The sequence below is a fragment of the Bradyrhizobium sp. SZCCT0148 genome, assembly GCF_018129985.1.
GTDB lineage: Bacteria > Pseudomonadota > Alphaproteobacteria > Rhizobiales > Xanthobacteraceae > Bradyrhizobium > Bradyrhizobium japonicum_H.
The window spans coordinates 227861-342191 of sequence record NZ_JAFCKT010000004.1 but is presented as its reverse complement, the minus strand read 5'-3'; the positions used below and the strand labels follow the sequence as shown (position 1 = coordinate 342191).

The 114331-nt window shown below is 64.9% G+C and carries 101 protein-coding genes and 4 pseudogenes (2 of these 105 cut by a window edge); 54 read left to right on the top strand and 51 right to left on the bottom strand.

Going from position 1 to position 114331, the window contains the following annotated elements; translation table 11 throughout:
- From scpA to JQ580_RS16335, 8 genes are all read right to left on the bottom strand, one after another.
- Positions 1 to 631: the 5' portion of a methylmalonyl-CoA mutase gene (gene scpA / locus JQ580_RS16370; protein ID WP_212281084.1), read on the bottom strand. The gene continues 1526 nt to the left of window position 1, outside the view; the window shows 631 of its 2157 coding nt (coding positions 1–631); it begins with the start codon at positions 629 to 631; the stop codon falls past the left edge of the window.
- 16 nt (positions 632 to 647) lie between these two features.
- Positions 648 to 1112 (bottom strand): GFA family protein, encoded by a 465-nt coding sequence (locus JQ580_RS16365; RefSeq protein WP_097662912.1) that lies wholly within the window; start codon positions 1110 to 1112, stop codon positions 648 to 650.
- Positions 1109 to 2980 (bottom strand): methylmalonyl-CoA mutase family protein, encoded by a 1872-nt coding sequence (locus tag JQ580_RS16360; protein ID WP_212281083.1) that lies wholly within the window; start codon positions 2978 to 2980, stop codon positions 1109 to 1111. Before JQ580_RS16360 ends, JQ580_RS16365 begins: the two co-directional genes overlap by 4 nt.
- Positions 2981 to 3062: 82 nt before the next feature.
- Entirely contained in the window at positions 3063 to 3554 is a 492-nt protein-coding gene (gene folK, locus JQ580_RS16355; RefSeq protein WP_212281082.1) for a 2-amino-4-hydroxy-6-hydroxymethyldihydropteridine diphosphokinase, read from the bottom strand.
- A gap of 1 nt (position 3555) precedes the next feature.
- Positions 3556 to 3924, bottom strand: a complete 369-nt coding sequence (gene folB, locus JQ580_RS16350) for a dihydroneopterin aldolase (RefSeq protein WP_212281081.1) — start codon at positions 3922 to 3924, stop codon at positions 3556 to 3558.
- Complete coding sequence (gene folP / locus JQ580_RS16345; protein WP_212281080.1) at positions 3921 to 4781, bottom strand: dihydropteroate synthase; 861 nt, start codon at positions 4779 to 4781, stop codon at positions 3921 to 3923. Before folP ends, folB begins: the two co-directional genes overlap by 4 nt.
- A 192-nt stretch (positions 4782 to 4973) precedes the next feature.
- Complete coding sequence (locus tag JQ580_RS16340) at positions 4974 to 5381, bottom strand: DUF4332 domain-containing protein (RefSeq protein ID WP_212281079.1); 408 nt, start codon at positions 5379 to 5381, stop codon at positions 4974 to 4976.
- A 26-nt stretch (positions 5382 to 5407) separates the two neighbouring features.
- The gene (locus JQ580_RS16335; protein WP_212281078.1) at positions 5408 to 5773 is read right to left on the bottom strand and encodes a DUF2267 domain-containing protein; all 366 of its coding nucleotides are present in this window, start codon (positions 5771 to 5773) and stop codon (positions 5408 to 5410) included.
- A 345-nt stretch (positions 5774 to 6118) separates the two neighbouring features.
- Here JQ580_RS16335 and JQ580_RS16330 point away from each other — a divergent pair, with 345 nt between their 5' ends.
- The 3 genes from JQ580_RS16330 (at position 6119) to JQ580_RS16320 (ending at position 10650) form a co-directional block, all read left to right on the top strand.
- Positions 6119 to 7741, top strand: a complete 1623-nt coding sequence (locus JQ580_RS16330; RefSeq protein ID WP_212281077.1) for a helicase HerA-like domain-containing protein — start codon at positions 6119 to 6121, stop codon at positions 7739 to 7741.
- A gap of 161 nt (positions 7742 to 7902) precedes the next feature.
- Positions 7903 to 9231, top strand: a complete 1329-nt coding sequence (locus JQ580_RS16325) for a glycosyltransferase family 87 protein (protein ID WP_212281076.1) — start codon at positions 7903 to 7905, stop codon at positions 9229 to 9231.
- Positions 9232 to 9255: 24 nt separating this feature from the next.
- Positions 9256 to 10650 (top strand): M20/M25/M40 family metallo-hydrolase, encoded by a 1395-nt coding sequence (locus tag JQ580_RS16320; RefSeq protein WP_212281075.1) that lies wholly within the window; start codon positions 9256 to 9258, stop codon positions 10648 to 10650.
- 208 nt (positions 10651 to 10858) lie between these two features.
- On the opposite strand, the gene JQ580_RS16315 is transcribed toward JQ580_RS16320, so the two are convergent.
- The gene (locus tag JQ580_RS16315; RefSeq protein ID WP_212281074.1) at positions 10859 to 11638 is read right to left on the bottom strand and encodes a class II aldolase/adducin family protein; all 780 of its coding nucleotides are present in this window, start codon (positions 11636 to 11638) and stop codon (positions 10859 to 10861) included.
- A gap of 187 nt (positions 11639 to 11825) precedes the next feature.
- Complete coding sequence (locus JQ580_RS16310) at positions 11826 to 13475, bottom strand: glycosyltransferase family 39 protein (protein WP_212281073.1); 1650 nt, start codon at positions 13473 to 13475, stop codon at positions 11826 to 11828.
- A 308-nt stretch (positions 13476 to 13783) separates the two neighbouring features.
- On the opposite strand from JQ580_RS16310, the gene JQ580_RS16305 reads away from it, so the two are divergent.
- Positions 13784 to 14656: a DUF308 domain-containing protein gene (locus JQ580_RS16305; RefSeq protein WP_212281072.1), complete on the top strand. Its 873-nt coding sequence runs from the start codon at positions 13784 to 13786 to the stop codon at positions 14654 to 14656.
- A gap of 127 nt (positions 14657 to 14783) precedes the next feature.
- Positions 14784 to 15200 (top strand): Ros/MucR family transcriptional regulator, encoded by a 417-nt coding sequence (locus JQ580_RS16300; protein WP_036005917.1) that lies wholly within the window; start codon positions 14784 to 14786, stop codon positions 15198 to 15200.
- Between the two features lie 147 nt (positions 15201 to 15347).
- On the opposite strand, the gene JQ580_RS16295 is transcribed toward JQ580_RS16300, so the two are convergent.
- Positions 15348 to 15776: a SufE family protein gene (locus JQ580_RS16295; protein WP_212281071.1), complete on the bottom strand. Its 429-nt coding sequence runs from the start codon at positions 15774 to 15776 to the stop codon at positions 15348 to 15350.
- A 67-nt stretch (positions 15777 to 15843) separates the two neighbouring features.
- Positions 15844 to 16278: a DUF5330 domain-containing protein gene (locus JQ580_RS16290; protein ID WP_212281070.1), complete on the bottom strand. Its 435-nt coding sequence runs from the start codon at positions 16276 to 16278 to the stop codon at positions 15844 to 15846.
- 410 nt (positions 16279 to 16688) lie between these two features.
- Here JQ580_RS16290 and JQ580_RS16285 point away from each other — a divergent pair, with 410 nt between their 5' ends.
- From JQ580_RS16285 to JQ580_RS16270, 4 genes are all read left to right on the top strand, one after another.
- Positions 16689 to 18554, top strand: coding sequence for a PAS domain-containing sensor histidine kinase (locus JQ580_RS16285; protein ID WP_212281069.1), 1866 nt, complete (start codon positions 16689 to 16691; stop codon positions 18552 to 18554).
- A complete protein-coding gene (locus JQ580_RS16280; protein ID WP_212281068.1) occupies positions 18547 to 19251 on the top strand; it encodes a peptidoglycan-binding domain-containing protein in 705 nt (234 codons plus the stop codon). Before JQ580_RS16285 ends, JQ580_RS16280 begins: the two co-directional genes overlap by 8 nt.
- A 155-nt stretch (positions 19252 to 19406) precedes the next feature.
- Positions 19407 to 19616 carry a hypothetical protein gene (locus tag JQ580_RS16275; RefSeq protein WP_212281067.1) on the top strand — a complete coding sequence of 70 codons (210 nt, stop codon included), beginning with the start codon at positions 19407 to 19409 and terminating at the stop codon, positions 19614 to 19616.
- Between the two features lie 53 nt (positions 19617 to 19669).
- Complete coding sequence (locus JQ580_RS16270; protein WP_212281066.1) at positions 19670 to 20014, top strand: DUF1491 family protein; 345 nt, start codon at positions 19670 to 19672, stop codon at positions 20012 to 20014.
- A gap of 88 nt (positions 20015 to 20102) precedes the next feature.
- Here the strand turns inward: JQ580_RS16270 and JQ580_RS16265 are convergent, their stop codons facing one another.
- The gene (locus JQ580_RS16265; RefSeq protein ID WP_212281065.1) at positions 20103 to 21077 is read right to left on the bottom strand and encodes a DUF2336 domain-containing protein; all 975 of its coding nucleotides are present in this window, start codon (positions 21075 to 21077) and stop codon (positions 20103 to 20105) included.
- 252 nt (positions 21078 to 21329) lie between these two features.
- Here JQ580_RS16265 and JQ580_RS16260 point away from each other — a divergent pair, with 252 nt between their 5' ends.
- The 5 genes from JQ580_RS16260 (at position 21330) to JQ580_RS16240 (ending at position 27352) form a co-directional block, all read left to right on the top strand.
- On the top strand, positions 21330 to 21518 hold the full coding sequence (locus JQ580_RS16260; protein ID WP_106950456.1) for a hypothetical protein: 189 nt from the start codon (positions 21330 to 21332) through the stop codon (positions 21516 to 21518).
- Positions 21519 to 21532: 14 nt separating this feature from the next.
- Positions 21533 to 22294, top strand: a complete 762-nt coding sequence (locus tag JQ580_RS16255; RefSeq protein ID WP_212281064.1) for a hypothetical protein — start codon at positions 21533 to 21535, stop codon at positions 22292 to 22294.
- Between the two features lie 219 nt (positions 22295 to 22513).
- Positions 22514 to 25918: a CHAT domain-containing protein gene (locus tag JQ580_RS16250; RefSeq protein ID WP_212281063.1), complete on the top strand. Its 3405-nt coding sequence runs from the start codon at positions 22514 to 22516 to the stop codon at positions 25916 to 25918.
- Between the two features lie 29 nt (positions 25919 to 25947).
- Positions 25948 to 26391, top strand: coding sequence for an Ig domain-containing protein (locus JQ580_RS16245; RefSeq protein WP_212281062.1), 444 nt, complete (start codon positions 25948 to 25950; stop codon positions 26389 to 26391).
- Between the two features lie 196 nt (positions 26392 to 26587).
- Complete coding sequence (locus tag JQ580_RS16240; RefSeq protein WP_212281061.1) at positions 26588 to 27352, top strand: hypothetical protein; 765 nt, start codon at positions 26588 to 26590, stop codon at positions 27350 to 27352.
- Between the two features lie 89 nt (positions 27353 to 27441).
- Here the strand turns inward: JQ580_RS16240 and arsB are convergent, their stop codons facing one another.
- From arsB to JQ580_RS16225, 3 genes are read right to left on the bottom strand one after another with little or no spacing between them, the layout of a single operon-like run.
- Positions 27442 to 28497, bottom strand: coding sequence for an ACR3 family arsenite efflux transporter (arsB, locus tag JQ580_RS16235; RefSeq protein WP_212281202.1), 1056 nt, complete (start codon positions 28495 to 28497; stop codon positions 27442 to 27444).
- Positions 28498 to 28499: 2 nt separating this feature from the next.
- Positions 28500 to 29027, bottom strand: coding sequence for an arsenate reductase ArsC (locus JQ580_RS16230; RefSeq protein WP_212281060.1), 528 nt, complete (start codon positions 29025 to 29027; stop codon positions 28500 to 28502).
- Positions 29020 to 29382, bottom strand: coding sequence for an ArsR/SmtB family transcription factor (locus JQ580_RS16225; protein ID WP_212281059.1), 363 nt, complete (start codon positions 29380 to 29382; stop codon positions 29020 to 29022). Before JQ580_RS16225 ends, JQ580_RS16230 begins: the two co-directional genes overlap by 8 nt.
- A gap of 123 nt (positions 29383 to 29505) precedes the next feature.
- Between JQ580_RS16225 and JQ580_RS16220 the strand changes: the two genes are divergently transcribed.
- From JQ580_RS16220 to JQ580_RS16160, 13 genes and pseudogenes are all read left to right on the top strand, one after another.
- The gene (locus JQ580_RS16220; RefSeq protein WP_212281201.1) at positions 29506 to 29823 is read left to right on the top strand and encodes an ArsR/SmtB family transcription factor; all 318 of its coding nucleotides are present in this window, start codon (positions 29506 to 29508) and stop codon (positions 29821 to 29823) included.
- 53 nt (positions 29824 to 29876) lie between these two features.
- Positions 29877 to 31249, top strand: a pseudogene (locus JQ580_RS16215) (NAD(P)-binding domain-containing protein).
- Positions 31246 to 32433: pseudogene (locus JQ580_RS16210) on the top strand (MFS transporter). Before JQ580_RS16215 ends, JQ580_RS16210 begins: the two co-directional pseudogenes overlap by 4 nt.
- 55 nt (positions 32434 to 32488) lie before the next feature.
- Entirely contained in the window at positions 32489 to 33664 is a 1176-nt protein-coding gene (locus JQ580_RS16205) for an MFS transporter (protein ID WP_212281200.1), read from the top strand.
- Positions 33665 to 33807: 143 nt separating this feature from the next.
- Positions 33808 to 34122, top strand: a complete 315-nt coding sequence (groES, locus tag JQ580_RS16200) for a co-chaperone GroES (RefSeq protein ID WP_212281058.1) — start codon at positions 33808 to 33810, stop codon at positions 34120 to 34122.
- Positions 34123 to 34158: 36 nt separating this feature from the next.
- Positions 34159 to 35778, top strand: a complete 1620-nt coding sequence (gene groL, locus JQ580_RS16195) for a chaperonin GroEL (RefSeq protein ID WP_212281057.1) — start codon at positions 34159 to 34161, stop codon at positions 35776 to 35778.
- 108 nt (positions 35779 to 35886) lie between these two features.
- Positions 35887 to 36090, top strand: a complete 204-nt coding sequence (locus JQ580_RS16190; protein ID WP_212281056.1) for a hypothetical protein — start codon at positions 35887 to 35889, stop codon at positions 36088 to 36090.
- A 210-nt stretch (positions 36091 to 36300) separates the two neighbouring features.
- Complete coding sequence (locus tag JQ580_RS16185) at positions 36301 to 36759, top strand: Hsp20 family protein (protein WP_212281055.1); 459 nt, start codon at positions 36301 to 36303, stop codon at positions 36757 to 36759.
- A gap of 81 nt (positions 36760 to 36840) precedes the next feature.
- Positions 36841 to 37332: an Hsp20/alpha crystallin family protein gene (locus JQ580_RS16180; RefSeq protein WP_212281054.1), complete on the top strand. Its 492-nt coding sequence runs from the start codon at positions 36841 to 36843 to the stop codon at positions 37330 to 37332.
- Positions 37333 to 37413: 81 nt separating this feature from the next.
- On the top strand, positions 37414 to 37755 hold the full coding sequence (locus tag JQ580_RS16175; RefSeq protein WP_212281053.1) for a hypothetical protein: 342 nt from the start codon (positions 37414 to 37416) through the stop codon (positions 37753 to 37755).
- The gene (locus JQ580_RS16170) at positions 37749 to 37892 is read left to right on the top strand and encodes a hypothetical protein (protein ID WP_212281052.1); all 144 of its coding nucleotides are present in this window, start codon (positions 37749 to 37751) and stop codon (positions 37890 to 37892) included. The genes JQ580_RS16175 and JQ580_RS16170 overlap by 7 nt, the downstream gene beginning before the upstream one ends.
- Positions 37889 to 38998: a trypsin-like peptidase domain-containing protein gene (locus JQ580_RS16165; RefSeq protein WP_212281051.1), complete on the top strand. Its 1110-nt coding sequence runs from the start codon at positions 37889 to 37891 to the stop codon at positions 38996 to 38998. The genes JQ580_RS16170 and JQ580_RS16165 overlap by 4 nt, the downstream gene beginning before the upstream one ends.
- Before the next feature lie 135 nt (positions 38999 to 39133).
- Positions 39134 to 39844: a sulfite exporter TauE/SafE family protein gene (locus JQ580_RS16160; protein ID WP_212281050.1), complete on the top strand. Its 711-nt coding sequence runs from the start codon at positions 39134 to 39136 to the stop codon at positions 39842 to 39844.
- Between the two features lie 52 nt (positions 39845 to 39896).
- Here JQ580_RS16160 and JQ580_RS16155 read toward each other — a convergent pair whose 3' ends face one another.
- A complete protein-coding gene (locus tag JQ580_RS16155) occupies positions 39897 to 40304 on the bottom strand; it encodes a GFA family protein (RefSeq protein ID WP_212281049.1) in 408 nt (135 codons plus the stop codon).
- A gap of 317 nt (positions 40305 to 40621) precedes the next feature.
- Between JQ580_RS16155 and JQ580_RS16150 the strand changes: the two genes are divergently transcribed.
- Together JQ580_RS16150 and JQ580_RS16145 are read left to right on the top strand one after the other, a co-directional pair.
- Positions 40622 to 41047, top strand: coding sequence for a hypothetical protein (locus JQ580_RS16150; protein WP_212281048.1), 426 nt, complete (start codon positions 40622 to 40624; stop codon positions 41045 to 41047).
- A 38-nt stretch (positions 41048 to 41085) separates the two neighbouring features.
- The gene (locus JQ580_RS16145) at positions 41086 to 41466 is read left to right on the top strand and encodes a hypothetical protein (protein WP_212281047.1); all 381 of its coding nucleotides are present in this window, start codon (positions 41086 to 41088) and stop codon (positions 41464 to 41466) included.
- A 68-nt stretch (positions 41467 to 41534) separates the two neighbouring features.
- On the opposite strand, the gene JQ580_RS16140 is transcribed toward JQ580_RS16145, so the two are convergent.
- The 3 genes from JQ580_RS16140 to JQ580_RS16130 are packed head-to-tail and all read right to left on the bottom strand — an operon-like array spanning position 41535 to position 44992.
- Positions 41535 to 42119 (bottom strand): DUF1254 domain-containing protein, encoded by a 585-nt coding sequence (locus JQ580_RS16140; RefSeq protein ID WP_212281046.1) that lies wholly within the window; start codon positions 42117 to 42119, stop codon positions 41535 to 41537.
- Positions 42116 to 42694 carry a DUF1214 domain-containing protein gene (locus JQ580_RS16135; protein WP_094896107.1) on the bottom strand — a complete coding sequence of 193 codons (579 nt, stop codon included), beginning with the start codon at positions 42692 to 42694 and terminating at the stop codon, positions 42116 to 42118. The genes JQ580_RS16140 and JQ580_RS16135 overlap by 4 nt, the downstream gene beginning before the upstream one ends.
- A 9-nt stretch (positions 42695 to 42703) precedes the next feature.
- Complete coding sequence (locus tag JQ580_RS16130) at positions 42704 to 44992, bottom strand: transglycosylase domain-containing protein (RefSeq protein ID WP_212281045.1); 2289 nt, start codon at positions 44990 to 44992, stop codon at positions 42704 to 42706.
- A 293-nt stretch (positions 44993 to 45285) separates the two neighbouring features.
- On the opposite strand from JQ580_RS16130, the gene JQ580_RS16125 reads away from it, so the two are divergent.
- Together JQ580_RS16125 and JQ580_RS16120 are read left to right on the top strand one after the other, a co-directional pair.
- The gene (locus tag JQ580_RS16125; RefSeq protein WP_212281044.1) at positions 45286 to 45801 is read left to right on the top strand and encodes a YcgN family cysteine cluster protein; all 516 of its coding nucleotides are present in this window, start codon (positions 45286 to 45288) and stop codon (positions 45799 to 45801) included.
- Between the two features lie 156 nt (positions 45802 to 45957).
- On the top strand, positions 45958 to 47541 hold the full coding sequence (locus JQ580_RS16120) for an MDR family MFS transporter (protein ID WP_212281043.1): 1584 nt from the start codon (positions 45958 to 45960) through the stop codon (positions 47539 to 47541).
- A gap of 4 nt (positions 47542 to 47545) precedes the next feature.
- On the opposite strand, the pseudogene JQ580_RS34315 reads toward JQ580_RS16120, so the two are convergent.
- The 5 genes and pseudogenes from JQ580_RS34315 to JQ580_RS16100 form a co-directional block, all read right to left on the bottom strand.
- Positions 47546 to 47688 (bottom strand): annotated as a pseudogene (locus tag JQ580_RS34315) (ATP-binding protein); the annotation flags it as partial.
- Between the two features lie 85 nt (positions 47689 to 47773).
- On the bottom strand, positions 47774 to 49519 hold the full coding sequence (locus JQ580_RS16115; protein WP_283813963.1) for a thiamine pyrophosphate-requiring protein: 1746 nt from the start codon (positions 49517 to 49519) through the stop codon (positions 47774 to 47776).
- Between the two features lie 45 nt (positions 49520 to 49564).
- The gene (locus tag JQ580_RS16110; RefSeq protein WP_311982454.1) at positions 49565 to 52324 is read right to left on the bottom strand and encodes an ATP-binding protein; all 2760 of its coding nucleotides are present in this window, start codon (positions 52322 to 52324) and stop codon (positions 49565 to 49567) included.
- Between the two features lie 271 nt (positions 52325 to 52595).
- On the bottom strand, positions 52596 to 53018 hold the full coding sequence (locus JQ580_RS16105; protein ID WP_249134208.1) for a putative quinol monooxygenase: 423 nt from the start codon (positions 53016 to 53018) through the stop codon (positions 52596 to 52598).
- 23 nt (positions 53019 to 53041) lie between these two features.
- Entirely contained in the window at positions 53042 to 53890 is an 849-nt protein-coding gene (locus tag JQ580_RS16100) for a VOC family protein (protein ID WP_212281039.1), read from the bottom strand.
- A gap of 288 nt (positions 53891 to 54178) precedes the next feature.
- On the opposite strand from JQ580_RS16100, the gene JQ580_RS16095 reads away from it, so the two are divergent.
- From JQ580_RS16095 to JQ580_RS16065, 7 genes are all read left to right on the top strand, one after another.
- Entirely contained in the window at positions 54179 to 55276 is a 1098-nt protein-coding gene (locus tag JQ580_RS16095) for a helix-turn-helix transcriptional regulator (RefSeq protein ID WP_249134207.1), read from the top strand.
- A complete protein-coding gene (locus JQ580_RS16090) occupies positions 55273 to 55737 on the top strand; it encodes a (2Fe-2S)-binding protein (protein WP_212281038.1) in 465 nt (154 codons plus the stop codon). The genes JQ580_RS16095 and JQ580_RS16090 overlap by 4 nt, the downstream gene beginning before the upstream one ends.
- A gap of 10 nt (positions 55738 to 55747) precedes the next feature.
- Positions 55748 to 57991, top strand: a complete 2244-nt coding sequence (locus tag JQ580_RS16085; protein WP_249134206.1) for a xanthine dehydrogenase family protein molybdopterin-binding subunit — start codon at positions 55748 to 55750, stop codon at positions 57989 to 57991.
- 8 nt (positions 57992 to 57999) lie between these two features.
- Entirely contained in the window at positions 58000 to 58641 is a 642-nt protein-coding gene (locus tag JQ580_RS16080; RefSeq protein ID WP_212281036.1) for a hypothetical protein, read from the top strand.
- Positions 58642 to 58697: 56 nt separating this feature from the next.
- Entirely contained in the window at positions 58698 to 59369 is a 672-nt protein-coding gene (locus tag JQ580_RS16075) for a type 1 glutamine amidotransferase domain-containing protein (RefSeq protein ID WP_212281199.1), read from the top strand.
- 1059 nt (positions 59370 to 60428) lie between these two features.
- Entirely contained in the window at positions 60429 to 60590 is a 162-nt protein-coding gene (locus JQ580_RS16070; RefSeq protein ID WP_212281035.1) for a hypothetical protein, read from the top strand.
- Positions 60591 to 61170: 580 nt separating this feature from the next.
- Complete coding sequence (locus tag JQ580_RS16065) at positions 61171 to 62265, top strand: sensor histidine kinase (protein ID WP_249134204.1); 1095 nt, start codon at positions 61171 to 61173, stop codon at positions 62263 to 62265.
- Positions 62266 to 64545: 2280 nt separating this feature from the next.
- On the opposite strand, the gene JQ580_RS16060 is transcribed toward JQ580_RS16065, so the two are convergent.
- The 6 genes from JQ580_RS16060 to ku form a co-directional block, all read right to left on the bottom strand.
- Positions 64546 to 66138: an MBL fold metallo-hydrolase gene (locus JQ580_RS16060; protein ID WP_212281034.1), complete on the bottom strand. Its 1593-nt coding sequence runs from the start codon at positions 66136 to 66138 to the stop codon at positions 64546 to 64548.
- Positions 66135 to 67055, bottom strand: a complete 921-nt coding sequence (locus JQ580_RS16055) for a ribose-phosphate pyrophosphokinase (protein ID WP_212281033.1) — start codon at positions 67053 to 67055, stop codon at positions 66135 to 66137. Before JQ580_RS16055 ends, JQ580_RS16060 begins: the two co-directional genes overlap by 4 nt.
- Positions 67052 to 68593, bottom strand: coding sequence for a thymidine phosphorylase family protein (locus JQ580_RS16050; protein ID WP_212281032.1), 1542 nt, complete (start codon positions 68591 to 68593; stop codon positions 67052 to 67054). Before JQ580_RS16050 ends, JQ580_RS16055 begins: the two co-directional genes overlap by 4 nt.
- 161 nt (positions 68594 to 68754) lie before the next feature.
- Positions 68755 to 68919, bottom strand: a complete 165-nt coding sequence (locus tag JQ580_RS16045; RefSeq protein ID WP_212281031.1) for a Flp family type IVb pilin — start codon at positions 68917 to 68919, stop codon at positions 68755 to 68757.
- A 267-nt stretch (positions 68920 to 69186) separates the two neighbouring features.
- The gene (locus JQ580_RS16040; protein ID WP_212281030.1) at positions 69187 to 69420 is read right to left on the bottom strand and encodes a hypothetical protein; all 234 of its coding nucleotides are present in this window, start codon (positions 69418 to 69420) and stop codon (positions 69187 to 69189) included.
- A 57-nt stretch (positions 69421 to 69477) separates the two neighbouring features.
- Positions 69478 to 70455, bottom strand: a complete 978-nt coding sequence (gene ku, locus JQ580_RS16035) for a non-homologous end joining protein Ku (protein WP_212281029.1) — start codon at positions 70453 to 70455, stop codon at positions 69478 to 69480.
- 234 nt (positions 70456 to 70689) lie between these two features.
- Here ku and JQ580_RS16030 point away from each other — a divergent pair, with 234 nt between their 5' ends.
- The 14 genes from JQ580_RS16030 (at position 70690) to JQ580_RS15965 (ending at position 88073) form a co-directional block, all read left to right on the top strand.
- On the top strand, positions 70690 to 70845 hold the full coding sequence (locus JQ580_RS16030) for a hypothetical protein (RefSeq protein WP_212281028.1): 156 nt from the start codon (positions 70690 to 70692) through the stop codon (positions 70843 to 70845).
- Positions 70846 to 71080: 235 nt separating this feature from the next.
- Positions 71081 to 71746 carry a response regulator transcription factor gene (locus JQ580_RS16025; protein WP_106950138.1) on the top strand — a complete coding sequence of 222 codons (666 nt, stop codon included), beginning with the start codon at positions 71081 to 71083 and terminating at the stop codon, positions 71744 to 71746.
- 94 nt (positions 71747 to 71840) lie between these two features.
- Positions 71841 to 73217, top strand: coding sequence for a sensor histidine kinase (locus JQ580_RS16020; RefSeq protein ID WP_212281027.1), 1377 nt, complete (start codon positions 71841 to 71843; stop codon positions 73215 to 73217).
- A 163-nt stretch (positions 73218 to 73380) separates the two neighbouring features.
- Positions 73381 to 74781 (top strand): hypothetical protein, encoded by a 1401-nt coding sequence (locus JQ580_RS16015; RefSeq protein ID WP_212281026.1) that lies wholly within the window; start codon positions 73381 to 73383, stop codon positions 74779 to 74781.
- 100 nt (positions 74782 to 74881) lie between these two features.
- Complete coding sequence (locus tag JQ580_RS16010) at positions 74882 to 75151, top strand: hypothetical protein (RefSeq protein ID WP_212281197.1); 270 nt, start codon at positions 74882 to 74884, stop codon at positions 75149 to 75151.
- Between the two features lie 131 nt (positions 75152 to 75282).
- Positions 75283 to 76404 carry a c-type cytochrome biogenesis protein CcmI gene (ccmI, locus tag JQ580_RS16005; RefSeq protein ID WP_212281025.1) on the top strand — a complete coding sequence of 374 codons (1122 nt, stop codon included), beginning with the start codon at positions 75283 to 75285 and terminating at the stop codon, positions 76402 to 76404.
- Positions 76405 to 76441: 37 nt separating this feature from the next.
- Positions 76442 to 76969, top strand: coding sequence for a cytochrome c maturation protein CcmE (ccmE, locus tag JQ580_RS16000; protein ID WP_212281024.1), 528 nt, complete (start codon positions 76442 to 76444; stop codon positions 76967 to 76969).
- On the top strand, positions 76966 to 78948 hold the full coding sequence (locus JQ580_RS15995) for a heme lyase CcmF/NrfE family subunit (RefSeq protein ID WP_212281023.1): 1983 nt from the start codon (positions 76966 to 76968) through the stop codon (positions 78946 to 78948). Before ccmE ends, JQ580_RS15995 begins: the two co-directional genes overlap by 4 nt.
- A 4-nt stretch (positions 78949 to 78952) precedes the next feature.
- Entirely contained in the window at positions 78953 to 79435 is a 483-nt protein-coding gene (locus tag JQ580_RS15990; RefSeq protein ID WP_212281022.1) for a cytochrome c-type biogenesis protein, read from the top strand.
- Positions 79436 to 79542: 107 nt separating this feature from the next.
- A complete protein-coding gene (locus JQ580_RS15985) occupies positions 79543 to 80886 on the top strand; it encodes a methyl-accepting chemotaxis protein (RefSeq protein ID WP_212281021.1) in 1344 nt (447 codons plus the stop codon).
- 219 nt (positions 80887 to 81105) lie between these two features.
- Positions 81106 to 82683, top strand: coding sequence for a Do family serine endopeptidase (locus tag JQ580_RS15980; protein WP_212281020.1), 1578 nt, complete (start codon positions 81106 to 81108; stop codon positions 82681 to 82683).
- Positions 82684 to 82967: 284 nt separating this feature from the next.
- Complete coding sequence (locus JQ580_RS15975; RefSeq protein WP_212281019.1) at positions 82968 to 83648, top strand: response regulator transcription factor; 681 nt, start codon at positions 82968 to 82970, stop codon at positions 83646 to 83648.
- Complete coding sequence (locus JQ580_RS15970) at positions 83632 to 85092, top strand: sensor histidine kinase (protein WP_212281018.1); 1461 nt, start codon at positions 83632 to 83634, stop codon at positions 85090 to 85092. The genes JQ580_RS15975 and JQ580_RS15970 overlap by 17 nt, the downstream gene beginning before the upstream one ends.
- The gene (locus JQ580_RS15965) at positions 85089 to 88073 is read left to right on the top strand and encodes a bifunctional [glutamine synthetase] adenylyltransferase/[glutamine synthetase]-adenylyl-L-tyrosine phosphorylase (RefSeq protein ID WP_212281017.1); all 2985 of its coding nucleotides are present in this window, start codon (positions 85089 to 85091) and stop codon (positions 88071 to 88073) included. Before JQ580_RS15970 ends, JQ580_RS15965 begins: the two co-directional genes overlap by 4 nt.
- On the opposite strand, the gene JQ580_RS15960 is transcribed toward JQ580_RS15965, so the two are convergent.
- From JQ580_RS15960 to JQ580_RS15940, 5 genes are read right to left on the bottom strand one after another with little or no spacing between them, the layout of a single operon-like run.
- Positions 88033 to 88263, bottom strand: coding sequence for a formate dehydrogenase subunit delta (locus JQ580_RS15960; protein WP_212281016.1), 231 nt, complete (start codon positions 88261 to 88263; stop codon positions 88033 to 88035). The genes JQ580_RS15965 and JQ580_RS15960 overlap by 41 nt on opposite strands.
- Positions 88253 to 89080: a formate dehydrogenase accessory sulfurtransferase FdhD gene (gene fdhD, locus JQ580_RS15955; protein WP_212281015.1), complete on the bottom strand. Its 828-nt coding sequence runs from the start codon at positions 89078 to 89080 to the stop codon at positions 88253 to 88255. Before fdhD ends, JQ580_RS15960 begins: the two co-directional genes overlap by 11 nt.
- 4 nt (positions 89081 to 89084) lie before the next feature.
- On the bottom strand, positions 89085 to 91958 hold the full coding sequence (gene fdhF, locus JQ580_RS15950) for a formate dehydrogenase subunit alpha (protein ID WP_212281014.1): 2874 nt from the start codon (positions 91956 to 91958) through the stop codon (positions 89085 to 89087).
- A 10-nt stretch (positions 91959 to 91968) separates the two neighbouring features.
- Complete coding sequence (locus JQ580_RS15945) at positions 91969 to 93525, bottom strand: formate dehydrogenase beta subunit (RefSeq protein WP_212281013.1); 1557 nt, start codon at positions 93523 to 93525, stop codon at positions 91969 to 91971.
- Positions 93522 to 93998, bottom strand: a complete 477-nt coding sequence (locus tag JQ580_RS15940; protein WP_212281012.1) for a formate dehydrogenase subunit gamma — start codon at positions 93996 to 93998, stop codon at positions 93522 to 93524. Before JQ580_RS15940 ends, JQ580_RS15945 begins: the two co-directional genes overlap by 4 nt.
- 225 nt (positions 93999 to 94223) lie before the next feature.
- Here JQ580_RS15940 and JQ580_RS15935 point away from each other — a divergent pair, with 225 nt between their 5' ends.
- Positions 94224 to 95117 (top strand): LysR family transcriptional regulator, encoded by an 894-nt coding sequence (locus JQ580_RS15935; protein ID WP_106950153.1) that lies wholly within the window; start codon positions 94224 to 94226, stop codon positions 95115 to 95117.
- Positions 95118 to 95120: 3 nt separating this feature from the next.
- Here the strand turns inward: JQ580_RS15935 and JQ580_RS15930 are convergent, their stop codons facing one another.
- The 7 genes from JQ580_RS15930 to JQ580_RS15900 all read right to left on the bottom strand — a co-directional run bounded on the left by JQ580_RS15930 (position 95121) and on the right by JQ580_RS15900 (position 105235).
- Positions 95121 to 97448, bottom strand: coding sequence for a PAS domain-containing sensor histidine kinase (locus tag JQ580_RS15930; protein WP_212281011.1), 2328 nt, complete (start codon positions 97446 to 97448; stop codon positions 95121 to 95123).
- Between the two features lie 240 nt (positions 97449 to 97688).
- Entirely contained in the window at positions 97689 to 99062 is a 1374-nt protein-coding gene (locus JQ580_RS15925; protein ID WP_212281010.1) for a cation-efflux pump, read from the bottom strand.
- Between the two features lie 295 nt (positions 99063 to 99357).
- On the bottom strand, positions 99358 to 100326 hold the full coding sequence (locus JQ580_RS15920; RefSeq protein WP_212281009.1) for a quinone oxidoreductase family protein: 969 nt from the start codon (positions 100324 to 100326) through the stop codon (positions 99358 to 99360).
- Between the two features lie 19 nt (positions 100327 to 100345).
- The gene (locus JQ580_RS15915; protein WP_212281008.1) at positions 100346 to 101341 is read right to left on the bottom strand and encodes an NAD(P)H-dependent flavin oxidoreductase; all 996 of its coding nucleotides are present in this window, start codon (positions 101339 to 101341) and stop codon (positions 100346 to 100348) included.
- Positions 101342 to 102361: 1020 nt separating this feature from the next.
- Positions 102362 to 103012, bottom strand: a complete 651-nt coding sequence (locus tag JQ580_RS15910; protein WP_212281007.1) for a hypothetical protein — start codon at positions 103010 to 103012, stop codon at positions 102362 to 102364.
- Positions 103013 to 103060: 48 nt separating this feature from the next.
- On the bottom strand, positions 103061 to 103258 hold the full coding sequence (locus tag JQ580_RS15905; RefSeq protein WP_409363205.1) for a hypothetical protein: 198 nt from the start codon (positions 103256 to 103258) through the stop codon (positions 103061 to 103063).
- A 249-nt stretch (positions 103259 to 103507) separates the two neighbouring features.
- The gene (locus JQ580_RS15900) at positions 103508 to 105235 is read right to left on the bottom strand and encodes a phospholipase D-like domain-containing protein (RefSeq protein ID WP_212281006.1); all 1728 of its coding nucleotides are present in this window, start codon (positions 105233 to 105235) and stop codon (positions 103508 to 103510) included.
- A gap of 43 nt (positions 105236 to 105278) precedes the next feature.
- On the opposite strand from JQ580_RS15900, the gene JQ580_RS34225 reads away from it, so the two are divergent.
- A complete protein-coding gene (locus JQ580_RS34225; protein WP_212281005.1) occupies positions 105279 to 105743 on the top strand; it encodes a hypothetical protein in 465 nt (154 codons plus the stop codon).
- A gap of 33 nt (positions 105744 to 105776) precedes the next feature.
- On the opposite strand, the gene JQ580_RS15890 is transcribed toward JQ580_RS34225, so the two are convergent.
- From JQ580_RS15890 to JQ580_RS15860, 8 genes and pseudogenes are all read right to left on the bottom strand, one after another.
- The gene (locus tag JQ580_RS15890) at positions 105777 to 107183 is read right to left on the bottom strand and encodes a coiled-coil domain-containing protein (RefSeq protein WP_212281004.1); all 1407 of its coding nucleotides are present in this window, start codon (positions 107181 to 107183) and stop codon (positions 105777 to 105779) included.
- 582 nt (positions 107184 to 107765) lie between these two features.
- Positions 107766 to 107897, bottom strand: a complete 132-nt coding sequence (locus tag JQ580_RS34310; protein WP_283813962.1) for a hypothetical protein — start codon at positions 107895 to 107897, stop codon at positions 107766 to 107768.
- 2 nt (positions 107898 to 107899) lie between these two features.
- A pseudogene (locus JQ580_RS34305) lies at positions 107900 to 108091 on the bottom strand (DUF2437 domain-containing protein); the annotation flags it as partial.
- Entirely contained in the window at positions 108091 to 109110 is a 1020-nt protein-coding gene (locus JQ580_RS15880; protein ID WP_212281003.1) for a 2-dehydropantoate 2-reductase, read from the bottom strand. The pseudogene JQ580_RS34305 and the gene JQ580_RS15880, both read right to left, overlap by 1 nt.
- Before the next feature lie 97 nt (positions 109111 to 109207).
- Complete coding sequence (locus JQ580_RS15875) at positions 109208 to 109636, bottom strand: CBS domain-containing protein (RefSeq protein WP_212281002.1); 429 nt, start codon at positions 109634 to 109636, stop codon at positions 109208 to 109210.
- A gap of 191 nt (positions 109637 to 109827) precedes the next feature.
- Entirely contained in the window at positions 109828 to 111150 is a 1323-nt protein-coding gene (oxlT, locus tag JQ580_RS15870; RefSeq protein WP_212281001.1) for an oxalate/formate MFS antiporter, read from the bottom strand.
- A 252-nt stretch (positions 111151 to 111402) separates the two neighbouring features.
- Positions 111403 to 112695 carry an oxalate/formate MFS antiporter gene (gene oxlT, locus JQ580_RS15865; protein ID WP_212281000.1) on the bottom strand — a complete coding sequence of 431 codons (1293 nt, stop codon included), beginning with the start codon at positions 112693 to 112695 and terminating at the stop codon, positions 111403 to 111405.
- Between the two features lie 411 nt (positions 112696 to 113106).
- On the bottom strand, positions 113107 to 114331 hold the 3' portion of the coding sequence (locus JQ580_RS15860) for a tripartite tricarboxylate transporter permease (protein WP_212280999.1). It continues 275 nt past the right edge of the window; the window shows 1225 of its 1500 coding nt (coding positions 276–1500); its start codon lies beyond the right edge, outside the window; the stop codon is at positions 113107 to 113109.

The following is a 114331-nucleotide window of genomic DNA, read 5'->3' as shown; positions in this document are numbered from 1 at the left end:
AGATGATTCGCATCGAGGGCGCGGGCGGATAGATATAGGTGTTGCGCACCATGAACTCTTTCAGGATGTCGTTCTGAATGGTGCCCGACAGCTTCTCCGGCGGTACGCCTTGTTCCTCGGCGGCCGCGACGTAGAGCGCGAGGATCGGCAGAACCGCGCCGTTCATGGTCATGGACACGCTCATCTGGTCGAGCGGAATCCCTGCGAACAGCGTGCGCATGTCGTAGATCGAATCGATGGCGACGCCGGCCATGCCGACGTCGCCGCCGACGCGAGGGTGGTCGGAGTCATAGCCGCGATGGGTCGCGAGGTCGAAAGCGACCGAGAGGCCCTTCTGGCCGGCCGCCAGGTTGCGGCGGTAGAACGCGTTGGAATCCTCCGCCGTGGAGAAGCCGGCATATTGCCGGACGGTCCAGGGCTGGTTGACATACATGGTCGGGTAGGGGCCGCGCAGGAATGGCGCGATGCCCGGATAAGTCTCCAGGAAATCGAGCCCGGCGAGATCAGCCTCGCCATAGGCGGGTTTCACGAGAATGCCCTCAGGCGTCAGCCACGGCTCGGCGCTGCCTGACAGTGAGGCGGTGGCGGCGCGCTCGAATTCGACATCGGCGAAATTGGGAATGCGGCTCATGGCTTCAACCATTTCCTCAATCATGATCCGGATGCTGATGGCTGACGATCGTCGCCATCTTCTCCGGTCCGTAATTCTGCTGCGTGGTCTGGCTTGGCAAATTGGCGATGCCGACCACCCAGCCGAGGCGAGATTCGGTGCCGAACTGGCGCGTCGGGATCACCCGGTCGGGGCGGTCGAAGGCGCCGGTCATGATCTCGATCCGGTCACCGTCGATGCGGCCGAAGCTCAGCGGCGTGCCGCAGGCCGCGCAAAAGCCGCGCTCGGCGATGGTGGAGGAGCGGAAGAACGACGGCTGCCCCTTTGTCCAGGCGAAGTCCGTCTTGTTGATGTCGGCAAAGGAGGCGAACGGCGCGCCGGCCGCCTTCTGGCACATCCGGCAATGACAGATCGAGACCCTGTTTGGCGCAGTTGTGACGCCAAAGCGCACCGCCCCGCATTGGCAGCCGCCGGTGAGAACGGGTTTGCTAGTGTCGGTCATGCCTGTTCCATCCGTCGATAGGCCTCTTGCAGCGTGGCAAGCGCATCGCCCCCGGCGAACACAAAACCGGTGACGCCGGCCGCGCGCAGTGCCGCCTCGGCATCGGTCGGGCGGCCCGCCAAATAGATATGTCGCGCGCCCGCGGTTTGCAGCGCCTTGGCAGAGGCCTCGGCGTGTTCCGCATAGACCTTGTCGCTGGAACAAAGACAGGCGAGCCCGGCGCCGGAGGCCCTGAAGGCGGCAGCCAACTTGGCCGGATCGGCAAAGCCCTCGCTATCTATGGCCTCGATGCCGCCGGCCTCGAAGAAGCTTTTCGCAAACGTCGCACGCGCGGTGAAATCGGCGGGCGTGCCGAGATTGGCCAGGAACACCTTTGGCCGGGCGCCGCGCGTCTTCAGGGCTGCGTCGGATCTGTCGCGCAATGCCTCGAACGGCTCTGCAAGCCGGATCGGCGGCAGCGCATCGAACTTGTACTTCTGCTCTCCGTAAGGGGCGAGCGCGATCGGCTTCGCCGTCAGCACCGCCGTCTCTCGTTCATGCAGGTTCGGAAACTCGCTGGCGCCGGTCAGCACGTCGCGGCGTTTTGCGATGTTGGCCTCACGCGCTGTTCGCGCGGCCGCCACCTTGCTCTGGAACAGGCCCTGCTGAAGCGCGGCAAAGGCGCCGCCGGCCTTTTCGCTCTCCTGGAACAGCGCCCAGGCGGCGTCGCAAAGCTGCGCCGTCAGCGTCTCGATGCCGCCTGCGCCGGCCGCGGGATCAGAGACCTTGGCGAGGTTGCTTTCTTCCAGCAGCAGGAGTTGCGTGTTGCGTGCCACGCGCCGCGCGAATGGATCGGGCAGGCCGAGCGCCAGCGTATGCGGCAGCACGGTGATCGCGTTGGCGCCGGCAAGCCCGGCTGCAAACGTTGCGATCGTCGCCCGCAGCATGTTCACGTAAGGGTCGCGCTGCGTCAGCATGCGCCAGGCGGTATCGGCAGCGATGAACAATGGTTTGGGCGTCAGCCCGCACGCTGTTTCGATGCGCGCCCACAGCAACCGCAACGCGCGGAATTTGGCCATGCTCAGGAATTGGTCGGCGTCCGCGGCAAGCCGCGCATAGACCATGCCTTGCGCGTCTTCCAGCGCAATGCCGGCGCCTTCGATCGCGCGCAGATAAGCGACGCCGCAGGCGAGCACGAAGGCCAGCTCCTGCACCTCCGAGCCGCCGGCATCGTGGATGACACGTCCGTCGGTGGACGCGAACGGTCCCTTGAAGCCGAGCGCGGCGAGGCCCTTGACTGCTCCGGTGACGGCAGGGGCTATCTCCTCCCAGGTATAGGGACTGTGGCCCCACACCGCGGCCGCCGCGAGCGGATCGAGCCCGAAGCGGATGTTGCAGGCGGAGGGATCGAGGCCGTTGCTCTTCACGTATTCCGCGACATGGATCGCGGCCATTCGCGATTGCGGTCCGATGTCGAGCTCGATGCCGATGCCGGCGTCGAGATGGATGTCCTTCAGGACCTTTGCGACCGCCTCGGCCGAGGGTTCCAGGCCGAATCCGCGCGCACCATTGGCGCCGGCGAACACCAGCGCGAGCCCGGTCGCGCCGTTCTCCAGGTCCTGCAGCGCCTGCGCATTCGCGAGCGCCGCGTCGGGATGGTCGATCCGCTGCACGATCTGCCACGGCGCCGCAGCCGGCCGTCCCAACACGGGCGCGACGCCCCTGGCACGCGGATAGAGCGGTTCGATCTTGAGGCCGTCATAGGTCTTGCCGACCAGCTTCTCGAACGGCGCGCCCTTGAGCACGCCGTCGACCAGCTTGCGCCAGTCTTCGACGGTCGCTTGGGGAAAATCGGCCGCCAGCGGCAGGTCGTCAGTCACGGAGGTCATGCGGCCAAGGGCTCCCAAACGTATCGTTATTCGCGAGGCGAATTTGCCACGGCCGACCGTCCCTGCAAACGGTCGATTTTGGTTAACCGGTATCCGGAAGCCGCTCAATACCTTGTGTCGAGACGCTGGAAAGCCCGTCACGCACACGCATGCCCAAGATGACGCGGTCGGGCGCGATCTCGGCCAGCGGCACCAGCACGAAAGCGCGCTCGAACAGGCGTGGATGCGGCAAGGTCAGGTCCGGTTTCTGCAAGGAAATGTCGTCATAGGCGATCATGTCGAGATCAAGCGTGCGCGGGCCCCAGCGTCGTTCCTTGTTCCGGGTGCGGCCGAATTTCTGCTCGACCTTCTGCAGCACGAACAGGAGCGCGTGCGGATCGAGGTCGGTTTCGATCTCGACGCAGGCGTTGACGAAGGGGGCCTGCTCTTCGTCGCCCCAGGGCGGCGTGGCATAGTCCGCGGAGCGCGCAATCAGGGCGGCTTGCGCCATGCCGCAGACATGCGCGATCGCCTTGGCGAAGGTCGCGCGGACATCGCCGACATTGCCGCCGAGCGCGATCAGCACGCTTGCCATCTTATGGATGCCGCGAGCGGGTCAGCATGACGCCGACATCGTCGAAGATCGCGGCGATCGGCGCATGCGGCTTGTGCACGGTGATCTTCACGGCGCGGATGCGCGGGAAGTTCGACAGGATGGCGTCGGCCACCGCACCGGCCGCGCGCTCCAAAAGCTTGTAATTGGTGTTCTTGAACGCCGACGTGGTCGTCGCGACCACGTCGGCGTAGGATACGGTGTCGACGAGCCGGTCGCTGCGCGAGGGCTCCGACAAATCGGTGTAGAGCTCGAGATCGATGACGAAGCGCTGGCCGACTTCGGTCTCGTGATCCATCACGCCGTGGCGGGCATGGATCGACAGGCCGGTGACGAAGATCGTATCGGTCATTGCTTGCCCTCGATTGCGTTCGCCACGAGCAGCGCCTGCAAGGTCTCGGCGACGTCATGGGTGCGTATGATCTTTGCGCCGCGCTGCGCAGCGATCAGATGCGCCGCGATCGAGCCGGCGAGCCGCTCCTTCGGCTCGGACGGCGAGACCGAGGCGATGAAGCGTTTACGCGAGGCACCAACCAGAATCGGCAGGCCGAACATCTCGAATTCGCGCAACCGCGCCAGCGCGGTCAGGCTCTGTTCGGCGGTCTTGCCGAAGCCGATGCCGGGATCGAGCACGATTTTGTCGCGCGCAATGCCGGCCTTTGCCGCGATGTCCAGCGAACGCAGGAAGAAAGTCTTCATGTCCGTGATGATGTCGATGGCGGGATCGGCGTCGTCGCGGTTGTGCATGACGATGACGGGGACGCCTCTGGCAGCCACCAGCGGCGCCATCGCGGCGTCGCGTTGCAGGCCCCAGACGTCGTTGGCGATCACCGCGCCCTGGTCGAGCGCGTAGGCCACCACCTCCGCCTTCATGCTGTCGATCGAAACAGGCACGCCGAGCGCCACGACGCCTGACAGCACCGGCTTGAGCCGGGCCAGCTCGTCGTCCGCCGTGATCGCCTTCGCGCCCTTGTAGGGCCGGGTGGATTCGGCGCCGATATCGATGATGTCGACGCCAGCGGCAATCATCGCCTGCGCCCGTGCCAGCGCCTGCTGGGGCGCGATAAACTCGCCGCCGTCGGAGAAGGAGTCCGGGGTGATGTTGAGCACGCCCATCACCGCCGGGATCGGTCGTTCCAGCAATGTCCGCAGCACATCAGGCCCGGCCGAGCCGGCCGGCGGGACGGATGGGGAGGGCGAGGCATTCATGGCGCCCGCTTTAGCGGGCGGGGAGGGGGAGTCAAGACCAACACCCACGCTGTCATTGCCCGCGAAGGAGGTCAATCAAGCATTCCGAGGCCGTGCGGTGATACGGAGGAGACCCGGCGTATTGGATACCCTGCCTTTGCGGGGTAGGACAACGAAAGCCAACGCGGCAGGTCGTAAGCCGAAGGAGACGCCCTAATACGTGATCTTCGGCTGCAGCTTCTTCGCCTTGGCGATGATGTCGCCGACCGATTTCTCTGTGGGCAGGATGCGCAGCAGCTTCTTCTTCTCGTTGGCGTCGCGCATGCTTTGGGCGAGCCTTGCCGGATTTCGATAGGCGAGCTCGCGCACGGTGGTGACGCCGGCGGCGCGGACCAAATTGACCTTGGCGCGGCCCATACCGGGGATGCGCATGTAGTCGGAGACGTTGGCCCATTCCAGCAGCAGCTGCTCGCTGATGCCGGTCTTGGCGGACAGCGCCTTGCGGCCCTTCACCGTGCCGGCCGCTTCGAGCAGCGCGTCGGTGGTGCGGATACCCTGCGCCTTCAGCTTGTTGGCGGCAAAGACTGACAGGCCTTCAATCTCGGAGATCGGATATGTCATGATACTCGATATGAAATGCGGCAGCTTCAGGCGAACTGGCTGAGGCCCGGCGTCCCCGCGACGATCTTGCCCATCTGATCCGCTCCGATTTTGTCTCGGCCATAGCGGAAAAGTTCACGGGCGACGTTTTGAATCTCCGACATGCCAAGTCCGAGACCCATCAGGCGCGTGCCGACGGCCATCAGGCCGCCGCCCATCAGCCGCGACAGTCCGCCGCCGCTCCTGGATGCCTCGATCGCGGCTTCCGCTCCGGGAATCTGATCGATCAGGGCCTGCACGCTGTCGGAAGGACCCTCGTTACGGAGGAAGCCCAGAATAATGCCGACGGACTTTTCAGCCACAGCATTATCTATGCTGGCGTTTGTCGCCAGCCGCCCGATCAGTTCGTCCATAAGGCCCGCCCCTCAGCCGGTTTGCTTGCCGGAGTATTTCTTTCAAAAATGATCTTGAGCCGGTGTGATGTGAAATTCAAGCGATGAACGCACGCGTCGCCGCAATTCATCTTCGAACGCGCGAAAAGTGTTGCAGCGGTGCAAGAGCGGAGATCGAATCGGCGAAAAATTGCCGCGTTGCGAGCACCTCGTTCCTACTTTCGGCTGATGTCGTCCATCCGTATCCGACAAGTTCGCATGTTCGGGCCCGTTGAACCGTTTCAATCGGCGCTTAACATGCGTTAAGCTCCGGAACTGGTGGATGAGTTTCGATACGCGAAATCGGCAGAGAGATCAGAGAGAATAATGACCGCACAGGACAGCAAGCTCGGCGATACCGACGAGAAGATTTTCGTCGGCAAGGGTGACGAGCAGGCTTGGCTGACCCTGGCGCTCGCCAATCGCCACGGCCTCGTCACGGGTGCAACCGGAACCGGCAAGACCGTGTCGCTGCAAGTGATGGCGGAAGGATTTGCGCGCGCCGGTGTTCCGGTCTTCGCGGCCGACATCAAGGGCGACCTCTCTGGCATCGCCGAGGTCGGCGAAGCCAAAGACTTCATCGTCAAGCGCGCCTCAGCAATGGGGCTGAATTTCCAGCCCGACCAGTTCTCGACGGTGTTCTGGGATGTGTTCGGCGAGCAGGGCCATCCGGTACGCGCGACCGTCACGGAGATGGGCCCGCTTCTGCTCGCGCGCATGCTCGACCTCAACGACGTGCAGGAAGGCGTGCTCAACGTCGCCTTCCGCGTCGCCGACGACAACGGCCTGACCCTGATCGACATGAAGGATCTACGCGCGCTGCTCGACGCCATCGTGCCCGACAGCGGCAAGAAGGCGGCGGACGCGACGGAGGATCCGCTGGCGGCCATCCGCAAGGCCGCGCAGGGTTTCGGCAACGTCACCAAGGCCACCGTCGGCACCATCCAGCGCCAGCTTTTGGTGCTGGAGAACCAGGGCGGTACCAAATTCTTCGGCGAGCCCGCGCTGACGCTGAAGGACTTCATGAAGACCGACCGCGACGGCCGCGGCATGGTCAATATCCTGGTCGCCGACAAGCTGCTGCAGAACCCCAGGCTTTACGCGACCTTCCTGCTGTGGATGTTGTCGGAGCTGTTCGAGGAGCTGCCCGAGGCCGGCGACCTGCCCAAGCCCAAGCTCGTGTTCTTTTTCGACGAAGCGCATCTGTTGTTCAACGACGCGCCGAAGGCGCTGATGGACAAGATCGAGCAGGTCGTGCGCCTGATCCGCTCTAAGGGCGTCGGCATCTATTTCGTGACGCAGAATCCGATCGACGTGCCGGATCGCGTGCTTGGACAGCTCGGCAACCGGGTGCAGCACGCGTTGCGCGCCTTCACCCCGCGTGACCAGAAGGCGGTCGCCGCTGCGGCCCAGACCTTCCGGCCCAACCCGAAGCTCGACACCGCCAAGGTGATCATGGAGCTCGGCAAGGGCGAGGCGCTGGTGTCCTTCCTCGAGGGCAACGGTACGCCGGCGATGGTCGAGCGGGTGATGATCCGACCGCCCTCGGCCCGCATCGGGCCGATCACGCCGGACGAGCGCAAGGCGATCATGGCCGCAAGCCCGGTGAAGGGCAAATACGACACCGCAGTCGACGAGGAGTCCGCCTACGAGATGATCCAGAAGCGCATCGCCGGCACGGCCGCGACCGCGGACGGCCAGGCGGGCGGGAATGGCGGCGGCCTTCTCGGCCAGATCGGATCGATCGTCGGCACCATCTTCGGCACCAACGTCAAGCGCGGTCGCCTGTCGACCGGTCAGGTCATCGCGCGTGACGTGACGCGATCGGTCACCAACCAGGTGATCGGCGGGATGGCCGCCAATATCGGCAAGTCGGTCGGCGGCCAGCTCGGTGGCTCGATCGGCCGCACGCTGGTCCGCGGCGCGCTGGGCGGATTGCTGCGGCGCTAGGCAGTTTAAGACGTCGTCTCAGGCAATCCGCTTCCGGCTGGTGCGTCGACCTCGCTTCCCTCGCGGGGACTTCGACCATCACCGGTACAATTTCAGGTGAGGGGCTCTCCAAGCCTGCGCCGGTCTGCTACGCCCTGTTCGCCGCCGCACAGGACCATTCAGTGACCCCGCCCGCCCCGTTAGCCAAGCCCGACGCGCCCAGACATCCGTCGCTGCGCGCGCCGCTGGACCTGCTGTTTCTGTTCTGCTGCGTCCTGCTCACCGCCGACGTGCTCGTCCCTGAAGTCTTCGGCAGCGGCAAGACCAAGGATTACCCGCTGTGGTACTGGGCCGGGCAGCAGGTCTTGCAGGGCGCGCCGCTTTATCCCGCCACGGCTGTCGAGTATTTCGAGTTCATCTATCCGCCGCTCCCGGCGATCATGCTGGCGATCCCGAGCTGGTTCGGCAAACTTCCGCTCTACGTCGTCCTGTCGATCCTGAACGCCGTAGCCTGGTGGTACACCGGGACGCTCTCGCAGGTCATGACCGGCTCGGGCCGCAGGCCCGGCCGCTGGCTGGAGGCGCTGCCCGCCGTCATCACCGTGCCCTTCGTGTTCGACATGTTCGACCTCGGCCAGCCGAACCTCGTCCTGCTGGCCATGATGCTCTACGGTTTCTGGAGCTTGCGGCATGAGCGTCCCTGGCTTGCAGGCTTCATGTTCGCGCTCGCCGCTGCCATCAAGGTGTTTCCCGTCGCGGTCCTACCTTATCTGGTCTGGCGGCGGAAATGGGCGGCGGCCGCTGCTACGATCGCCTTTGCAGGCATCCTGCTCTATGTCGTGCCGGCGCCCATCCGCGGCTTCGAGCGCAACGCGGCCGAGCTTAAGGTCTGGTATCAAGGCATGGTCGGAACGAGCTCGGAGAAAGGCTTCGGCCAGCGTGACGAGCAGAACTGGTCGTGGGTCAACCAGTCCCTGATCGCCGTCACGCACCGCCTGGTTCGCCCGATCAACTACAATCAGGACGATCCCAAGCAGCCGCCGCGTACGATGAACATCATCGATGTCGACTACAGGACGGCGAACTGGATCGTGCTGGGACTGTCGGCATTGCTCGGGCTCGGCTTCCTCGCGGTCATGCCGCGGCAAGCGCGGCGAACGGCGCGTTCGGACGCCGAGGAGCTCGCCATCCTGTTCTGCCTGATCACGGTGGCCTCGCCTCTGGCGCGGCAATATTACTTCATGTGGCTGTTCTTCCCGATAACTGTGCTGATGCATCGCGCAGCCTTCGATGAACGTGCGAAGGTGCGCCTTGGAACATGGCTCGCCCTTGGCGCGAGCGTCCTGCTCTTGCTGTTGGCGCTGCCGTGGTTTCCCCATGTCCTCCAGGCCTGGGGAAATAATCTCCTGGCAACGGCGGTTCTTGCAGGTACCCTCGCATGGCACATCCGGCATCCGCCCGTTGCCGCTGGCTCCGAGCCTGCGACGGCGCTAAAACCCGGTATCTCGTGAGACTCGAACGTCAGGAATCCGACCATGGCCAACGCGCAGCTTCAATCCGTGCTCGATCACATCGACGGGGATTTCGACAACAGCTTGGAGCGCCTGTTCGCGCTGTTGCGGATCAAGTCGATCTCCGCCGATCCGGCCTTCGCCGGGGATTGCAAGGCTGCGGCCGAGCATCTCGCCAAGGACATCGCGAGCCTCGGCGTCGCCACTGAAGTGAGGGCCACGGCCGGGCATCCCGCCATCGTCGGCAGGACCGGGGCCGGCGGACGGCCGCATGTGATTTTTTACGGCCATTACGACGTGCAGCCGGTCGATCCGCTCGATCTCTGGCACCGTCCGCCGTTCGAGCCCGTGGTGACGGACCATGCCGATGGCCGCAAGATCATCGTCGCGCGCGGCGCCGAGGACGACAAGGGGCAGGTGATGACCTTCGTCGAGGCCTGCCGCGCGTGGAAGAAGGTGACGGGCTCGCTGCCGATCGACGTGACTTTCCTGATCGAAGGCGAGGAAGAAGTCGGCTCGAAGAACTTCGTGCCTTTCATCGAGGCCAACAAGGACGAATTCAAAGCCGACTACGTGCTGGTCTGCGACACCGGCATGTGGGACCGCAACACGCCGGCGATCACGACCTCGCTGCGCGGCCTTCTCTATGAAGAGTTGAAGATAACCGCCGCCAATCGCGACCTGCATTCCGGCGTGTTCGGCGGCAGCGCGATGAACCCGATCCGGGTGCTGACCAAAATTCTGGGCGGCCTGTTCGATGACGACAACCGCATCACCATCCCGGGCTTCTATGACGGCGTGAAGGATCTGCCGCCCGACATCCTTGAGCAGTGGAAGAAGCTCAATCTGACGCCGGAAATGTTTTTGAAGCCGATCGGTCTGTCGATCCCGGCCGGCGAGAAGGGTCGGCTCCTGATCGAGCAGGCCTCGTCGCGCCCGACCTGCGACGTCAACGGCATCTGGGGCGGCTATATCGGCGAGGGCTCCAAGACGGTGATCCCGTCGCATGCGTCGGCCAAGGTCTCGTTCCGCCTGGTCGAGGGGCAGGATCCCCAGAAGATCCGCAAGGCCTTCCGTGACTACGTGACGGCGCGCATTCCCGGCGATTGCAAGGTCGAGTTCGGCGACCATTCCGCCGCGCCCGCGGTCGCACTCGACTGGAACATGAAGCCGCTCGCCGCCGCCAGCAAGGCGCTGACGGAGGAATGGGGCAAGGAGACCGTGCTGATGGGCTCCGGCGCGTCGATCCCGATCGTCGCCGACTTCAAGCGCACGCTCGGCCTCGACTCCCTGCTGGTCGGTTTCGGCCTCGACGACGACAACATCCACTCGCCGAACGAGAAGTACGACCTGAGAAGCTTCCAGAAAGGCATCCGCTCCTGGGCGCGCATCCTCGCGGCGCTGGCTGAGGTGAAGTAAGGCGAGAACTCTGCGCTCGTCATTGCGAGCGCAGCGAAGCAATCCAGAATCCTCCGCCCGGCGGTTCTGGATTGCTTCGTCACAAGAGCTCCGCAATGACGAGCAGAGAAGGCGCCCCAAAACAAAAACGCCGCCCGGAATTGGGCGGCGTTTCATTCCAGGACGTGCAGAGGGTGTTGACACTACCTTACACCAAACCCCGAAAATTTCAAGACCGGTAGCCCGGAAGCTCGCGGTCCAGCTTGCGGAGCAGCGGCGGCCACACGAGCTTGGTGGCGCGCAGCTCGGCGCGGTCGCGGTTGGCGAGCAGATCGGTGTTCTTCTCGATCGCAATCTTCTCGACCGGGTAGATCGGCGTACCCAGCGCGCGCGTGCGCACCTGCATCGAGCAGGCCCGCTCGAGGTGATACATGCGCTCGAAGGCGGATGCGACCGAGCGGCCGACCGTGAGCGTGCCGTGATTGCGCAGCAGCATGTGATTGTGGTCGCCGAGATCCTTCTGCAGCCGGGGCCGCTCGTCGTGGTCGAGCGCGATGCCTTCATAGTCATGATAGGCCAGATCGTGGGTGACGAGCTGCGCGGTCTGGTTCAGCGGCAGCAGGCCTTCCGCGCTGCTCGACACTGCGGTGCCGTCGAGGGTGTGGAGATGCAGCACGCAGATCGCGTCCTCGCGCACCTCGTGGATCGCCGAATGGATGGTGAAGCCTGCCGGGTTGATGCTGTACTCGCTCTCGGAGAGCTGGTTGCCGTGCAGATCGACCTTGACGAGGCTCGAGGCCGTGATCTCGTCGAACATCAGCCCGTAGGGGTTGATCAGGAAGTGATGATCGGGGCCGGGCACGCGCGCGGAGATGTGGGTATCGACCAGATCGTCCCAACCGTACAGCGCGACCAGGCGATAACAGGCGGCGAGATCGACCCGCTGTTGCCACTCGGCCTCCGTCATATCAGACGGCACTTCCTTCAGGCGCGCTTCCGCTGGCGACATGGCTGGTCTCTCCGAACATCGTTGTTGCGGGGAGGGAGCGTAGACTTGGTGGAAGCTGGCGGCAAGGCGTGCGGAGCGTGGCTGTCGCGCGTAGCCCGCATGAGCCAAGCGACATCCGGGACCGCTCTGAGAACGAGCCCGGATGTCGCTTCGCTCATCCGGGCTACGGTTCCGAAGAAAAAAGCTGTTACGGCGCCGGGATCGACAGCAGGCTGGAAATGCTGCGGCCGCGGATGTCGTAGACGCGGGCGAACACAACGTCGTCGCGCTTGATCTCGACCATCACGGGTGCGGTGAGGCCCTTGCAGTAGAACTCGCCGAGCGTCATCGCGAAATCGGCCGCGTTGGAATCCCAGCCGATGGTGAAGTCGGGCCCGAGCGCGACCTGCGCGGGGCGCTGCGGGCCGCAGACTGCGACCTTCCATTTGCGGCCCGCCGGCGGCACTTCCTGGCGCTCCACAAGTTGCTCGCGCAATTCGTCGGAGGCCTGCTTCAGCGCAAGGCCCCAGTAATCCAGCATGAAGCGGTCGTCGGCGCCCCGCACGGTGCCGGCGATGTGGTTGAAATGCGTGTACTGATAGGGATGCAGCCGGATCATCTCGGCAAGCGAGAGCGCGAGGCCGAAGCAGAAGGTCGCGAGCACCACCGGCTGCCAGGTGCGGTGATTGGCACGCAGGCGCTCCATCACCCAGGCCAATGCAACGCCGCCGAGCACCGCCATCGGCGGAATCACGAACACGAAATGGCGGATGCCGTTATACAGCGCCGGCCGCTTCACCATTGCGATCGCGAGCGGCAGGGTCGCAGCCAGCGTCAGCATCAGCATGACGGTCTTGCGGCGCGCCGGAACCTCGCGGCGCGGCAGCATGGCAAAGGTGCTGAACACGGCGCCGCCCATCAGCACCAGCATCACCTCGGGCAGCTGCAGCGCGAACAGCGTCGGCAGATAGGACCAGGGCATGTCCGGCACGGACACGATCGCGCCGTCGAACATCTCCTTCCAGGGCTTCTCGAAGAAATGCGAGAAGTAGGTCAGCGCCTCGAAGGGATTGCCGGGTTCCATGATCGACCACGGCCAGATCAGGCCCATCACGAGATAGCCGAACGCGAGGCCGGGCAAAAGCACATAGACGACATGGGCGAAGCGCCTGATCGACTCGCGCAGGCCCTCGCTGCGCAGTTCTTCCAGGAAAAGCGGGATGAAGCCGAACATGGCGTAGACCAGCGCGAGCCCGCCCAGAATGCGGCAGCCGATTGAAAGGCCGGCGCCCAGGCCGACAATCAGGATCGTGCGCGGCGAGGGCTTGGGATATTCCTCGGCGAGCCGGACCAGGCCCAGCATCAGGATGATCATGGCCACCGCGAAGGGCGCATCCTTCGGGTTCATGAACATGTGGCCGTAGAAGATCGGGCACAGCGCGAGCAGCAGGAGTGCAGCAAGACCGGCAAGGGGGCCGCCGATACGGCGGGCGAGCCGCCAGGTCACCGCAAGCCCGATCACGCCGACGATCGCACCGAGCAGACGTCGCGTCTCGAACAGCTCGAGCGGAATGATCTTGTGCAGAAGGGCCGCGACCATGTCGAAGCCGCCGCCATACATGTAGAGATTGGCGAAGGAGAGTGCGGCGGTGTCCTTGAAGCCGGAACCGAACATGCGCAGCAGCAGATCGGCATATTCGGCGTGGGTGTAGTCGTCCCAGCCGAGGCCGTAGTCGCGGAAGGTCAGGCCTGCCACGACGGTCACCGCCGCCAGCACCAGCATGGCGAGATCGTCGCAGGTCCGCTCGACCGAGCGCCGTTGAGGCGTGTCGATCGCCGAAGTCGTGATGGATGTCATGGCTATCGGTGCCCCGGAATCCCCTCTTGGCCCGGCTGGTGCGCGCGGGCCTGCTCCCCGGACTCCCTATAGCGCAGTTCCATTACCAAGTAATTGGGCATTATGGCTAAATTCCTGATGCGACGCAGCAATTCCGGATATCGGCAGCAGCCTAGCAGTAGCGAGCCGTAGCTGAAGGGAATGTGAATAAGTCCCTGATTTCCTTCCCTTTAGGAACGCCGCTTGCAATTCGCCGTTGGCGTGGAACATCGTATGACGGTATCGTGCATGACGGGTCGCGGGTGGATGTGCGGCCGGGGGTGAGTTCGATGACCTTGGCATTGTTGATCGCGGGGATTTTCGCCGTCGTGGCGGGCCTCCTTTCGATCCTGTTCGGCTTCTCCGTCAGGGAGTTCAGCCTCGGCAGCCCCCTCATAGTCTCGGGCACGATCGCAGTCTGCTCCGGGATGTTACTGGCCGGCCTCTATGTCGTGGCCGTGGAGCTGCAGGGTATCGCGCGTCGGCTGGCCGGTGCGCCGTCGGAGGTTCGTGTCAGGCCCGTGCTGCCGGGCCTCGCCGTATCGGGTGCTGACGCGCCCGGGCCGATGCCTGCCGCGGCCGCAAGGATTGAGGGGAGGGTCGAGCCGCCACCGCCGCCGACCCCCGCCGCGGGCGCGCCGCCGTGGCAGAGCGAAGCTGTCGCGCGCGAGCGTCCGCGTGTCGAGCCGCCGCCGGAGCTTGAAGCCCCGACGCCGCCCGCGCCTCCGGAAGCCCCACGTCGCCGCAACCTGATGTTCGCCTCCACCTCACGCAAGGAGCGCGAGCGCGCGGAGGCGAAGACCACCGACGGAGCGCCGCCGCCACATCCGGAGCCCGGCGAGGCCGCGGATATGCCGCCGGCAAGCTTCGACGATGCCTGGCCGAAGCCGGACCGCATGCGGCCGCCGGAGCCGCCGGCCGCGGCGCGACGGCCCCCGCCGCGTTCGCCCTCGACCTTTGCGGAGACCGCTCCGCCTGCACCCGAACCGCCGCCGCCGCCACCTGTCGAGCAGCCGCCCGTCACCGTGCTCAAATCCGGAATTGTCGACGGCATGGCCTATTCGCTCTACTCCGACGGCTCGATCGAAGCGCAGATGCCGGAGGGCATGATGCGCTTTGCCTCGATCGACGAGCTGCGCTCCCATCTCGACCAGCGGTCCTGAGCTCCGCCGCGCGGCAGTCAGCGTCGCCGTCGCACCGTCAATCCCTTGTTTCAGTCCAACGTGTTGTTGACAGGGAATAGTTCGCGTCGTCTATCCCGTGAGGCGCAAGTGCAGAGAGGGCGGGCTCATGTCGGATGCCGGGGCTAAGAATTTCATCGAGCTGACGGCAAGCATCGTGTCGGCCTATCTGAGCAACAATCCGACCCCCGCCGCGGAAATCCCGAACTTGATCAGCCAGGTGCACGGCGCCCTGGTGCGGGTATCGTCAGGCCGCACCGAGACCGCGCCGCTCGAGCCGGCCAAGCCGGCAGTGTCGCTGAAGAAGTCCATCGCGCCCGATTATCTGGTCTGTCTGGAAGACGGCAAGCGCTTCAAGTCGCTGAAGCGCCATCTGCGCACCCAGTACAACATGACGCCGGAGCAATACCGCGAGAAATGGGGCCTGCCGGCCGACTATCCCATGGTCGCGCCGAACTATGCGGTGGCGCGCTCGCAACTGGCCAAGCAGATGGGCCTCGGGCAGCAGCAGCGGAAGCGGAAGTAGTCGGGGCCGCTGATCTCGTAGGGGGCAAAGGCGCCTTGCACCGTGCCGACCAGCTTTCGTCGATCACACTGAAATTGGTGGGCGCGCTTCCGCCTTCGCTCTTCGAACTACGGCGGGCAAGTCGCTTTGCCCACCCTAGGAAGTTTCCTACGACGCCTCCGCCAGCGCCTCTCTCGCATCGGTCTTGATGCGCTCGACCATCGAGCGCAGGCCGTTGGAGCGCTGCGGCGTCAGATGATCGCCAAAGCCGAACTCGTTGAACACCGCGATCGCGTCGGTATCGAGGATCTCCCGCGGCGTGCGTCCCGAATAGAGCGAGAGCACGATGGCGACCAGCCCGCGCACGATATGCGCGTCGCTGTCGCCGCGATATTTCAGGATGGGGGCGCCGCCATCGCGGTCGACCAGCTTCTGCAGCCAGACCTGGCTGACGCAGCCGTTGACCTTGTTCGCGGCAGAATGCTCGGCCTCCGGCATCGGTTCCAGGGTGCGGCCGAGTTCGATGACGTACCGGTAGCGGTCGTCCCACTCGTCCAGAAGCTCGAAATTGTCCCTGATTTCGTCGATCGTCGTCATGCTGGCCCGTGTTCCCGTTGGGGCCAATATAAGGATGCGAGGAGATGAAATCGATAGGGTTTGGACGCTAATTCGCAGCCGAAGGGCCGCGCCATTCCAGCGCGAGGTCGTCCTGGCTCAGGGTGTCGTGCGGCGCTTCGCTCGAGACGGTATCGCCTTCGCCGGCCATCGCGATCGAGCCGGTATGGTCGGGCGCCTTCTTGTCGTTCTTCTCGTTCTTGTCGTTGCTGATGTGCTCCTTCTTGTCGTTGATGATCTGGTAGATCTTGCGCGCGCCATCCTGGGCGCGTTGGCCGATGATGGTCGCGGCCTGTCCGCCGACCTCGCAGGCCGCCGGCTGGCGCTTGCAGAACTGGGTCATGTCCGAGACGGCCGCGGTCGCAGCCTGAACCGCGTCGGCGGCGCCGATCTGGGGCAGCTTCTCCGATTCGGGCGTCTTGTCCCTGGGTAGGAGCACCAGCACCAGCCCGAGCCAGAATGTGATGCGGAGCAGAAAGCGCATCTTGTCGACCTGTACGTTAGATCCCGTTCGCGGCGATGGTCCGCGCGCGCTTCGACCTAGCAACTCTCGATAAATCGCAAGTGATTGCCTTGAGCTTAATTCGCGGAAAATTTACGGAGAATTCTTCGAGATCGAAGGTGTCGTAAATTTTCGATTGACGCCGGCGCCCGGGATTTGGCCGGCACACATGTCCACCAATTCGAAACCATGCCGGGATGCGCGAAACCCTGTGTTCACCATCCTCGCCGAAGACGTCGCCAAATCGTCTAAAAGGCCCCGCGATGTCCCGGCGTCCGGTCTCGCACCGGGGAGCCTTAGCACTCGTTTAAGGTCGCTCTGACACGGTAGCTCAACGATAAGGAGGCGTTGCGGCACGTCTTCAAAGACGAGTGAGCCGAAGCGCGAGACCCGTGACAGTTTTGAGTATCATCCGCGATTGTCTCGATGCCCTGCTGCATCCCTCCGCGCGTTCCGATGCGCTGATGCGGGCGCGTCATCGTGCCTTCATGGCTCCGCGGCTGCTCGGCAGCCTGGCCGCCTTTGCCGCATTCCCGGTTTATCTCGCCATGCGTGGTGCGCCGAGCGCGGTCGAGGTCGCTGCATTCGCATGGCTGATCGCGCCGATCCTGCTGTCCTGGTTCCTGTCGCGTACCGGCCGCTATGAAGGCGCGCATGTGCTGTCGTCGCTGGCGCTCACCGGCCTGATCATGGCGGTCGCGGGCAGCACGGGTGGCATCGAATCATTCGCCGCGGTCTGGCTGGTCGTGGTTCCCCTCGAAGCAGCGCTGTCGGCCTCGCGCCGCGTCGCGGCCTTCGCATCCTTGCTGGCGCTGTCCTGTGCGGGACTCCTGATCCTCGCCGGCCAGCTCGGCTGGCTGCCGGTTGCAGACACAAGCACGGCGGAACGCGGCGTGCTGATGGCGTGCGGTATCATCTCGGCGACGCTCTATGCCGCCGGCCTTGCCTTCGGCGCTGAATCGCTCGCGCGTACCAGCGTTGCGTTGCTGTCGCGCGAGGAGGAGCGCTATCGCCTGCTCGCCCGCAACATGAGCGACGTCGTCTCGCGGCACCGGCGCAACGGTGCGGTGCAGTTCATCTCGCCCGCGGCCGAGGCGATGCTCGGCATGCCGGTGGCGCAATTGCTGGGGCATGGCCTGTTCGACCGCGTCCATGTCGCAGATCGCCCGGCCTATCTCACTGCGCTCTCCGATGCCGCGCGCGGCGACGTCCGCAGCATCGAGTTCCGGCTGCGGCGTGAGCCCGACGGTTCAGAGCGCGGCCAGGTCGACTTCATCTGGGTCGAGATGCGCTGCCGCCCGCTCGACCAGGATATCGCCCCAAATTCCCAAGATGACGTCTCGCGCGAGACCGAGATCGTCGCCGTGATGCGCGACGTCACCGAGCACAAGCTGTCTGAGCAGGCGCTGGATCAGGCGCGCAGCGCCGCGGAAGCGGCCGATGCCGCCAAGACGCGCTTTCTCGCCACCATGAGCCACGAGCTGCGCACGCCGCTGAACGCCATCATCGGCTTCTCCGAGATGATCGCGCAGGAGCAGACCTTGATGCTGGGTGCGGCCCAGCGCCGGGAATATGCCCAGCTCATCAACGATTCCGGTCAGCATCTGTTATCGGTCGTCAACGGCATCCTGGACATGTCGAAGATGGAGTCCGGCAATTTCGAGATCGCGTCCGAGCCGTTCGCGCCGCGTGCATCGCTGCTGCATTGCTGCAACCTGCTGGCGCTGAAGGCGCGGGAGAACGGCATCGACCTCATCACCGACGCGCCGCAGGATCTGCCGCTCATGACCGGCGATCCCAGGGCTTTCAAGCAGATCGTGCTCAATCTTGTCGCCAACGCCATCAAGTTCACCGAGCGCGGCGGTCAGGTCTCGGTGACCGCTTCGGTGTCGGGTTCGCAACTGATGCTGCGCATCGGCGACACCGGCGTGGGCATCGCGGCCGACGATCTCCAGCGCATCGGCGCACCGTTTTTCCAGGCGGGCAAGACCTATCAGCGCCGTCACGAAGGAACCGGCCTCGGACTTTCGATCGTCAAGAGCCTCGTCGCGTTGCATCTCGGCGAATTGACGGTACAAAGCAGGTTGGGAGAGGGCACTGTCGTCACCGTCAGGCTGCCGCTCGTCTACACGCCGCCGCAAGTCAAGCCGGTCGAGAGCAAGGTCGCGACGCTGGCGCCGGTGCTGCGCCACGACCTTCAAGACCAAGCTCACGACCAGTCTCAGGATCAACCCGCTCTGGTGAAGAAAAGTGCCTAGGAAGTCTGCCAAGGACGAAGCCGCTCCGCGCCGCCGTGGCGCCAAGGTCGCCGTTGTCGATGTCGAGACCGAGCGCAACCTCGTGATGCGCGTGCTGTTGCACAGCCCCAAGGACACGCTCGCCGGCCTCGTCGCCGTCGCCGCGGTCGGCGCGATCGTCGCCAACGCACTGTTCCTGCAGACCGGCCGGCATCCGGCGCCGATGTTCGGCACCGTGATCAATCTTCCCGCGCCGTCCTCCGTGGCGCTGTCGAACCCCTTGCCGCGTCCGCGCCCCGTCGGGGCCGATACCTCGCCGCTGGAGCCGCGCGCGACCGAGTTTCGCGCCGAGCCGAAACCTGCCGAGCGAGCCGCCGAGAGGCCGCCGGAGAAACCGGTCGAGGCGACCGCATCGACGCGCTCGAACGATCCGATGACCAATCTGGTCAAGCAAGCGACGTCGACGCCGCAATCCGCCATGCGTCCGCCGGCGCCTATTCCCACGCCGCAGAGTCCCGCCGCACGGCGTATCGCCGGCGTGCAGCGCGCGCTGTCCGAATATGGCTACGGCAATTTGAAGATCACGGGCACGATGAGCGGCGAGACCCAGTCCGCGATCCAGAAGTTCGAGCGCGAGCACAAGATGCAGGTGACAGGCCAGCTTTCCGACCGGCTGCTGCGCGAACTCGGCGCCGCGATCGGCCATCCCGTCGAATAGCGCGCATTCCGCTGTCATTGACGCCGATCAATTTCCGGCATGACGCTCCGGCGAGACAGGCCGCGCCCGCGCGCGGGCGATTTGCTCGGGATCAATGACGGCCGGCAGCTTCGGGGAACATGATTGCTCATCTTCAAGGAAGAAGAGAGGATGTCATGTTCAAGGTCTCTGTTCTGGTCTGGATCATGCTGGGTACGGTGCTCGCGGGCGTCAGCCTGATCGTCGTGCTGATGGTGCCGAGCTTCGCCGCCGACGCGATCAGGAACATCCCTTATGCGGTCGCCGTGGGATTCGCGCTTGCGATGCCGCTGTCATACCTCGTGGCACGCCAGATCAACGGCGGGCAAGGGATGAGCAAGGCGTGACATTCGGACACTGACACTGGCGGCGCGCCGCGCGCTGGCCTATCGTTCGACTCATGCGTTTGAAATCCAACATATGGGTTGCGGCCTATTTGCGCCGGTGCCAGACCGAGGGCGTGTACGGCGCGGTGCTTCGTCGCGGTGCCGAGGAGGCGGGCGCGGTGTTCGTCAAGGTCTCGTTGCTCGACGGCAATGCGATGCTCTACGCCCCGGCGCCGCAGACGTCGTACGACGACGACCGCCCCGTCGATCGTTTCTTCGTGCCGGTTGCGCAGCAACCTCTGCCCGAGCACACGATCGAGGAGCGTCTGGCCAAGGAAATCCGCTTCGATCCGGACGCCTGGATCGTCGAGACCGAGGATCGCGCCGGGCGGCATTTTCTGGATCTGGCGAAGACGTAGCTGCTGCTCGCGTGTCCCGGACAGACGGCGACGCGCCAGCGTTGCCTTGTCGAGCCGGGAGCAAGACGAAGCTACGCCAGGACTGACCCTACCGCTCCGACGATCCGTCTGTACCGGTGCGGCGCGGCATCGCGCCCGGCTGCACGCCCGGCCGGGTCTGGCTTGCGCCGGCGCGGGCGCGCTGGCGTTCGCCGTCATGCAATGCCGGTTGATACTTTGCGCGGGTGACGGCGAGCGTCGAGCCGCGCCAGGCCGCCAGCATCACCAGTGCCGAGCGGTCGCTGATGCGGTCGTAGAGCCGCGACAGCCGGTACACCTCGTTCACGGAGGTGCCGATCTCCGGCTTGAAGAACAGCAGGATGCGCTGGAAGTTCGGGCTCGGCATGTCTAGCGCGCGCGCGGCGACCGCGAGCGCCTCGCCGCCGGCATCGTCGACGATCTGGGCTGCGACGCGCGAGGGCAGGATCAGGCTGTCGCCGAGCTCAAGGGTGAAATTCTCGACGTCGCCCGCGATCGCCGCCATCTCCAGGATCTGCCATGCGCGCTTGGCGCGCGCGGTCGGAATGCGGGGTGCGGCCTTCAGCGGGGTCTGCGCCAGATTGTGCAGGATCAGCGCGCGCTCGGAAGCGCCGGCGCGGAAGAACATGTCGTGGATCTCGGCGGCGTCCGTCGGCTGCATCGCCATGTTGGCGGCCATCCGCCGCTCGGCGTCGGTCGGCGTACGAACCGGCAAGGGGGCGGGTGCAGGCGTGGGGATCTCGCGGGCCAGCGGGACCCTGCGGCCTTCCTGCGCGGCGACAAGCCCGAGCTTCTGGAGAACCGGGATCGGCGCCTGCGGATAGATTGCGAGCCGCGCCTTGACGGCTGCGCGCGTGGCATCGTCGACCTGGTCGATCAACCGCGTCGCCAGCTCGACGAATTGCCGCTGTTCGTCGTCGCTGTGGGTGCTCTTCTGGACGTAAAGGTCGGTCAGCACGCGCAGCAGCGTCGGCCGAACATCGACACCTTCGCGACGGGAGAGCGACATCAGCCCGTCGAATCCGGGAAACAGCGACTTGGTCATGGAGGATACGCGACCTGGAAGAGATACTCGTCGCCAGCCTATCGCAGGCTCCTTTAAAGGCTCGTTAAGGAAAACGAGGCGTGAAGCCGAACGCTCGATTTGAAGCGATGTCGTGCCGCTGCGGGACGCCGCGGCCCGCCCGTGCGGTTACTGTTCCACCGCGATGTTTACACCCCGTTAACCATGAACTGATCTTAATGAATCCATGTTGCACGGGCGCGCATGATCGCGCGGCAATTGAAGAGAGCTGACATGGGGACCATCATTGAATTTCCGGCCGGTCGCCGGGTGGGCTCGTCCGGGGATGTCGCTCCGCGCGCGGACATGGGAACGATCCTGATCCTTCCCGTCATCCGTATCGAGCGCGAGGCCGACGCCACCAGCGGCGATCACGGGCCGGAGCAGGGCACAGCGCCGGGGCGCCGTCGTCGCCGTCGTTGATTCCGGACTTCGCAATGCCGGACACCATCCGCCAGATCCGGTCTGTCCTGTCGGGCGTCTTGCTCGCGCTTTCGGCTGCGAGCCTCGCGGCCTGTAGCGGCGGCGATTTCGGCCGCACCCGCGAGAGCATGCGCAGCGACGACATGCATCGCTGGCTGGGCGCGGAGGTCACCGGCAGCGTGGGTCTCAAGCCGTCGCAGTTCCAGTTGACCGACGAGGAGCGCCAGCTGCGCGACCTCGCTTATCCCATGATCGAGCCGCCGCTGTCGCGCCCCGCCTGGAAGAGCGTGTTCGGCGACTACAAGGCGATGCCCTCGCCGTGGCGACAGAAGATCGTGTTCGACCGCACCATGTACGGGCGCACGCTGATCGACGAGCCGCACCGCTCGCATTCGTCGCGCTATGCGCAGCTGATGGAGGACGTGCGCAACGACATCACCCGCTTCGAGCCGTTCTTCGCCAGCGCGATCCGCGTCATCGATCTCGACAGGAAGCGCAATGCCAGCATGGCCCGCGTCTCCGCGCTCTCGCCGCGGGAGAGGGACGACGCGGTCGCGCGCATGCAGGAGAATTCGCTGATCGTGCAGTGGGTGCAGCAATGCCTGGAGCAGCGCATCTCGTCCTACCGCTGGGCGCTTGAGCGTCTGGTGATCCAGGCCCCCGACGGCTTGGCCGCCGACGCCGACCGCCTGATCGGCGAGCTCGCCGCCCAGACCGCCAACCCGCCGGTCCAGGCGCAACCGCCTTATGGACGTGCGGTGGTCTCGAAGGGCTGATCGCGGGAAGACCGCGGCCTGAGGCGGGGCCATCTCCGTGCCGATCGGCCCGACCCGGTCCGCCTCCATTCGCCCTCGGAATTCGGGGCAGGCCCTGCCTTGCAAGCCCTCATCCCGGTTGAGACATCACGTGGGAACCATCATTTGGCTTGTCCTTCCGAGCCGGATGGCTAGGATTATTTCGTTTTCTTCAAGTCATTTGCCCAAAGGTCCTTAGAGATGCTCCTAGACGCCCCGCGTCCTTTGAAGAGCCGTCCGGACGTTTCCCACCGCACCCTGCTGGCTCTCGCCATCCTGCTCGGCACCACCGGCTCGGCCGCCGCCCTCAGCAAGGAAGCGGCGGTGGAGAATTGCCGAATGACCATCGGCAAGCCGATCGTGCAGGCCTGCATGCGCGGCGGTGGCGGCGCCAGTCTCGAAGCCTGCCGCGCCAAGGCCTCGCCGCAAGTCAGGGCCTGTGTCATGGCGGCGCTCAATGCCGCCAACGGTCGTGCCAACGTGGCCGTCGAAATTCCCAAGGAAGCGGCGCCCAAGCTCGAGGCAGGTGCCGCGCTTCCAAAGGACTTCGTCGCACCGCCCCGCAGCATCGCCGATATCACGGCGATCCTGGACGGCGACAAGCCCGACGAGAAGATGATCGCGGAATTGAGGTCGGACGCCGATGCCGTTCCGACGGGGAAGGAATCCCGCGCGGATCTCGCCCAGCTCTATTTCGACCGCGCCAACGCACGCGCCCAGCTCGGCCGGCTCGCCGAAGCGATGGCGGACGCCGACAAGGCCGCAGAGCTCGGGCGCGGCGCCGTCAGTCCGAACCTGCTGGGCCGTATCCTGCAACTCCAATCCCTGCAGCACGCGCTCGCAGGCGATCCGAAGCGTTCGCTGGAGATCATGCAGCGACTGCTGCGTGAATCCGCCAGCATGCCCGGCGCCAAGGGGCTGCAGTTCAACACCAACCGCGGCATCGCCAGCGTTCTCATCCAGATGGGTGACGTCGCTCAGGCCGAGGGCTATCTGCGCCGCAGCCAGACCGCGATCCAGGAGGCCCGCACCAGCGGCCATCCCAACTGGCGAGCGTCCTATGCCAAGTTCGGCCAGAGCTGGGAAGGCGAGCTGGAGCTGGGTCGTGCGCTGATTTTCGAGGCGCGCGGACAGTTCGCCGACGCCGAGGTCGCCTATCGCAATGCCGAGCTGCGCAAGCGCGCGAGCACAAAGGCGATTCTGGAAGGCGACAATCCGCCCGCCGAAACCATCCTGTTGCAGGCGATCGACGGCATCATCCTGAACCAGGCGCGCATGAAGGCGAAGCAGGGCCGGCTCGCCGAGGCCGAGGTGGACGCACGCCGCGCGCTGCTGTCGCGCCTGAAGGATACCGGCAAGTACAATTCCGTCACGCCGCGTTTCGTGATGGGGTTCGCGGGCATCCTGGTCGACCAGGGCCGGTACGAGGAGGCCGAGAAACTCGGGCGTGTCGCGCTCGAAATCAATCAGAAGGTGGGCGTGCCCGAGGATTCGCAGGCGACAGTGCAATTGCTGTCGCAGCTCGCCGGCATCCTCACCCTGCGGCGCCAGAATGCCGAAGCGAACGCGATGTTCGCGCGGATCGACAAGGCCGTCGCCGGCTGGGATCCGCAGCGCCGTCAGGTGTTCGAGCTCAATCCGTCTCGGATCCTCTCGCTCTATGGTTCGGGTCAGCTGGACGCAGGCATTGCCGCTGCCGAGCAGCTCGTGAAGAAGCAGATCGCCCGGGTGGGCGAAAATCATTTCGACGCGGCGTCCGCCCGTGGCACGCTGGCCATGGGCCTGATGCGCGCACGCCGCGATGCCGAGGCGATCCGCGAGTACAAGGCCGCCATTCCGATCATGATGGCGGGCGCCAACGAGAACGCCGATGACGAGAACACGACGGTGGTCGCCGCGCGCAGCCAGCGGCTGCAGGCCATCGTCGAGAGCTATCTGGTGCTGCTGGCGAGGTCCGAAGGAGCCGGCAAGGACATCGGAGAAGAGACGTTCAGCCTCGCCGACGCCATCCGCGGTCGTTCGGTGCAGCAGGCGCTGGCGGCGTCGAGTGCGCGCGCGGCCGCAAAGGACCCCGCGCTCGCCGAGCTCGTGCGCAAGGAGCAGGACCTCACCAAGCAGGTCAACGCCCAGCTCGGCACGCTCAACAACGTGCTCGCGCTTCCCGGGACCGAGCGGGACGACAAGGGCGTTGCGCAGATCCAGGCTTCCATCGCGGCATTGCGCTCACAGCGCGACAAGGCGCGGCAGGAGATCAAGCAGAAATTTCCGATCTACGCCGATCTGGTCTCGCCCAAGCCGCCGAGCGTAGCCGAGATCCGCGCTACGCTAGCGGACGACGAGGCCATGCTGTCGTTCTATTTCGGTCAGAACGGCAGCTTCGTGTGGGCCGTGCCGAAATCGGGGCCGGTGGCGTTTGCGGCCGTGCCCGCCAAGATCGGCGACATCGAGAGCAAGATCCGCAAGCTGCGCGAAGCGCTCGAGCCGCAGGCAGCGATGATCTCGGACATTCCGCCGTTCGACCTCGCGCTCGGCCATGAGCTGTACGAACTCCTGCTCAAGCCGGTCGAGAGCGGATGGAAGCCGGCCAAGAACCTGATCGTCGTGACCAATGGCGCGCTCGGGCTGCTGCCGCTGTCCCTGTTGCCGACGGCGAGGGTCGAGGTGGCAGCCGACGAGGATCCGCTGTTCATCGGCTATCGCAACGTGCCGTGGCTGGCGCGGACCCATGCGGTTTCGACGGTCCCGTCGGCGGCGGCCTTGCGCACGCTGCGGCAATTGCCGCCCGGCAAGCCCGGCCGCGGCGATCTCGTTGCCTTCGGCGACCCCTATTTCAACAGGGATCAGCAGGCCGAGGCTGACGGCGCCGGGGAGAAGGTGCAGGTCGCCGATGCCGGCGGCAACGTCACGCGCGGCGGTCCGCTGAAGCGGCGCAACAGTCCCAAGCTCGACGGCGTCGACAGCGCCGAGCTCGGCCTGCTGCCCCGGCTTCCCGATACCGCGGACGAGCTGAAATCGATCGCGCTGGCGCTGCAGGCCGATCCCTCGAAAGTCCTGTTCCTCGGCAAGAGCGCCACCGAGAGCGCGGTGAAGACCATGAATCTGTCCGGCTTCCGGATTTTGGCCTTCGCCACCCACGGCCTCGTTCCGGGCGAGCTGAACGGGCTGACGCAGCCGGCGCTCGCTCTGTCCTCTCCTGCGGTGACCGGCGAAGGCGGCGACGGGCTTTTGACCATGGAGGAAATTCTCGGCCTCAAGCTCGATGCCGACTGGGTTATCCTTTCGGCCTGCAACACCGGTGCGGGTGCCGGGGCCGGGGCCGAGGCGGCCTCCGGACTTGGCCGCGCCTTCTTCTATGCCGGAACGCGTGCGTTGCTGGTGACGAACTGGTCGGTGCATTCGCAGTCGGCGCGGCAATTGGTGACGGATCTTTTCAAGCGGCAGGCCGACGATCCCAAGCTGTCGCGCGCCGAAGCGTTGCGGCAGGCCGCGATGGCACTCGTCGACGGCCCCGGCTATCTCAACAGCGAGGGCAAGACGGAGTTTGCCTATGCCCATCCGCTGTTCTGGGCGCCGTACACGATCATCGGCGATGGCGGCTTGCGGTAACGGACAGGCAGGGGAAAGGTGGACGGACGATGAAGCGGAAGTTCTTGTTGGGCGTCGTGGCGGCAGCTTTGTTGCTTTCGGCACCTTCGCGCGCCACGCCATTGATCACCGAGGAAGAAGCCAAGCTGCCACCTCCAAAAGGCGCGGTCGCGGCCGACCGGCGCGGCATCCTGCGCGGCCCGAAGGTCGAATTCATCTCGCCCGGCGAGTCGGTCAGCTCTCCAATGCCGCTGGTGCTGAAGTTCGAGTCGTTCGGCGGAGCGAAGATCGATCCGGACTCGGTCAAGGTGCTTTTTCTCCGGACGCCGAATGTGGACCTCACGGCGCGGGTGAAGCCCTTCGTGAAGGCCGAGGGCATCAACATGCAGGACGCCGAGTTGCCGCCCGGCGAATACACGGTGCGCGTCGACGTCAAGGACAGTGACGGTCGGCCCGGCACGACCATCTTCACGCTGAAGGTCGCGCCTAAGTGACGTGTCCCTACTGCTGCTCCGGGACCGCGGAGGGGGCGCTGGTTTGCGGCGCCTGCGGGCGCGACATCGCCGTTCCCGCCACATTGGTCGCGGAGCGGGACGACCTGCTGCGCAAACGCGAGGAATTGCGCGATGAGCTGAGACGGGCGAGGGACGAGGTCGAGGCGATCAACAGGCGAAGGAAGTCTCGCTAGCGATGGAATGTCCGTTCTGCGCCGAGACGATCAAGGATGAAGCGATCGCGTGCAAACACTGCTCGCGGGACCTGCGCGTCGTGAGGCCGATGCTGCTCGAAATCGAAGACATCGTTTCCGATCTGGACAAGCTCAGGCGCGATCTCGACCGTGTCAATGTCCGGCTCGAACGCTACAATAATCCGCTGCGCTATTATGGTGCACATGCCGTGCTCTACATCGCCGTGCCGTCGCTGTTGCTGGTGATTGCGCATGTGCTCGTGACCATCACCTTCAACGTCTCGCCGATTCCGCTGCGGATCGCCTCGATCGCGATACCGCTCCTGTTCGGCTTCGTGGCCTATCCCCTGCATCGCGTCTTCACCCTGACGGCGTTCGTGCTGGCTTTCCTGATGGCGCTGGTCAGCATCTTGGCGATGCTGACGGTGACCGGCGTTCACGACCACGTTCCGATATTGCCGGAAGCCTGGATCGAATGGCGCGAAGTATTCGAATATGGCGCCAGCATCCTGCTGGCCTTCGTCTCCGGAAACATCTTGAGCGTGGTGATCTTCCAGGTGCTGCCCCGGGTGCTGACGCAAGGCGGCAAGCCGAACGCGTTTGCTTTCCGCGTAGCGCGCCTGTTGGGGCAGCATGTCGGCGAAGAGCAACTGCGTCGTCGCGCCCGCTTGATCCAGGACCTCATGCAGACCGTCGGTCCGTTGGCGGGTGTCGCCGCGACCGGCATAGGCTCCATCTATGCAGGCTTGAAAGGCTTGCTCGGATAAACCCGGGCTTTGGTTTCGACGATCCGCATACGGAGCAGCGGATCAGTTTTGGAGCTCAGTGTGTTCGCGATGCCCAAATGGTCTGGGCCTTACGGACGGGCTTCCACCCCCGTTGGGGCTCGGCTCGCGCCGGCTTCGTACCAGCCCCTTGTCGCCTTGACGATGCGGACGACGGACAGCATCACGGGTACCTCGACGAGCACGCCGACCACGGTCGCCAGCGCGGCGCCGGAATCCAGGCCGAACAGGCTGATGGCGGCAGCGACCGCCAGCTCGAAGAAGTTGCTCGCGCCGATCAGGGCCGCCGGAGCTGCGACGCACCAGGCCACGCCAAATCGCCGGCTCAGCCAATATGCCAACCCCGCATTGAGATAGACCTGGACGAGGATCGGCACGGCGAGGATGGCAATGACGAGCGGCTGCCTGACGATCTGCTCGCCCTGGAAGCCAAACAGCAGCACCAATGTCGTAAGGAGCGCTACCAGCGAAACAGGCTGGAGCTTCCGCATGATGCGGTCGAAGCTGGCGGCGCCGCGTCGCATCAGCGCCTTGCGCCACAGTTGTGCGACGATCACGGGAACCACGATGTAAAGCAGGACGGAGAGCAGCAGCGTGCTCCAGGGGACGCTGATCGAGGCCACGCCGAGCAATAGCCCTACCAATGGCGCAAACAGGAACACCATGATCACGTCGTTCAGGGCGACCTGGCTCAGCGTGTAGTGGGGCTCTCCCTCGCACAAATTGGACCACACGAACACCATCGCGGTGCAGGGCGCGGCCGCCAGCAAAATCAAGCCGGCGATGTAGGACGAAATCTGGCCGGCCGGCAGCAGCGGTGCGAAGAGGTGGCCGATGAAGAAGGAGCCGAGCAGCGCCATCGAGAACGGCTTCACGGCCCAATTGATGAAGAGGGTGACGCCGACGCCGCGCCAGTGCTCCCGGACCTGGCCGAGCGAGCCGAAGTCGATCTTCAGCAACATGGGCACGATCATGAGCCAGATAAGCACTGCGACCGGCAGGTTGACCTTGGCGACCTCAGCGGCGGCGATGGCTCCGAAGACGCCGGGCAGGACGTGTCCCAGTGCGACGCCGACGACAATGCAAAGTGCGACCCACAGAGTGAGGTATCGTTCGAAGATGCTCATCGTCACGCTACGTCGTCTCGGCCGGATGTCGCGCCATCGGAGCGGCCGATCTCGCGCAGCTTGGTGCCGAGCGATAGCCTGTCGATCTTCCTCAACGGCAGGTTCACGAAGGTATCGATCCGATTCTTGAGATAGCGGAACGCCGTGACGAACGCCGCCTGCTTCTGCAGCTCGGAACCTTCGGCCGCGGCGGGGTCTTCAATGCCCCAATGCGCCGTCATCGGCTGGCCCGGCCAGATCGGGCAGGCCTCGCCCGCTGCGTTGTCACAGACAGTGAAGACGAAATCCATCACGGGCGCGTCGGCGCTCGCAAACTCCAGCCAGCTCTTCGAGCGAATCCCGTCGACGGGGTAGTCCATGGCCTTGAGCGTGCTCAGCGCGAGCGGATGCACCGTGCCCTTTGGCGTGCTGCCGGCGGAATAGGCGTGAAAGTGGTTGGCGCCGTCTTTGCGAAGGATCGACTCGGCCAGGATCGATCGCGCCGAGTTGCCGGTGCATAGAAACAGCACATTGTAGATCTGGTCAGACACGGCTTCGCTCCTTTCGTTTCGGCGAGCAGCAGGATTGCAATGTTTCGACGACGGGATCGCAGACCTCCGGTCGCCCGCCGCAGCAATCGCGAAGCAGGAAGAGCGTCACGTCGCGGAATTCGCTGAGATTGGCGCGGTAGACGATCGAGCGGCTGTGCCGCTCGGAGGAGACGAGGCGCGCCCGGCTCAGGATCGCCAAATGCGCGGAGAGCGTGTTCTGGGGAACCTCCAGCAGGCGGGCGAGGTCGCCGGCAGCGAGGCCGTCGGGCTCGTGCCTGACCAGCGTGCGGAACGCCTCCAGACGGGTGGACTGAGCCAACGCGGCGAGGGAGAGGACGGCATCTTCATTTTCCATATATCCAGATTTATGGAATAGACGAGGAGGCGTCAATCGGAAATCTCAATTCCTACGGTCATAATTCGAATATTCTAGAAATATGGTTTGACAGACGGCGTGAACAAGCGCACCATGAGGATCATGAAGATTGCTGACGCAGCAGCGCGCCTGGAGGCACTGGGTAATCAAACCCGGCTTCAAATCTATCGGGCGTTGGTCCGTGCCGGGCATGCCGGCATGCCGGTCGGTCGCCTTCAGGACAAGCTGAAGATCCCGGCGTCGACACTGTCGCATCACATCAAGACCCTGGTCGCGGTCGGCCTCGTCAGCCAGACCAGGGAATCGACCACCCTGATCTGCCACGCCAACTTCGATGCCATGCGCGGCCTCGTCGATTTCCTGGCGGCGGAGTGCTGCGCGGACGAAGTCGGATGCAAGGATAAGCAAACGGCCGCCTGAAAATTTTTCGGTTCAGTTTATTCGATGATTCTAGAAAGATGGGAGAAGTCGCAATGAACGCCGGAACAGACGTCAAGACGGTCGCCATCATCGGAGCCGGGCCGGTTGGCCTCGCTGCGGCTGCGCATGTTCTCGAACGCGGCATGTCCCCCATCGTGATGGAGGGTGGCCCTGAAGCCGCACATGCGGTCCGTCAGTGGCAGCACGTCCAGCTGTTCTCGCCGTGGGAATACAATATCGACAAGGCGGCAGCGCGCCTGCTCGCACCGACCGGCTGGAATTCGCCGGATCCTCACGCCTATCCGACCGGCGGCGAGCTGATCGAGCGATATCTCGCGCCGCTCGCAAGCCGTACGCCGCTGCGCGACACTATCCGAACGTCGAGCCGGGTCACGGCGATCAGCCGCGCCGGCTTCGACAAGGCGAAAACGAAGGGCAGGGGGCAGGCACCGTTCGAGATCCGCTATCAGAATGGCAAGGGGCCCGAGGTGCTGCGCGCCGATGCCGTGATCGACGCGTCAGGTACGTGGTTCTCTCCCAATCCGCCGGCAGCAACGGCCTGCCCGCGATCGGCGAACGCGAGCACGCGGGCCGCATCGCCTACGGCATGCCGGACGTGCGCGGCGCCGATCGCGCCCGCTATGCCGGCAGGACCGTTGCCGTGCTCGGTGCCGGTCATTCCGCGCTCGGCACGCTGATCGATCTCGCTCAGCTCGCGGACGAGGCGCCGGGCACGCAAGCGATCTGGCTGTTGCGCGGCACCGATCCCGCAAAGGCCTTCGGCGGCGGCAGCAATGACAAGCTGGCCGCGCGCGGCGCGCTGGGGTCCACCTTCGCCGCGCTCGTGGCTGCCGGCAAGATCAAGGTCGCGACCGGATTTGGCGTGACGCATGTCTCGGAGTCCGAAGGCCGCCTCAGGATCTCGGCGGGCGCCTGTTGCGGCGCGCAGAGCGTTGTGGCGGACGAACTTGTGGTTTCGACCGGCTTCCGGCCTGACCTCTCGTTCCTGTCCGAATTACGGTTGCGGCTCGATCCGGCCATCGAGGCGCCGGTCGCGCTCGCGCCGCTGATCGATCCCAACGAGCATAGCTGCGGCACGGTTCGTCCGCACGGCGCCCGCGAGCTCGCGCATGACGAGCCTGGCTTTTATCTGGCCGGCATGAAGTCCTACGGTCGTGCGCCGACCTTCCTGATGATGACCGGATACGAACAGGTCCGTTCCATCGTCGCCGACATCGCCGGTGACAAGGAGGCCGCGGCCCGCGTCGAGCTCGTGCTGCCGGAGACCGGCGTCTGCACGCGCGGCGGTGTCGAGGCGGCGGGTGCGGGATGCTGCGGCGGTCCTGCGAAGGCGGAGTTGTCAGCCTGCTGTGCTGCCGATGAAACTGCCAAGACGGAAGGTCGCGCGGGGTGCGGCTGTTCATGACGCAGGTCCCGGCGGGCCGGGAGACAGGCCCGCTCGCAGTTGTCGTCGCACTCGGAACCGCGCAAACCATCGCGTGGGCATCGAGCTATTAGCTTCCTGCCATCCTGGCGGCGCCGATTGCGCGCGATCTCGGTCTTGCGCCGACCTGGGTGTTCGGCGCGCTCTCGGGAGCACTCGTCATCTCCGGCCTGCTCGGGCCACGCGTGGGGCACGCCATCGATACGTTCGGAGGGCGTGGCCTGCTTGCGGTCTCGAACCTCATGTTTGTGGCAGGCTTGCTCCTCTTGTCCGTGGCTCACGGCGTGGTGGTGCTGGTTACAGCCTGGGTGTTGCTCGGCATCGGCATGGGCATGGGCCTCTACGAAGCGGCCTTCGCGACGCTTGCGCGCATCTACGGCAGCAACGCGCGACGAACCATCACCGGCATCACTTTGATCGCGGGTTTCGCCAGCACCCTCGGCTGGCCCTTCACGACGTGGCTGGCCGCCGAGTACGACTGGCGCGTGGCCTGCCAGGTGTGGGCGGCGATTCACATCTGTCTGGCGCTGCCGCTCAATCTGTCTCTCCCGCGCGCCGTTCCTCTGGACCAGCAGCCTCGGCCGGACCCGGGCGCGAGCGAAAGATCCGGACGGCAAAGCGAGACGTTCGCGATGGTGCTGCTGGCTTACATGTTCGCGGCAGCAAGCTTCGTCAGCTCAGGTGTCTCGGCCATTCTGCCGACCATGCTGGTGACGTTCGGCGCGACGCCGGCACAAGCCCTGCTCGCAGGCGCCTTGGTCGGGCCCGCACAGGTCGGCGCCCGCCTCCTGGAAGCAGGGTGGCTCGGTCGGTTTCATCCGCTGTTGTCGGCACGCCTCGCCATGCTGATGAATCCGATCGGCGTGGTTGCATTGGTTGCGGGCGGCCCCTTGCTCGCACCGACTTTCACGGTGCTGTATGGCGCAGGCAACGGCATCATCACCATTGCCCGCGGCACGCTTCCTTTGGCACTGTTCGGGCCGGCGGGATTCGGCCGGCGCGTCGGCATGATCTCGCTGCCGTCGCGGGCGACCGGGGCGCTCGCCCCGCTCGCGCTCGGAGTGATGGTGGAGCAGTTTGGCAGCAGCGCGCTCTGGATCAGCGCGCTGGCCTCGATCTCCGCGTTTTTCGCGCTTCTGTTGCTACGTGCAGACCAGACAAAATAGGGACGGAGGGGAGGCGAGTATTCGGAGTGTGAGCGGGGGATCGCTGATCGCGGTGATGTGTATCGGCCAGCTCGGCAATCTGCTGCCGCACGTGACGCTGTCCGCGAATCTGGCGCAGCATCTGATGCCGGCGTGGGGGCTGTCTGCCGCCGAGGGCGGGCTGATGGCAAGCGGCTATGCGTTCGGCTACATGCTGGCGGTGCCGGTGCTGACGACGCTGACCGATCGCATTGACGCGCGGATCGTGTTGCTGTGCGGCTCCATGGTCAGCGGCCTAGCGACCATAGCCTTCGGCATTTTCGGCCAGGGGTTCTGGTCGGGCACGCTGATCTGGTCGCTCTCGGGACTGGGCTTTGCCGGCGCCTACATGCCCGGCCTGAAGGCGTTGACCGACCGGTTGCCCGCAGGCGACCCCTCGCGGGCGGTGACGCTGTACACGTCGAGCTTCTCGGTCGGCGTCGGCCTGTCGTTCCTCGTCGCACAAGTCCTCGCCGATCGCTGGGGATGGCGGACTGCGTTTTACGTCACCGGCGTCGGCCCCATCGCGATGGTGATCGCGTGCCTTCTGATGGAGGGCCATCGGCCTGCCCCGAGGACGGGACGGCTGCTGAATTTCGCACCCGTGTTCGCCAATCGTGAAGCGCTCGGCTACATCCTCGGCTACGGCGCGCATTGCTTCGAGCTCTACGGCATCCGAACCTGGCTGGTCGGCTTCTGGACCTTCGTCGTCGCCCATCAGGGCGCGCCGTCCTGGCTGACGCCGGTCGTCGTGAGCTTCGTCTTCGCCGTGATCTCGATGCCCGCCAGCATCCTCGGCAACGAGGCGGCGCTGAAGTTCGGCCGCCATCGCGCCATTACGATCGTGATGATTACCTCCGCCTGCGTCGCGCTGCTGCTGGGCTTGAGCGCGACGGGGCCGGCCTGGGTGCTGGCGCTGCTGCTTGTCGTCTACGGCCTCACCGTTCCCGCCGATTCCGGGGCGCTCACCGCGGGCATGTCGGCCGCTGCCGTCAGCGAGCATCGCGGCGCGACGCTCGCCCTGCACTCGACCGTCGGTTTCGGGCTGTCGGCGCTGGGCGCCTGGGGCACCGGGGCCGCGCTCGATGCCGCGGGCGGTCCGCAGAGCGCGAGCGGCTGGCTGCTGGTCTTCCTCGTTCTGGCCGCCGGGATCGCATCGGGACCGCTGGCCCTGCGCTGGGCCCGCCGGCACCAGGAGCGGGCAGCGGCGTGACGCCGCGGTCGTGGCATCGCGCTCAAAAATTTTCCCACCCGCCTCTTGAACCGAAAAAATCGCGCGCCTAGGTCGTTCTCCGCCCGGGGGCCGGTTCCGGCCTCGGGATTTGGACATCGCTTAACCTGTGAAGGAGGGTGTGCATGCATTTCCGTCCATTGCACGACCGTGTGCTCGTGCGCCGCATCGATGCCGAGGCCAAGACCGCCGGTGGCATCATCATCCCGGATACCGCCAAGGAGAAGCCGCAGCAGGGCGAGATCATCGCCGCGGGCCCCGGCGCGCGCAACGAGCAGGGCCAGCTCGTGCCGCTCGACGTCAAGCCCGGCGACCGCGTGCTGTTCGCCAAATGGTCGGGCACCGAGGTGAAGATCGACGGCGAGGAGCTCCTGATCATGAAGGAAAGCGACCTGCTCGGCGTGGTCGAGACGACCGCCACGCTGAAGAAGGCCGCCTGAATCTGACAGTCATCGAATGGAAAGGAGTTTTGCAACATGGCTGCCAAGGACGTGAAATTTGCGACCGAAGCCCGCGAGCGCATGCTGCGCGGCGTCGACACGCTGGCCAATGCGGTGAAGGTGACGCTCGGTCCCAAGGGTCGTAACGTCGTCATCGAGAAATCGTTCGGCGCGCCGCGGATCACCAAGGACGGCGTCACCGTCGCCAAGGAGATCGAGCTCGAGGACAAGTTCGAGAACATGGGCGCGCAGATGGTGCGCGAGGTCGCGTCCAAGACCAACGATCTCGCCGGTGACGGCACCACGACGGCGACCGTGCTGGCGCAGGCGATCGTCAAGGAGGGTGCCAAGGCCGTTGCGGCCGGCATGAACCCGATGGACCTCAAGCGCGGCATCGATCTCGCCGTCGAGGCTGTCGTCGGCGATCTCAAGAGCCACGCCAGGAAGGTCACCTCCAACGCCGAGATAGCTCAGGTCGGCACCATCTCGGCCAATGGCGATACCGAGATCGGCCGCTTCCTGGCCGAGGCCATGCAGAAGGTCGGCAACGAGGGTGTGATCACCGTCGAGGAGGCCAAGAGCCTTCACACCGAGCTCGAAGTGGTCGAGGGGATGCAGTTCGACCGCGGATACGTATCGCCTTACTTCGTCACCAATGCGGAGAAGATGCGGGTCGAGCTCGAGGATCCCTATGTCCTGATCCACGAGAAGAAGCTCTCGGGCCTGCAGGCGGTGCTGCCGTTGCTCGAGCAGGTGGTGCAGTCCGGCAAGCCGCTCCTGATCATCGCCGAGGAGGTCGAGGGCGAGGCGCTGGCGACGCTTGTCGTCAACCGGTTGCGCGGCGGGCTGAAGGTCGCCGCGGTCAAGGCGCCCGGCTTCGGTGATCGCCGCAAGGCGATGCTGGAAGACATCGCGGTCCTCACCGGCGGCACCGTGATCTCGGAGGATCTCGGCATCAAGCTCGAGAACGTCACCGTCAAGATGCTCGGCCGCGCCAAGAAGGTCGTGATCGAGAAGGAAAACACCACCATCGTCGATGGCGCCGGTGCGAGGAAGGACATCGAGGCGCGCAGCCAGCAGATCAGGGCGCAGATCGAGGAGACCACCTCGGACTACGACCGCGAGAAGCTGCAGGAGCGGCTCGCCAAACTCGCCGGCGGTGTCGCGGTGATCCGCGTCGGCGGCGCCACCGAGGTCGAGGTCAAGGAGCGCAAGGACCGCGTCGACGACGCGCTGCATGCGACGCGGGCTGCAGTCGAGGAGGGCATCCTGCCGGGCGGGGGCGTTGCCTTGCTACGCTCGCTCAGGGCACTCGACGGCGTCAAGACCGGCAATGCCGATCAGAAGGCCGGCGTCGACATCGTGCGCCGTGCCATCCAGGTGCCGGCGCGCCAGATCGTGCAGAATGCCGGCGAGGATGGTTCGGTCGTGGTCGGCAAGTTGCTGGAGCACCAGGACTACAATTGGGGCTTCAATGCCGCGACCGGCGAGTACCAGGACATGGTCCAGGCCGGCGTGATCGATCCGGCCAAGGTGGTTCGCACCGCCTTGCAGGATGCGGCCTCGGTCGCCTCGCTGCTGATCACCACGGAAGCGCTGGTGGCTGACAAGCCGAAGAAGGCCGAGGCGGCACCGGCACCGGCCATGGACTACTGAGGAGCGTGCGAGCCCGGCGGCAACGTCGGGCTCGCAGTTCGAAACGGGGATGCTGCGACCTCGTGCGCGGACTGTGGCCGCCATCGAGGCTCGTGGCGCACGTATGCCATGCGCTATCAAGACATCTTACGCGGCGCCCCGGCGGGCGCTGCGCTCAGCTTCCTGATGGAGAGCGAGCAGCGCGTCATCGCGCATTGCGACCGGCTGCTCGGCACGCCCGATCTTCCGGAGCAGGACCGGAACCGCCTGTTGAGGCTTCGCGGGGAGGCCGAGGCCCGGCTCGGCCGACTGACATTCGCTGCGGCGGCTTGAGCCGCTGCAGCCGCCGCCGTGACACGTCTGCTGGGCGTCGCCCAAAAAAAATTTGCGGGCCCTCTTGAAGTCTTTTCTCCATTTTCTAAGTCGTTTTTCGCCGCGAGAGCGGTGTGCCGGACGCCGGATCGGGTCCGGTACGGGCGCCGGACCGGTCGTTCGCCGTCTTGCGCTCCTTCGTATCCATCTTGCTCTCAGGAGGACTTGGCTATGAGGACATTAGACTTCGCGCCGCTATGGCGCTCCACCATCGGCTTCGATCATTTGGCCGACCTCGTCGATTCGGCGCTGCGCCAGGCGACCGAGGACAACTACCCCCCCTACAATATCGAACGCTCCGGCGAAGATCATTACCGGGTCACATTGGCAGTGGCCGGATTCGGCGTGCAGGATATCGCCGTGACGGCTGAGCAGAACGTGCTGACGGTCGAGGGCAAGAAGCCCGAAGGTGCCGCGCGCGAATATCTGTACCAAGGTATCGCGGCCCGTCCGTTCAGGCGCGTCTTCAACCTTGCTGACTATGTCCAGGTCGAGCAGGCCTCGTTTCAGGACGGTCTGCTGATCATCGATCTGGTGCGCGAGGTGCCGGAAGCGGTGAAGCCGCGCCGTATCGAGATCGGAACGGCGGCTTCTTCTTCGCCTCGGATCGCGCAGAAGCAAGCGGCCTAAGCGCAATTGGAGCATCGCGATGGGACGTGCGGCGCGCGAGGCGTCAGCACTCCCTTCCCCATGAAAGAGTGAGGTAGAACAATGGCTATTCGTGATCTGATTCCGTGGTCGAAACCCCAGCAGCTCGCGCCCGCGCGCGACAGCTTCGATCCGTTTCTGACCCTGCACCGCGAAATGAACCGTCTGTTCGACGATGTGTTTCGCGGCTTCGGCAGCCCGGCCCTGGCGCCGTCGATGGAAGGTCGCTTTGCCTGGCCGAAGGTCGAGCTCAGCGAAACCGACAAGGCGTTGACCGTCTCGGCCGACTTGCCGGGGATGACCGAAAAGGACGTTCAGGTGGAGATCGCCAATGGCGTCCTGACCATCCGCGGCGAGAAGAAGGCCGAGCGCAATGGCGAGGGCCGATACTTCAGCGAACGCTATTACGGCGCCTTCGAGCGTCAGATTCCGGTCGACGACGTGCTGGAGGACAGGGCCGAGGCGTCGTTCAAGAACGGCGTCCTGACCATCTCATTGCCGAAATCGGACAACCCGCGTGAAGGCGTGAGGCGCATCGCTATCAACACGCAGTAACCTGAGAAGGAGACGGCCGCGTTCGCCGCCGTCTCCTTCGACACCTGTCCCTTGGAAAGGAGAGAAAAGGGAAGCACGACGATGACGAACACCAACGCAAATGCCCGCAATCTTCATCCGGTCTTCCACCCTGCCGCGCACTATGAGTCTCCCACGAGCGTCCTGACCGATGGCGAGCTTTCGACGCCGGAGAAGCGCATCATCCTGTCCTCCTGGGCGTCCGACATGTATGCGGTCGAATCCTGTCCGGCGTTGCGCGAAGTCCCCGGCATGAGCCACACAATCCGGCTCGCCGACATTCTCGCAGCGCTGCGCCAGCTCGATGGCGACAACGACAACGACGATCCGCCGCGGGGCGGCGGCGTTCCGATGCGGCTGCGGCGGCCTTGGGCCGCCGCGTCAGGGAGAGTGGCGCGATGTTGACCCCCACCGTGATGGCGCTCGTGATGCTGAACCATGCCGCGGCGGCGTTCGCCGCTCCCTTCCTCGCCTTGCAGGGCGCGTTGCTCGCGGAGGCTGCCTCGCGCACCTCGGACGCTGCGCAGGGAGAGGTGCGATGACGATCCGCACCCTGCGTCTGCTTCTCTTGACGATCGTGATGCTGGCGATCACCGCCTCGCAGGCCGGTGCACAGGTCCCCGATCTCAAGCTCGGCGGAACCATCCCCACGCTGGCGCCGTTGGTGCGGCAGGTGACGCCGGCGGTCGTGAACATCTCCGTGCACGGCCGCGTCCGCGAGGACAATCCACTCTACCGCGATCCGATCTTCCGCGAGTTCTTCGATGTGCCCCGGCAGATCGAGAAGGAGGTCAACGCCACCGGCTCCGGCGTCATCGTCGACGCCGTACGAGGCTATATCCTGACCAACAATCACGTCGTCGAAGGCACGCCCGGGGTGCAGATCACCACCAAGGACGGCCGGCAGTTCTCCGCCCGGGTGGTCGGCCGCGATCCGCCGACCGACCTTGCGGTGCTTCAGATACGCAACCCCGCGGGTCTCAAGGCCTTGTCGCTCGGCGACAGCGATGCCCTGGAGGTCGGCGATTTCGTGCTGGCGATCGGCAATCCGTTCGGGCTCGGCCAGACCGTGACGTCAGGCCTCGTCAGCGCGCTCGGCCGCACCGGCATCGGCAAGCAGGGTTATGAGGATTTCATCCAGACCGACGCCGCGATCAATCCCGGCAATTCCGGCGGGGCGCTGGTCAGTTTGCGCGGCGAACTGATCGGCATCAATTCGGCGATCATCTCGCCCGCCGGAGGCAACGTCGGCATCGGCTTCGCGATTCCCGTCAACATGGCGCGGCGGGTCATGGAGCAGATCATCGCAACCGGTCACGTCGAGCGCGGCCGCATCGGCGTCTCCCTGCAGGACCTCACGCCGGCCCAGAACAAGGGACGCAACGAAGGCGCTGTCATCGCCGAGGTCGCGCCCGACTCGGCCGCAGAGAAGGCGGGTCTGCGCAAGGGCGACATCGTCGTCATGGCCGATGACCGGCCCATCCGCACCTCCGCGCAGCTCCGTAACAAGATCGGCCTCGCACGCGTTGGCCAGAACGTGAAACTCACGGTGGAACGCGACGGCGCGCCGGCCATCGTCGTCGTCACGGTGGCGCCGCCGGCGGAGCCGAGCACGGCCTCGGTCAGCGGCAATCGCCGCCTGCGGTAAGGCGAGCGACGACTTGAAACCTGGCGTCTCGCTGGCGATCGGGACCAAGGAGCTGCCCAGCCATGATTGACGGCATGCAACGAGACTTTGACACAGCGCAATGCCGTCAGGGACAAAATCGGTTGACTCTCCGGAATGTTCGATTTCGACCAGCCGCTATTCATCGCCGGGCTCCTGCTGGGCTTTTCCTCGAGTCTGCATTGCTTCGGCATGTGTGCAGGCATTGCTTCCTCCCTGCACTTCGCCGCCGACTTCGGTTCGGACCGGCCGCGGCAGGGTCTGCTGACGGCGACGGTGCTGATCAACGCGGGACGCATCTCGGCCTACATGCTGGCCGGCGCCACGGTCGGCGCGATCGGATCCAGCGTGTTCGGATCCTTCGACCAAGCATTCGCCCATGCGATCCTGCGCTGGGCCGCAGCCGCGGCTCTCGCCTGGATCGGACTATCGATGCTCGAAGTGCTGTCGCTGCCGGCGTGGCTGTCGCGGCTGGCTGCGGCCGTCAGCGCCAGGATCGGCACGGCCGCACGTGCGACGAATTTACCACCGGCGCTGGGACTGTTCGTCAGCGGCGCGGTCTGGGGCTTTCTGCCCTGTGCCATGGTCTACGCGGCCTTGTTCTACGCCATGCTGACCGGCTCGTCGCTCGGGGGCGCGATGGCGATGAGCGGCTTCGGTCTCGGCACACTTCCGGTCCTGCTCGGATCCGGGTTGGGACTTCCATTGCTGAGGCGACGAGCGACCGCGGGATGGCTGAGAAACACGGTCGCGCTCGCCATCATCGCTGTGGGCATCGTCAGCGCCGGCGTGTCGCCGTCGACCTTGGCCGTGTGGTGCCGAACCTGACCGGCTTGCCGACGTCTTCAATCGTCGGCCGCAAGCGGTGCCGGTTCCGCCGCTATGGCTGCGGCGGATAGCGCTCGAACGTCGGCAGTTCGTGCGCGTGCTCCATCCAGCGAAGCCGCTCGGCAACCTGGATGTGCATCGTCGCCGGCACGGCATCGGGATCGTCGTAAGTCGCGCTCTGGATGTCGATGACGCCGGGCAGCATGTCGGCATTGATGTAGAACAGGCCGGTGCCGCAATGGCCGCAAAAGTGTCGTCGTCCGTGTTCCGAGGAACTGTAGACCTTGGGCTCGCCCTTGGTCACCTTGAGCGCGCTCTCCGGATACATCGTCCAGCCGACGACGGGGGCGCCGGCGTGGAGCCGGCAATCGCGGCAGTGGCACAGCGCATGCACGATCGCGTCGCCCTCGACCTCGTAACGGATTGCGCCGCAGTGACAGCCGCCGCTGATGGTGCTCATTCGTTTCTCCCGATTCAAGAAGGCAGGTATCGCAGATCGATAACTCCCGAGATGCGCGGCTTCAACGACGCAAGCGATTTGAAGTTGCGTCCTACTGTCGCTTGACAGCTGCTGCCACGCCAATCCTTCGACGTGAAACCTTCGGTGCCAAGCCTTTGGTGCCAAGCCTTCGGTGACAGGCCTCCGGAGTCGTAGCGTCGCCAAGTGACCTGCAGCGCCGGTTGTCCACACCCACGACCGGCAGTATCGAATTGCGGATCCCGCCTACCAGCTATCGATAATTTGCCAGCGCCGTCGGGTGCGGCTTTGGTTGCGGCATGAGCACCAAATCACGTGAGGTCATCTGGAGCGGCCGAATTCTGGGTGCGGAAATTTCGGCCAAGCACGCGCGCGAGGAGGCCAGAAAGGCCGTTCGTGAGGCCGACCGCGCTGAAGCCGAAGCCTGGTCGGTCAGGATGGAAGGCTACGGAGGTCCATCACAGCCGTCTCCGACGATCGCGCAATGCCTCAACGGTGGCATGGGCTGGCTCGAGGTCGAGTGCAACAGGTGCAAGGCGCGCGCGAGCCTGCCGCTCGATGCGATCCGTCGTCCCCGCGATACGCCGATCTGGAAGCTGGAGGCTTCGCTCAAGTGCCGGTCATGTCGGAAGGGACGTTCCGCACCGCCGGTCCACATGATCAAGCTGACGGCCACGCGAAGCATCACGCCCTACAAATGGGTGCACCCGACCGAGGAGAGATAGGTCCGCGCGGGCTACCCGTCATCTGAACCATCCGCTCGATGATAACGACCAAGAGCCAAGCTTCTCACCAATCGCTGCGCCAAATGGCCTGGAACACAGGCAAGTTGGACAGCGCTTTGAAAGCCGACCGGAGAGAGATCGTGTTCGACGTTATGGTGAACCTCCTGGTCGGTCTGTCCTTCGGCTTTCCCGCTGTGCCTTGGCTCTTCGGTGCGCGATGGGGAACGAGAGGCGTTTGGCTCAGCACGGGATTTGCCGTCGCGATCCTGCTGTGTCTTTTTCCCGTCCTGTTCGGGTTTGGGTGTGGCGACTGCGGGCAGGGCGCGATTGCCATCTTCGTGCTGGTGCCGATCTGGATTGCCGCGGCATTGCTGACGGTCGCTTCGGCTGCGTTTGCTCACTTCAAATTCGCGCGCTGACGTCCGCAGGTCCGCCCCCCGCTCTTGCTTCACGCTTTTCGCGATGAGAGCTGCCGAACCGGCCGCGCTCACCGCCGGCCGCGCTGTGCCTCGGCTTTGGCGGGCGGCTCGGTCTGCGGGCCGCAGCTCGCGGCGGCGAGTGTGGCTTGCGCCTGCGGCATCAGGCCGGGCTCGGGGGCGAGCGCCTTCATCACGATCAGGCCGGTGGTGCTGGGAGAATCGATGATCAGGCGGTCGGCCGCGGTGATCTCTTCGTCCTCCGGCAGCTCGCTGTGCTGCGCCTCCGTCATCAGGTCGAGCTCAATCACCTTGCGGCCCGCCGAGCGGTCGTTGATGGCGTAATAGGCGATCTCGTTGCGGGTGTAGAACGACACCGAGGTGTAGGCCTGGCTCACCGGCACCGTCAGCTTGATCGGTCCGCTCGAGAGGTCGTAGCGGCAGATCGCCAGCGCAAAGGCGGGATCCATGAACGGCATCGGCGACGTCTGGGGATCGGCGAGGGGAAGCTGGCTGACGCCGTTGAGCTTCGTCATCGGCGTCAGTCGCGAATAGGCGTCCTGCGTTGCGATCCGCGGCAGCGCCAGCACGCTGACGAGGTGGACCACGAGGCCCAGCACCACGCCTGCGACGATGGTGAACAACAGCCGGATCATGAGCAGCCCACCGTCGAAATCGTGGGCATCGGCGCGTCGCGCTGGGTGCGCGTGGCAACGCCGACCGGGGTGTCGTAGAGGCGGAGCATCAGCGCGTAGCGCTCGATGCCGCCGGTCGGCAGCCAGTTGCCGGCGCGCGAGCGCGAGGCGATGCGGATCTCGAACGAGCCGTCGGATTGCCGCACGATCTCCTGGCTGGTGAAGCCGTAGCGCTGCAGCGAATTGGCGACGAGGTGGCCCTTGCGGTCGTACAGCGTCAGCGTCCAGAACCGCGCCGGCGGCGTCACGCCGGAGACGATCACGTCGCAGCGGCCGTCGAGCGCCTTCTTCTTGTCGTCGGTGGTAGCGGTGAAGGCGACGCCGTCGCCGGTGCCGATCGGCAGCTCGCCGTTGCGCACGATGGTGGCGCGCGAGTAGGGGTCGACGTCGGCGGTTCCGGTGCGCGGGCGCGCGGTCCAGGGACCGATGGTCAGCGCGCCGATCTCGGTGCCGCGCGTCGTCGTCATCCAGGTCGCGCCCAGGCCGACCACCGTCGCGAGCAGAAGGGCCGTCAATGTGATCAGGATCAGCCGCACTTGTTTCGATCAGTTCTTGCGCGGGGCGGAAGCGTTGGCACTCTCTTCCGCATAATTCTGCGGGAAGGCGAGCGCGCTCGTCGCCGAGGACGGCCTGCCCGCCTTGGTGTCCGCGTCCGCCGACTTCTTTGCGGTCTTGGCGGCGTCGTCCAGCAGCTTCTCGACGCGCACCAGAATGTCGGCGCCGCGCTTGGTCAGCACCGGCGGCGGACCCGGCTTGGTCTCCAGCACCTTCGGCGCCGCATTGGCCTGCGCATTGCTGACATGCTGCGGCGGCAGCTTCTGCCCCATGCCGATGCCGGGAATCTCCCGGACCTCGACGCCCTGATGGGCCGCGAGCATGATGTCGTGCCAGGTCTGCGCCGGCAGCGAGCCGCCGGTCATGCGGTTGGTCGGCGAGTAGTCGTCGTTGCCGTACCAGACCGCGCACGTGAAATTGCCGGTGTAACCGACGAACCAGGCGTCGCGATATGCGTTGGTCGTGCCGGTCTTGCCCGCGGTCGGAATGCCGTCGAGCGCGGCGCGGCGCGCGGTGCCCTCGCTGACGACGTGGCTCATCATGCCCGCCATGTCGGCGGCGACGGAGGCGGGAATCGCCTGCCGCGGCTTCGGCCCGTCACGGTCCCAGCGCCAGACCGGGTCGCCGGCGCCGGTGCGCACTTCGAGCACGGAATGCGGCGTCACCGCCTTGCCGCGGTTGGGGAAGGTCGCGTAGGCGACGGCGTGCTCGAGCACGGTGACCTCGTCCGAGCCGATCGGCAATGACGGCGTGTCGGGCAGCGGCGCCTTGAGGCCGAAGCGGCGCGCGACCTCGACGATCTTGGCGCGGCCGACCTTGGCCGGGTTCTGCGCCTTGGGCTCGCTCTTCCGGCCGATCTCGATCGACAGCTTCACCGGCACGACGTTGATCGAGCGCGTGATCGCCTGCGTCAGCGTCACCGCGCCGGAATAGGAATGACCATAATTCTGCGGGCACCAATTGCCGATGCAGACCGGGCCGTCGACCACGATCGAGTTCGGCGTGTAACCGTTCAGCAGCGCGGTGGTGTAGACGTAGGGCTTGAAAGACGAACCGGGCTGGCGGTAGGCGTCGACGGCGCGGTTGAACTGGCTGGCGCCGTAGTCGCGGCCGCCGACCATGGCGCGAATGCCGCCGTCGAGATCGGACACCACGGTCGCCGCTTGCGTTGCGTGATAGTCGCGGCCGAACTGGCGCAACTGGTTCTCGACCGCGTCTTCGGCGGCCTTCTGCACGTTGGTGTCGATGGCGAGGCGCACCACGAAGACGCGCTCGGTGTAGGATTTCGGGAAGGTGTCGACCAGCTTTCGCATCTCGTCGAAGGCATAGTCGAGATAGTAGTTCGGCGAGGCCTCGTCGCGGCGATCGACCGCGAAGGCCGGGTTGCGGCGGGCGCCGAACACCTGGCCCTCGGTCATGAAGCCGGCATCGACGAGGTTGTCGAGCACGACGTTGGCGCGGGCGCGCGCCGCAGGCAGGTTGATGTGGGGCGCGTATTTGGTCGGCGCCTTGAACAGGCCGGCGAGCATCGCCGCTTCCGCCAGTGTCACGTCGCGCGCGGACTTGTTGAAGTAGAAATGCGCCGCGCCGTCGACGCCGAAGGTGCCGCCGCCCATATAGGCGCGGTCGAGATACAGCTTGAGGATTTCGTTCTTGGTCAGGCGCCATTCCAGCCAGACCGCGAGGAAGGCCTCGTTGACCTTGCGCTCGATGGTGCGCTCGTTGCTCAGGAACAGGTTCTTGGCGAGCTGCTGGGTGATCGAGGAGCCGCCCTGGCGGACGCCGCCGGCTTGCGCGTTGGTGACGAGCGCGCGCGCGGTACCGGCGATGTCGATGCCGAAATGCTCGTAGAAGCGGCGGTCTTCGGTCGCCAGCGTCGCCTTGATCAGGACATCCGGAAAATCTTCCAGCGGAATCGAATCGTTGTGCTTGATGCCTCGGCTGCCGATCGGCGTGCCGTAGCGGTCGAGGAAGGTCACCGCGAGGTCGGACTTCTTCAGCCAGTCCTCGTCCGCGGTCTCGCGGAAGGCGGGGATGGCGAGGGTGAGCATCACGACCAGGCCGCCGAGGCCAAGGGTTGCGGCCTCCGACAGCGGCTCGATGAACACCCAGCGCTTCCAGCGTCCGACATAGAAGCGGTCCATGAAGGTCGAGTAGCGCTCGTAGAGCTCGCGGATGCCCTTGGCCGAGGAGAACAGCGAGGAGTCGATGCGCGCATCGAGGTCCAGGAAGAAATTCCGGACCTTCTGCTTCCAATGCGATGGTATGATCTGGCGCACCTAGAACCCTTGAGGCTCGCTTCGAAAGCGTTCAAGCACCCGGCCGGGGGCGGCATCGAGACGTCTTGAGGGAATGTTGCGGCAAACCCAAGGCGCCCGGCCAGCATCCGAGGGACTTGCTGTTCCTTCTAGCCGAGCGGGGCCGATAAACCAATGGTCACGCTCGGGATTTTGAACAACAGGCTGAATTGACCCCGTTTCATTCCGGGCCTCAAAGGCGCCTTGCTTGCACCACCCCGGCCGCACGCCCTAGATGGCTTGAGCCGTAGCTCTTTCGAACCTTGTTGAGGCGCATGACCGCAGTTCCCAAACGACCTTCAGGCCAGGAAGGATTCTTCTGGAAAACCAAGACGTTGGAAGAGATGTCGGCGGCCGAATGGGAAAGCCTGTGCGACGGCTGCGGGCGTTGCTGCCTGAACAAGCTCGAGGACGAGGACACCGGGCAGATCTATTTCACCCATGTCGGCTGTAAGCTGCTCGACGGCGCCAGTTGCGCCTGCAAGGACTATCCGAATCGCTCCGACAAGGTTCCGGATTGCGTCCGCCTGACCCCGGCCAATGTCCGCAGCCTGAACTGGCTGCCGCCGAGCTGCGGCTACAAGCTCGTTGCGGAAGGGCGCGACCTCTATTGGTGGCATCCCCTGGTCTCCGGTGATCCCAATACCGTGCATGACGCCGGCGTCTCCGTGCGCGGCCGGGTCGAGGGCAGCGAGGAGGAGATCCCGGACGAGGAGCTCGAGGACCACATCGTGCAATGGCCGGCGCTGCTGCCGAAGCGGGCGCGCTTGAAGCGACGCCCGAAGGACTGAGCCGCCGCACGGCACCCATCACGTCTTCGGGATGACCCGGGGGCGGGATGCACCCATGCGCCGCGATGCCTGCCCGGGACAAATTTTGCTGTTTACATTGGACTGCATAGAACGAATCCTTCGCGGCGTTGCGCCGCCACACGGCACCCGAGCGAGATGAACAAGTTCGACCGGCGGAGCAGTTCTGCCGACATCCAGACGTTGCCCGACGACATCGCCGAGGAGCTGTCGCGGCTTCCAAGCGAAGTCATCAGCGTCGATGATGCCCCGTCGATTGCGCCGCCGGTGCCGCTGTCGCAGGACGAGGTCCGCACCATCGTCATCAGCCTGATGCTGACGATGTTCCTGGCCGCGCTCGACCAGACCATCGTGGCGACCGCGCTGCCGACCATCGGACGCCAGTTCCAGGACGTCTCCAATCTCTCCTGGGTCATCACCGCCTATCTGCTCGCTTCGACCGCGGTGGCGCCGGTGTTCGGCACGCTGAGCGACATCTATGGTCGCCGCGCCATGATCATCATCTCGCTCAGCCTGTTCGTGGCGGGCTCGGTGCTGTGCGCGATCGCGCCGAGCATGCCGATGCTGATCCTGGCGCGCGGCCTTCAGGGGCTCGGCGGCGGCGGCATCATGCCTGTGGTACAGACCGTGATCTCCGACGTCGTCTCCCCGCGCGAGCGCGGCCAGTATCAGGCCTATTTCTCCAGCGTGTGGATGGTCGGCGGCATCCTCGGCCCGGTTATCGGCGGCGTGTTCGCCGAGCATCTGCACTGGTCGATGATCTTCTGGATCAATCTGCCGCTCACGGCGGCGGCGCTCGCGCTGCTGCTGCCGAAGATGAAGAAGATCCCGGTGTTCCACCGCAAGCGCAAGGTCGACTGGCTCGGCGGCGTGCTGCTGATGGCCTCCGCCGTGGTCTTCATGCTGGTGCTGACCTGGGGCGGCACGCGCTATCCCTGGCTGTCGCCGACCGTGCTGGCGATGGTGGGCGGCGCCGTCGCGCTCGCCGTCAGCTTCGTCTGGCACGCGCGTCGCGCGGACGAGCCCTTCCTGCCGTTGAAGTTGCTGACCGGATCGGTGGCGCCGTACGCGATGACCGCCGGTGGCTGCGGGCTCGGCGCGATCACCGGCCTCACCGTGCAGCTGCCGCTTTATTACGAGCAGGTCTACCATCTGAGCGCGAGCGAGGCGGGCCTTGCGCTGATCCCGCTCGCGGCGGTTTCGACCGTTGGCGCCGCCGTCGCCGGCCGTACCATGGCCCGTGCGAAACACTACAAGCGCGTGGCCATCATCGGCACGTCCTGGGCCGCGCTATGCGGCCTCGGGCTCACGTTCACCACTCTGCCGCTGTGGGGCCTGCTCATGCTGATGGCGGCGTTCGCGCTCGGGCTTGGCACCACTTTCCCGGTCTGCGTGGTTTCGCTGCAGAACTCGGTCGCGCGTCCGCAAGTCGGCACCATCACCGGTGCGATGAACTTCTTCCGCTCGCTGATGTCCTCGTTCACGGTCGCCGCCTTCGCCGCGATCCTGCTGATCGCGCTCGGCATCGACGTGCCACTCGCCGGCGAGCACCACGCCGCAGGCGCCGTCGCTATTCCCGCCGACGATATGCGGCACGCCTTCCGCTACGTGTTCGGCGCCGCCACCGCGCTGATGACCACCGCCGCGCTGTGCCTGATCGCGATGGAGGAGCGGCCGCTGGCCGGTCCCTCGGCAACGCAACCCGTCGAGATGGCGGAGTAGGGCGCTAGCCCGCGCCGTTCGGGAAGCTGCTGTTCCGCGCAGCACAATGGTGAATTCGGTGAACTCGCCCGGCGCGGTCGTGACGTCGATCGTGCCGCCATGCTGCTTCACCACGATGTGGTGGCTCATCGACAGGCCGATGCCGGTTGCTGCGCGACGGCATCGCGATTGCAGCGCGGCATCGTGGCGGATTATCACATCCTCCGCGGCCGGAACCAGCGTCCGGCTTGCCTTACGTTCCCGGGCGCGACACCTCGGTTTCCTTGCTGGTGATGAACTCAAGCAGCACCGGAATGCCTTCCTGCGTCTTCTGGATGCCGCGCCTGATCGCAGGGATGATGTCTTCGGGCCTGGTGACCCGCTCGCCATAGCCGCCGAAGGCGCGCGCCATCGCGGCGTAGTCGCCGGAAATGTCGGTCGAGCGATACTTCTCCGTCGAGACCGGCATCACCTTCAATTCGATCGCCATCGAGAAGTTGTTGAGTAGGATCGACATGATCGGAATCCGCTCGCGCACCGCGGTCTCGAAATCCATGCCGGTGAAACCGATCGCCGCATCGCCCCAGACGTTGATGCAGAGCTTGTCGGGTTTGGCCAGCTTCGCGCCCATTGCGAGGCCGAGGCCGTAGCCGAGCTGCGTGGTCTTACCCCAGCCGAGATAGGTGAGCGGTTTCGTCGATTTCCAGAACGGCGAGAGCTGGTCGCGCGGGCTGCCGGCGTCGTGGGTGATGATGGTGTTGTCGATGTCGACTGTGTGCTGCAGGTCCCACAGCACGCGATAGGGGCTGAGCGGCGCGTCGTTGCTGGTGAGCTTCGGCATCCATTTTGACAGCCATTCCTTGTGCGACGCTGCGATCTCGGCCGCGACGGCGGAGGCATCGCGGTCCGCGGTGACGGTCTTGCCGATGTCCTCCAGCAGCGCGTCGAGCACGAGGCCGGCGTCGCCGACCAGGCCGATCTTGGCCTCGACATCCTTGTTGAGATGGTTGGGATCGAGCGTGGAATGGATGATGGTCTTGCCCTTCGGCATCGCGATGCCGAAGTTCGTTTCCGTGAACGAGCAGCCGATGCCGAAGATGACGTCGGCCTCGGCGAGGAATGTCGGCACCGCGCGCGGCACCGCAAGGCCGCCGGAGCCGAGCGAGAGCGGATGCGTTTCCGGGAACGACGATTTGCCCCCCAAGCTGGTGGTCACCGGGATCGCCAACCGCTCGGCGAGCCGCTTCAATTGCGGCCAGGCCTGCGCGTAATGCACGCCCTGGCCGGCATAGATCACTGCACGCCTGGCATTGACGAGCAGCCGGGCAGCTTCCTTCACATGCACGGGGTCGGCGCCATAGCGGGTGCGCAGCACCGGTGTGTAGTCGAGCGGCTCCGGCACCTCCTCGTTCCACATGTCCGCGGGAATCTCGACGATGACGGGCCCGCCGCGGCCGTTCTTCAGCTTGGTGAAGGCGCGGCGGAAGATGTTGGCGACCTCGGCTGCCAGGATGATCGGCTCGGACGATTTCGCGAACGGCTTCATCGCGTCGCTGGAATTGAAGTTCGGCTCGATATGCGCAAGCCGGCGCTGATAGCCCATCGGCAGCACCAGCACCGGGACGGACTCGCCATAGCACTGCGCCACGCCGCCCATCGCGTTCTCCGCGCCGGGCCCATGCTGCATGCAGAACGCGCCGATGGAGAGTCCGGACGTCACCCGCGAGATCGCATCCGCCATGTGGATGCCGACGCGCTCCTGCCGCACCATCACGGGGCGGATATCGGCTTTCGCCGCGTGCTCGATCAGGTGATTGACGGGATAGCCGCAGAGGATCTCGATCCCCTCGCGCCGCATGATTTCCGCAATGGCGGTGCCGAGCTTCATGGCGTCTCTCCCTGGGGGCAGGCCGGTTGATCCGGCCGCTTGGCCTGAGAGGATCAGGAAATTCGGGAAGCGTAAAGCAGGCCGCGGCGAGCCCTGCGGTAGGCCAGCCATGCATCGCCCGGGTGTGGCTGCGCACGACGGCCGCGCCTGCCGCAGTCAGGGTCTCGCTTGCAGTTCGGCCAGAAGGCGCGAGGCGGCAACGAGGTCCTGAGTTTCGAAGCCCTCGGCGAACTCGCCATAGATTGGAGCAAGCAAGCGCGCGGCTTTTGGTCTGCGGCCGGTCGCCATCCAGTGCGCGGCGAGATCGACGGCGATCCGCAGTTCGAACGTTTTGGCGCCTATGCTGCGGGCCTCGGACAGCGCCTGCTGCAGCCGCTTCTCGGCGCGCGCGGGCTCGCTGGTGTGGAAGAGGACAGATGCATCGACGCGCATAAGCTCCGAACGGCACCAGCGTTCGCCCTGCCGCTCCTGGTAGTCGAGTGCTTCCGCGATGGTCCGCTGCGCGTCCTCGATCGAGCCTTGCCTGAGAAGCGCGCGCGCGAGGACCGCGAGATAGCTGCCGATCCGCATCAGGAAGCGGCATTCGATCAGTTCGTCGATCGCGGCCCGGATATCGTCCACCGCGCGCGGATCGCCCCTGAGATCGCGGAGGCAGGCCGAGAAATAGCGCTCCACCGGAACCCAGCGGGAGATGCGCTCCCGTTCGAGATTTTCACGCAGCCGTTCCGCGTAGCTTTCGAGCGCATCCAGATTGCCGGTTTCAAGCGCAATGGGAAGTGCGGCAAGTCCGAGCGCGTTCGACTGGGATACCCATTGACCGCTGCGATCCGCCGCATCGACGGCATCGCGGGCCAGCCTGGCCGCGGTGTCGGACTGTCCCTGCATCCACGCGACAAAGGGCAGATTGAAGCGGACGGTGATGAACCGGTAGACCTCGTTGGCATCCTTGCGGGACCTGCCTTCGGCGAGCGAATGGGTCGCCGCAAGACGATCCAGAACCGCGCGGCTCGTGCTCAATTCACCCGCAAACGCTTGCGCCCAGGCCAGCGCCCGGTCGGCTTCTGAGGTCGATGTCAGTTTGCGGTCGCGATCCGCAAGCCCGGTCGCTTCCTCGAGATAGACGATGGCACGCGGGATATGACCGATCTGCAGCAGGTAGAAGGCGAAGCCGACAAGCGCGCGTTGCTGATAGTCGGTGTCCTTGGCACGTCTTGCAAAAGCGATCGCATCGAGCCATGCAAGCTCGTTTTCGTTGGATAGTTTGCGAGCGTAGAAAAGGCTCCATCCGAGCGCGCAAGCGAGCTTTGCCCGCAGCAGATCGTCGCACTCGATGGTTTTGGCCAGCGCCAGTGCCGAGGCCAGCCGCGCCTGTGCCTCCGACAGGATGGCTGTCTCCGACCACAACGTGATCCCCGCAACCGTCAGCCTGATGCCGAGCAAGGCATCGCCGTCCTCGCCAAAGGCCCACGCCAATGCGGCCCTGAGATCACCGATGCGCCAGAGATAGCGTTGGGTCCAGTCGGCCGGCTCACGCCAGCTCCACTCGTCCTCGGACTGTTCGAACAGGGCAAGAATGCGCTGCGCATGATGGTTGAGAGCTTGTTCGCAAGCAGGATCGGCGCGGCGCCGGTCCGCCGCATAGCGCCGCGTGCTGTCCAGCAGGCGGTAACGCAGGCCGCGCCCGCTTGACTGCGCGCTCAGAAGGGATTTTGCGACGAGGCTGCCGAGCCCGGTGACGACGTCGACCAGATCGAGGCCGGCCGCTCCGGCCACGAAAATCGCGTCCTCGGCTTCGAACGCATCGCTGAACACGGAGAGCAGGGCGAACAGCCTGGCTTCCTTGGAAGGCAGCAGCCTGAAGCTCCAGTCGATCGTGGCCATCAGGGTCTCATGGCGCGGCGAGGCGCCTTCGGCCCTTGGTGCGCGAAAACTCAAATCCTGGTCGAGCGCATCCAGCAGTTCGTGGGGGCCGAACGTTCGGATCTGGGCGGCCGCCAGCTCAATCGCCAGCGGCAGGCCGTCCAGTGAACGGCAAATCGAGGCGATGGCCGCGTAGTCGTCATCGACGAATTCGTAGTCCGACCATTCGGCCGCGCGGCGAACGAACAATTGAACCGCCGGGAATTCGACCGCCTGCTCCGTCGTCGGCACCTGGCCCGGGCTTGGCGCCGGGAGGGAGCCGAGCCGCACGACGTGCTCGGTCGCATTGCCCAGCGGTTCGCGGCTGGTCGCGAGCAGCTTCGAGGGCGAAATGTCCGCAAGGAATCTGCCGGCAAACATCGCGGCGGCCGGCAGCACATGCTCGCAATTGTCCAGGATGAGGAGCATCTGGCGCTGCCTGAGATAGTCGAGCACCGCGGTCAGGCCGTTGTCCGGATTGCCCCTGATGCCCAGCGCCGTGACCATCGCCGCGCCGAACAGGGTCGGGTCCGCGATCGTGGCGAGATCGACGAAGCAGATGCCGTCGCGATAGCGCGAGGCAGTGGCCTGCGCCACCGCAACGGCAACGGTCGTCTTGCCGATCCCTCCCGCGCCGGCCAGGGTCACGTGCCTGAGGTCGACCAGCAGGCGAGCGATATCGGCAATCTCGGCCTCGCGCCCGACGATGACGCGCCGCGATGGCGGCGACGAGGGGATCGGTTCCGCCTGCGCCGGGTGATCCTCGATCTCACCAATGCTCGTTTGCACGTCGGCAACGAACCTGTAGCCCCGGCGGGCCACCGTCGCGATGTAGGCAGGCTCGGTCTGGGTATCACCCAGCGAACGCCGCAAGCTCCACATGTTGACCTTGAGATTGCTGTCGTGAAGGAATGTGCCCGGCCAGGCCGCCTCCATCAGTTCGTCCTTGCTGACCAGTTCGCCGCGACGCTGTACCAGCAGGTGCAACAGCTCGAAGGCGCGTCCGCCCAGTTTCACCGCGCGCCCATCGAGGAGAAGCAATTGGCGGCGGGGGACGAGTTGGTATGGGCCGAAGGAGAAGGTGAGTTCCTGTCGGCGCGTGCCCCGTTGCCGCGTCTCGGTGGCAGTCCGCATTGCTCATTGCCAATCGATCGAAAGATCGCCTAGCAACTATCATGCGCTGCACACATGTTGAAGTGAGCGGTTCTGAATTCGCACGATTGCCCCGCGCAGCTGCCCCTCGGGTGCTGCGACAAATCGCTCGCGCAATCTTTTTGACCGTATCAGGCTATTTTTTGGGCTTGCCGAGTATCGCCATGCGCATGACCTCGACACCGCCGTCGGCAAGGTCCGGCAGCTTGGCGAACCAGTCCTTCACGTAGGGCATCGCATTGTGCGCGTCGAAATCGGCCTGGCTGGCGAAAACCTCGTAAAAGATGAAATGACCGGGTTTGGCGCGATCTTCCTGAAGGAAATAGACCAGGTTCTTGGGATCGCCGCGAACCAGCTCGATCAGCGGCAGCGTAGCGGTGCGCAGTGCGTCCTCCTTCCCGGGCTTGGCGCGGACCTGCGCCACGACGGAATAGGCGCCCTCCGGAATCTCCTGATAGCGCACGCGCGGGGCTTCCTGGGCGATCATGGGTGCGGCGGGCACAGTCAACGCAACGGCGAAGAGCAGGGCGACACGCGTATTGCGGGCGAGAGCTTGCATGACAGAATCCTTCATGTGTCTGTTCAGCGCACGATGCTTTGCTGGCGCTTGGCCAGTGCGTCCGCGAAGCGCTTCTTGACCGGGTCAAGGGCCTTGACGAATTCGAGCTGCTCGCCCTCCGGGCCCTTGCAATAGATCAGCTCCCAGCCATTGGAAGGCTCCGCGGTCACCTTGTTGGTGTTGGTATCGCGGGGCGCGGCCTTGCGGTCCGCTTCGGTCATGACGCGGACGGTTCGGTTGGCCCGCACCTGGGTCATGCCGCGGCGTGCCGATTCGGCTTCGAGGTCGGCGATGAATTTGTTGAAGTCGACGTCGTCGCGCACATAAAAACAGATGTGCATCATGCGCGGGAAGGCCGGGCTCATGTGCTCCACCGGTTCGGCGAAGCTCTTGGCGCTGCCCATCGGCTGGTCGGCCTCGCGATATTGCAGCAGTTCGAGCACCATGTTGTCGAACTGGATGAAGCGGACGTCGAGCCGTTGGGCTCCGCTGCGCAGGTCGGGCACGCCGATGGTCCGCGGATTGACCCCGCGGGCGTTCGCCTCGATCTCCTGGTCGGCCAGCAGCGTGTTCTGCACGCCATCCCCCTGGAAATCGCCATGGCGGAACACTTCGCTGCCGCCGAGCACTTCGGTGTAGAACTGATAGGCCCGCTCCATGTTCTGGACCGTCAGCCCGAAATGCTGGACGCCCTGGAGCCGTGCGCCGAGCGGCGCCTCGTTGCGTTCGGCGGACGACATGGGATCGCCCTTCTGTGCCGCGGCCCTTGCGTCGGTTGTGGTGCCGGCAAGGCCCATGACGACGGCCGCGCCGGTCGTCTGCAACAGGGCGCGGCGGCCCATGCACTTGGTGTTGTCTGCCTGGTCTGTCATGTCGCTCTCCTTGTTTGTAAGGCGTGCTGTCGGCGCTCGAGCGCGACGGCTCTCGTCGGCTGCGAATGGATCTGCGCTTCTGATCCGTTCACTAGCTCAAACGCGGATTGCGCGATTTCCGATTCCTGCGCGATGACGCACGCATCTTGCTTTGGACGGCCGGCGATTTCGAAATCGCACGCCTCCGGCGAAGCCTTCGCTCTGTCGCCGTTTTACCTCTTTTAACCGCGCGCCCTCTGGACTTCGGGCACGCCGCTTGTGAGACATTCGCTTCACGGTGGCGCTGCAATGCCGCAGCTCACCACCGGACGGGAATGGTCGCTCGCTCGCGACAAGGGGGCCTCAATTGCCGCAAGCAAAGCGGAGGTCGTGATGGCGCTCGTGACGCATGGCGATGAAAAATACCGGACCAGCGAGAAGCTCGCGGAGGCCCGCGACTGGCCCGGGCTCAGCATCGAGCATCGCAAGTTCGAAGCGGGCCGCCAGGCCACGCCCGTTCCCGTCTGTAACGAGCTCGTCATGGTGCTGTCGGGCGGCGGGATGGTGTGCCGCGAAGGCAATGGCGAAGTTCAGAAGAGTCTCGCGCGGCCCGGCATGAGCTACCTCGTGCCGGTCGGCACGCAGGAAAGCAGTCTGGAGCTTTCAGACCGGATGGAATGTCTGCATGTCTACCTGCCGCCTGCGTTGCTCGACGAGAGTGCGCTTGCCGATTTCGACATCGATCCGGCCAAGGTGGAGATCGCGTATGCGCACGGTCTTGCCGATCGGGTGCTCTTCCACATTTGTGCGCCGCTTCGCGACCTGTTGCATCGACCCCGACAGCCAACCGATGCGCTGTTCGTGGGAGGAATCCAGGTTGCGCTCGCGGCGCATCTTATGGGGCATTACACGATCGATCGCTGGCAGGCGCCCGGCAAGGCGCTGTCGCTCGATCCGCGGCGCCTGCAGCGCGTGCTCGACTACATCGAGAGCTCGCTCGGCGGCGACATCAGGCTCGAGGATCTGGCCGCGCAGGCCTGTCTCAGCCCTTACCATTTTTCGAGGTTGTTCCGCGAAGCCACCGGTTTGTCACCCTACCGCTATGTCACCGATCGGCGTGTCCAGGCCGCGCGACACGAACTCGCGAGGGACTGCATGTCCCTGGTCGACATCGCCCTGGAATTCGGTTTCGGCTCGCAGGCGAATTTCACGCGCGTGTTCCGCAAGGCTGCAAGCCTTACACCCAGGCAGTATCGCGAATTGTGCGGCGGCCGGGCCGAGGTGACAACCCATCGCGGCATTCCGCAGGGATTGCGCAAGATGCCGCAGGAATCGGAAATACAGCCCGGCGTGCATCCGCTGTGCTGTCGCAGCGACGCGTTACCTCTGGAGGATGGACCGACATGATCGAGCTCACCGTCAATGGCAGCAAGCAGGCTGTCGATGTCGTCCCCGAGATGCCCTTGCTCTGGGTGCTGCGCGACGAGCTCGGACTCACCAGCACCAAATATGGCTGCGGGGTCGCGCAGTGCGGCGCCTGCACCGTTCACATCGACGGCAAAGCGGTGCGGTCCTGCCAAGCGCATATCGGCGAGGTTGCCGGCAAATCGGTCGTGACGCTCGAAGGCCTTGCCAACAAGGAACAGCACCCTGTCGTGCAGGCCTGGATCGAGCATCAGGTGCCGCAATGCGGTTACTGCCAGGTCGGGCAGATCATGCAGGCGATCTCGCTGCTCGCGAAGATCTCCAGACCGACGGATGAGCAGATCGATCAGGTGATGTCGGGCAATCTCTGTCGTTGCGGGACCTACCCACGCATTCGCGCGGCGATCCACGCGGCGGCTGCCAGGAAGATGGCGGAGAAGTGAGATGGGCCACATGCAGAGTCTGTCACGCCGCGTCTTCGTCTTCGGCTCCGCCGCGCTCGCCGGCGGCATCGCCTTTGGCGCATACGGCCCCGCCGAAGCGGCCGCACCCGCCAATGGCAATCCGCTCGCCGCGAATTTGCCGCCCGGTGCCGTGACGTTCAATCCTTGGGTTGAGATCAGCCCTGAGAAGATCACGCTCATCGCCCAGCACGCCGATATCGGGCAGGGCGTCGGCTCCGTGCAGACGATGATGATCGCCGAGGAGATGGATCTCGATCCGGGCCAGTTCGAAGTCCGCTTTGCCGGACCGAGCCCGGCCTATTTCAACACCGGCTTCAAGGAGGAGTCGGCGCCGTTCCTCGCCGCGGACCTGAGCCCCGCCGCCGAAGCGGCGCGCGCCGCGGCCCTTGAAACGCTTCGAAAGTCCGGCGTGCAGATGACCGGCGGCTCGAGCACCGTTCCCGACACTTACGAAAAGCTCCGGCAGGCGGGGGCCGTCGCGCGCGAGACGCTGAAGGCGGCGGCCGCCAAGCGGTCCGGCGTTGCCGTGGCCGACATTCGCACCCAATCCGGCCACGTCATCCTGCCGGACGGCAGCAAGATACCCTATGTCGCTCTCGCCGCGGATGCCGCCGGGATTCCGCCCGTGCTCGATGCGAAGCCGCGTGATCCCTCGACGTGGCGCCTGCTAGGCAAGCCGATGATGCGCCTCGATGTGCGCGCCAAGGTCATGGGCGAGCTGAAGTTCGGGATCGATCAGAAGATCGACGGCATGCTGTTCGCGGCCGTCAAGCTGAACCCCGCCAAGGGACAGCCGATGAAGTCCTATGACGCCAGCAAGGCGCAATCGATGCCCGGCGTGAAGAAGGTCCTCGAGATCAAGAATGGCGTTGCCGTCATCGCCACGAACAGCTGGTATGCGATGCGGGCCGTCGACACTATCAAATGCGAATGGGCGCCCCCGGTCTATCCGGCGGAGCAGGCCGATCATTGGAAGGTCCTGCAATCATCGTTCAAGCCGGAATTCCTGGGCAAGGAGTGGCGGACGATCGGCAACGTGGAGGCGGCCCTGAAATCCGGGACGCGCGTCGAGGCCGAATACCGCGCGCCCTACGTCGCGCATCAGCCGCTCGAGCCCCTCAACGGCATCGGTCTCGTCACCGACAAGGGCATGGAAATCTGGGTCGGGCATCAGAGCCCGCAGGCGGTGCAGTCCATCGCTGCCAACGCGATCGGGCTGAAGCCGGAGCAGGTCACCTTCCACAATCAGTGGACTGGCGGAAGCTTTGGGCACCGTCTGGAATTTGAAAACGTCCGCGTGCTCGCCGAGATCGCAAACCAGATGCGTGGGACGCCGATCAAGCTTCTGTTCTCGCGCGAGGAGGACTTCCTTCAGGACATTCCGCGGCAGATCGCGATCGCCCGCCACCGGGGCAGCATCGCCAAGGGCAAGATCGTTGCGGCCGATCTGCAACTGGCCTCGACCGCTCCGTACAAGGGATTGCTCGAACGCATGGGCTCGCCCATGAAAGAGGCCGATCCACAACTCGCCGCGGGCACGTGGAACGTCTACTACGACATCCCCAATTTCCGGGCCACGAGCTACGAGGCAAAGGGCCTGTCGCCCTCCACCACGTGGCGCTCGGTCGGGGCGTCCACAGCCGGCTTCTTCACGGAAAGCTTCATCGACGAATTGATCCACGCCGCCGGCCTTGATCCGATGAAGGCGCGGATCGAGATGTGCAACGTGCCGCACTATCGCAAGCTGCTGGAGACGCTGGCGGACATGTCCAACTGGAAGGGGCCGCTCGGCAAGGGCAAGGGGCGCGGCGTCGCCTTCGTGGAATCGTTCGGCACGCCGACCGCGGAAGTCGTCGAGGTCACCAAGACCAACCGCGGCATCAGGATCGACAAGGTCTGGGCCGTGGCCGACGTCGGCAAGGTGATCGACCCCGTCAATTTCGAAAGCCAGATGCAGGGGGGTGTCGTCTGGGGCCTCGGCCACGCCATCAATTGCGAATTGACCTACGCCAAGGGCGCGGCGCAGCAGACCAATTACAATCACCACGAAGCCATGCGCATGTACCAATGTCCTGTCATCGAAGTCCGAGGGCTGGAGAACGATCCCAAGGTGAGGGGCGTCGGAGAGCCGCCGGTGCCGCCGGCTGCGCCCGCGCTCGCCAACGCGATCTTCGCGGCGACGGGGCTGCGGATCCGCGAAATGCCCTTCAACAAGTTCATCGATTTCGTGTGAGGCGGGCCATGAAAATATCTCTCGTTGCGTGGATCCTCGTCGGCGTCGCGATATCGGCCGTCACGGGCATCGTCGCGGCCAAGGACGAGGTCAAGCTGGCGGCCAAGGACCTGCTTCCCCCCGGCAGCGTCAGCCGTACCGACGGGCTCGCAGCCTGGAAGCGGATCGAAGCGGTGGTGACGCACCCACGTTGTGCCAATTGCCATGTCGATGCCAAGGCGATCCCGATCTGGACACCGGCAGGGGAAACCAAGCCGCGCGTGCACGGCATGAACATCCACGGCGGCGAGAGCCGCATCGGCACGGAGGCGGTGCCGTGCTCGACCTGTCACATGACATCCACCCAGGCGAACGAGCCGGCCCCGTCACCGCCGCGCGCCGGCATCGACTGGCAACTTGCGCCCGTGGCCTTCATCTGGTTCGGCAAGAGCGGCAAGGAAATCTGCGCGCAGATCAAGGATCCCAAGCGCAACGGGGGGCGCGATGCCGCAGGCCTCGTCGAGCATCTGCGGCACGATGCCTCGCTGAACGGCTTCATTCCGCGTGGCTGGGCACCCGGAGAAGGACGGTCGACACCGCCCGGCACCTTCGAGGATCACGTCAAGGACATGGCGAGGTGGGCAGCGGCCGGGCAACCCTGTCCGAATTGATCTTCCTGCGCGCCGCGCCGGCGCAATCCCACATGGCCTCTCGAAAGGAAGAAATCGTGACACAACATGTCCTCTTCATCGTCACCAACGCAGCCGTGATCGGTCCGCATAGCCGCAAGACCGGCTTCTTCTTCGCCGAGGTCGCCCATCCTTTCGACGTGCTCGACAAGGCCGGCGTCGCGGTCGAGTTCGCATCGCCCGCCGGGGGATGGACGCCTTACGATGCGTATGACGAGAAGGATCCCGCCCAAAAGGAGTTTCTCGCGAGCAAGGCCTTTCGCCGCTTGAATCACAGTCGCAGATTGTCCGAGGTGGACGCTGCCGACTACGACGCCATCCTGGTGCCCGGCGGTCTTGGGCCCATGGTGGACATCCAGCGCAATGCAACGGTCCAGACTGCCATCGTGCGCGCCTGGACCACCGGCAAGCTCGTCGCTGCTGTTTGTCACGGGCCGTGCGCGCTGCTGGGCGTCAACCTCGGTGACGGCACCCCGTTCGTGCGCGGCAGGAAGCTCACGTCCTTCTCGAAGAAGGAAGAGTACGACTACGCTCGCGATGACGTGCCTTACGAGCTCGAGGACGCGTTGAGGGCGGAGGGCGCCGAGTACTCGTCGGCAGCCAACTGGCAACCTCATGTCGTCGTCGATGGCCGGCTCATCACGGGGCAGAATCCTGCTTCGGCCGGACCGCTGGGAAAAGAGTTGCTGTCTGCCCTCAGGGACCGCTGACGTGCTATCTGCAGTTCTGGCAGATCATCAGCTTTCGCTTCAACGCCCCATCTTCCTGGCTGATGCTATCTGCATCGGCATTGGAGCTGGCGTCCCTTGCGGCGCGTGACCTCATTGGCGGTATCGCCTGGTACGGGACGTCATTGTCATCAGCGATGCCGAAGCTGTAGCCGTCGTAGTCCGCGGCCGGATTCGGTGTCGCCAGTGGTCCGCCTGTCGCAGGTGCCGAAGTCGCTCTGCCGGCTGCCGCTGGTGAAGCTCTGTTTGTCGTCACCCGTGCAGGCTTGTTGGCACCCTGCCGTGACGGCGATGCATCGTGCGGAGCGAGCGAAACCGGCGGGGCTCCTGAACTCTGGCCTCTCGCGTCGTCGTGCGGCCAGGCAATGAGCCAGATGAGGCCGAGAGCCAGGAGCGTCACGCTTCTCATCCGCATCCTCTCGGCAGTTCGGGGTCAGCGATCGATGTCATGTGGTCCTGCCGGATCACGACGGGGACAGAGTATCAGGACCAGCATCGCCGTCCAAGCATCATGGCCGCGACAGCTGGTTTCCCGACGATACCGGTTCCTTGAGAACGGCGCGGATTTCGCGAAGGGACGGCAGAGCGCACGCCTCCTTCTTCAAGAGGACCGGCTTCGCGCGCTCCTCTCGATCAGGCCAATCGTCCCCCCTGAGGGGATGGTTGGAGCACCCTGCTTACCTTGCGCTATGGTGGCGGCTTTTGGAGATGCCCATGTCGCCAATACAGTATTGGTTCCCCGGAGCCGTAGCCCTGAGAGGAGTGCACTGGACCTGTTCTGCCTCAGTAGCGGACATCGTGCGGACGCCTTGGCATGGACAGCTTTTGACCCAGAACGGACGTTCGACCATTCCGTACAGAAATCGCGTTTGTTCCCGCTCAAAACCCCGAGTGTCCTAAGTTGATTTTGGGAGCATCCAATCCTGCCAAAGCGGCGGGCGCTGGCCTGCTTTAAACTCTCGGTAGCCATGGCCTAGTCCGAATTGGAACCAAATGTAAACTTTTTAACTTATCCCGCTCTGTATAGTGGGGCGCTTGGAAATGAGCCAACACGACGCAACTCGTTACCGCGAACAGGCAGAATATTGTCTGGCGCAGGCTCGCAAAACAGTTGATCCCAAAGAAGAAGAAACTTGGCTCAAGATCGCGGCCGACTGGGCGCAAATGGCTGACGAATGCTGCGCGAAAGATTCGCGAGGATGAGTAAGGCCGCTACAGTCGGCGGCCTCGGCCTGGGGCGGAAACCGCGCAATGTGCAGACGCGCGGTTCGATTCAGAAAAGCACATGTGGATTTTTCACAAGCCGGTTCGGACTACGCACGCGTAGGTGATTAAGGCGATCTTTTCGATGTGGGTCAAAAGGCGGCGTGGGCAAATCACCATAGGCGCTTCGATGAAGCGGCGTCCTAATTCCCCTCTGCGCGTGTTGAAACAAAAGGCCGCAGTCGGGGGCTGGTGGGACTGGGGCCCAAGCACAGGGTAAGCGGCGCGTTCGGCTAGCAGAGCCATCCTCTACTCGTTTGCCGCGAATAGATAGGGGCCGCGCATTAGGCGGCCCCCCTGCCGGTTGCAATACAGTTCGGGATAGAAATCCAGCCCCGGCGAGCCGAAATTAAAATCCCAAACCGCGAAAAATCAAGTGTCCTAATCCCAAACCGTGTATCCAAAAAACGCAGCAAAATTCGGCAGCGCGTATTGGGTTACCTTCCACCTGAAACTGGCGTCCTTTACTGTAATTCGATCCCGTGTAGAGCGCGGTTAGGACGGCCGCATAAGCGCGGCGATGATGGACGATGAGCGAGCGCCTCGGTTTTTGGCCGGCGGCGGAGAGATGGGCAAGCTCACGAGAGAGTTCGATTGGTCAAAAACGCCACTCGGTCAGCCGGAAGGATGGCCTCAGAGCCTCCGCACAACGGTGCGGCTCCTCCTTAATTCGCGCCATCCTATGTTCATTTGGTGGGGACAAGAACTCATTCAATTTTACAACGATGCCTATCGGCAAACGATGGGGCCCGAACGCCATCCAAGTGCTCTAGGAGCGCGAGGCCGCGAGTGTTGGGCGGAGATCTGGAATATCATTGGTCCCCAGATCGATTATGTTATGGCAGGCTGCGGTGCGACTTGGCATGAAGATCGGCTGGTGCCGGTGACCCGCCATGGTCGTCTCGAAGATGTGTGGTGGACCTATAGCTTCAGCCCTATCGATCTCGACGACAAAGTTGGCGGCGTGTTGGTCGTTTGCAGAGACGTAACCTCCGAACACAATGCCACTCAATCCATAACGCTTATCAACGAAGAGCTGAAGCACCGCGTCAAAAATGTGCTTGCTGTGCTTGGAGCTATGGCCAGCCAGACATTTCATAACGTCGCGAGTAGAGCTGACCTTGCCAAATACCTGGAAAGAGTTTCCGCTTTTGGAAGGGCAAACGACCTGCTAATTGCGGCAAATTGGGCCGCGGCGCCGTTACACGATGTGGTCACCACGGCCTTGCAACCTTATCAAACGAATGAAGGCCAAATTCTTGTTTCTGGTCCACCTCTCTTCGTGAAATCGCAGCAGGCGCTCAGCCTTTGCCTGGCAATACACGAGCTTGCAACTAACGCCATCAAATATGGCTCTCTAAGCGCTGCTAATGGCCACGTTTCAATCACATGGTCGGTCGATGACCGAGACCCGGAACCGCAGTTCGTTTTCGTTTGGCAAGAAATAGATGGGCCACCGGCATCGGAGCCCAGAGAGGCGGGTTTTGGCTCCCGTCTCATTCCGCGCGCCCTGAAAGGCGATTTTGGAGGCTCGGTAGAGATGAACTATGAACAGACCGGCCTGATTTGTCGTTTGACGGCTCCCTTGAATAACTTGAAAAGCCGTTTGACTTGAAAAGCCGCGAGCTCGCCGCACCAAGAACGCTTCGGATTTATCTTTAGAAATTGGATCGCGGTGCGATAATTCAATTTATCGAATGCTGGAGCATCGACTCGCTGCGAAGCACTCTCGCGCAGCCGAGGCACCGTTGAGCCATGTCACGAACAACGGCGAAGATTTTTATCCGTCACTGGCCGACCGCGCGAAAAGCCAGCGGAAAGCCGTCGAGGGCAGCTTTTGGGATGGGAGTAGTTTTAAAACGCAAACGACCCAAATCCAACTCTGAATCAGGACACAATCACCTGAGCAACATTGGCGAAGGTTGCCCGCGCTTTAGAGCAACTGCGACAGAGCCCCGGTCGCGCCAGCCGCGGATCTGGGCTTTTTGCTCTCGACATAAAAAACGCCGCTCCCCTAAAGAGTCAGTCTGGTTCCTCGCGATCGACCCAAGCACTTATTGCTCGTTCGCCCCGAGAGATTTTGTCAGTTTCACGTAAGATTTCCGATTTATCCTTGAAAGCGTCGATCCCATACCGCGCGTGGATCGATAAATTGGAATGGGGCCCCGGTGCGATGCAAGCGACGCCGGGGCTCCTTTATTTCAGAGAGGCCAGTTGCTCCGAAGCACAGCGGATCGTCCGCTACACGCCGACCTGCCGGAGGGGGCCGAAGGCCATGATGCGCTGAAGCTTCCGAACCCGACACTTTTCAAACTTGCAACAAGCAAATGCTGCCTCCCAACCACAGCGGACTAGCGACTAATCAGCAACAAAGCTATTGTGTCCACATCACCGGCTTCGGCTCTGACCGTAGGCGTCGGTGGCTGAGAGATCGTGCGTGCTCCCGCCTGCTATTACGGGAGTGTTGCTATGTCGGATTATTCTCGAAAGATTTCCATTCAGACTGCCCTGATAATCGAAGCGATCGGGCGGACCCGGGACATCTGCGCCCGCTCGCTTGAGGCACTCCGGCAACCCATTCCGAGCACGTTCCTCGGCAATAGAATCCACCCTCCGCCTAAGGCGGAAGAGGATCGTTTCCGAGCCAACGATACAGCAGGGGGCTCGCCGTTGTCGTGCGAAATGAACACGGCCCAGTCCTCGAACGTTCAACCTTCTTAAAGCAGAAGACGCTGCTCCAGAGAGATTGGCCCCCTTCCGACGCAACAAGCGCGCTTCGAGCCCATCATCTGCCGAAGGCCAGATATTGTCAGAGCCACTTCGACAACGGCGGATACACCTCTTTCCCGGATCAGGCGCTGGCTTGAGAGGAGCGAGAGCGACGAACGTCGGCTATTGGCCCCTTAGCTGACTTTGCTGAAGCACCCGAGCCAAGTCTGCTCGTAGCCTGAAATCGGACTTCCGTGCACAGTCCCCGAGATGGCGAATGAATCGGTTTCGGAAAGTTCATCCACCGAAACCCACAATCGCTTGTGGTGGCCGTCAGGCAAAACACACCATCGCTGGGTCGAGTGCCCCTTACCAAAATATTCGTATTTACAGAAGTTCGGTTTTGCCGTACACCTCGCCGCATCCCGCCCGCCACAAGGGGCGTTTCGCGATCGTCACGAGACGCGGGCCGGGATGCGGTGGCCGCGACGGCGTCGGCGCGCGATGGAGCTGCAGGGCGGGAAACCGTGAGCAGCGGCAGGCGCGATACGACACGGCGTCGACAGCGTCTTCGCATGGTCTCTGCGGTGAGCGCACGCCAGCCGTGGAGAACCCAGCGAGGATGTGCGCGGACGGAGAAGTCGTGTGGTCCTGACGCCCGGGGTCTGTGCGTCAAGTCATGTGGTGATGCGCGGCCAACCGGTACGCGCATCGATCAGCCGCAAGGCGACGGGGGCAATAGTGCAACGCTCCCCGAGGAGAGCACGAAGGACACCGTGAAAACCATCGCGCAGGGAAGGCCGGGCGACCGGCACACCTGTCGTCCAACCCCGTGCGCGTTCTTCGCACACGCGGGACCTCGGGTGCCAGCCGGCGCCCGGCCTTCCCTGCGCCCTTGTTTCAGATAAGGGCGGAAGAGGACAGCAAAACTCGGGCAGTATATGCCGCGAGAAGGCGATGCTGTGTTTGCGAATGATCATTGAACAACGGTCTCGTGCCCCGGACGCAGCGCAGCGCGCGGCGTCTTCGTCGCGTGGTGCGCTGCAGAGCCGGGGTCCACGCATCAGCTGAACGGGCGGCGAGATGGGTCCCGGCTCTGCGCAGCAGCGTAAGAACGCTGCAGCGTGTCCGGGATACGAGAGACCCGCGTTTCAGGTGCCGTCATCGCACAGCAACCGGCCTCTCGCTACGCCTCCTCCAGCGCGCGGCGCAGCCGTCGGATGATGATGCCGCGGGCGCGGTCGTCGGCGGCCGCTCCGACCTTGTCGTTGATGTCGAGCATGAGCTCGGACATCTCATTATGCCAGTCGAGGCGGGTCACGGCCTCCGGTGCCAGGCGCCGGCGGTGATCGACGTCGAGCACGCGCGGTTCGGGCGCGGCCAGCTCGTAGATGTCGTCCAGCAGCGGCTGATAGATCCGGGCCGCGGGAACGATGCGCTCGGCGACGCGGTCGGCGAGCCCTGCGATCGCGGCTTCCTCGCCATGGACCAGAAACAGCCCGCGGCTGATGGGCCGGCGTGCCGCGATCCAGCCGGCGATGCCGGCGGCGTCGGCGTGGCCGGAATATTCGTCGATCATGCGGATGCGGGCGGCAACCTTGATCTCCTCGCCCTGGATCCGCACCGCCTTCGCCCCGTTCTGCAGGAAGCGGCCGAGCGTGCCGTTGGCCTGGAAGCCTGCGAGCAGCACGGTCGCGCGCTCGTTCCACAGCCAGCGCTTCAGATGATGGCGGATGCGGCCGGCATCGCACATGCCGCTTGCGGCGATGATGATAAGGAATCCGGACAGGCGCATGATCGCCTTGCTCTCGTCCGCGGTTTCGGTGAATTTGAGATGCGGCGAGTTGAGCAGGCGGGCCGCATCGACCGACGGGTCGAGGCTCTCGGCATGGCGGCGAAACACTTCGGTGGCGCGGATCGCAAGCGGAGAGTCGAGGAAGATCGGCGCGGTCGGAATCTCGCCGCGCTCCATCAGGTCGACGAGATCGACGATCAGCTCCTGGGTGCGCTCGACCGCGAAGGCAGGTATCAGCAGCGCGCCGCCGGCCGCCGCGGCATCGCGCACCTCGACCGCGAGGTGCTTGCGGCGGAGCGCGGGTGTCGTGGCCTCGCGCAGGCGGTCGCCATAGGTCGATTCCGAGATGACGTAGTCGAAATCAGTCGGCGCCTCGGGATCGGGCTGCAGCAGCTTGGCCTCCGGCCCGACGTCGCCGGACAGCAGCACGCGCATTGGACGCGGCGCTCCCTGCTCGGCGATTTCGAGCTCGATGGAGGCCGAGCCGAGCAGATGGCCGGCGTTCCAGTAGCGCGCGCGAACGCCCGGGATCACATCGGTCCAGCGTTCATAGTCGACCGCGCGAAACGATTGCAGCGATGCGATCGCGTCGGCCTGCGTGTAGATCGGCTGAACCTCCTTGCGCCCGCGCGAGGCGTTGCGCCGGTTGAGCTGGGTGACTTCCGATTCCTGGATGCTGCCGGCGTCGGGCAGCATGTATGAGCAGAGGTCGATCGTGCCGCGCGTCGCCAGGATCGGCCCTTCGAATCCCGCGCGCACGAGTTTTGGCAACAGGCCGCTATGGTCGATATGGGCATGCGTGAGCAGCACGGCGTCGATATCGGCGGGCCGGAACGGAAACGCCCCGTAATTGAGCTCCTTCAGCGTCTTCTGGCCCTGGAACAGGCCGCAATCGACCAGGAAGCGGCCGGTTGCGGTCTGGAACAGATAGCTCGCGCCGGTCACGGTGCGGGCGGCGCCGCAAAATCGAACGGTGATGCTCATGGCGTCGTCTCCGGAAGATGTGTCCTGGTCAGTTCGGACCGCAAGGCGGCCGCGAGACTCTCGTCGAGCGGAATCGCATTGGTCGGATGCGGCACGCTGTCGGTCGAGCGGATCGAGCGGATACCGGCGTCGGTGAATGCACCGATCATCGCAGGCGGAAACAGCGCGTGCGTCACGACCGCATCGACGGCGGTCGCGTCCATCGCAATCAGCGCCTTGGCCGCGGCCATCAGCGTCGTCCCGGAGGAGACGATGTCGTCCACCAGCAGCGCCGGCCGTCCCGCGAGCAGGGCGGGATTGGCAAAGCTGATCGCCACGGACCGATCGCCGTGGCGCATCTTTTGCGCCACCGTATGCTGCAGTCGCAGCCGGCCCGCGATGTCGCTGACCCACGGCTCGGACTCCATGTCGGGTCCGATTACGATGGTTGCGGGATCAATGCCTTCAGTCGCCAGCGCGTTCGCGATCGCAGGCATGGCGGACAGATTCTCAGCTTCGATGCCCGGAAAGACCGACCGGATGTCGGTGGTACGATGCAAATGCGCGTCCACAGTGATCACGCGGTCGACGGTCGTCGCAAGCAGATTGCCCATGGCGCGCTGGCTGATGGCTTCGCCGGCATGAAATGCAGCATCCTGCCGCATATAGCAGAGATAGGGCGCGACAAGCACCAGCCGCTTCGCGCCGTTGCGTCGCAGGGCCTCGGCAGCGAACAGCAGCGCGATCAGCTTGTCGTTGGGTTGATCGAGCGGGGCATAAAGGATGGTGGTCTCGGTCGCAGGCGCGACGCTGACCCTCAGCTCGCCGTCCGGAAAATGGTGCACGGCGATCTCGCCGCAGGAAAGCCCGAGCCGGACCGCGAGTCGCTTCGCCGCATCGCTGCCGCGGGGCAGGGTCTGGAGCGCGATCGTGCTCACGACGCCGACTTGCCCTGGAGGGGCTCGTGACCGTTGACGACGTAACCGCTCTCCTCAGCGGCGGCATCGGCAGCCAGATCGTGCTCGGGGCGGTCGAACGTGTAGACGCGATAGAGCGGCTCGCCCTGCTCGACGCGATCGCCGATCTTCCTGAACAGGCGGATGCCGGCGCCCTTGTCGAGCGGCGCGCCGGCGGTGCGGGCGAGGCGGTTCAGTCGCAGGCAGTCGATCGCGGACACGATGCCGTCATGCGGCGCCTTGACGTCGAAGCTGAGCGATCCGAGCTCGCTGCTGCAGGTCGACGGGCCCTGGGCGTCGATGATCTTCTGCATCTGCTTCAGCGCCGCGCCGCTGTCGAGCAGCTCGCGCGCCCTCGCATAGCCGGCGCCGCCGCGCAGCTTCGGATCGTATTCCAGCAAATGGGCGGCAAGCCGCAGCGATTTCTCGCGCAGGTCGCGCGGCGCATCCTTGTCGTTGCCGAGCACGGCCATGACGTCATTGGCCTCGAGCACCGGCCCGATGCCGTTGCCGATCGGCTGGCTTCCGTCGGTCGTGATCACTTCGACCGTGCGGCCGAAGCGGTCGCCGACGAATTCGAACAGCTTGCGCAGCCGCATCGCCTCGACGCCGGTGGTGACCTTCGCGGTCGGTCCGACCGGAATGTCGATCAGCAGATGCGTCGAGCCAGCCGCGATCTTCTTCGACATGATGGAGGCAACCATCTGCTCGCGCGTATCGAGGCTCAGCGGCCGCTCGACCGAGATCAGCACGTCGTCGGCCGGCGACAGGTTCACATGCCCGCCCCAGATCAGGCAGCCGTTGCAGGCCGAGACGATCGCCTTCATCTCCTCGACGCCGACATTCACCCGCGCCAGAACCTCCATGGTGTCGGCGGTGCCGGCAGGCGAGGTGATGGCGCGCGAGGAGGTCTTCGGGATCGGCAGGCCGTGCGCGGCGACGATCGGCACAACCACCATCGAGGTGCGGTTGCCGGGAATGCCACCGATGCAATGCTTGTCGACCACGACAGGGGTCGGCCACACCAATTGCGTGCCGGCCTGCGCCATCGCCCCGGTGAGAGCGAGCAGCTCGTCGCTGGTGATGAAGCTCGCCGAGCCGATCAGGAAGGCGGCGATCTCCATGTCGGAATAGCGATAATGCGCGATGTCATCGATGATCGCGCCGATCTCACCCTGGCTGAGGGTTCGCCCGCGGATCTTTGCGCGCACCGCTTCCAGGCTCTCGGGCGGCGCGGCGGGCCTGACCGTGACCAGCGTGCCCACGCTTTGTCCAAAGCGCCGGAACGCGGGCTCGGAGAGTCCGATGTCGTCCGGGGCCGCCAGCGTATCGTCGTCCGTGATCAGCAATGTCGCCAGCAGGACCTTGTCGCCGTGTCGCAGTTCGACGCGGCTGAAGCCGCGGAAGATCTCGGCGCGCAGCGCCTTCGACTGCCTGGAGACGACGACCACGTTCTCGCGGCCGGTATCGAGCCGGACGCGGCGGATTTTCAGTTGGGAGCGCGGAAGGTCTGGATGCATGGACAGGCCGGCAGGAAGGGAACGCGACCTCCATGCTTAGACGGCGCCGTCCTGATGCTGTTGACCCAGATCATGGCCCCGCGTGGGACATGGGTGAGCTGCGGCGGGCCTTTCACCAGTCGCCCTGCTGCGGCGCGCTGGTGGCCAAATCAGGGATCGGGCTACTTTATCCCCGTGCTGATCGCGACAAACTTGTTGTTGAGGAGGGCGCCACCCATGGTGTTCACGGCCGTTATGATCGCCAATGCAATGCCTGCGGCAATGAGGCCGTACTCGATCGCAGTTGCACCACTCTCATCGGCAAGGAAGGACCTAAGCAAACGCATTGCCAACTCCCGTTCATCCGATCCAACGTATGGCCGCGTCGTCATCGGACTTGCAAATAGATCGAGTAAGTCTTTATGCGCGCCAAAAGAATTAAGCCCGGGCGAGCGCGCCTCTGCTCATACGACGGCATTCATTAAATTAAGGTTCCATCGATCCGTCCAAATGAATTCATCTCGGCAGGCCTCGACCGGGCTGCGCCGCTGTAGCGTCCGTCAGGCACCATCGTGCGACCGCTTAACCGATTGTTGAGCCTGTTCGTCAGGCGCTCAATCGCGCCTGTCGGCATTCAGCGCCCGCAACATCGCGATGCGGGCGAACATCACCCAGCCGCCGCCCGTTTCGGCCGCGTTGATCAGGGTCTCGACGGCGGTCTGCCAGCGGGGCTCGTGCTGGACGTCCTCGGGCAGCCGCATGATGTAGTCGGCCGCCTCCTGAAGCGTGAGCAACTGCAACTTGTTGTTCACGCGAACGGGATCGTCGAACGCCGTCGACCAGGGCATGTCAGGCCGCCTGATCGGCGAGGGGGGACATCACGGCGGGATCGCGGGGCGATGCGGCTAGCCGGCCTTCTTCGCCCGCGCCGGCGCGCGCACCGGCTTGTCGGCGGCCTTCCTGGGCGTGGCGGCCGCCTTCGCCGCGGCGTCCTTGCCGCCCTTGCCCGATATTGGCAGCAGCATCTCGCGCTGGCCCTCGACGCGCTTCTTCGGCCTCTTGGCCTTGCCCGCTTCCTTGGCGACCTTTGCCGCAGGCGCGTCCTTCTCGTTCGCGATGCTCTTCTTCAGCGCGTCCATCAGGTTGATGACGTTGCCGCCGCCCTTCGGCGCGGCCTTGGCGGTAATCAGGGTGCCGCTGCGCTTCTTGTTGATGAGATCGATCAGCGCGGTCTCGTAATGATCCTCGAACAGCTCGGGCTCGAATGCGCCGGACTTCTTCTCGACGATGTGCTTGGCGAGGTCGAGCATGTCCCTGGTCAGCTTCACGTCCTGAATATCGTCGAAATATTCAGTCTCGCTGCGGACCTCATAGGGATAGCGCAGCAGCGTACCCATCAGCCCGCTGCCGAGCGGCTCGAGCGCAATGATGTGCTCGCGGTTGGTCAGCACCACGCGGCCGATCGCGACCTTGTCCATGCTGCGGATGGTCTCGCGGATCACCGCATAGGCGTCGTGGCCGACCTTGCCGTCGGGCACGAGATAATAGGGGCGGATCAGATAGCGGTTGTCGATGTCGGTCTTCGGCACGAACTCGTCGATATCGATGGTGTGGGTCGAGTCGAGCGCGATGTCGTCGAGCTCGTCCTTGGTGACCTCGATATAGGTGTCGGTGTCGATCTTGTAGCCCTTGACGATGTCCTCGGAGGTGACCTCGTCGCCGGTCTCGGCGTCGACCTTGAGGTACTTGATCCGATGGCCGGTCTTGCGGTTGATCTGGTTGAAGGAGACCTTCTCGGTATCCGAAGTGGCCGGATAAAGCGCGACCGGACAGGTCACGAGCGACAATCGCAGAAAACCCTTCCAATTGGCGCGGGGGGCCATGGGCTACTCCAAACGCAACAGAGGACAACGTCTCAGAATACCATCCGGGAACAACGAATCATAGCGAGGTCGATCGTTGAATCCGCCAACTGCGTTAACCGGCTGCCGGGCGGCCGGTTGCGGTCCGATCGCATCGCAAATTCGGAACATCATATCGGATCGGGCGTTGGCTCCGGACACAGGCTGCGATGAGATCGCGGTCACCGGGGGCGACACGCACAGATCGAGGGCATCATGGCCACTACGCGAGAGCAGCAACAGATCGTCGAAACGCCAACCGAGGCGCGCCAGGGTGAACCCGGGCCGTCCGTTGCCGCACTGCTCGCCATCTCGACCGGGCTTGCGATCCTGATGCTCGCCGTCATCTGGTTCGTGTTCTTCCGGACCTGACCGGACGAATTCACGGGAAGGGCGGACTCTCCAAAAAAACTCGCCGCGGAACGCGGCAATTGCGCCCGTCATGCTGCCGGCTCGTCCGGTCGCATGGCGGGCGCAGTCGCATGATCTTCAAACCCATCGTATATGACCAAAAAGTAACGCGTCGGGTTCCCCGCGTTCATATTCAGTTCACGCCGGAATTGCTCATCTGGGGCAGTGTTGATGCGGCCTATGTCTGGAGAGAAACGTGCGCCTGCTCGTTGTTGAGGACGACCCCGATCTCAATCGCCAGCTCACCAAGGCCCTGACCGACGCCGGTTACGTCGTCGATCGCGCCTTCGACGGTGAGGAGGGACACTTTCTCGGCGACAACGAGCCTTATGACGCCGTCGTGCTCGACATCGGGCTGCCCAAGAAGGACGGCATCTCGGTGCTGGAGGCCTGGCGCCGCAACGGCCGCACCATGCCGGTCCTGATCCTCACCGCCCGCGACCGCTGGAGCGACAAGGTGCAGGGCTTCGATGCCGGTGCCGACGACTATGTCGCGAAGCCGTTCCATCTGGAGGAGGTACTGGCGCGCATCCGCGCGCTGCTGCGCCGCTCTACCGGCCATGCCCAGAGCGAGCTCAGCTGCGGCCCGGTCACGCTCGACACCAGGACCGGCCGCGTCAGCGTCTCCGGCAATCCGGTCAAGATGACCTCGCACGAATATCGGCTTCTGGCCTACCTGATGCACCATTCCGGGCGCGTGGTGTCGCGCACCGAGCTGGTCGAGCACCTCTACGACCAGGATTTCGACCGCGACTCCAACACCATCGAGGTGTTCGTCGGCCGTATCCGCAAGAAGCTCGACGTCGACATCATCCAGACCGTGCGCGGCCTCGGCTATCTCCTGACGCCGCCGGCGGCTTGACGCGACCCGGGGCTTGACGGGCAGCGCGACAGGGGCCTTGGTCCGGTCATGACCTCCGACGCCCTGCCATCCTGTGCCTCCCGGGATCGTTCCGATGGCCGCTAGCTCGCTTGCCAACCGACTGTTCCTGTCGGCGACCGCCTGGCTCGTGGTGATCCTGGCCATCACCGGCGTGGTCCTTTCGTCGGTTTACAAGAACGCCACCGAGCGCGCCTTCGACCGCCGGCTCAACCTCTATCTCCGCACCCTGATTGCGGAGGTCGCGACCCCCGACGAGCCGCCGGACCGCCAGTTTCAGTCGCTGGGCGAGCCGCTGTTCGAGCTGCCGCTGTCGGGCTGGTACTGGCAGATCACGCGGACCGATACCGAAAAGCCGGAGATTCGCTCCTCGCGCTCGCTCTGGGACAAGAAGCTGCCGAAGCTGGAAGAGCAGGGCACCGAGCTCACCGCCGCCGGCATCCGGCTCGCCTATGTCGATGGTCCCGAAGGCCAGAACCTGCGGATGGTCGAGCGTCCCGTCGATCTCGGCGCCGACGGCAAGTTTCTCGTCAGCGTCGCCGGCGACGACACCGAGATTTTCGACGAGACCCGCAGCTTCGATTACTATCTTGGCGGCACCTTCACCGCGCTCGGCATCGTGCTGCTGCTGACGACCGTGTTCCAGGTCCGGTTCGGTCTGGCGCCGCTGAAGCGCATCTCGGAGTCGATTGCCGACATCCGCTCCGGGCGGGCCGAGCGGCTGGAGGGCGAATTTCCGGTCGAGATCGCGCCATTGGCGCGCGAGACCAACGCGCTGATCGATGCCAATCGCGAGATCGTCGAGCGCGCCCGCACCCACGTCGGCAATCTCGCCCACGCGATCAAGACGCCGCTCTCGGTCATCGTCAACGAGGCCGGCGCCCACGCCGCGGAACCGTTCGCGGCCAAGGTGATGGAGCAGGCCGACGTGATGCGCGACCAGGTCGCGCATCATCTGGAGCGGGCGCGCATCGCGGCGCGGGTCTCGGTGGTGTCGACCGTGACCGAGGTGGCGCCGGCCATCGAGGCGTTGCGACGGACCATGGAGAAGATTTATCGCGATCGCGGCATCGCGGTCGAAGCCAAGGCCGATGCATCGGCAAAATTTCGTGGCGAGCGCCAGGATCTGGAGGAGATGGTCGGCAATCTCGTCGACAATGCCTGCAAATGGGCGGCCTCGCGCGTCTTCATCGAGGTCCTCGTGGAAGCGCCGCAGCAGGCCGGGGTGGGCCCGCGGCTGCGGATCATCGTCGATGACGACGGCCGCGGCCTGTCGGAAGCCGAGCGTGCGCAGGTCTCGCGGCGCGGCCAGCGGCTCGACGAGTCCAAGCCCGGATCGGGGCTGGGGCTGTCGATCGTAACCGACCTCGCCGCGCTCTATGGCGGCAGCCTCACGCTCAGTGGTGCGCCGACGGGCGGCCTGCGCGCCGAACTGGTCCTACCGGGCGTATAATCCGTTGTTCCGACGAAGATATTTCCCTCATCCCCGATGCCGGGCCGCAGCAACCCGGCGGCAATTCGGCCACACTTGCTAAACGGCTTCTTAAGTGGGGGCCTCCTATGATCGCGCCGGACCCATCCCATGTCCGCCATTTTACCGTGCATAACCCGGGCGCATGAGCCAGACATCGATCGAGCGGCTGAGGGAATATCTCGTGCAGCTCCCGCCGCAGGCGCAGGCGCTGCTGATGCGGGAGTTCGAGCGCGCCCTGGAGCGCGGCCAGGACACGGCTGTCGCGACCTTGGTGCTCGACCAGTTGCGCAAGATCGTTCGCAAATCGGAAGCCGATGAAGCCCCGCCGCCGCGCACGGACGATCTGTCGCGGCTGCTGTTCCAGGCGCTGGAACCGTTCCTGATCGAGGCCGGCGTCCCGCTGCGCGTCGGCCAGATCCGCCGTGCCTCGCTCCAGCCGATCTGGCAATGGTTCGGCCGCGATGGTGCGCCCGACAAGGTGAAAGAGTTCGAGGCCGCGCTGGCGCGCATGCCCGCCGACAGTGCGGGGCAGGTCGAGGCCTTGGCGCAGAAGCTCCAGGCGGTCGCTGCGGATGCCATTTTCGAGCTGACCGGTCCAGGCGGCGGCGACAAGTCGCGCGCGCTCGCCCGCGTCGGCCCGCCGAACGTGATCGAAGACCTCTATTCGATCGGAGCGGTCCTTCAGGTCCGGGACGCCATCGCCAGCCTGAACGAGAAATTGCCGCGCACGCTCCGTGCCTTCGGCGATTCACAGATCGCCTCGGTGACGTCGGCGCTCAACATTCCGGTGCTGCAGACGCCTCAGATGCTGCCATTCGCGCTATCGATCGTGGTGCAACGGATGACCGCGCCGTGGCAGATCATCCGTCTTGCCATCAAGATTGCCGCGTCCGACGACGAGATCCGTGTCGCGGCGACGCCCTACGGCGTTGCCGTCACGATCGCGCTGCATGATCTGTCCTGTGTTGCCTCCGCCCTGCGCATGGACATCAAGCGCGGCCATTTCGACAACGTTGCCGGCAACCTCAAGGCGTTGCACGACGGCGTGCGCGGTCTGCGCACCGAGCTCGACCTGCGTAACGATTCCGCCTGGGGCAAGCAGCTGACCTCGATCCGGGCCGACATCTCCAATGCTCTGCAATCCGAGATCGACAGCGTTCCCGGCCGCGTTCGCCGCATACTGCGCCAGCGCCCCGAGAAGGACATTCCGCCGGGGGCGCGGATCGACAGCACCGAGGTGGAGGAAACCGCGGCGCTGATTGATTTCGTCGCGACCTGCCGCAACTACGCCAGCGAGCTTGCGATCAACGAGGTGACGCTGCGCACCTATTCCGACCTCCAGCAATATGTCGAGCGCTCCACCGAGCAGCTGGTCCAGTCGCTGCGCGCCGCCGACCACAAGGTCCGCACCTACAGGCAGCAGCAGGTGCAGGCCGCGATTCGCTTCTGCCAGGTGCTGTTTGGCGATGATTATGCCTCGTTGATGAGCCGGGCCGCGGAAAACGCGGCGACCGGCGAGCGCAAATCGTCGCGCGCAAGCTGATTCAGGCGCATATTTTTGTGATCACAATTTGTAGTTGACCATGCCGGTGGCGCGCCGTACGGTTCGCGTGCAAGTCCGGGGAATTTCTATTTGTGGGCGCATGAAACCCGTTATCAGCTCCATTGAAATCGAGAACCGCGTCGTCGTTGCCAAGTATCAGAGGTTGATGGTCGGTGCCAAAGTGGTGCTGGTCGAGAAGGCAAGCGGTCGGCAACTGTCCGAGACGATCACGAGGGTTGCGTCTCCGGTTCCGGTCGGAGCGCTGCGCATCAGATTGCCTGATGCGATCGAGCCGGGAACATACTTCCTGAAGCCCTTCAACGGGCATGGCGAGTACGCCGCGCAAAGCACGGACTTCGAAATCGGCTAACCCGTTGGATTTTCACCGTTTCAAGACCGCGCGCGGTCGCGTCTAATTGACAATTGTCAATTGCCGCATCGTCCGGCTGTGGTGTAAAGCCACCTATGGGCGCAGTTCGTGCGCTGCCGGAAGTTTGCCAGATGACGCTGTGGTTCGTGTTCGCGCTGATGACGGTCGCGGCGATTTTCGCCGTGCTCTGGCCGCTTGGGCGCAATGGACGCGCGCAAAACCAGGGCAGCGAGGTCGCTGTCTACAAGGATCAGTTGGCCGAGATCGAGCGTGATCTCGCCGCAGGCATGATTGCCGCGCCGGATGCCGAGGCGGCGCGCGTCGAGATCAGCCGCAGGCTGCTCGCCGCAGCTGCCAGCGAGCCCGTCATCGACTCCGCAGCGGCCCCGAAATCCAATCTCAAATGGCGCCGCGCGGCGGCGGTGCTGGCGCTCGCCGGCCTGCCGCTCGTCGCGATCGGCGTTTACATGCCCCTCGGGTCGCCTCAGCTTCAGGATTTCCCGCTGGCTGAGCGCGAGCGCGGATCCGGGTCCGGCGTGGCGCAGTCGCTCGAGAACCTCGTGGTGCAGGTCCAGCAGCATCTGGAGAAGAATCCTACCGACGGGCGCGGCTGGAACGTGCTCGCTCCGGTGCTGGAGCGGCTCGGCCGTTTCGACGAGGCGGTGCGGGCCTATCGCAACTCGCTCACCTACAATGGCGAGAGCGCGGAGCGCCGGTCCGATCTCGGCGAAGCGATCTCGGCTGCCGCCGGCGGTGTGGTGACCGTCGAGGCCAAGACGGAATTCGAGCGTGCACGTTCCCTGAACGCGGACGATCCCAAGGCGAACTACTTCCTCGGACTCGCCGCCGAGCAGGACGGGCGCAAGGACGATGCAGCTGCGATCTGGCGCGCGCTGCTCGCGAAAGCACCCTCGGATGCGCCGTGGCGTGCCTTGGTGCAGTCCTCGCTAGTGCGGGTCGGCGGCGGGACGATGCCGGCGCTGTCGGACGAGACGATCGCCGCGTCCAGGGACATGGCCGAAGGCGATCGCAACGCGATGGTGCGCGGCATGGTCGATCGTCTGGCCACCCGGTTGAAGCAGAACGGCGACGACGTCGATGGATGGCTGCGCCTCGTACGCGCCTATCTCGTGATGGGCGAGCGGGACAAGGCGATGGGAGCATCGACCGATGCCCGGCAGGCGGTTGCCAGCGACGCCGAGCGGCTGCGCCAGCTCAACGATGGCCTCAGGACTCTTGGGCTCGGCGGATGACGATGTCGGGACGAGAGCAGCGGAGAACGGATACGCCATGACGCGCAAGCAGCGACGTATGACCATCATCGGCGGCTCGCTCGCCGTGCTCGCGCTCGCGGCCGCGCTGGTGCTCAACGCGCTTCGCGACTCCATCGTGTTCTTCTCGACGCCGAGCATGGTCGCCGAGAAGCACGTCGAACCCGGCAAGCGGTTTCGCCTCGGCGGCTTGGTGCAGCCCGGCTCGCTGCAGCGCGGCGACAATCTCGCGGTGACCTTCGAGGTCGCCGACGGCAATGCCAAGCTGCCGGTGGCCTACAAGGGCATCCTGCCCGACCTGTTCCGCGAGGGGCAGGGCGTCGTCGCCGAAGGTGCGCTCGACGCTCAAGGCGTGTTCAAGGCCGATACGGTACTCGCCAAGCACGACGAAACCTATATGCCGAAGGAGGTTGCCGATGCCCTGAAGAAGCAGGGGCACTGGAAGGACGATTACGGCGGCAAGCCTTCTAACGGCGACAAGACGTCTGACGCGGGCAAGCCCGCGGCGACGACCGCCCAGGGCAATCCGCAGGGAGCAATGCGGTGATCGCAGAATCCGGACATTACGCGCTGGTGCTGGCGCTTGGGCTCGCACTGATCCAGTCAATCGTGCCGCTGATCGGCGCGCGCCTGAACGATGTGGCGCTGATGAACGTGGCGCGCTCCGCAGCGCTGGCGCAGCTGCTGTTCGTCGGTGCCTCGTTCGTCGCTCTCGTGACGCTGCACGTGAACTCGGACTTCTCCGTCGCCAACGTCTACGAGAACTCCCATTCGATGAAGCCGCTGCTCTACAAGATCACCGGCGTCTGGGGAAACCATGAAGGCTCGATGCTGCTGTGGGTGTCGATCCTCGCGCTGTTCGGCGGGCTGGTTGCCGCGTTCGGCAACAATCTGCCGCTGTCGCTGCGCGCCCACGTGCTTGCTGTGCAGGCCTGGGTCGCCAGCGCCTTCTATCTGTTCATTCTCGTGACATCGAACCCGTTCCTGCGCATCGCGAACCCGCCGATCGAGGGCCGCGATCTCAATCCGGTTCTTCAGGACATCGGGCTCGCCGTGCATCCGCCGATGCTCTATCTCGGCTATGTCGGCTTCTCGATCTCGTTCTCCTTCGCAATCGCGGCGCTGATGGAGGGCCGGATCGATGCGGCCTGGGCGCGCTGGGTGCGGCCGTGGACGCTGGTGGCCTGGATCTTCCTCACGCTCGGCATCGCGATGGGCTCGTACTGGGCCTATTACGAGCTCGGCTGGGGCGGCTGGTGGTTCTGGGATCCGGTCGAGAACGCCTCGCTGATGCCGTGGCTCTCCGGCACCGCGCTGCTGCATTCGGCCCTCGTGATGGAGAAGCGCAACGCGCTGAAGGTCTGGACCATTCTGCTCTCGATCCTGACCTTCTCGCTGTCGCTGCTCGGCACCTTCCTGGTGCGCTCGGGCGTCATCACCTCGGTGCACGCCTTCGCCACCGATCCCACCCGCGGCGTGTTCATTCTGCTGATTCTCTGCCTGTTCATCGGCGGCAGCCTGTCGCTGTTCGCGGGCCGTGCCACGTCGCTGAAGCAGGGCGGCCTGTTCGCACCGATCTCGCGCGAAGGGGCGCTGGTGCTGAACAATCTGCTGCTCACTGTTGCCTGCGCGGTCGTGCTGTTCGGCACGCTCTATCCGCTGGCGATGGAGATGCTCGCCGACTTCAAGATGTCGGTCGGTGCGCCGTTCTACAACCTCACGTTCGCGCCGCTGTTCACCCTGCTGCTGCTGGCGGTGCCGTTCGGGCCTATGCTCGCGTGGAAGCGCGGCGATCTGCTCGGCGTGACGCAGCGTCTGCTGGCGGCCGGCGTTGCCGGGCTCGTCGCCGTCGCCATCGCCTGGGGCTGGGCGAGCGGCGGCAGCACGCTGGCGCCGCTCGCGATCGGGCTCGGCGTCTTCGTCATCGCCGGCGCGGTTACCGACATCGTCGAACGCACCGGCCTCGTGCGGCTGCCGTTCCCGACGGCGCTGCACAGGGCGCGCGGCCTGCCGCGCTCGGCCTGGGGCGCAGCGCTCGCGCATGCCGGCCTCGGCGTGGCGCTGATCGGCATCGTCTGCGAAACCACCTGGAACAGCGAACATATCGCGACCATGAAGCAGAACGACGTCGCCCACATCGCAGGCTTTGACGTCAAGCTCGACGGGGTGCTGCAGCGTCAAGGCCCGAACTATCGCGAGATGATCGCCGAGTTCAACGTCAGCCTCGATGGCAAGCCGCTCAGCGTCATGACGCCCTCCAAGCGCAGCTTCACCACCCGCGGCTCGTCGACCACCGAAGCCGCGCTGCTGACGCGCGGCGCGAGCCAACTCTACATTTCCCTCGGCGACGCCAACGCCGAGGGCGCCATCGCCGTGCGCATCTATTACAAGCCGATGGTGCTCATGATCTGGTGGGGGCCGGTGTTGATGGCGTTCGGCGGCGTGTTGTCGCTGTCCGACCGGCGCCTGCGGGTCGGCGCGCCGAAGCCGGCGCGGGCCAAGCAGCGCCTCCAGCCGGCGGAGTGATCCGATGCGCCGGATGATGGCCGCGTTCACCCTGATGATGCTGCTGGCCTTGCCTGCGGCTCATGCGGTGCAGCCCGACGAGATCATGCCGGATCCGGCCAAGGAAGCCCGTGCGCGCGAGCTGTCGCGCGAGCTGCGCTGCATGGTCTGCCAGAACCAGTCGATCGACGATTCCGACGCGCCGCTGGCGCGTGATCTGCGGCTCCTGGTGCGCGAGCGCATCGGTGCCGGCGACAGCAACTCGCAGGTGCTCGACTTCCTGGTCGCGCGCTATGGCGAGTTCGTGCTGCTGAAGCCACGCTTCGAACGTCAGACCCTGCTGTTGTGGCTGCTCGGGCCGTTGCTGCTGATCGGCGGTGGCCTGGCGTTGTGGCTGCAAATCCGGCGTCGCGCGCGCAGTGGTGCAGATGTACCAGCACCGCCGCTTACGCCCGATGAGCAAGCGCGGCTCGCGACCCTGATGTCGGACGAGCCGCGATCTCCGTGAGCTCATAGGCGCCGTAGTGCTACGGCCAGCGCCGCCCGGTTCATGCAATTTTGACCTTTGTCTGGAAGCTTGACGCGAGCCATGTCTCCAGACTCTGAGTCCTACTGATGTTCGCCAACAGCAACCTGACGATCCGCTTCCTGGTCGGCGCCGTCGTCGCTGCATTATTGTTTCTGCTGGGCATCGGCGGCGGTACCGGCTTCATCGCGGTGCTCTATCTCAACAACGAGATCACCAGCCTGTCCTCGGACTTCGCCGCGCTCAGTGGCCTCGCGCGCGATCACGCCATGCAGATCTATCAGCAGGCGCAGGCCGCGTTCTCCTATTTCCTGATGGCCTGCGGCGTGATCGGCGTCGTTGCCGTCGCGATCTGCCTCACCACCTGGTTCGCCGTGCGCAACGGCATCCTCAGTCCGCTGGCGGCGATCGTGCACGCCATGCGCGAGGTTGCCGACCAGAAATTCCAAACGTCGGTTCCGGGGCTTGGCCGCACCAACGAGATCGGCCTGCTCGCCGGCGCGCTGGAAGTCTTCAAGACCAACGGGCTCGAGCGGCGCCACCTCACCGAGCGGCAGCTGCAGGAAGCCCAGCACCAGGCCGAGCGGTCGAAATTCCTGGACGAGCGAATCAAGCGCTTCAACGATCTGGTCGCCAGCGTCGTCGACAGCGTGGCCTCGTCGGCGGTGCATCTGAAAAGCAACGCCGAGACGCTGTCGCGGACGGCCAACGACACCAGCACCAAGGCCAACGCGGTCGCGAGCGCCGCGAGCCAGGCCAGCGCCAGCGTGCAGACGGTCGCGGGCTCGGCCGAGGAGATGACGAATTCGATCGGCACGATCAGCCGCCGCGTCACCGACGCGACCCAGCGCGCCGAGGGCGCGGCGTCCCAGGCGGAGAAGAGCCGCGACACCATCCACACGCTGTCCGATGCCGCCGACAAGATCGGCGAGGTCGTGCAGCTGGTGCAGGCGATCGCATCGCAGACCAATCTCCTGGCCCTGAACGCCACCATCGAGGCGGCGCGGGCAGGAGAGGCCGGCAAGGGGTTTGCGGTGGTCGCCTCCGAGGTGAAGAATCTGGCGCACCAGACCAGCAAGGCGACGGAGGAAATCACCTCCCATGTCGCCAGCATTCAGGGCATCACCGCGGAGACGCGCGGCGCGATCGACGGCATTTCCAGGTCACTGTCGGAAATTTCCTCCATCATGTCCGGCATCGAGGTCGATACCGCCCAGCAGCGCAACGCCACGCAGGAGATCACGCGCAGCGCCCAGAACGCCGCGCACGGCACCCTCGATGTTTCCAACCATATCGTCCAGATTACCTCGACGTCGGCAGAGACCGGCCGCATGGCCTCAGAGGCGCGGGATTCCGCGGTCGACCTGTCGCAGCAGGCCGCGACCTTGAAGCGCGAAGTCGACGAGTTCATCGTCAGCGTCAGGGCGAGCTGAGCGCGCCCAAAGGCGCCTGCGACGTCATTCGGGAACTCTGCTTAAGTTCCTGTCATATAACGTTTTTCGGCTGCGCTAAACGGTCGCATCGACGACATCCTTTATTACAAAAGTTTAACCCCGCCGCCAGCGCACGGTAAGGCGGGAGTCCCCATCTTCAGGACCGTAAGGTGCCGCCGCCAGGCACCAAATGGATTTCAAGGCCCTGGAGATCTCTGCATGTCCGATCGTATCGACCTCTCGAACCTTCCGTCCTACCGGCAGCCACGCCGGTCGGTGTTCTCCGCGCGCAGGTTCGCGCTGATGGCCTCGGTCGTCGCCGGTCTCGGCGCGGCGGTCTATGGCTTCAGCCCGTCGACCTCGCCGACCGACCTGTTCTCGACCCCGGCCCATGCGCAGGTCAACAACGAGGTTCGCAAGGTCGAGCGTCCGGTCGGGTTTGCCGACGTCGTCGAGCGCGTGAAGCCATCGGTGATCTCCGTGAAGGTCAACATCAAGGAGAAGACCGCGAGCAACGATGACGGCGATGATTCGTCCTCGCCGTTCCAGCCGGGCTCGCCGATGGAACGCTTCTTCCGTCGCTTCGGCGGTCCGGACGGCTTCCCCGGCGCGAAGGGCGGTCGCGGCCGCGTCGTGCAAGGCCAGGGCTCCGGCTTCTTCATCTCGGCTGACGGTTATGCCGTGACCAACAACCACGTGGTCGACGGCGCCGACAAGGTCGAGGTCACCACCGACGACGGCAAGACCTACACCGCCAAGGTGATCGGCACCGACCAGCGCACCGACCTCGCGCTGATCAAGGTCGAGGGCAGCTCGAACTTCCCGTTCGCCAAGCTGGCCGACAGCAAGCCGCGGATCGGCGACTGGGTGCTCGCGGTCGGCAATCCGTTTGGCCTCGGCGGCACCGTGACCGCCGGCATCGTTTCGGCCAGCGGCCGCGACATCGGCAACGGTCCCTATGACGATTTCATCCAGATCGACGCGCCCGTGAACAAGGGCAATTCCGGCGGTCCGGCTTTCGATACCAACGGCGAGGTGATGGGTGTCAACACGGCGATCTATTCGCCCTCCGGCGGCAGCGTCGGCATCGCGTTCTCGATTCCGGCGAGCACCGTGAAGAGCGTGGTCGCCCAGCTCAAGGACAAGGGCTCGGTCAGCCGCGGCTGGATCGGCGTACAGATCCAGCCCGTGACCTCCGATATCGCCGACAGCCTGGGCATGAAGAAGGCCGAGGGCGCGCTGGTGGCGGAGCCGCAGGCCAACGGTCCGGCCGCGAAGGCCGGCATCGAGTCCGGTGACGTGATCACCGCGGTCAACGGCGAGGCGGTCAAGGACGCCCGCGAGCTCGCTCGCACCATCGGCGGCATGCCGCCCGGCGCGACCGTGAAGCTCAACGTGCTGCACAAGGGCCAGGACAAGGTCGTGAACATGACGCTCGGCCAATTGCCGAACACGGTCGAGGCCAAGGCGGACAACGACAATGACAGCGGCAAGGGTGCGAGCAAGGGCACCGACGTGCCCAAGCTGGGCATGACCGTTGCCCCCGCCAATTCGGTGGCCGGCGCCGGCAAGGAAGGTGTCGTCGTCACCGAAGTCGATCCGAAGAGCGCCGCGGCCGAACGCGGCTTCAAGGAAGGCGACGTGATCCTCGAAGTCGGTGGCAAGAGCGTGGCCACCGCCGGCGACGTTCGCGAGGCCATCACGGCGGCGCGGACCGACAACAAGAACAGCGTCCTGATGCGCGTGAAGAGCGGCGGCCAGTCGCGCTTCGTCGCGGTGCCCCTCGCCAAGGGCTGACGAGGGTCGAGGCTTCAGACGGCCTCCGAGATGAAGGGTGTCGCCGGCATCAGTCGCCCCCGCCGACGGCGCCCTTCGGGGAAGCAGCGCAACGTTCGCTTCCCCTGTCTACCTTCCGGTGGAAATACGCCCCCCTCCGTCGGAAGGCCTAGGGCGGTGAAGTCCCCCCAGCTTCACCGCCCGCCTTTTTCTCGATGCCAGAGTCTCGCACTCGGCTTGCATGCGATTGCAGCTCGCGCCATGTTTAGAGAAGGTTGACCTCCTTGACCGCCGCCGAACGCACGATGCGCCTCCTCATCATTGAAGACGACCGCGAATCCGCCGACTACCTCGTGAAGGCATTTCGCGAAGTCGGACACATTGCCGACCACGCCAGCGACGGCGAGGAAGGCCTCGCCATGGCCGAAAACGGCGATTACGACGTGCTGGTGGTCGACCGCATGCTGCCCAAGCGCGACGGCCTGTCGGTGATCGGCGCGCTGCGCGACAAGGGCAACACGACACCGGTGCTGATTCTCTCCGCGCTCGGACAGGTCGACGACCGCATCAAGGGCCTGCGCGCCGGCGGCGACGACTATCTGCCGAAACCCTATTCCTTCGCCGAGCTGCTGGCCCGGGTCGAGGTGCTGTCGCGCCGCCGCGGCGGTCCGGCCGAGGACACGCTCTATCGCGTCGGTGACCTCGAGCTCGACCGGCTGTCGCATCGCGTCGCCCGCGGCAAGGACGAGCTGACGCTGCAGCCGCGTGAATTCCGCCTGCTCGAATATCTGATGAAGCATGCCGGTCAGGTGGTGACACGCACCATGCTCCTCGAGAACGTCTGGGATTATCATTTCGATCCGCAGACCAACGTGATCGACGTGCACATTTCGCGGCTGCGCTCCAAGATCGACAAGGGCTTCGAGCGCCCGCTGCTGCACACGATCCGCGGCGCCGGGTACATGATCCGTGACGGCATTCGGTAAACTCGTCCGCACAACCGCATTCCGGCTGACGCTGGTCTATTTGCTGCTGTTCGCGATGTTCGCGGCCTCGCTGCTGGCCTATTTCGCCTGGAATACGCGGCGGCTGATCACCGAGGAAATTACGCAGACAGTCAATGCCGAGACCTCGGAGATCTCCGAAATCTACGGCCGCCGCGGCCTGCGCGGCCTGGTGCTGGCGATCGAGTATCGGGCGCTGCGGCCGGGCGCCAACCTCTATCTCGTGACCACACCGACCGGGCAGTCGATCGCCGGCAATGTCGGCTCGCTGGCGCCGGGCGTGATGGCCACGCGCGGCTGGTCGGAGACTGCCTACCGGCGCATCGAGGACGCCGACGACCGCGACCATCGTGCGCTGGTGCGTGTCACCGAATTGGAAAACGGCTTCCGGCTTCTGATCGGCCGCGACCTCGCCGAGCGGCGTCGCCTGTTCGGCATCGTCGCCAAGGCGGCGCAATGGTCGATCCTGATCGTCGTCGTGCTCGGTCTGGGCGGCGGCATCTTCGTCGCGCGCCGTGTGCTCCGGCGCATCGACGCCATGACCGGGACCGCGCAGCGCATCATGGCCGGCGATCTCAGCGGGCGTCTTCCGGTTGGGCGAAGCGGTGACGAGCTCGACCGCCTCGCCGAAAACCTCAATGCCATGCTGGAGCGGATCGAAGCGCTGATGGCCGGCTTGAAGGAGGTCTCCGACAACATCGCCCACGACCTCAAGACGCCGCTGACGCGCCTGCGCAACCGCGCCGAGGAGGCGCTGGCGCAATCGGGCTGCGAAGCCGATTACCGCGCGGCGCTGGAACGGACCATCGAGGAATCCGACGGTCTGATCCGCACCTTCAACGCGCTGCTGATGATCGCGCGCGCGGAGTCCGGACAGGCCCGCGGCAACATGGATGATTTTGACGCGGCCGAGGTCGCGGGTGGCATCCACGAGCTCTACGAGCCGCTCGCCGAGGACGACGGCATGACGTTGAAGGTCAAGGCCGAGCCGACACCGGTCCACGCCAATCGCGAATTGGTCAGCCAGGCGCTCGCCAATCTGGTCGAGAATGCGATTAAATATGGCAAGCCGGTTGCACAGACCGGCGGAACCGTGGTCAGCATGGACGCTCGCCCAATCACGATCGAAGCCAGGCGCGATGGCGACAAGGTGCTGCTCAGTGTCACAGATCGCGGTCCCGGCATACCCGAGGCCGACCGCGCGCATGCCGTCGAACGATTCGTGAGGCTGGAAGCGAGCCGTACACTGCCTGGTTCCGGCCTCGGTCTCAGCCTCGCCTCGGCGGTTGCAACATTGCATGGCGGTGAGTTGAAGCTGGGCGATGCCCAGCCCGGTCTCGTCGCCACGCTGGTGCTGCCCGCGCGCGCCGGGGCCGGCGACAGGGTTGCTCCGCCAATACCGGATGTGCCACAGAAGGTGGCATGAACCACTCCGCGCCGGGAAACGCGGACAAGCATGGTGAGAGCCTCGCCGCACGCTTCGCGGAGGCTCCCCATATTGCCGCTTCCACAACCGACGAACGACGCTTTGACACTTGGCTGGCCGAACTCGAGCCGGCGCAATTGGCCCGTCTCGAAGCGTTGCTGGCGCATCCCTTCGCGCGGGATATCCTGACCGGCATCGCGGAATTCTCGCCTTATTTGTTCGATCTGGTGCGCACGGAGCCGCTGCGCCTGATCCGGCTGCTCGAATGCGATCCGGATACGCATCTGCCCGCGTTGATCGCGGAGGCGAGGGGCGGGGTACTGGCCGCGACGGACGAAGCCGAGGTGATGCGGCTGCTCCGCCGCATGAAGGCGGAGGCTGCGCTTCTCACCGCCCTGTGCGACATCGGCGGGGTCTGGCCGGTGATGCGGGTGACAGCTGCACTGACCGATGTAGCGGTGTCCTCGGTGCAGGCGGCGCTCCAATACCTGCTGCGGCAGGAAGCCGCACGAGGCAAGCTTTCGCCGCCGAATCCCGAGGCACCTGAAGAAGGCTGCGGGCTGATCGTGCTCGCGATGGGCAAGATGGGTGCGGGCGAGCTGAACTATTCCAGCGATATCGATCTCATCGTGTTCTTCGATCCCGATGCCACGACGCTCGCGCCCGATATCGAGCCGCAGCCGTTCTTCGTCCGGGTCACCCAGGGCATGGCGCGCATCCTGCAGCAGCGCACCTATGACGGCTATGTGTTCCGCGTCGATCTGCGCCTGCGGCCCGATCCGTCCTCGACGCAGGTGGCGATCTCAAGGGACGCCGCGCTGAATTACTATGAGCGGGAGGGGCGCACCTGGGAGCGCGCCGCGATGATCAAGGCGCGTGCCTGTGCCGGTGACGCCAAGGCGGGCGAAGCTTTGCTCGCCGAGATCGCGCCCTTCGTCTGGCGCAAGCATCTCGACTTCGCCGCGCTCGCCGACGTCCATGACATGAAGCGACAGATGCAGACCTATCGCGGCCAAAGCGAGGTCGCGGTGGAGGGGCACAACGTCAAGGTCGGTCGTGGCGGCATCCGCGAGATCGAGTTCTTCGCGCAGACCCAGCAATTGATCGCCGGCGGCCGCCATCCGGAATTGCGGGTGCGGCCGACGCTGAAGGCGCTCGACATTCTCGCCTCCAGCAACTGGATCACACCTACGGCGCACGACGAGCTGACCATTGCGTATGAATTCCTGCGCCGGGTCGAGCATCGACTCCAGATGATCGCCGACGAGCAGACCCACACGCTCCCCGAAGACAAGGAGGCGGTCGAGCGTTTCGCGCGCTTCTTCGGCTATCCGGGTCGCGAAGCCTTTGCTAGCGACCTGCTGCGACAGCTCGGGATCGTGCAAGGGCACTATGAAAAGCTGTTCGAGGGCGACGATCCGACCGGCACGGCCAAGCTGCCGGCGCTCGACTACAGTGCGGGTCCCGACGATCCGCGCCTGCTCCAGCACCTCGCAACGCTCGGCTTCAAGAAGCCGGCCGCCGTTGCGCAAACGGTGCGCGACTGGATCACCGGCGACTATCGCGTATTCCGCGTCGAGGCGACGCGCAGCGCCTTCGTCGAGTTCGTTCCGGCCCTGATCGACGGCCTCGCCCATGCCGAGGAGCCGGATCGCGCCGTCGTGGCCTTCGATGATTTCCTCGGGGCGCTCCAGCGCGGCGGCCGGCTGATCACGCTGCTCGGGCAGAACCGCGATCTCGTCGCGCTGGTAGCGCTGGTCTTGGGCGCAGCGCCCCGGCTTGGCGAGATGCTGGCCCGGCAGCCGCAGCTGATGGATGGCCTGATCGACCCGCGCTTCTTCGGCGCCATGCCGGACAGGCAGGAATTGTCGGGACGGTTGGCCGCGACCGTGCAGGACGCCGGCTCATACGAAGAGTTTCTCGATCGCCTGCGGCTGTTCGGGCAGGAGAGCCTGTTCCTGATCGGCACGCGGATCCTCTCCGGCACCGTCTCGGCGCAGCAGGCGAGCACGGCCTTCGCCGATGTCGCCGAGGGCATCGTTCACACCGTTCACGGCCTCGTTGCCGAACGCTTCGCCGCCCAGCACGGCCGCATCAAGGGACAGGAGACCGCGATCATCGCGATGGGCCGGCTCGGCAGCCGCGAGATGACGGCCTCCTCCGATCTCGACCTGATCCTGCTCTACGATTTCGACGGCGACCATCCGGACTCCGATGGGCCGAAATCGCTTCAGGGCGCGCATTATTTCGCTCGCTTCACCCAACGCCTGATCAGCGCTTTTACTACGCGCACCAATTACGGCGTGCTCTACGAAATCGACATGCGGCTGCGTCCTTCAGGGCGCGCCGGTCCCGTCGCCTCGAGCCTGGTCTCGTTCGCGGATTATCAGGCCAACGAGGCCTGGACCTGGGAGCACATGGCGCTCACGCGCGCCCGCGTGGTGTCGGCTTCACCGGACTTCCGGATACGGATCGAGCGCGTCATCCGCGATGTCCTGACCCGTCACCGCGACCCCGGAATCACCGCCAACGACGTTGCCGACATGCGGCGCGCGATCGCCCAGGAGAAGGGCGATGCCGATTGCTGGGATCTCAAATACGCCGCCGGCGGCATGGTCGACATCGATTTCATCGCGCAATATCTCCAGCTCGTGCACGCGTACGAAAAGCCGGAAATTCTCGACGTCAGCACGGTGCAGGTGCTCGACAACGCCTGCAGGCTCGGCGTGCTTCCGCAGTCGGAAACCGAGATCCTGCGCGCGGCCGCACGGCTCTATCACGACCTCACGCAGATCCTGCGGCTGTGCGTCAGCGACCGCTTCAAGCCCGAGACCGCCGGCACCGATCTGCAGCGCGTGATGGCGCGGGCCGGCGACGCGCCGGATTTCTCCTCGCTGGAGGCGCGCGTGAAGGAGACGCAGAGCGAAGTGCGGCGCGTGTTCAGGGCGCTGCTGGAAGGGACGCCGCCTTCAACGAAGTGAGCGCTTCGCGGACGTCAGGCTCGAGACCCGCGCCGCCGGCGTCGAGATGGGCGAAGATCGCGCGCTTCATCCGCGGGTCCCAGAACTTCTTGATGTGCTCGGCAATCCCCGGCACGGCTTTGCCGAGGCCCTGGCTCTGGAAGAACTTGCCGATCTGGTTGGCCATGTAGATCAGGCGGTCAGGCGACATCGGCAGCCTCCGTGGCGTGGCGAGCGGCGATCCGGCCGCCATGCGTGAATATCTCGAATCCGTCCTGCCGGGCGATCGCGATCAGCGTGATGCCGGCGGCTTGCGCCGTACGCACTGCAAGCGCAGTCGGCGCGGACACCGCGACCATCACCGGTGCGCCGATCGCGGCGGCCTTCTGCACCATCTCGATCGAGACACGGCTCGTCAGCAGCACCATGCCCCCGTGCGTGTCGGCGCGGCTGCGCGCCAGCGCGCCGGCGAGCTTGTCCAGCGCATTGTGGCGGCCGATATCCTCGCGCAGCGCGACGATGTGGCCGGCAGGGGACCAGAACGCGGCGGCGTGAACCGCGCGGGTCTGCAGATTGATCGATTGCAGCGGCGCGATCGCCTGCATCGCCGCCATGATCTGCTCGGGTGTGAAGGTCTGGCCGTGCGGCACGACCGCTGCGGGGCGCACGGCCTCGGCTATGGACTCGATGCCGCAGATGCCGCACCCGGTGGGTCCCGCGACGTGGCGACGGCGCTCGCCGATGCGCGCGGCATCGTCCGATGCCAGCCACATCCTGAGTTCGATGCCGTCGTCGAGGCGTACCACTTCAAGCGACCGGATGTCGTCGACCGATCCCACGATGCCTTCGGCCAGGCTGAATCCGACGGCGAAGTCTTCGAGGTTCTGCGGCGTCGCCATCATGACGGCATAGGTGCCGCCGTTGTAGGTCAGCGCCAGCGGCGTCTCCTCCGGGATCAGCCGCGCGCCCTCCGACGCACCGCCGTCGCGCCATGACTTTCGGTGGATGGCCTGGACCGGGACATGCATGCGGCTACTCCGCGGCCTCGGCCGGCGCGATGCGGCGTGACTGCCGCGCCTGCGCATCATAGGCCTTCTGCCAGTCGGACGGCCCGTTCGAGGGCGAGACCTCGACCGCCGTGACCTTGTATTCGGGGCAGTTGGTCGCCCAGTCCGAATAGTCGGTCGTGATGACGTTGGCCTGCGTGTCCGGATGGTGGAAGGTGGTGTAGACGACGCCGGGCGCGACACGATCGGTGATCTCCGCCCGCAGCGTGGTCTCGCCGGCGCGGCTCCTCAGCCGCACCCAATCACCGTCGCGCACGCCGCGCTGCTCGGCATCGTGCGGGTGGATCTCGAGCCGGTCCTCGGCGTGCCAGACTACATTCTCCGTGCGCCGCGTCTGCGCGCCGACATTGTACTGGCTGAGAATGCGGCCCGTGGTGAGCAGCAGCGGATAGCGCGGGCCGGTGCGTTCGTCGGTGGCGACATATTCGGTGACGACGAACTTGCCCTTGCCGCGAACGAAGCCGTCGATATGCATCACGGGCGTTCCCTCCGGCGCCTTTTCATTGCAGGGCCATTGCACCGAGCCGAGCTCATCGAGCTTGGCATAGGAGACCCCGGCGAACGTCGGCGTCAGCGCCGCGATCTCGTCCATGATCTCGGATGGGTGGCTGTAGTTCATCTCGAAGCCCATCGCCTTGGCAAGGCCGATGGTGACCTGCCAGTCAGCCATGCCGTTCTTCGGCGTCATCACCTTGCGCACGCGCTGGATGCGGCGCTCGGCATTGGTGAAGGTGCCGTCCTTCTCGAGGAAGCTCGAGCCAGGCAGGAAGACATGGGCGTAGTTCGCGGCCTCGTTCAGGAAGAGGTCGTGGACGATGACGCATTCCATCGCCGACAGTGCAGCCACCACGTGCTTGGTGTTGGGATCGGACTGCAGAATGTCCTCGCCCTGCACGTAGATGCCCATGAACGTGCCTTCGACCGCGGCGTCGAACATGTTGGGAATGCGCAGGCCCGGCTCGGGGTTGAGCTTGACGTTCCAGACCGCCTCGAACTGGTCGCGCACGGCGTCACCGGAGATGTGGCGGTAGCCGGGCAACTCATGCGGGAACGAGCCCATGTCGCAGGAGCCCTGCACGTTGTTCTGCCCGCGTAGCGGGTTCACGCCGACGCCGGGACGGCCGATATTGCCCGTCACCATCGCAAGGTTCGCGATCGCGATCACGGTGGTCGAGCCCTGGCTGTGCTCGGTGACCCCTAGACCGTAATAGATCGCACCGTTGCCCCCGGTGGCATAGGTGCGCGCGGCTTCGCGCAGATCCTTCGGATCGACGCCGGTGAGGATGGCGGTGGCTTCCGGACTGTTCTTGGGCTGCGCGACGAAGGCCGCCCATTCCTCGAATTCGCTCCAGTCGCAACGCTCGCGCACGAAGGCTTCGTTGGCGAGGCCTTCCGTAACGATGACATGCGCCAGCGCGGTCATGACCGCGACATTGGTGCCGGGCATCAGAGGCAGGTGCAGCGCCTTGACATGCGGTGATTCCACCATCTCGGTGCGGCGCGGATCGATCACGATCAGCCTGGCGCCCTGCCGCAGCCGCTTTTTCAGGCGGGAGGCGAACACGGGATGAGCCGAGGCCGGATTGGCACCGATCACGAGGACGACGTCGGTGTCCTCGACCGAGTCGAAATCCTGCGTGCCGGCTGATGTGCCGAAGGTGGTGGCGAGGCCGTAGCCAGTCGGCGAATGGCAGACGCGGGCACAGGTGTCGACATTGTTGTTGCCGAAACCGGCCCGGATCAGCTTCTGCACCAGATAGGTCTCTTCGTTGGTGCAGCGGGAGGAGGTGATGCCGCCGATGGCGTCGCGGCCGTACTTTTTTTGTATGCCGCGCATCTTGGCGGCCGCGAACGTGAACGCCTCGTCCCAAGACACTTTGCGCCAGGGGTCCTCGATCCGTTCGCGGATCATCGGATTGAGGATGCGCTCCTTGTGGTTCGTGTAGCCCCAGGCGAAGCGGCCCTTGACGCAGGAATGGCCGCGGTTTGCCTTGCCGTCCTTGTACGGCACCATGCGCACGACTTCCTCGCCACGCATCTCGGCCTTGAAGGTGCATCCGACGCCGCAATAGGCGCAGGTGGTGACCACGGAGTGCTCGGGCTGGCCGATCTCGATCACGGACTTTTCGGTCAGCGTCGCGGTCGGGCAAGCCTGCACGCAGGCGCCGCACGAGACGCATTCGGAGCCGAGGAAGCTCTCGCTCATGCCCGGCGAGACGCGGCTGTCGAAGCCGCGGCCGGAGATCGTCAGCGCGAAGGTGCCTTGCACCTCCTCGCAGGCCCGGACGCAGCGCGAGCAGACGATGCACTTGGAGGGGTCATAGGTGAAATAGGGATTGGACTCGTCCTTCGGCATCCAGTGGTCGTTGTCGCAGCCGTGGCTTTTGGCGACAACGTGGTTCTCGCCCTCATAGCCGTAGCGCACGTCGCGCAGGCCGACCGCGCCCGCCATGTCCTGCAACTCGCAGTCGCCATTGGCGCCGCAGGTGAGGCAGTCGAGCGGATGGTCGGAGATGTAGAGCTCCATCACGCCCTTGCGCAACTTCTTCAGCCGCTCGCTCTGGGTGTGCACGACGAGGCCGGGCATGACGGGCGTGGTGCAGGAGGCCGGCGTGCCGGTGCGGCCCTCGATCTCGACGAGACAGAGGCGACAGGAGCCGTAGGCGTCGATCATGTCGGTCGCGCAGAGTTTCGGGATCTGGTGGCCCGCGTCCATCGCGGCCCGCATGATCGAGGTGCCCTCGGGCACCGTGACCTCGTTGCCGTCGATGGTCAGCGTCACCATCGTTTCCGACTTGGAGCGCGGTGTGCCGAAGTCGATTTCTTCGATCAGAGCCATCGTCGTTCTCCTATTCCGCGGCCTGAAGCGTGGTCGGCACCGGGATGAAGTCCTCCCGGAAGTGCTTCAACGCGCTGAGCACCGGATAGGGCGTGAAGCCGCCAAGCGCACAGAGCGAGCCGAACTTCATGGTGTTGCAGAGGTCTTCGACCAGCGCGATGTTTTCGCTGACGCGCTCGCCGTGGATGATCTTCTCGATGGTCTCGACGCCGCGGGTCGAGCCGATCCGGCAGGGCGTGCACTTGCCGCAGGACTCGACGGCGCAGAACTCCATGGCGAAGCGCGCTTGCTTGCGCATGTCGACGCCGTCGTCGAACACGACGATGCCGCCATGGCCGATCAGGCCGTCGCGCGCGGCGAAGGCCTCGTAGTCGAATGGCGTGTCGAACAGCGCGCGGGGGAAATAGGCACCTAACGGACCGCCGACCTGCACGGCGCGGACCGGCCGGCCCGTGAAGGTGCCGCCGCCGATGTCGTCGACGAGCTCGCCGAGCGTCACACCGAAGGCGGTTTCGAACAGGCCGCCGTAGCGGAGATTACCGGCCAGCTGGATCGGCATCGTGCCGCGGGAGCGGCCCATGCCATAATCGGCGTATGTCTTGGCGCCTTCGGCGAGGATGAAGGGGACGGCCGCGAACGACAGCACGTTGTTGATGACGGTCGGCTTGCCGAACAAGCCGTAATGGGCGGGCAGTGGCGGCTTTGCGCGCACGATGCCGCGGCGGCCTTCGAGGCTTTCCAGCAGCGAGGTCTCCTCGCCGCAGACATAGGCGCCGGCGCCGACGCGGACTTCGAGATCGAAGCTGTGGGTGGAACTGCTAATCTTGCTGCCGAGATAGCCGCCGCGCCTGGCGGCTACGATTGCGGCATTCATCGCTTCCACAGCGTGCGGGTATTCACTGCGGATATAGATATAGCCCTTGGTCGCGCCGACTGTGAGGCCGGCGATGGTCATACCCTCGATCACTACGAAGGGATCGCCTTCCATGATCATGCGGTCGGCGAAGGTGCCACTGTCTCCCTCGTCGGCGTTGCAGACGATGAATTTGCGGTCGGCCACGGCCTGAGCGACGGTCTTCCACTTGATGCCGGTCGGGAAGCCCGCGCCGCCACGACCGCGTAAGCCCGATGCGGCGACTTCGTCGAGGATCACATCGGAGCCGAGCGACAATGCGCGCTCCAACCCCCTATAGCCGCCATGGGCGCGATAGTCGTGGAGCGAGCGCGGGTCGATCGCGCCGCAGCGCGCGAAGGTGAGACGGGTCTGGCGCTTCAGCCAGGGGATCTCGTCGATTGCGCCCAGCCGCAACAGATGCGGCGTTTTGTTCGAGAGCGCGTCGAGCAGGGACGGCACATCGGCCTCCGTAACCGGGCCGAACGCAATCCGGCCCTGTGGCGTCGCCACCTCGACCAGCGGTTCCAGCCAGTACATCCCGCGCGAGCCGGTCCGGACGATCTCGATCGCCACGCCGCGTCTGGCCGCAGCCTGCTCCAGCGCCAGAGCAACTTCGTCGGCGCCGACGGCGATTGCACCGGCGTCACGCGAGACGAACAGACGCAAGCTCATAGCTGTGCCTCCGCGATCAACGCATCGAGGCGCTTCTGGTCGAGCCGGCCGATCAGCCGGCCATCGAGCATCGCGGACGGCGCGGTCGCGCACAGGCCGAGGCAGTAGATCGGCTCAAGCGTGACGCTGTCGTCGGCCGTGGTGCTGCCGAGCGTCACGCCGAGCTTTGCTTCGGCGCGCGCAGCCAGTGCATCGCCGCCCGCAGCCTGGCAGGCCTCCGCGCGGCAGAGCTTCAGCACGTGGCGGCCGGCCGGCTTGTGGCGGAAATCATGATAGAACGTGAAGACGCCGTGAACTTCTGCACGCGACAGGTTGAGCGCTTGCGCCACCTTGGGAATGGCCGCCTCCGGCACATAGCCGAACGCCTGCTGAAGCGCGTGCAAGATGACCAGCGTCGCGCCCTCTTGGTCGGCATGTGCGGCGATGATTTCAGCGCCGCGCGTCTCGTCCCAAGGTTCGTAAATCGCTGTCATTCTTCGTTCTCAACCTGAGCGTTTCCTCAGGCCAAACTAGTTGGAATCATTCGAAGATCAATAAAGCCGTCCCGTGCGGCGATTGCGAATTCCGATCGATTAGCAGGCGCAATCGCTCGATACGAATCGTCGATGAAGGTTGGGTCGGCCGCCGGTTTTTCGCGTGTTGGTGCGGGCTCGGCGTGCTAGTTTGCATGCCAGGTCAGAATTCGAGGGGACGCCCGCTTGATCGACAAGCTTGAATTACTGCTGGCGCTGGCGAAGGAGCGTCATTTCGGACGCGCGGCGGAGGTCTGCGGCGTGACGCAACCTACGATGTCGACCAGTCTCAAGCAGCTCGAGGAAATCCTCGGCGTGATGCTGGTCCAGCGCGGCTCGCGCTTCCAGGGGTTTACTCCGGAAGGCGAGCGCGCGCTCGACTGGGCGCGGCGGATCGTGGGCGATGCCCGGGCGATGCGCGACGAGATCAACGGGCTGAAGCATCAGCTCTCCGGCGAGATCCGCATCGCGGCGATCCCCACCGTGCTCGGCATGGTGGCCTCATTGACGACACCGTTTCGCGCCCGGCATCCCGAGGTGCGTTTCAGCATCCGGTCGACGACTTCATCGGAAGTGCTGGGGCTGCTGGAAAATCTCGAGGTCGATGCGGGGTTGACCTATATCGAGAACGAGCCGATCGGCAAGGTGCGCACCATTCCGCTCTACAATGAGAGCTATCGCCTCCTGACCGCGCCGGATGCGATGTTCGGCGACCGCGAGACGGTGACATGGAAGGAGGTCGGGCAGGTGCCGCTGTGCCTGCTGACGCCCGATATGCAGAACCGCCGCATCATCGATCGCGCCTTGCGCTCCGTCGGCGCGGAGGCGACGCCGACGCTGACCTCGAACTCGCTGCTGGTGCTGTTCACGCATGTGAAGACGGGGCGGTGGGCGAGCGTGATGCCGGCCAAGCTTGCAGAGACGCTCGGCCTGTCCGACACGGTACGCTCGATCCCGATTACCGATCCCGACGTCAATTACAGCATCGGCATGGTGATCCCGCAGCGCGATCCGATGACGCCGTTGATCGCGGCGCTGGTCAATGTCGCCCGCGAAGTCGCGCCGTCGCTGCAGCTCTAGGGGCTAAGCTGCAGCCGATATCTTGGACGCCTTGATCGCGTCGCGCGGCAGGGTCACGCGTACGACGGTGCCGACCTCGAGCCTGGAGCGCAGCCGCATCGAGCCGCCGTGGAGTTGCGCCAGAGAGCGGGCGATGGCGAGGCCCAGCCCGGAGCCGTGATACGTCTTGGTGAGCTGGCTCTCCACCTGCTCGAACGGGCGGCCGAGCCGCGCCAGCGAATGCGGCGCAATGCCGATGCCGGTGTCGGCGATCATCAGCACGATCCGGTCTTCGAGCTGCCGGCTGCGCACCACGATGCGTCCGCCGTCGGGCGTGAATTTCACCGCGTTGGAGAGCAGGTTGACGATGATCTGCTTCGTGGCGCGGCGGTCGGCGACGACGGAGATCGACGTTTCGATGTCGGCATCGAGCGTCAGGCGCTTGTCCTGGGCCCGGCCGGTAACGACCCGCAGGGATTCCGCGAGCGTCTTCGCAAGGTCGAGCTCTTCCATGTCGAGCTTCATGCGGCCGGCCTCGATCTTGGACATGTCGAGGATGTCGTTGATGACCTCGAGCAGATAGTGCCCGCTGGTCAGGATGTCCTGGCAGTATTCCTGGTACTTCTCGCTTCCCAGCTCGCCGAACATGCCCGAGCCCATGATCTCGGAGAAGCCGATGATGGCGTTGAGCGGCGTGCGAAGCTCGTGGCTCATATTGGCGAGGAATTTCGACTTGGTCTGGTTGGCTTCCTCGGCGCGGGTCTTCTCGCGCTGGTACTTCTCGGCGAGGTCGGCGAGCTCGATCGCCTGGCGCTCCAGCGCGGCTTGCGAACGCTTCAGGTCGATGACGGTGGCGCGCAGGCGCAGATCGTTGTCGACCAGCTTCTGCTCGTGCTCCTTGATGCGGGTGATGTCGGTGCCGACCGAGACGTAGCCGCCGTCCTTGGTGCGGCGCTCGCTGATGTGGAGCCAGCTGCCGTCGTCGAGCTGGGCCTCGAAGGTGCGCGCGCCGGGGGCCTGGGCAGCGGTCTCGTTGTGACGGGTGCGCACCTCCGGCATGCGGCCGACCTCCAGCACGGTCTCGTAGGAGGTGCCGGGAATGACGGCGCTGTCCGGCAGCTTGTGCAGGCGCTGGAAGTGCGAGTTGCAGAGTACGAGGCGGTCGCTGGCGTCCCACAGCACGAAGGCTTCCGGAATGGTCTCGATCGCGTCGCGCAGACGAAGATCGGCTTCCACCGTCCGCTCGGCGAGGCTCTTCTGCTCGGTGATGTCGACGGCGATCCCGATCAGGTGCACGCTGGAATCGGTCGCCCCGCGCGTCTTTTCGCAGCGGACGCGAAGCCAAATCCAGTGGCCGTCGACATGCTGCATGCGGAAGGTCTGGTCGATGTGGTCGATCTTCTCGGAAATGAGCTGGTCGGCGATCGCGAACAGGTCGATGTCGTCGGACTTCACCAGCGCGTTGACTTCGCCGAAGGTGAGGAGCTCGTGGCGGCCGTCGAGGCCCAGCATCGAGAACATCGACTGCGACCAGAAGATCCGGCCGCGCGACAGGTCCCAGTCCCACAGTCCGCAGCGGCCGCGGTTGAGCGCGGTATCGATCCGGCCGCGCACGGCGTCGTTGATGAGGTCGCCTTCGCGGGCGCGGGTGGACTGCCAGTGGAAGGCGAAGCCCAGGATCAGGACGACGAAGCCCGTGGTTGCCGACAGCGTCACCGAGAGCGCTGCGTCCGAGCCCCAGATCGGCTCGTTGCGCTCTTGGATCACGGTGACGAAGCCGGGCAGCGACTTGATCTGCCGCGAGGTCGCCATCGCGGCGTTGCCGCTCGGCAGCGTCATGTCGGAAACGTCGCCGTCGCGCGTCGGCGCCGCGAGCAATTGTGCCGTCGTGATGGCGTCCAGCAGGCGGTCGTTGCCTGAGGGGCTGCTGTCGACCGGGATACGGGCGAGGACGCGACGGTCGATGCCGGCCGAGGTGACGACGACGTGGCGGCCCGAGAGCGCGCCCCAGGACGGGATCATATCCGGCAGCAGCGTCGGCAGGCTCTCGATGTTCTTGAGCCGCTCCTGCCGTACGGAGGTGAGGCGGTCGATGCGTTCGGCGAGCAGATCGGCCAGCGCCGAGATGTCGTGCCGGATGACGAGCCGCTTCTGGCGGGTCTGATCGACGACCTGCACGAAGGCGCCCAGGCAGATCGTGATCAGAAAGGCGATGATGAGCGTCGGCACGGCGCGACGAAGCGCCGGCTCTGCGATCAAGAGCCGATGATAGGCAGGTTTCGCGATCGACTGCGCCAATCCTTTGATCGAATCGGATTGGACGCACGCGTTCGCGGCGTCTGCACGCGACATGCCTTCGGCCCCCTAAAAACCTGCTTGCAACTGAAGTTCGGAGGCAGCCCCACATCGCTTCCGAATCACAGCGATTTGAATCCAGATTTCGCGGGGTGTCGAGAGTCAATGAATCGTTAACGCGAAATTATTCTTATCCAATGCGCAGTTTGCGCAGCGCGTGTCCTCAATCGCACGGGCGCGAGGAGTCCGAAACGAGAACGTGTGGCTCCTCGCACGTTCCTCGTCGCATTTGCTTCGTCACGCGCGCGGTGGTTCGGCGTGGCTGATCACGCGCTTCACGTTGGGGAACGCGCGCCGCAGCGCTCGCTCGATGGCGTCGACATGCTCGTGCACCTTGATCACGCTCATCGACGGCGCGGCGCGGCAGTGGAAGTTGACGATCTCGCCGGCGTCGGTGTTGCGGACGCGCACATTGTGGATGTCGTGGATCTCGCCGCCGGCGGCATATTCGGTCAGTGCATCGGCGATGATCCGCACCCGCTCGGGCGTGGCGTCGACCCCGAATGGAAGTTCCGGTTCCAAGGGCTCAATATGGACGTCCACCTCGACGTCTTCGCCGAACTCCACCTTGATCTTGCGCTCGAGCGTGTTGGCGACATCGTGGGCGGCGTCGAGCTGCATTCCGGCGTCGACCTCGAGATCGATGCTGACGATCAGCTTGCCACCGAGATCGTGCACCGTGACGTGGTGGACGGCGAGGCCGGAGTTATGCGCGATCACCATGATGCGGTCACGCACGGTCTCGTTGTCGCGCGCAACGGGAACGGCGGTGAAACTGAGGTCGGTATCGCCGAATGCCTTCTCGACAGCGGCTTGCGCGTCGCGCTTGATGTCCTCGACGCGGTCGATCGGATAGGTCCGCGGCACCTTGGAGATGGTGTCGATGAACGTGGTCGCCCCGACCATGCGCACCCGCAGCCGCTCGATATCGATCACGCCGGCCACGCTCCGGATCGCGGCGGTGGCCTTTTCGTGCGCGCCCTCCGGGGCGCGGTCGACCAGTGTCTGCACGGTCGAGCCGGCCATGCGAAGGCCGAGCAGGGCGATCATCACGGCGACCGCCGCAGCCGCCGCGGCATCGCCCCACCAGAAGCCGAGGGCGGCGAGGATCAGTCCGATGATCACGGCGAAAGATCCCAGCACGTCGGAGGCGAAATGCAGCGCGTCGGCCGCGAGCGCCTGGCTCCGCGTCTCGCGCGCGGCCCGGTGCAGGGCGCGGGCGCGCCAGAGATTGACGACGATGTCGATCACCAGCACCACGAACGGCACGGCCGAAATGGTGGGCGGCGGGGTTCCCTCGCGCAGCCGGCTGTAGGCCTCGACCAGGATGCCGCCGGCGAGCACGTAGAGCAGGGCGGTAACGCCGAGCGCTGAGATGCTCTCCAGCTTTCCATGGCCGTAATGATGCTCGTCGTCCGCCGGCTTGTCCGAGACCCGCACCACCGCCCAGGTGATGATGGTCGCGATCAGGTCGACCGAGGAGTGCAGGGCCTCGGAGATCAGCGCGAGCGAGCCGATCGCGATGCCGACCGCGAACTTGGCCGCCGCCATGCCGCCGCTGGCGAAGATCGAAATCGCAGCGACTGAGGTTTTATTGTGCTGGGAGGTCATGGCGGGGATGTAGCAGCATAGGGCGGGACATCAAGTGACGATCCACAGGAGTAGTCGCGAGTGATTTGCAGAAACGTACTGTTGCGAATGCTTCCTAGTTGAATGCTCGCTTACGCCACTCACTCCGTCATGCCAGGGCTTGTCCTGCCTGCGCGGCCGAAGCCGCTTCGGCGCGGCGAAGCCCCGGGGCATTCACGTCCTTCGTATCGTGCGGCGAAGACGTGGCTGGCCGGGTCAAGCCCGGCCGTGACGAGCGGAGGGAGGACAATGCGCTTCTCGCTCCGCAACCGCCCCCTCACATCGTCACCACGATCTTCCCCAGATGCTTGTTCGCCTCCATGTGCTCGAACGCCTGGTCGATGTCGGCGAATGCGAACACCCGGTCGATCGGCAGCTGGAGCTTTCGCGATTCGACCGCGCCCCAGATGTCCTTTCTGACCTCCTCGAAGATCTCGCGGACCTCTTCGATGGTGCGGGTGCGGAAGGTGACGCCGACATAGTCGATGCGGCGCGCCGCATGCAGGTCGAAGTTGAAATCGGCATGGGTGCCGCCGAGCCTGCCGACATTGACGATGCGGCCCTTCACCTTGGTCGCGGCGAGGTTCTGGCTCGCGACCTTGCCCGAGACCTGGTCGACGATGAGGTCGACGCCTTCGCCGTTCGTTGCCTTCAGGACCTCGTCGACCCATTTGGGATTGGAGGAATCGACGGCGAGGTCGGCGCCGTACTCCTTCAGCCGGCCGCGGCGGGTGGCATCGGTCGAGGAGCCGATGACGAGCTTGGCGTCCTTGAGTCGTGCAATCTGCATCGCCATCAGGCCGACGCCGGAGCTCGCGCCCTGGATCAGCACGCTCTGGCCCGGCTGCACGCCGCCGACGGTGACGACGGCGTTGTGCATGGTCGCGAGCGCGACGGGGAGGGTGGCGGCTTCCTCGAAGTTCATGTTCGAGGGCGCGCGGAACAGCCGGCCGTGATCGGCGAGCGTGTATTCGGCAAAGGCAGCGCTTCCCGAGCCCATGACGCGGTCGCCGATCTTCACGCCCGTGGCGTCCGGCCCGAGTTCGGCGACCTCGCCGGCCCATTCCATGCCCAGCACGGTGCCGGCGCCGCCGGCCGCACCATGGGCGTGGCCCTTGCGCATGCCGGTGTCGGCGCGGTTGAGCCCGCAGGCGCGCACGCGAACCAGGACTTGCGTGCCCTTGGGTTTTGGTTGAGCGACGTCAGAGATTGCCGCGCCGTTGGGACCGTAGACGTAGGCTTTCATGGATTGCTCTCGCTTCTGACTATTCTGCGGCTTGTGCGTTCGGATGAACGATCATGCCTTCGAGCCGGCTGCGGATGATGGCTTCCGCCTCGCGCACGATGCGGGAGACGAGCTCGGCGCAGCTCGGGATGTCCTGGATCAGGCCCTGCACCTGACCGGCCGACCAGATGCCTTCGTCGGAATTGCCGGTGGCATAGACCATCTTGCCGCGGGCGCCCGCGACCAGCTCGCGGATGTCCTCGAACTTGGCGCCCTCCTTCTCCATGGCGACGACCTTGGTCGAGATTTCGTTCTTGGCGACGCGCGAGGTGTTGCGCATGGTGCGGAAGATCAGCTCGGTCTCGCGCTCGTCGTTGGCGACGATCTTCTCCTTGATGAGCTGATGGATCGGGCTCTCCTTGGTCGCCATGAAGCGCGTGCCCATGTTGATGCCCTCGGCGCCCAGCGCCAGCGCCGCTACGAGTCCGCGGGCGTCGGCAAACCCGCCCGAGGCGATCATCGGGATCTTGATCTTGTTGGCGGCGGCGGGGATCAGGATCAGGCCGGGCGTGTCGTCCTCGCCGGGATGGCCGGCGCATTCGAAGCCGTCGATCGAGATGGCGTCGACGCCCATGCGCTCGGCCGAGAGCGCGTGGCGGACGCTGGTGCATTTGTGCACGACCTTGACGCCGTGCTTCTTGAACTCGTCGACATGCTCCTGCGGCTTGTTGCCGGCAGTCTCGACCACGGTGATGCCGGCTTCGATGATGGCGGCGCGGTATTCGGCATAAGGCGGCGGCTTGATCGCGGGCAGGATGGTGAGGTTGACGCCGAACGGCTTGTCGGTGAGGTCGCGGCAGCGCGCGATCTCCTTGGTCAAATCCTCCGGCGTCGGCTGGGTCAGCGCGGTGATGAAGCCGAGCGCGCCGGCATTGGCGACGGCGGCGACCAGTTCGGCGCGGCCGACCCATTGCATGCCGCCTTGGACGATCGGGTGCTCGACGCCGACGAGTTTGGTGAACCGTGTCTGCAGCATGATGTGTCTCCCCCTGGGCGGCGCAGGCTTGTTATCGGTTGATGCGGGGAGGATGCCGCCGGGGGGGACAAAAGTCTATCAGCGGGACGTGCGGTGGGGACAGGGCGATCATGCAGGGAAGAGGAGGATTCCGTGGCGTGGACAATCCTGGCTCGTGTCCCGGACGCGCTGCAAGCTCGCAGCGTTGCGGCGCAGAGCCGGGAGCCATTCCCAGCGAGCGCTCCGAAAGATGGGCCCCGGCTCATCGCTGCGTCCGGGGGATGGACGCACAATCTGCTGATCAATCTCGATCCGACTTGCAAACAGCAGACACACCTTCGCATCCTCGCGGCGCATTCCGCCCGAGCCTTGCTTCGTTGCGCTGCCCTCATCAAGGACAAGGGCGCAGGGAAGGCCGGGCGCCGGCTGGCACCCGTAAGTCCATGCGCAAAAAGATGCACACGGGGTGGACCACAGGTGAGCCGAACGCCCGGCCTTCCCTGCGCGATGGTTTACGGCGTATTTCGTGCTCTCCTCGGGGAGCGTTGCACTATTGCCCCCGTCGCCTTGCGGATGACTGATGCGCGCACCGGTCGGCCGCCACACCACCACAGGACTTGACGCACAGACCCCGGGCGTCAGGACCACACGACTTGACCGTCCGCGCACGTCCTCGCTGGGAATCCGGGGGGTGGCGTGTGCTCGCCCCCGAAGCCATGCGAAGACGCTGTCGACGCCGGGTCGTATGCGCGAAGCGTGCCTTGCTCACGGTGTCCCGCCCTGCAATGCAGCTCGCGCCCGACGCCGTCGCGTCCATCGCACCCCGGCCCGCGGTTCGTGACGATCGCGATCCGCCCCTCGTCTCGGGCCAAGGTGACCTGCAACTACGCTAAATCAGAATTTCGGTAAAGTGGAATATTTTGACGGGTGGGACTTGACAGGCGGGGTCGCGGATTTGACGGGGTGTTTTGCCGGCGGACGTGGGGATCACGCCGGACGCGGCAAGTGCGCAAGGGCACTCCTGCATCAATGACGGTAGAGCTAATCCGCCGACAGCCGCACCATCCGCCGGCCGCCATTCATTTCCTTCAGGCGGTTGACGAAGTTTTCGGGACGCTGCCAGCGGTTGGGGACCTCGAGGCCCATGAACTCGGCGATGTCGCCGATGAAGCCGGTGCAGTTCATGGTCTCGGCGTTCCACACCGGCGAGTTCGCCTGAAGTTTCTTGATGTAAGCGAACACGCGCTTGGCGTCGGCCTCGTTGAGATAGACGCGGTAGCTCGCGGTCAGATATTCCGGATCGAGGTCGCCGTAGCTCGCACCGGTCTCCGCGGGAACGAAGGTAAGATGGCCGAGCACGTAGGCCAACGTGTCGCCGGCGGGCGTGAGGCCGGCGACTTCGACCGCCTTCTCGCTGGTCTTGCCGTACCAGACGAAGGCGTGGCCCCAGCTCGCGGCCGTGCGGGCGCGGAAGTCGACGTAGTAAGGACCCTTCTCCGCGCGAGCGACGGAGCGCCGTGTCGATTGCGGCGCCGGTCGCGAGGTTGTGTCGGTCGTGGCAAGCGCATTGGCGTCAGCAACGCGCTTGTTCACTTCTTGGGCCAACGCCGAGTGCGTCATACACGCGACCATGGCCGCGAGGGCAACCCCTGCAAGGATACCGGGTCTCGATCGATCAGGTTTGCTTGTCACGCGATGCCCCTCGACTGTCGGCCGCCTACGCTGGTTTTGCGCTACGTCTCAGTAGCGAGCGGCGACCGGGCCGGGCGCCTTGCCGATCGGGGCTTTTCCAACCGGGCTTTTGCCAATCGGCATCTTGCCAATCGGTGCCTGCTCGGCCGGATAAACGGGCACGGGTTGGCGACGCGGCAGATCCGCAGCGTTCGCAGCCGTCACCAGAGTAAGCGTGGCACCCAAAGCAATTACAATCTTCTTCACAGCGATACCCCTAGAAGGTTTGGTCGAAACACGGCCATGCCGTGCCCCCAGACACGCCTTGCAGAAGGGCGGCGGAATACGACCAAGTTGCGGCGCGCGCGGGACATGTTGGCGGCATTGATCGGGCGCGCGCAGATGTGATGTGTATGGATGTTTCGCAGTCACGCGGCTGCTGACGGCGCCGCAGCCGTTTGCGGGACGGGTGCGCCTCGCGCCGCCCGTCCCGCGAATGTCCGGGTGTCGCACCCTTCAGGCGAACAGCAGCCGGTCCTTGATCTTGTGTCCGACGGTGAAGTCGTCTTCGAACCACGCCTGTTCGCCTGGCCCCGGCGGCCGTGCCAGATGCAGCCTCTTGCCCTTGCTCCTGGCCTGCTTGACCGCGACCCGGAACGTGTAGTGGTCGAAGATGCTGAGCGCCTCGATCATGTAGGACACGGCGATGCGCCGGTCTTTGATGATCAGGAGATTTTCGCCGTTCTGGCGATCGGCCGGCTTGGAGAAATTGTATGATCCCAGATAGACCCGCGCCGTCGGTTTGTCGAAGTCGATCACGGTGAACTTGTGATGCATGCGCGTGCCGGTGCCGCCGGTCGGCTCCGACTTGAAGGGTTCCGGCACGTTGGCGCCGAGCTCGGCGGCGAACACCGGGGTGACGTTTCCGTTGGGGTCCTGGACGTCGATGCCGCCGACCTTCTTGTCGGATATGCCGTAGACGAAGATATTGCTGTCCTTGGTGAGGTCTTCGATCGCATCACGCACGGAGCCGCCCGTCTGGAATAGAAAGGCGAGGGAGTAGAGCAATGACGACGTCGTGCTCTTGAGGTCGGCCGCGATCTCGTCAAGCTTGGCGTTGGCGGCGATGTGCGGCGAGAACGCCACCTTCGCATCGATGCCGGGAAGGCCGAGATCCTGCCAGTCGGCGGAGGGCGTTGCGCCAAAGCCCGCGGCGCTGTTGCTCTCGGCGACGTAGCTGTCGAATGCTTCGAAGGCGAGATCGACAGGCTTCTGCCCGGTCACCTCCAGGGCGTTGTTGGCCTGCACGTAGAAGCCGCGCCAAGACAGGTTGGTCGAGCCGAACACCACCTTCTTCACGGTCGGCCCGTTCACCGCGATCGTCTTGTTGTGCTGCAGGTTGCCCATATGCTGGCGCAGCACGTTTTGCCGCCCGGCCGAGGCGACCAGGCGGCTCTCCGCAGCCGTTTCCGCGGAATCGCCGTCGCCGTGCGGGTCACTGTCGTCGATAATGATCTTGAGCGACGGTCCGAGCTGGACGAGGCGGTCGAGGATTTCAGGCAGATTGAAGTCGTAAGCGACGACGCGGACCTCGGCATGGTCGGCGATCGCCTCGTCGAGGGTCTGCAGGATCGCGCCGCGCGCCTCAAATCCCATCCAGGCCAGGGCGGACTGCGTGTCGGGATGCGTCGGCTTGAAGTCCAGCCCCTTTGCGGCTAGAGGCGCCACCAGCGTGTTGATCGGGCCATGCGCCAAGTAGCGGTCGACGAAGGCTTGCGACGATACGAAGCCGCGGGTGAAGGTGACATTGGCGATGCCGGGATAGGTCTCGCGCGCGAGCTGGATCGGCGCCTGCTGCGGCTCGCCCTTGCTTAGGGCGCCTTGCGCATCCATGAACATTGGCGTGACGCGATAGATAAAGTCGCCGACGAGTTCGGCGTTACGTGGGAAATGCACCCAACGGAATTTCTGGATCGGCGATTGCAGCGTCGAAAGCTTTTGGGGATTGACGTTGCCCGAGGCGTCGAGAAAACCAAGCCGGTTGTTCAGCGCAAAGAACGTGCTGCCGCCGGGCTCCTGATACTCGATCGCAAAGCCGACGAAATTCGCCGGCGGCTGGCCGGCCTTCCAGTTCATCGCGATCAGCGTCATGCCGTCGCCGCGATGCAGTTTCAGCGAAAACGGCGCATTGGCGTTGGTCCCAACGACCTGGAAGCCCGACGCGCCCGAGGGCGGATTCGACACGGCGGGCGATGTCACGCCCGGCGTGGGAACAGCGGGCCGCGTCGTGGCTGACAACTTGGTCGACGTGCCCGCCTTCTTCGCACTCTTGCCCGTGCCGGTCTTTTTCGTCTTGGACGCGCCGGTCTTGCTCTTTGCGGTTTTGCTTTTCTTTGCCTTGGCGGCTGTCTTGCTCGCCTTGGACTTGGCAGTCTTGGCCGATTTGGACTTCTTGACCGATCCAGACGTCTTGGCTGTCTTGGACTTCTTGACCGATCTGGATCTGGATTTGACCGCGGCCTTTTTCGTCTTGGCCTTTGCTTTGGCCCTTGATTTCGATGTCTTTGCTTCGGATTTGGTCTTCCTGGCAGACTGCGTGACTCTCCGGGCGGCCATGGACGCATCCTCCGAATATCAACATGGCCGGCCTCAGTGGGTCGGTGCCGGCGATGGAATGATGATCGAGTCGAAAAACCAGAAATCCAGATGCTCGCGCCAAGATTGTATCATGGGCCGAGTGAACCGAGAATAGCCGGCGGCTTCATCGTTGCGGCGCAGGGCAGCGTCACCCGATCCGGTTGAGGCTATTGCGGATCGTCGAGAAGATGCCGCCGATGTCCTTGCGCAAGGCATCGAGCGCGTTGAAATTGTCAAAGACGCGCGCGAGGCGGTCTTCGACCTCGCGCTTGCTTTGGGTCAGCGCGTCGACGCGTGAGGCGAGCGTGATGTCGCCGTTCGCCTCGATTTCGCCGACCGTTTTGGCGAGGAGATCGCGGGTGGTGCCGACCTCCACGATCAGGGCTTCGATGCCGAACACCGGCGCCTTCAGCGGGACGAGGTCGGCCTGCGATTTCGACAGCTCTGCCTTGAAGGCGTTCAGTGTCGCGAGGGTCTCCTGCAGGGCGCCGAGGCGCCGGCGCGACTGCAGGACGAACTCGTTCAGCGCGTTCTGGCGCTCAGTGAGAGTCTTGCCGTCGGCGTCCGTCTCGACATCGGCGAGCGACCGTTCGAGCTGGGCCTGGCGCTGGCCGAGCTCCTCGAAGTCGAGCCTGATAGCCTTCAGGATGTTGAAGCTGTCGTCGATGCGGGCGAGGCGCTGTTCGATCTCGATCTTGTTCTTCGACAACGTCTCGACGCGGGTGGCAAGCGTTGTCTCACCGCCGGTCTCGAGCTCGTCGATGGTCTTGGCCAGGCGGTCATGGCTGAGGCTGAGCTCGCTGATCAGGGCGTTGATGCCGGCGTCGCTCGACCGCAGGGGCACAAGCTCGGCGTGGGACTTGGCAAGGTCTTCCTTGTACTGGTTGAGGGTTGCAAACGTCTCCTGCACCGCGCTCACCCGACCCAGAAGCGCCGCCACGTCGCGCGCGATGTCCCTCTGCCGGTCGGCGAGGTTGTTCTTGCGGTCGTCGGTCTCGAGGTCGTGCAGGGAGCGTTCGAGCTGGTTCTGGCGGTCGCGGATTTCGGTGAAGACCGGCTCGACCGCGCGGCGCTGGTCGGCGACCTTGCCGACCATCTCACGCAATGCCTGTTGGCGGCGGCGGATTTCGGCGAGCTGGTCGTGCATGTCGGTGGACTGGTTGCGGCCCTGCTGGAGCAGTGCGCGCTGCTCGGTTTCGCCGAGCTTGTCGTGCAGCGCGGAGACCGCTTCCCTGGGATCGCTCTCGATCAGATGCTGGACGGTGGCGTCGAGATGGTTTTGCAGGGCGTGGGCGACGACGACGTCCTCGCGGGTTTTCTTGAGGCGGTCGCGCAACGTGTCGAGGCGGCGGTCCTGGCGCGACAACCGCCAAGTGGTTGCCCCAATCAGCGCCAGCGCAATCGTCCCGATGGCGCCGGTCGCGATGCGCTGCGGCAAGGGAAGCGCCGCGAACGAGCCGGGCAGGTGGGCAATGTCGTAACCAAATGCCTGCTGGGCGAGGAACGCGATGGCCGCCAGCAGGACGACCCAGGCAACCAGGAAAAACAGCCACATCGTGAAATTCCTCACGCCGGCGCACATTTTGGCCATGATTGCCAAGAGCGGAACCGAGCGCAAGGGGGAGCGGTGGCTTGGGGGTGGTGGGGGGCGGTGCGATCCACGGCTCGTTGCGTTGGCCGATGGGTGGAGCGGCGGGTAGGGAGCCGGGTTTTCCCGGCCACTCCCACACACGCGTGATGCCTCGCCATCACGGATCGAGCGGCGTTCGCAACCTGCATGTGTTGATGCGGGGGCCACGCGAAAAGCCGCCCCCGAAAGTCGCCCCGCTGGCTACGGCGTCGTGCGTGCGCTTATTTCCCGAGCAAGCTCGAGCGTATCTTGTCGGCGAACCAGACCACGAAGATCGCACCGAACGCGAGAGCAAAGTACAGAGCCGTCCACATCAGTGCATTCGATGCATTCGTCATGGCGTCCTCCCTGGCGTCAGAAATTGATTACCGGACAGGATAAAGGCGGACGTGCCGGCGCGATTTGCGCAGGATCAATTTTGCCGCGCTGCGGCAAGAATAAGTCGGGACCAAGCGACCCGTCCCGGATGCCGTCGCGCTCATCCGGGCCAGGGGGCGGCGGCTGCGGCTACAGCCGGAATTCATTGGTGAGTTCGCCGGTGCCGTCGTTGGCCACCGTCACCGTGTTGACGGGGTCCTTCATCACGCCGACGCCCACCGAGGTGTCGACGGCGATGAGGTCGCCCGCGCGCAAGGTCATACGAGCGCGACGATCTTGCTGGGCACGCAGGGGGCGAGCAGCTCGACCTCCGACAGCGCCAGCGTCTTGCCGGTCGCGGCATTGCGGCCGAACATCTCGCCCTCGTGCAAGCTGATGCCCGACGAGGTCAGCGTTCCGAAGCCGGTCGCGCCATTGTTTCGGAAGCGCAGCCATTGCGTCGTCTCGACCGCCATCACGCTACCGCCAGTGCGCGGGGATCGCCGGGCGTGGAGACACCGTCATAGAGGCCGGCGATGCGGGCGCGCTGGGTCACCATCGCCAGCACGGAGTCCAGTGCGGGCGTGGCGATGCCGGTGAGGCGGCCCATCTCCTGCACCACGGTGACGAGCGGGTCGATCTCCATCGGGCGGCCACGCTCGAGATCCTGCAGCATCGAGGTCTTGTGGGCGCCGACCTTGCGGGCGCCCTCGATGCGGCGCTCGACGTCGACGCGGAATTTGACGCCGAAGGTTTCGGCGATCGCTTGCGTCTCCACCATGATCGCGCGCGACAGCGCACGCGTGGACGGATCGGTGCAGATCACGTCCAGCGTCGCATGGGTCAGCGCGCTGATCGGGTTGAAGCAGACATTGCCCCAGAGCTTGAGCCAGATCTCGTCGCGGATGCGGTCGAGCACCGGCGCCTTCAGCCCGGCCGCGACGAACAGGTCGGCAAGGCGCTGCACGTCGGCGGTCATCTCGCCGGAGGGCTCGCCGAGCGGGAAGCTGTTGCCGTAGACGTGGCGGATCACGCCGGGCGCCTCGATCTCGGTCGCGGGATAGACGATGCAGCCGATGGCGCGCGCGGCGCCGATCTCGCGCCATTGCCGCCCGCCGGGGTCGATGCTCTCCAGCGTCGAATTCTCGTATTGGCCGCCGTGCTTGTAGAAGTACCAATAGGGGATGCCGTTGACGGCGGTGACGATGCGGGTGTCGGGCCCGAGCAGCGGCTGCATCCTTTCGATCACGCCGGTGATCGAATGCGCCTTCAGCGTGATGATGATGAAGTCCTGCACGCCGAGCTCGGCGGGATCGTCGGTGCAGCGCGGATGCACGGTGTGCGTCTCCTCGCCGGCGAGCAGCGTCAGGCCGCGCTCGCGCATGGCGGCAAGATGCGCGCCGCGCGCGATGAGGCTGACATCGGCGCCGGCGCGCGCTAGCTGAACCCCGAGATATCCGCCGATCGCGCCGGCGCCGTAGATGCAGATCTTCATGGAATCCTCACGGGACCGGAATTTTGGGACGAAAGGTCCGGTCCGGCTCGGAAGGATCCGAGCCGGGGCCGGCAGTCCCGGGGGATGTTGGTTGGGTTTAGGCGGCGGCCTGCGGCTTGCCGTTGAGGGCCTCGTCCACGGCAGCGGCGATGTCGCGCATGCTGATGACGGAGACGAGGCTGTAATCGTCGATGACAGGCAGATGGCGGATGTGATGCCGGTTCATCAGATGGCGGACCTGCTCGATCGTGTCGCTGGATCTGCAGGAGACGAGCTGCTGCACCGAGACCAGCTGCGAGACCTTGACGTTGACGGCGTTCGCACCGTGCTCGGCAACGGCGCGCACCACGTCGCGCTCGGTGAACATTCCGACGGCTGTATTACCCTCGGAGCGGACCACGTCCTTGACCACGAGAGCGCTGATGTTGTTGGCGCGCATGAGCTTGGCGGCGATACCCACCGTTTCGTTCATCCGCACCGTGACGACGCGCGGCGTCTTCTTGCGCAGAATGTCTCCGACCAGCATTGCAACCTCCCTGGGTGAATGTTGAGGCAAGTGTGGTATACATAATGCCAACCGTCAAGCGCTGGTTTGGGTGATCCGAAAAATCTTGCGACAGCCATCCTGACGTTTGCCGAGCGTGAGGAAGCGAAGAACCTAATGAAAAAGGGGCGCATCGCTGCGCCCCTTTTGACCGATGCGATGCTGTGTGATCGCTACGCCGTCTCGGTCTCGGCGGTCGTCGTTGCGGTATGCGCGCTCTCGGCTTCCTTGCCGAGGATGAAGGAGCGGCGCAGCGGCTTGATCACGAACAACGCCATCAGCGCCGCCGTCGCGTTCAGCGCCACGGCCACCACGAACACGGCCTTCCAGCCATAGGCGGTCGAGATCACGCTGGCGAGCGGCACCAGCAACGAGGCGGTGCCCTTCGCGGTGTAGAGCATGCCGTTGTTGGTGGTCGCGAATGCCGAGCCGAAGGTGTCGCCGCAGGTCGCCGGGAACAGCGAGTAGATCTCGCCGAACACGCCGAAATACACCGCGGTCGCGAGCACGAAGACGACCGGGACATGACCGTAGGCCGACAGCGTCAACAGCATGAGAGCTGCGGTGCCGAAGGCGATGAACATGGTATTCTCGCGGCCGATCGTGTCGGACACGAAGCCGAAGAACGGACGACCGAAGCCGTCGAAGATGCGGTCGAGCGAGATCGCGAACGTCAACGCCGCCATCTGGAAGCCCGCGAGCGTCACCGGCGTGTCGGCGATCTTGAAGTCGTGCGCGATCGGCGCGATCTGCGCCGCGGTCATCAGACCGCCGGATGCGACCATGACGAAGACGAGGTACATCAACCAGAAAATAGGGGCGCGCAGCACCTGCGGCGGCGTGAAGTCGATCTTGGTCTGCGGCAGATTGAGCTGCTTCTTCTTCGGCGGGATCGAGATTCGCGGCGGCTGGATGAAGAAGGCGAGAATGAACACGATCACGCCCTGGCCGATGCCGAAGGTGAGGAAGGCGTGCTGGTAGCCGCTCGATGCGATCATGTTGGCGATCGGCACCACCGTGATTGCGGCGCCGGCGCCGAAGCCGGCGGCGGTTGCGCCAGCGGCGAGGCCGCGGCGATCGGGAAACCATTTGAGCGCGTTGCCGACGCAGGTGCCGTACACCGCGCCCGCACCGATGCCGCCGATGACGGCCGCCGTGTAGAGCAGGGGAAGGCTGTCGGCGTAGGAATTGAGAATCCACGACAGCGCGATCATCACGCCGCCGAACATGATGACGATACGCGGGCCGTACTTGTCGACAAACCAGGCCTCGACCGGCACCAGCCAGGTCTCGGTGACGACGAAGATGGTGAAGGCGAGCTGGATCGCGGCGCGGCCCCAATGGTGGGCGTGATCGATCGGATCGACGAACAGCGTCCAGCCATATTGCAGGTTGGCGATCATCGCCATGCAGACGATGCCCATGGCGAGCTGGAGCCAGCGGAAACCTGTGCGAAGAGGCGCGGCCGTGACGGCGCCATCCGTGCTGGAAATCATCAAGAACCTCCCAACGCGCTGATTGATTGCGACGTGGGATTGCAAGATGACCCAGTGTCGCAAATGTTGTGTCTTATCGTCGCAAACGCTGCGCTCAGGTTGGTATACGATATTCCAGAAATCAAGCCCTAACTGCGGCGGATTGTCACAATTCTCTGCAGTTCCATATCCCGGGGACCGGCCGTGAGCAGCCAAACGAAGACGCCCGGCCGCGAGGCCGGGCGTCTGTTCGGACGAGCTATTTTGAGTGTGTCAGGCGACGGTCGATTTGGCGACCACGACCTTGCGCCAGGGCTTGAGCACCGCGATCGCCAGCAGCGAAGCCAGGATGTTGGCGCCGGCCGCGATGATGAACACGCTGTCCCACGTCCCCGACGATTGCTGCATGTAGTTGGCGATCGGCACCAGCAGTGCAGCGGTGCCCTTCGCAGTGTAGAGCAGGCCGGCATTGGTGGTCGCGAACTTGGCGCCGAACGTGTCGGTGCAGGTCGAGGGGAACAGCGAGTAGATCTCGCCCCAGGCGAAGAACACGAAGCCCGAGAGCAGCACGAACCAGATCGGATCGTGGCCCCAGAGGTAGAGCATCCAGATGCCAAAGCCTTCCATGCCGAAGGCGATGAACATCGTGTTCTCGCGGCCGATCATGTCGGAGATCCAGCCGAAGAACGGACGCGTCAGGCCGTTGAGCACGCGGTCGATCGTGGCCGCGAACGTCACCGCCGTCATCGTCACCGCCATTAGCGTGACCGGCACGTTGTCGACCTTCCAGTCGGCCGCGATGGGCTTCAGGTTCGCCGTCACCATCAGGCCGCCGGCGCCGACGATCACGAACATGAAGTACATCAGCCAGAAGATCGGCTGACGCAGCACTTCGGTCGGCTGGTAGTTGCGCCGGGTCTGCAGCAGATTGGCGTTCGCCACCACGTTCGGCACCTGGCCCGCTTTCGGCGCGAGCAGGAAGAAGGCGAGGATGCAGATGATGATGCCCTGTCCGAGGCCGAAATAGAGGAAGGTGGTCTGGAATCCACTGTCCTTGATCATGGCCTGGATCGGCGCGACGGTCAGCGCGGAGCCAGCACCGAAGCCCGCGGCCGTGATGCCCGCGGCAAGACCGCGCTTGTCGGGAAACCATTTCAGCGCGTTGCCGACGCAGGTGCCGTAGACGCCGCCGGCGCCGATGCCGGCGACGATCATGCCGAGATAATAGCCGTTGAGCGTGGTGGCCTGTGCGTTGATCGCCCAGCCGACGGCGCAGAGCACCCCGCCGACCAGCACGACGATGCGCGGACCGTATTTGTCGACGAACCATCCTTCGATCGGGACCAGCCAGGTCTCGAACAGGACGAACAGGGTGAAGGCCCATTGGATCGACGCGCGATCCCAGCCGAATTTCTTCTGGATGTCGGGGACGAAGAACGTCCAGCCGTATTGATAGTTCGCGATCATCACCATTGCGGCGACGCCGACCGCCAACTGCGCCCAGCGATAGGCATCGCTCACGCGCGCAGCACCAGGGGCCGCCGTTGACTGCACCATGTCCGTCATGAATTCCTCCCGAAGGCGCCGATCATTTTTATGCGTGCGCTGGCGGCATCTTGGTATTCATTATGCCAAGATTCAACCGAGGGACTTGAGGGTGCGGCGAAATATCGCGGGGCCCCTCCATACACTTTGGACAGCCATTTTTAAAGCCCCAATCACTGCCTGAGGGTAGCTGTCTACAAGGATCGCGTAAACGCAACGCCTTGATTCCGTGAGATGTCTTGGGCGGGTCGCGACGCCACGAGCGGCTGTCAGCAACCCGCGCATTGGCCAATTGTCACGCCGCACGCGGTCCGCGCACGCCGGCACACAGCCCATCCAGTGAATGCATCATGACTGGAATTTCTTATTCCAGAAGTCTGGGGTGCGGCGGATTTGACGCAGCCATCGGCGCGATGACGCCGGGCGTGCGCCTCACGCCATCGACGTGCGCAGCCGGCTGTAGCCGTCCTGGATCGCGGACCAGAACAGGGCGACCAGGCCGAGGGCCATGATCGTGCTGACAAGGCCGTTGGAGAAGAACACGCCGAGCGATCCCTGCGATCCCAGCAGCGATTGGCGGAAGGCTTCCTCCGCCTTGTCGCCGAGCACGATTGCGAGCACCAGCGGCGCGAGCGGGTAATTGCACTTCTTCAGGAGATAGCCGAGCACGCCGAACACCAGCATCAGCATCACGTCGAAAGTGCTGTTGTGCACCGAATAGGCGCCGATTGCGCAGAGCACCAGGATAAGCGGCGCAATGATGCTGAAGGGCACGCGCAGGATCGCGGCGAAGATCGGCACGCAGGTGAGCACGACGATCAGGCCCGCGAGATTGCCGAGATACATCGACGCGATCAGGCCCCAGACGAACTCCTTCTGCTCGACGAACAGCATCGGGCCGGGCTGCAGGCCCCAGATCAACAAGCCGCCTAGCAGCACGGCGGCCGTCGGCGAACCTGGCACCCCGAGCGACAGCATCGGCAGCAGTGCCGCGGTGCCCGCGGCATGCGCCGCCGTCTCCGGCGCGATCACGCCCTCGATCTCGCCCTTGCCGAAATTGTTGCCGCGTCGCGACAGGCGCTTGGCGATGCCGTAGCTCATGAAGGATGCGGGCGTTGCGCCGGCGGGCGTGACCCCCATCCAGCAGCCGATCAGGCAGGAGCGCAGCGAGGTCATCCAGTAGGCGGGCAACTCCCGCCAGGTCTGAAGCACGACCCGCAGGTTGATGCTCGCGTTGCCGCCGCGGAAGGCCAGCCCTTCTTCCATGGTCAGCAGGATCTCGCCGATCCCGAACAGGCCGATCACGGCAATCAGGAAGTCGAACCCGTTGAGCAACTCCGTGACGCCGAAGGTCAGCCGCAATTGTCCCGTGATCGAATCCAGCCCGACGGCCGCGAGTGCGAAGCCCATCATCATCGCCGCGATGGTCTTGAAAGGCGGCTCCTTGCTCAGGCCGACGAAGCTGCAGAACGCCAGGAAGTACACCGCGAACTTTTCAGCCGGACCAAATCGCAGCGCGAATCCCGCGACAAGCGGCGCGACGAGCGTGATCATGATGACGGCAAACAGCGCGCCGACGAAGGAGGATGTGAAGGCGGCGGTCAGGGCTTCGCCGGGCTTGCCTTGTTGCGCCATCGGATAGCCGTCGAAGGTGGTC

What these genes read in the sequence shown, in the direction of transcription:
- JQ580_RS16150 (WP_212281048.1), top strand. Translation starts at nt 40,622, where the DNA reads ATGAGCACCAAATCACGTGAGGTCATCTGGAGCGGCCGAATTCTGGGT.
- ku (WP_212281029.1), bottom strand. Translation starts at nt 70,455, where the DNA reads ATGGCCCCCCGCGCCAATTGGAAGGGTTTTCTGCGATTGTCGCTCGTG.
- JQ580_RS16260 (WP_106950456.1), top strand. Translation starts at nt 21,330, where the DNA reads ATGGGGACCATCATTGAATTTCCGGCCGGTCGCCGGGTGGGCTCGTCC.
- JQ580_RS15920 (WP_212281009.1), bottom strand. Translation starts at nt 100,326, where the DNA reads ATGAAAGCCTACGTCTACGGTCCCAACGGCGCGGCAATCTCTGACGTC.
- JQ580_RS15925 (WP_212281010.1), bottom strand. Translation starts at nt 99,062, where the DNA reads ATGACCTCCCAGCACAATAAAACCTCAGTCGCTGCGATTTCGATCTTC.
- JQ580_RS16270 (WP_212281066.1), top strand. Translation starts at nt 19,670, where the DNA reads ATGCGTTTGAAATCCAACATATGGGTTGCGGCCTATTTGCGCCGGTGC.
- groES (WP_212281058.1), top strand. Translation starts at nt 33,808, where the DNA reads ATGCATTTCCGTCCATTGCACGACCGTGTGCTCGTGCGCCGCATCGAT.
- JQ580_RS16310 (WP_212281073.1), bottom strand. Translation starts at nt 13,475, where the DNA reads ATGACATCCATCACGACTTCGGCGATCGACACGCCTCAACGGCGCTCG.
- JQ580_RS16275 (WP_212281067.1), top strand. Translation starts at nt 19,407, where the DNA reads ATGTTCAAGGTCTCTGTTCTGGTCTGGATCATGCTGGGTACGGTGCTC.
- JQ580_RS16100 (WP_212281039.1), bottom strand. Translation starts at nt 53,890, where the DNA reads ATGACAGACCAGGCAGACAACACCAAGTGCATGGGCCGCCGCGCCCTG.
- ccmI (WP_212281025.1), top strand. Translation starts at nt 75,283, where the DNA reads ATGACGCTGTGGTTCGTGTTCGCGCTGATGACGGTCGCGGCGATTTTC.
- folB (WP_212281081.1), bottom strand. Translation starts at nt 3,924, where the DNA reads ATGACCGATACGATCTTCGTCACCGGCCTGTCGATCCATGCCCGCCAC.
- groL (WP_212281057.1), top strand. Translation starts at nt 34,159, where the DNA reads ATGGCTGCCAAGGACGTGAAATTTGCGACCGAAGCCCGCGAGCGCATG.
- JQ580_RS16060 (WP_212281034.1), bottom strand. Translation starts at nt 66,138, where the DNA reads ATGAGCATCACCGTTCGATTTTGCGGCGCCGCCCGCACCGTGACCGGC.
- JQ580_RS16335 (WP_212281078.1), bottom strand. Translation starts at nt 5,773, where the DNA reads ATGGACGAACTGATCGGGCGGCTGGCGACAAACGCCAGCATAGATAAT.
- JQ580_RS16125 (WP_212281044.1), top strand. Translation starts at nt 45,286, where the DNA reads ATGACCGCAGTTCCCAAACGACCTTCAGGCCAGGAAGGATTCTTCTGG.
- JQ580_RS16185 (WP_212281055.1), top strand. Translation starts at nt 36,301, where the DNA reads ATGAGGACATTAGACTTCGCGCCGCTATGGCGCTCCACCATCGGCTTC.
- JQ580_RS16240 (WP_212281061.1), top strand. Translation starts at nt 26,588, where the DNA reads ATGGAATGTCCGTTCTGCGCCGAGACGATCAAGGATGAAGCGATCGCG.
- JQ580_RS15915 (WP_212281008.1), bottom strand. Translation starts at nt 101,341, where the DNA reads ATGCTGCAGACACGGTTCACCAAACTCGTCGGCGTCGAGCACCCGATC.
- JQ580_RS16225 (WP_212281059.1), bottom strand. Translation starts at nt 29,382, where the DNA reads ATGGAAAATGAAGATGCCGTCCTCTCCCTCGCCGCGTTGGCTCAGTCC.
- JQ580_RS16050 (WP_212281032.1), bottom strand. Translation starts at nt 68,593, where the DNA reads ATGCATCCAGACCTTCCGCGCTCCCAACTGAAAATCCGCCGCGTCCGG.
- JQ580_RS16180 (WP_212281054.1), top strand. Translation starts at nt 36,841, where the DNA reads ATGGCTATTCGTGATCTGATTCCGTGGTCGAAACCCCAGCAGCTCGCG.
- JQ580_RS15875 (WP_212281002.1), bottom strand. Translation starts at nt 109,636, where the DNA reads ATGCTGGTCGGAGACATTCTGCGCAAGAAGACGCCGCGCGTCGTCACG.
- folP (WP_212281080.1), bottom strand. Translation starts at nt 4,781, where the DNA reads ATGAATGCCTCGCCCTCCCCATCCGTCCCGCCGGCCGGCTCGGCCGGG.
- JQ580_RS15880 (WP_212281003.1), bottom strand. Translation starts at nt 109,110, where the DNA reads ATGAAGATCTGCATCTACGGCGCCGGCGCGATCGGCGGATATCTCGGG.
- JQ580_RS16245 (WP_212281062.1), top strand. Translation starts at nt 25,948, where the DNA reads ATGAAGCGGAAGTTCTTGTTGGGCGTCGTGGCGGCAGCTTTGTTGCTT.
- JQ580_RS16085 (WP_249134206.1), top strand. Translation starts at nt 55,748, where the DNA reads ATGCAGAGTCTGTCACGCCGCGTCTTCGTCTTCGGCTCCGCCGCGCTC.
- JQ580_RS16140 (WP_212281046.1), bottom strand. Translation starts at nt 42,119, where the DNA reads ATGATCCGGCTGTTGTTCACCATCGTCGCAGGCGTGGTGCTGGGCCTC.
- JQ580_RS16045 (WP_212281031.1), bottom strand. Translation starts at nt 68,919, where the DNA reads ATGCGTTTGCTTAGGTCCTTCCTTGCCGATGAGAGTGGTGCAACTGCG.
- JQ580_RS16040 (WP_212281030.1), bottom strand. Translation starts at nt 69,420, where the DNA reads ATGCCCTGGTCGACGGCGTTCGACGATCCCGTTCGCGTGAACAACAAG.
- JQ580_RS15980 (WP_212281020.1), top strand. Translation starts at nt 81,106, where the DNA reads ATGTCCGATCGTATCGACCTCTCGAACCTTCCGTCCTACCGGCAGCCA.
- JQ580_RS16365 (WP_097662912.1), bottom strand. Translation starts at nt 1,112, where the DNA reads ATGACCGACACTAGCAAACCCGTTCTCACCGGCGGCTGCCAATGCGGG.
- JQ580_RS16030 (WP_212281028.1), top strand. Translation starts at nt 70,690, where the DNA reads ATGGCCACTACGCGAGAGCAGCAACAGATCGTCGAAACGCCAACCGAG.
- JQ580_RS15975 (WP_212281019.1), top strand. Translation starts at nt 82,968, where the DNA reads ATGCGCCTCCTCATCATTGAAGACGACCGCGAATCCGCCGACTACCTC.
- JQ580_RS16305 (WP_212281072.1), top strand. Translation starts at nt 13,784, where the DNA reads ATGACCTTGGCATTGTTGATCGCGGGGATTTTCGCCGTCGTGGCGGGC.
- JQ580_RS16020 (WP_212281027.1), top strand. Translation starts at nt 71,841, where the DNA reads ATGGCCGCTAGCTCGCTTGCCAACCGACTGTTCCTGTCGGCGACCGCC.
- JQ580_RS16175 (WP_212281053.1), top strand. Translation starts at nt 37,414, where the DNA reads ATGACGAACACCAACGCAAATGCCCGCAATCTTCATCCGGTCTTCCAC.
- JQ580_RS16070 (WP_212281035.1), top strand. Translation starts at nt 60,429, where the DNA reads ATGAGCCAACACGACGCAACTCGTTACCGCGAACAGGCAGAATATTGT.
- fdhD (WP_212281015.1), bottom strand. Translation starts at nt 89,080, where the DNA reads ATGCATGTCCCGGTCCAGGCCATCCACCGAAAGTCATGGCGCGACGGC.
- JQ580_RS15940 (WP_212281012.1), bottom strand. Translation starts at nt 93,998, where the DNA reads ATGACAGCGATTTACGAACCTTGGGACGAGACGCGCGGCGCTGAAATC.
- JQ580_RS15890 (WP_212281004.1), bottom strand. Translation starts at nt 107,183, where the DNA reads ATGTGGCTGTTTTTCCTGGTTGCCTGGGTCGTCCTGCTGGCGGCCATC.
- JQ580_RS16095 (WP_249134207.1), top strand. Translation starts at nt 54,179, where the DNA reads ATGCCGCAGCTCACCACCGGACGGGAATGGTCGCTCGCTCGCGACAAG.
- ccmE (WP_212281024.1), top strand. Translation starts at nt 76,442, where the DNA reads ATGACGCGCAAGCAGCGACGTATGACCATCATCGGCGGCTCGCTCGCC.
- JQ580_RS16300 (WP_036005917.1), top strand. Translation starts at nt 14,784, where the DNA reads ATGTCGGATGCCGGGGCTAAGAATTTCATCGAGCTGACGGCAAGCATC.
- arsB (WP_212281202.1), bottom strand. Translation starts at nt 28,497, where the DNA reads ATGAGCATCTTCGAACGATACCTCACTCTGTGGGTCGCACTTTGCATT.
- JQ580_RS16255 (WP_212281064.1), top strand. Translation starts at nt 21,533, where the DNA reads ATGCCGGACACCATCCGCCAGATCCGGTCTGTCCTGTCGGGCGTCTTG.
- JQ580_RS16265 (WP_212281065.1), bottom strand. Translation starts at nt 21,077, where the DNA reads ATGACCAAGTCGCTGTTTCCCGGATTCGACGGGCTGATGTCGCTCTCC.
- JQ580_RS16065 (WP_249134204.1), top strand. Translation starts at nt 61,171, where the DNA reads ATGATGGACGATGAGCGAGCGCCTCGGTTTTTGGCCGGCGGCGGAGAG.
- folK (WP_212281082.1), bottom strand. Translation starts at nt 3,554, where the DNA reads ATGGCAAGCGTGCTGATCGCGCTCGGCGGCAATGTCGGCGATGTCCGC.
- JQ580_RS16155 (WP_212281049.1), bottom strand. Translation starts at nt 40,304, where the DNA reads ATGAGCACCATCAGCGGCGGCTGTCACTGCGGCGCAATCCGTTACGAG.
- fdhF (WP_212281014.1), bottom strand. Translation starts at nt 91,958, where the DNA reads ATGGCTCTGATCGAAGAAATCGACTTCGGCACACCGCGCTCCAAGTCG.
- oxlT (WP_212281000.1), bottom strand. Translation starts at nt 112,695, where the DNA reads ATGACGGACATGGTGCAGTCAACGGCGGCCCCTGGTGCTGCGCGCGTG.
- JQ580_RS16015 (WP_212281026.1), top strand. Translation starts at nt 73,381, where the DNA reads ATGAGCCAGACATCGATCGAGCGGCTGAGGGAATATCTCGTGCAGCTC.
- oxlT (WP_212281001.1), bottom strand. Translation starts at nt 111,150, where the DNA reads ATGATTTCCAGCACGGATGGCGCCGTCACGGCCGCGCCTCTTCGCACA.
- JQ580_RS16115 (WP_283813963.1), bottom strand. Translation starts at nt 49,519, where the DNA reads ATGGCTGGCCTACCGCAGGGCTCGCCGCGGCCTGCTTTACGCTTCCCG.
- JQ580_RS16160 (WP_212281050.1), top strand. Translation starts at nt 39,134, where the DNA reads ATGTTCGATTTCGACCAGCCGCTATTCATCGCCGGGCTCCTGCTGGGC.
- JQ580_RS15960 (WP_212281016.1), bottom strand. Translation starts at nt 88,263, where the DNA reads ATGTCGCCTGACCGCCTGATCTACATGGCCAACCAGATCGGCAAGTTC.
- JQ580_RS16165 (WP_212281051.1), top strand. Translation starts at nt 37,889, where the DNA reads ATGACGATCCGCACCCTGCGTCTGCTTCTCTTGACGATCGTGATGCTG.
- JQ580_RS16315 (WP_212281074.1), bottom strand. Translation starts at nt 11,638, where the DNA reads ATGTCGCCAGCGGAAGCGCGCCTGAAGGAAGTGCCGTCTGATATGACG.
- JQ580_RS16340 (WP_212281079.1), bottom strand. Translation starts at nt 5,381, where the DNA reads ATGACATATCCGATCTCCGAGATTGAAGGCCTGTCAGTCTTTGCCGCC.
- JQ580_RS16250 (WP_212281063.1), top strand. Translation starts at nt 22,514, where the DNA reads ATGCTCCTAGACGCCCCGCGTCCTTTGAAGAGCCGTCCGGACGTTTCC.
- JQ580_RS16360 (WP_212281083.1), bottom strand. Translation starts at nt 2,980, where the DNA reads ATGACCTCCGTGACTGACGACCTGCCGCTGGCGGCCGATTTTCCCCAA.
- JQ580_RS15985 (WP_212281021.1), top strand. Translation starts at nt 79,543, where the DNA reads ATGTTCGCCAACAGCAACCTGACGATCCGCTTCCTGGTCGGCGCCGTC.
- JQ580_RS16080 (WP_212281036.1), top strand. Translation starts at nt 58,000, where the DNA reads ATGAAAATATCTCTCGTTGCGTGGATCCTCGTCGGCGTCGCGATATCG.
- JQ580_RS16190 (WP_212281056.1), top strand. Translation starts at nt 35,887, where the DNA reads ATGCGCTATCAAGACATCTTACGCGGCGCCCCGGCGGGCGCTGCGCTC.
- JQ580_RS15990 (WP_212281022.1), top strand. Translation starts at nt 78,953, where the DNA reads ATGCGCCGGATGATGGCCGCGTTCACCCTGATGATGCTGCTGGCCTTG.
- JQ580_RS16295 (WP_212281071.1), bottom strand. Translation starts at nt 15,776, where the DNA reads ATGACGACGATCGACGAAATCAGGGACAATTTCGAGCTTCTGGACGAG.
- JQ580_RS16170 (WP_212281052.1), top strand. Translation starts at nt 37,749, where the DNA reads ATGTTGACCCCCACCGTGATGGCGCTCGTGATGCTGAACCATGCCGCG.
- JQ580_RS34310 (WP_283813962.1), bottom strand. Translation starts at nt 107,897, where the DNA reads ATGACCTTGCGCGCGGGCGACCTCATCGCCGTCGACACCTCGGTGGGC.
- JQ580_RS16090 (WP_212281038.1), top strand. Translation starts at nt 55,273, where the DNA reads ATGATCGAGCTCACCGTCAATGGCAGCAAGCAGGCTGTCGATGTCGTC.
- JQ580_RS15945 (WP_212281013.1), bottom strand. Translation starts at nt 93,525, where the DNA reads ATGAGCTTGCGTCTGTTCGTCTCGCGTGACGCCGGTGCAATCGCCGTC.
- JQ580_RS16205 (WP_212281200.1), top strand. Translation starts at nt 32,489, where the DNA reads ATGTGTATCGGCCAGCTCGGCAATCTGCTGCCGCACGTGACGCTGTCC.
- JQ580_RS16120 (WP_212281043.1), top strand. Translation starts at nt 45,958, where the DNA reads ATGAACAAGTTCGACCGGCGGAGCAGTTCTGCCGACATCCAGACGTTG.
- JQ580_RS16330 (WP_212281077.1), top strand. Translation starts at nt 6,119, where the DNA reads ATGACCGCACAGGACAGCAAGCTCGGCGATACCGACGAGAAGATTTTC.
- JQ580_RS15965 (WP_212281017.1), top strand. Translation starts at nt 85,089, where the DNA reads ATGAACCACTCCGCGCCGGGAAACGCGGACAAGCATGGTGAGAGCCTC.
- JQ580_RS16105 (WP_249134208.1), bottom strand. Translation starts at nt 53,018, where the DNA reads ATGCAAGCTCTCGCCCGCAATACGCGTGTCGCCCTGCTCTTCGCCGTT.
- JQ580_RS16220 (WP_212281201.1), top strand. Translation starts at nt 29,506, where the DNA reads ATGAAGATTGCTGACGCAGCAGCGCGCCTGGAGGCACTGGGTAATCAA.
- JQ580_RS16010 (WP_212281197.1), top strand. Translation starts at nt 74,882, where the DNA reads ATGAAACCCGTTATCAGCTCCATTGAAATCGAGAACCGCGTCGTCGTT.
- JQ580_RS16145 (WP_212281047.1), top strand. Translation starts at nt 41,086, where the DNA reads ATGATAACGACCAAGAGCCAAGCTTCTCACCAATCGCTGCGCCAAATG.
- JQ580_RS16320 (WP_212281075.1), top strand. Translation starts at nt 9,256, where the DNA reads ATGGCCAACGCGCAGCTTCAATCCGTGCTCGATCACATCGACGGGGAT.
- JQ580_RS15930 (WP_212281011.1), bottom strand. Translation starts at nt 97,448, where the DNA reads ATGTCGCGTGCAGACGCCGCGAACGCGTGCGTCCAATCCGATTCGATC.
- JQ580_RS16290 (WP_212281070.1), bottom strand. Translation starts at nt 16,278, where the DNA reads ATGCGCTTTCTGCTCCGCATCACATTCTGGCTCGGGCTGGTGCTGGTG.